A 113935-nucleotide genomic window follows, 5' to 3' on the forward strand; every position below is an offset into this window, starting at 1 on the left:
CGGTTCCGGCGTCACCGTCGGCAACCTGGCCACCGCCGTCGCCGGACTCGAACTGGTCACCGGCACCGGTGACCTGCACACCGTCGACCGGGACTCGGCCGACTTCGCCGGCACGGTCGTCGCCCTCGGCGCACTCGGCGTGGTCACCCGGGTCACCCTGGACGTGGTGCCCACCTACGACGTCCGGCAGTACGTCCGGCTGGACCTGCCGCGCGCCGCGCTGGACGAGGCGCTCGCCGCCGCGTACAGCGTCAGCGTCTTCACCGACTGGCGCTCCACCCTCGGCACCCAGGTCTGGCGCAAGCAGCTCGCCGACCAGCCGCCACCGCCCGCCGACTGGCTCGGCACGACGGCGGCCGACCGGCCCTGGCACCCGGTGCCCGGCATGCCCACGGTCAACTGCACCGAGCAGCTCGGAGTGGCCGGGCCGTGGCACGAGCGGCTGCCGCACTTCCGGCTCGGATTCACCCCGAGCAGCGGCGACGAGCTGCAGTCCGAGTACCACCTGCCGCGCGCCGACGCCGCCGAGGCGCTGGCCGCGCTGGACGAGGTGGCCCACCTGATCGCCCCGGTCTCGCAGACCAGCGAGCTGCGGACGATCGCGGCCGACCGGCTGTGGCTGAGCCCCCAGTACGACCGGGACACCCTCGCCGTCCACTTCACCTGGATCGCCGACACCACACAGGTGCTGCCGGTGCTCGCCGAGGTGGAGCGCGCGCTGGCCCCCTTCGCCCCGCGCCCGCACTGGGGCAAGGTCTTCACGCTGCCGCCCGAGACGATCGCGGCCACGTACCCCCGCTGGGCGGACTTCGCCGCGCTGCTCACCCGGCTGGACCCGGCCGGCAGGTTCCGCACCGGGGAACTGGACCGCCTCTTCCCCCGCTGAGCTGTCACCGGCCCACGTCGACCTGGTCGCGCATCGCGCCGCGCTGCACCGTGCGGCTGATGTCGCTGGGTGAGACGATGCCGACCAGGCGACCGTCGGTGACCACCAGCGCCCGCCCGTCGGCGCAGTCGCTGAGCCGGGGCAGCAGATCGGTGAGCTGCTCGTCGGGGGAGGCCAGCACCAACTCGTCGGAGCGGCAGGCCACCGACTCCAGCGTGGTGCTGCCGCGCGCGTCACTCGGCACTCCGCGTACCCGGTCGAGGGTGACCAGGCCGACCGGCCGACCGTCCTCGGTCAACGGCAGCGCCGTGTGCCGGTACGCGAACAGGTAGTTGTCCACGAAGTCGGCCACCGTCATCTCGCCCGAGGCGGTCTGCGGCTGCGGCGTCATCACGTCGGCCACCCGGATCCCCCGCAGGGCCGAACCCACCCGCGCCTGCCGCTCCTCCAGGCTGGCCGCGCCGATCAGGAACCAGCCGATCAGGGCCAGCCAGAGCCCACCCACACCGGCGCCGGTGAGAAACCGGAACAACCCGAAACCGATCAGCGCCAGACCCAGCACCCACCCGGCCCGCGCCGCCACCACCGTCGCGCGGGTCCGGTCCCCGGTGGCCTTCCACACCGCCGCCCGCAGCAGCCGCCCACCGTCCAGCGGGGCGGCCGGCAGGATGTTGAAGACCGCCAGCAGCAGGTTGATCCCGCCCAGCCAGGCCATCACGCCCAGCCACAACCCCTGCACCCCGGCCAGGCCCAGCAGCATCGCGATCGCCCCGAAGAAGACGCCGATGATCAGGCTGACCAGCGGCCCCACCCCGGCGATGCGCAGCTCGGCACCGGGCGTACGCGCCTCGCCGCGCAGCTCCGCCACCCCACCGAAGAGCCAGAGGGTGATGCCGGTGACGCCCAGCCCGTTGCGCTTGGCCACCACCGCGTGCGACACCTCGTGCGCCAGCAGGCCCAGGAAGAACACGACGGCCGCCGCCAGCCCCGCCAGCACGTACGCGACCACCGACCGGTCCGGATACGACGCCGGGAACAGGTTGGCCGAGAGCCCCCACCAGATCAGCGCGAAGATGACCAGGACGCTCCAGTTGACCCCGACAGGTACGCCCACGACCCGGCCGAGCCGGAAACTCGCCCTCATGTGTCCGCTGATACCCCCGAAGACCGTGACCATGCCAACGGGGGCGAACACGGGCCGACTCCGGACCGTGCTCCGCGCCGCACGCGGCTGCCTGTTCGGTGAGCCGGTAGGCGAAGATCCCCCACGCGAGCAGCACCGGCATGCCGACTGCCGCGACGACCCAGTGCCGCCTGCGGCGTGCAGAGTCCGTTGGCGACACCGCCGACGTGCGGCGATGGCGATCACGACGCCGACGGGGCGCTACCGCCGGGCATGCCTCTGCGACCGCTTTAGAGCTGACGGCGTGAACGAATCACCGGCGTGGCTGGCGACTGGGCCGAGAGCACAGGCGGTGCAGCTCGACAGGAGGCGCGGTTCAGTCCGATGGGGCGGCAGGGCAACGGCAGTTCACCGGGCCAGATCCCGCCGTCCTGCCGATCCGCACCACGTCAGTTGCCGCCGCGACACGACGGGTGGGTTCACGGCCGGCTGCCGGTGGTGCTGACCGAACCGTCACAGAGCCTGTCTGATCGACTCGATCTGGCTCCACAGCAACACTCCCGCCGTACTGATCAGCAGGGACGTCCCGACGAAGACCGGCCAGGATCTCGCGGCCCGGGAGCGTACGAAGAGGAGGGTGACTCCCACCGTGGCCAGCGAGACGCCCATCCCGGCCGCGATGAGCCTGCCGAGGAAGAAGGCGTCGAGGGCGCCCCACGCCCGGAAGGTCAACACGTCGTGGAGCCCTTGGCCGGCTAGCAGCCCCAGGGCCACCCCGGCAGCGACCGATGCCGGTAGCCGTGCACCGCGTCGGATGATCGAGCCCAGACAGCCCAGCACCACGCCGGCGGCGACCGAGGCGACGACCCACAAGGCGGTGTGGCGTCCCACCGACGCCAGGCCCGACGCGGCGGCAGAACTGCCGTCCGCCAACTGGCCGAGATGCCAACGCCGTCCGGCGATCAGGATCAGTCCGTAGTAGGTGACCGTGGCGAGGAGCAACAGCACGGTGGCGTTGACGGGTGCGACCTCGTGCCGTGTCGACGCGTAGCCCGCCAGCAGCGCCGCCATCGTCACGGCTGTCACCGTAGGACACGACGCTCGTACCCGTCACGGACCGCGGCGTTCCCCGATGTGGACCGGCGGCGGGCGGCGTTCAGGCGGTCGAGGGCGGGGCGGGTAGTGCGTCGACGACCACCACGGGGCTGCCCTCGGGTACCTCCGTCAGCAGCAGTCGCTGCCCGCTGGGGGTGAGTCGGATGCAGCCGTTGGTGGTCTGCTGGCCCAGTTCACCGTCGTGGTGCCAGGTGTGGATGCCGATGTGGGCGCCGCGCAGCCCGTCCGGCACGGAGGCCGGGTCGTCGGGGACCGAGCCGAGGGCATAGATGTCCACCCCGCCGTAGACGCTCTCCGGCGGCGGGGTGCGGCCCAGGACGAAGGTGCGGCCCAGCGGTGTCTCCTGGCCGCGCTGACCCAGGCTGACCTGCCAGGTACGCCGGGCGACGCCGTCGCGGTACCAGGTGAGGCGGTACGGTACCCGCTCCACCACGATCTGGTCGCGCAGCGCGACGGTCCGGAAGCCGCCGGGTGGTAGCCAGGCCAGCTTGCGGTTGGCCGACGGCAGCAGGACGGCGGTCCAGCCCCGCTCGCGTCGGGCGATCGGCACGGTGAGCGGCACCTCGCTGATGGTGGGCATCAGGAAGGCCACCGGTCGCCCGCCCGGTCCGTCGTACGCGGCCAGTCGCCGGGTCGGCCGCAGCCCCTCGGTCAACGGGGTGGTGTCCAGGGTGTCCGGGTCGTCGGGGAAACCGGCCGGTGCCGGATCGTAGGCGATCTCGGGCAGGTCGTCCGGTGCCGGTGCCGCCGTCGGGACGGGCTCGTCGAGCGGTGGCAACGTCGTACTCGGGATCTCGGCCCGGTCGCTCGGTCGGGCGACCGGTGCCGGTCCCGCCGAGGGCGTCAGCGCCCACCCCGCGTACGCCGACCCACCCAGCAGTACGGCGACCCCGACCGCCGCAGCGACCCCCCGCCGTCCCCTGCGCCAATCCCCAATTTGCACAACTAACCCTAACAACCCAAAACCCTCAATAACCCCACTTCCCCGCACCGCCCCACCCCGCCCCCCGCCCCTGCCGGGTTGATCAAGAAGTTTGCGTCGGGTTCGGGCGGATTCCTGAACCAAAGCTCTTGATCAACACGGGCGGTGGGGGCCGGGCGGGGCCGAGCCGGGGGCGGGGTGGCGCGGGCGGTGGAGGTTAGGGGAGGCGGGCGTTGGTGTGGAGGGCTATGGCGTCGTGGGCGGGGACGGTGGCGGCGAACCAGCCGTTGGCGTCGACGGTGATGATCGGGCCGCTGCAGGTGCCGTTGGTGAAGGTGCCGTGGATGACGTCGCAGTAGCGGCCGGCGGGCAGCCCGGTCTGGTACGAGCGGCCGGTGATCGGGAAGTCCTCGTCGTTGATGGTGACGAAGCCCCGGCCGGTACGGCTGAAGGCGATGTGCTGGTAGCCGTTGTCGTACCAGTTGCTGACGCCGGTGCCCTCGGTGGCGTTGCGGAAGCCGACCATGTTCGCGATCACCGGCCAGCGGTGCTCGCACTCCCAGCCCGAGTAGCAGGTGGTGTTCAGCGTCCTGTTGGTGCCGTCCGAGGGCGGGCCCGCGTCGCGGTTGGTGATGGTGTAGCTGGACATCACCGTCGGTGAGCCGTACGGCCAGGCCAGCATGAAGGCGTTGGCCAGGGCGTACGTGCCCCGGTCGCGGTAGGTGAGCACCCCGCCGTCGTCGCGCTGGGTGTCGTGGTTGTCCACGAAGACCGACGACACCGAGCTGGGCAGGTGCCCCCAGCCTTCGCCGAAGTTGCGCAGGTAGGCGAGGCGTTCGGAGCGGAAGACCCGGGCCAGGTCCTTGCCGTAGCGGAACTCGTGCACGTCGCCGTTGCCGGTGTACTCCTCGGGTCGGATCGGCTCGCCGGCACCGTGGATGACCTCCTGCACCACGTAGGCGGGGCGGTTCAGGCGGCGCAGGATGTCGGCGATGTCGGCGGCGGGCATGTGCTTGCTGGCGTCCAGCCGGAAGCCGTCCACGCCGAGGGAGAGCAGGTCGTTGAGGTATCCGGCCAGCCGGGACCGGACGTACTCGGAGCCGGTCTTGAGGTCGGCGAGGTTGACCAGCTCGCAGGTCTGCACCTCGTACCGGTCGAGGTAGTTGACGATGTCGTTGTTGCCGTTACGGCCGCAGTAGTGGAAGTCCTGCGCCTGGTAGATGCCGGGGTAGACGTGATGCTGGTAGGACGACCCGGCCCAGCCGGTGCCGCCGTTGGTCTGGCCGGACATGTGGTTGACGACGGCGTCGACGATCACCTTGACGCCGGCCGCCTGGCAGGTGCCCACCATGGACCGGAACTGGTCGCGGGTGCCCTTGCGGGACTCGATCCGGTAGCTGACCGGCTGGTAGGCGACCCACCACTGGTTGCCGCGTACGTGTTCCTGCGGGGGCGAGACCTGGACGTAGCCGTAGCCCTTCGGGCCGAGTGTGCTGGTGCACTCGGCAGCCACCGAGGGCCAGTTCCACTCGAAGAGGTTGGCGATGACCTTCTTGCCGCCTGCCGGGGCGGCGCTGGCGGGGGGTGCGGTCACGGTGCTGGGTGCGAGGAGGCTGGCGATCACGGCGAGGGCGATGATCGCCGGGCGGAGTCGACGTCGACGCATCGGGTGCTCCCGGGGGTGCCGGAGGACGGGGGAGGGTGGTGCGGCTGCCCGGATCTTGCAACCGGGACTGAAAATTTCAGCAAGGTTACAAGCGCATTTCATCACCTGTCAATGCATGGACGTCCGTCAGTGCGCCCGGAGGTGCGGTGGCGGCGTTACACGCGCCGGGCGGGGGGACGGTTCGACAACTCGTCGAGAAATTTTCGGTCGGATCTAATCCGACTGAACGCCGGAGACGTACTGGTGTGGGGAACAGGGTCGGCCGGCGGTGCGCCGCCGCGAGACGATCGAGGAGCACATGGCCCGGGCTACGCAGAACGAGAAGGCGCCTGCCGTCCGTACCAGCACCAGCACCAGAGGGATCCAGGTACGGTCCCGCAGCCAGATCCTGGCGCTGTCCGCGTCGGGGATCGCGGCGTTGTGGGCGCTGATGATGCTCACCAGCGCCGGTCAGCGGGCGTACGCGATGGGTTTCTTCTTCACCGAGTTCTTCGCCGGTGTGATCGCCCTGGTCGCGCTGAGTCTGACGGTGATGATGGGGCTGCTCGCCACCGACCGGCTGGTGCTGCTGATCCGGCACCGGGTGCTGTTGCAGTCGGCGCACCGGGCCACCGGCATCCTCGGTGTCGCCGGCCTGGTCTTCCACGTGATCACCAAGATCGCCAGCGGTCGGGCCGGGGTGACCGACGCGGCGGTGCCGTTCGTCGGTGGCCGGGGGCTCTACGTCGGCCTCGGCACCATCGCCGCGCTGCTCATGGTGGGTGTGCTCTGGACCGGCATCATCCGGGCCCGGTTCGCCGACGTCGGCCCCAAGTGGCTGTGGCGCGGCCTGCACTCGATGGCGTACGTGTCCTGGCCCTTCGGCATCTTCCACGGCCTCGGCGCCGGACGTGCGCCGGCCACCTGGGTCAGCCTCAGCTACTGGCTCTGCGTGGTGCTGGTCGTGGTGGCGCTGATGGTCCGACTCTCGGTCAGCCTCCAGCGGCGCAGCCGCGAGCAGCACCAGGCCGCCGCGCTCAACGAGGCGATGACCGGCGGCAAGAGCACCGAGGAGAGCCGGGGCAAGGGCCTGCTCGGCACCCTGACCGGCCGGCGCGCCGAGGGCGAGGACGGCCGGGAGAAGCGGGTCCGCCGCGACATGAGCTGGGCCGAGAGCACCTCCGGCACCTGGGCCAGCCCGACCATCCGGCGCAACGACCCGGAGCGCTTCACCGTGCCGGTGGTGCCCGAGCCGGGCAGCCTGCGTGAGCCGGTACGCCCCGGACGGGACCGCCTCGACGAGGAACTGGAGCCGGTGGTGCGCCGTCCCTCCCGTCGCGAGGAGGAGGAGTTCGAGCGGGCCATCCGCCGCGAGACCGAGCTGATGGAGCCGGTGTCCCGACGGCGTGACGAGGAGCCGGTCGGCCGGCGTACCGTCCGCCGCGACGACGAGCTGGAGTCCACCGGGCGGCGTGCGTACCGCCGCGACGAGGAGGACCTGGAGCCGGTCAGCCGGCGGGTCCGCGAGGACGAGGAGCCGGTCCGGCGGCGCGCCTCCCGCCGGGAGGAGGAGCGCGAGTCGGTGGGTCGCCGATCCGCGCGCCGCCGCGAGGAGGAACTGGAGTACGAGCGCGAGCCGGGTGGTCGGCGCCGTCGCGACGACGAGGAGACCGGCCGGTACCGCCGCTCCCGGGGGGACGCCGACGCCGGCACCCGCTACTCGTCCCCGCCGCGCTCCAGCATCGACGAGCCGGAGGAGCCCTGGGACAGCCCGCGTCGCTGGGAGTCGAACGCCCCGATCTCGGCCGGCCCGATCTCCGGCGCGCCCATCTCGGGTTCACCGATCTCCGGTACGCCCATCTCCGCCGAGCCCCGCAGCGGCGGCGGCCGGCACAGCGTGGACGACGACGTGCCCGAGGCGGAGAACGACTACTGGCGGCCGCCGGCCCGGTACGCCGCGGAGGACGCCGTGGACGACGACACCCCGACCCTGGTCGACCTCGCCTCCCGGCGCGCCCGCCGGGCGTCGGACAGCCGACGCCGCCGGGCCGACCCGGAGAAGGTGGACGGCGCGTACTGGGCCGGACTGCGAGGGGAGGCCAAGTGACGGAGCGTGCCGTGGTCCCGCCGGTGGCCTGCGTCGGCGAGCCCCGGCTCACCGCCGGGTTCGCCGAGTTCGGCCGGCTCGACCTGCAGGCCCACGAGATGGTGCACGGCCCGATCAGCCCGATGGAGCCGTCCAACCTGCTGCGTCTCGCGGAGGGCATCCAGCTCAAGGGCAAGGGCGGTGCCGGGTTCCCGTTCGCCAAGAAGCTCCGGGCGGTGCTGGAGTCCTGCGAACGCCAGGACCTGCCGCCGGTGGTGGTGGTCAACGCCACCGAGGGGGAGCCGGCGAGCTGGAAGGACAAGGTGATCCTCACCCGGGCCCCGCACCTGATCCTGGACGGCGCGGCGCTGGCCGCGTTCGCGCTCGACGCCGAGGAGATCGTGCTCTGCGTGGCCGACGACATGGTCGGCCGGGACTCCCTCATGGAGGCGCTCGACGAGCGGCGGATGCCGGTGCCGACCAGCGTGGTGACGGTGCCGCACCGGTTCATCAGCGGGGAGGGCGGGGCGCTGGTCAACGGGATCAACGGGCTGCCGCACATCCCGCCCGGCACCAAGAAGCGCTCCAGCGACTCCGGCGTGAGCAACCTGCCCACCCTGCTCTCCAACGCCGAGACGTACTCGCAGCTCGCGGTGGCCGCCCGCCTCGGGCCGTACGAGTACGCGGCGCTCGGCACCGACGACGAGCCGGGCACCGTGCTGCTCAGCGTGACCGGCGCGGCGAAGCGGCACGCGGTGGTCGAGTGCGCGGCCGGCACCCCGCTGCGGGAGATCCTCGAACTCTGCGAGGTCCCCGACGGGCCGGGCATCCTGATGGGCGGCTACCACGGCAAGTGGATCACCCGGGAGGCGGCGGAGAAGGCCGAGGTCTCCCGCAAGGGACTCGCCGCGGTCGGCGGCACCCTCGGCGCCGGCATCATCGTGCCGCTCGCGAACGACACCTGCCCGCTCGGCGAGGCCGCCCAGGTGGTGCGCTACCTGGCCGGTGAGTCGGCCGGGCAGTGCGGGCCGTGCAAGCGCGGCCTGCCCGACCTGGCCCGCGCGGTCGACCTGGCGGTCTCCGGCAGCGCGCCGGTCGAGGTGGTCCGGGCCGCCGCCGGCGACGTCAAGGGGCGCGGCGCGTGCAGCCACCCCGACGGTACGTCCCGCTTCGCGCTGTCGGCGATGGAGGTCTTCGCCGACGACCTCAAGAAGCACACCACCGGCGAGGGCTGCGGCCGGCGGGTCAAGGGCATGATGGGCCTGCCCGGCGCCCCCGACCCGGACCCGCAGAAGCTGGTCCTGGACTGGTCCCGGTGCGACGGCCACGGCCTCTGCGCCCACGTGGTGCCGGACTTCATCCGGCTCGACCAGAACGGCTATCCCGCCTTCCCGCCGACCCCGGTGCCGACCTGGCTGCGGGAGGGCGCGTCGAAGGCGGTCAAGGTCTGCCCGGAACTGGCGCTGCGGTTGACCAAGGCCTGAGCGTGCCGCGACCGGGCACGCGTGTCGCGACCGGAGCGGGGGTGCGTGCGCGTGCCGTGACCGAAGCGGGACGGACGGGGCGGCCGGTGGCCGGACCAGCGAAGCGAAGGAGACACCGATGAGGCCGGTCCGACAGACGCGACGTGCCATTTGTGCGGTCGCCGTTGTGCTCGCCGCGGCGCTGGCGGCCGGCGGCTGCGGTGCCGCGGGCTCGGTCGAGGAGGCGGCGGCCGTACCGGAGTCCGCACCCGCACCCGCCTCGGCGTCTGCGGAGCCCGCCGGACCGACGCCCGGTCCCACCACCCCGGTGCCGGTGCCCGACACCCTGCGGTTCACCGGGCAGACCCTGGCCGGTACGCAGTTCGACGCCGCCGCCCTGGCCGGTCGCCCGGTGGTGCTCTGGTTCTGGGCGCCCTGGTGTGCCACCTGCGCCAGCCAGGCGTGGACCATCGCCGAGATCGAACCCGGCTTCCGGGACACCGTGCCGATCATCGGCGTCGCCGGGCTCGGCGAACGCAAGGCGATGACCGACTTCGTCACCGAGTTCGAACTCGGCCCGATGCCGCAGATCGAGGACCGGCAGGGCACGCTCTGGAAGCGGTTCGGAATCGTCGAGCAGAGCACCTTCGTGATCATCGATCGTGAGGGCAAGGTCGCGCACAAGGGGTGGCTCGACGGGGAGGACCTCACCCGCCGGGTCACCGCGCTGGCCGCCTGATGGAGGCGCCGCTCCTGCTCGCGCTGACCGCGGGCATGCTCGGCGCGGTCAACCCGTGCGGCTTCGCGATGCTGCCGGCGTACCTGTCGCTGCTGGTCGCCGGGGCCACCGACACCCGGGGTGCGGTGGGCCGGGCACTCACCGCCGCCGCGGCGCTCACCTGCGGGTACGTGCTGGTGTTCGGCGCCTTCGGCCTGGCCCTGGCCCCGTTCGCGGGTTGGCTGCGTCCCCGGCTGCCGTGGTTCACCGTCGGGCTGGGACTGCTGCTCCTGCTGCTCGGCTGCTGGCTGCTCGCCGGACGACGGCTGCCCAGCCTGCGTCCGCTGACCCGGGCGCCCCGACTGACCCGCAGGTGGCCGTCGATGGTGCTGTTCGGCATGGCGTACGCGACCGCCTCGCTGGGCTGCGCCATCGCACCGTTCCTGGCGATCGTGGTGACCAGCCTCCAGGCCGGGTCGACCGGGCGCGGGCTGGCACTGTTCGGGGCGTACGCCCTGGGGATGGGGTTGGTGGTCGCGGTGGCCGCGCTCGGCGTGGCGCTGCTGCGCGGCGAGGTGGTGGCCCGGCTGCGGGGCGCCGGCGCCTGGGCCCCTCGCGTGAGTGGTCTGGTGCTGCTGCTCGCGGGCGGCTACGTCGCCTGGTACGGCTGGTACGAGGCGCGGCTGGCCGCCGGTCGGCGCGAGGCGCTCGCCGATCCGGTGGTGAGCGCCGCCGCCGGTGTCCAGCGGTGGCTGGCGGCGACGCTGGACAGCGCAGGTCCGGCGGTGCTCGTCGCCGTCGTCGGCGTGCTGGTCCTCGCCGGCTCGCTCCGAAGGAAGGGCACCTTGTTAACGCCTGCGGTAGAGCAGGGGTCCCCTGCTAACACCGGACGGGGGCCGCACGCGGCTGACACCGGACGGGGGCCGCACGCGGCTGACACCGGACGGGGGCCGCACGCGGCGACCCCCGACGAACCGGTCAGCGCGGGGTGAGTCGGTCGGTGCCGATCCGGTCGCGGAGCACCTCGGGCACCAGCACCGAACCGTCGGCCTGCTGGAACTGCTCCAGGATGGCCGGCAGCAGCCTGCTGGTCGCCAGCGCCGAGCCGTTCAGCGTGTGGACGAACCGGGTCTGCTTGCCGCCCGGCTCGCGGTAGCGGATCGCCGCCCGTCGGGCCTGGTAGTCACCGCCCCAGGAGACCGACGAGACCTCCTTGTACTTGCCGGTGCTGGGCATCCACACCTCGATGTCCAGCGTCTTGCGCATCGAGGCGCTGGAGTCGCCGGCCGCCAGCAGGCTGCGCTGGTAGTGCAGGCCCAGCCCCTCGACCAGGCTCTCCGCGTGGGCGACCATCTGCTCCAGCGCGGCGTCGGCCTGCTCGGGCAGGGTGAACTGGAAGATCTCCACCTTGTTGAACTGGTGGCCCCGGACGGTGCCGCGCTCGTCCGAGTGCGAGCCCGCCGCCTCACGGCGGTAGCAGGGGGTGTACGCGAACACCCGCAGCGGCAGCTTCGCGGTCTCCAGGATCTCGTCCTGGTATGCGCCGAGGATCGCCGTCTCCGCCGTCGGCAGCAGGAACTGCCCGCGCGGCGCGGACTGCTTGTCCAGGTGGTAGACGTCGTCGTAGAACTTCGGGAACTGGCCGGCGGCGAAGCCCGCAGTGTCCAGCAGCAGGTGCGGCGGGAGCAGGAACTCGTACCCGGCCTCGATGTTGCTCTCGATCAGCCAGTTGACCAGCGCCCACTCCAGGCGGGCGCCCAGACCGGTGTACATCCAGAAGCCCGACCCGCCCAGCTTGACCCCGCGCTCGTGGTCGACCAGGCCCAACGCCCGGCTCAACTCGACGTGGTCGCGGATCTTCTCGATCGCCGGGGGTGCGCCGAAGGTCTTCACCACCCGGTTGGCCTCCTTGCCGCCGGGGACCACGTCCTCGGCAGGCAGGTTGGGCAGTTCGCTCATCACGGTACGCAGCCGTGCCTGCACCTCGTCGAGTTCGCTCTCCAACTCGGCGATCTGCTTCCGGCCGACCTCGGAGGTCGCCTCCGGCTCGACACCGGCCCGCTTCGCCTGCGCGTACGCCCGGGCCTCGGCCTTGCGGCGCTGGCGTTCCCCGTCGATCTCACTGATCAGCCGGCGACGCTCCCGGTCGAGCTGCTGGATGTCGTCCAGCGCCCGGTCGACCTCGGCGGCTTCGAGCCGCTTCGCCAGCGCGGTCGCCACCGCGTCGCGATCCTTCCGGATCAACTCCATGTCGAGCATGCTGCTCCGTACGCCTCCGTCCGGAAGTCGGGTGGACTACCAGATGCTACCGCCGCGCCCGGATCGCCCCGACTCCCGCACCCGGCACACCGATCCTGCTCGGCAACGCGCTCGCGCGGAGCCGGTGGTCCGGTCCGCGCGGGCCCACTGCCAGAGGCAGCCGCCGGTGGGCGGGCTCGCGCGGAGCCGGTGGGCGCGCTCGGTCAGAGGCGGATCGGCATCAGGATGGAGAAGGCGCCCTCGTCGTCCGGGCGGCGGATCGCCAGCGGGGTGACCGGGCTGTCCAGTTCGAGCACCAACCGCCGGCCACCGGCCGCGTCCAGCGCGTCGAGCAGGTACTCGCCGTTCACGCCGACCCGCAGTTCGGCGTACTCGCGGTCAGCGTCCGGGCCGCTGTCGGCCGGGCCCCTGCCGTCCGGGCCGCTGTCGGCGAGGTCGGGCGAGCCGGGCAGGTCGGCGGCGTGGTGCAGGTCGTCGGGGCCGAGCAGGCGGAGTCCGTCGCCCGACCCCCACCCGAGTACGGTCACCGGCAGCGCAGCCCCGGCGTACTCGCGGGTCAGCGTGGGCCCGCCCGCCCGCAGCGCGCCGGCCAGCCACTCACCGTCCACCGTGATGCGGTGTGTCGGCCCGTGCGCGCCCGCCCGTGGCAGCAGCACGTGGTAGTCGGGGAAGTCGTCCGGCAGCGCCGTGGCGTGCAACTCCCGCCCGGCCACGTCGGCGTGCAGCCGGGACGCGGTCACCGTCAGCCGTACCTCGTGCGCGTCGATGTCCGGGTCGGTCACCAGTCGGCGCAGCCCGTCCACCGCCGGCAGCGGCAGCAGCGTACGCACCGCCGGGCCGTCCACCGCCGCGTGGACGGTCGCCACCGCCAGCCGGTGCCGGTCGGTCGCCACCAGTCGTACGCCTGTGTCGGTCACGTCGAACAGGACACCGGTGAGCGCAGGCAGGTCCGGATCGGTCCCGACGGCGAAGCGGACGGCGGCCACGGCGGCGGTGAGTCCCGCACGGTCCACGGTGAGCCGGGTGGCGGCCGTCGACTCGTCGAGCGGCACCAGTGCCCGGATCCGGGACACCTCGCGGCGCGCGTCGGCCAGTCCGTCGGCCAGTCGGCGCAGTTGGGTGTCGAGCAGCCGGTGCACGACGGCTGGTTCGGCGCGTACCGCCTGGGCGATCTCGGCGACCGGCAGGCCCACCCGGCGCAGTCCGGCGACGAGCCGGGCCGAGGCCACCTGCTCGTCGGTGTAGCGGCGATATCCGGTCACCGGGTCCACCCGCGCCGGCACCAGGACCCCGGCGGCGTCGTAGAACCGCAGGGCACTCACCGTCAGCCCGCTGTCCCGGGCCACCTCGCCGATGCTGCGCAGGTCACGATCCACCCCGCAGATCCTGCCGCCTCGACCAGGTCGAGGGTCAACCCGGCTCCCGACCCCCCAAGCCCGACCCCCGACGGTCGTTCGGATGTTAGGAAGGGGCCCTTCCTATGCACGAGGCGTTAATAAGGTGCCCTTCCTTTCACCTCACCCGAGGACGCGGAAGGTGAGGCCGGCGGCGGTGAGTCGGGTCAGCAGCGCGTCGCCCATCGCGGTCACCGGCGTGACCTGGCCGGACGTGGCCGGCAGGTCGTCCAGGGCGAGGCAGAGGGCGGATTCGGCGAGCATCTTGGCGGTCTCGTCGTAGCCGGGGTCGCCGCCGGCCACCTCGGTGACCACCCGACGGCCGCCGCCGGTGCCCACGAAACGGACCCGGAACCACGATTCGGCCCGCTGCTCGGCGCTCGGGCCCTGGCCGGAGGAGAGCCGTCCGAGCAGCCAGCGCCGGGCCGGGGGCAGCCGGGTCAGCCCGGCCAGCGCGCCCAGGCCGACGCCCGCCACCAGCACGGTGGGCAGGCGTTTGACGGCCGCGAAGTGCCGGTAGCGGAAGTCCGGCCCGTACTCGGGTCGGGCCGCCGCCGAGCGGCGGACCACCTGCGGGTCGATGGTCGGCAGCGGCACCGCCCAGACCGGCAGGTCCCGCGACCTGGCCAGCTTGCCCGGCACGGCGCGGACCCGGCGGTCGGTGGGTCGCGGTTCGACACCCCGCCGCTCGCGGGCGACCCGGGACGTCTCGGCCCGCCGGGAGAAGGCGGTCAGCGCCGAGTGGTACGTGCCGGCGGAGAACCGGCCGCCGGCCCGTACGTAACCGTCGACGGTGATCGGCACGTCGGCGGGGAGTTGCTTGACGGTGAACCAGACGCCCAGGTCGTGCGGGATCGAGTCGAAGCCGCAGGCGTGCACCAGCCGGGCGCCGGTGCGGGTCGCCTCGGCGTGGTGCCGGAGGTACATCTGGTCGACGAACTCGGGTTCGCCGGTGATGTCGAGGTAGTCGGTGCCGGCCGCCGCGCACGCCGCCACCAGCGGTTCCCCGTGGTGCACGTACGGGCCGACGGTGCTTGCCACCACCCGGGCCTGCGCGGCCACCTCCCGTAGCGACGCCGGGTCGGTGGCGTCGGCGGTGAGCAGTGGCAGGTCCGCCAGGGCCGGCGTGATCGCGACCAGCCGGTCCCGGACGGCGGCCAGTTTGTCGGGGTTGCGCCCGGCGATCGCCCAGCGCAGTCCGGCCGGCGCGTGCCGGGCCAGGTACTGCGCGGTCAGCTCACCGGTGAACCCGGTCGCCCCGAACAGCACGACGTCGTACGTCCGTTCCGCAGCCATCCCGCGATGATGTCATCCACCAGGCCGGACGTCGATCGACGGCTGCTCGTGCGGGGTGAACACGGCCCGTACGCAGTCGTCGGGACGGTCGCGGAGGAGCGCGTACCCCTGGGCCGCCCGCTCCAGCGGGAAGTGGTGCGTGGCCAGGTGCTCGGTCCGCAGCTCGTCGCGGGCCATCCGGTCCAGCAGCATCGGGATGTACCGCTGGCCGTGCTGGCGCGCCCCGCGCACGGTGAGCCCCTTGTGCACCACCGCGCCGGTCGGGAACGCGTCGACGACGCGGGCGCCGCCGTTGAGCACGAAGACGGTGCCGCCCTTGCGGCAGGCGTGCACCGCCTCGCGCAGCGCCTCGGGTGTGCGGCTGCGTCCGGTGAAACGGTCCGCCAGCGACCGGGGTTCCTCGGCCGGGCCGCCGACCGCCTCCACGCAGACGTCCGGCCCCCGCCCGCCGCTGAGTTCGCGCAGTTCCGCCAGCACGTCGGTGTGCCGCAGGTCGAGGGTGTGGGCGCCGGTGTGCTGACGGGCCATCCGCAGCCGCCCCGGATGCCGGTCGACGACCACCACCCGGTCGGCGCCGAGCAACCCGGCCGCCCGGGCGGTCAACTGCCCCACGGCCCCGGCGCCCCAGACGGCCACCACGTCGCCGGGGCGGACCGCGCCCAGGTCGGCGGCCATCCAGCCGGCCGGTGCGGCGTCCGAGGCGAACAGGGCCCGGTCGTCGCCGACGGACTCCGGCACGGTGAACGCCCCGACGTCGGCGTAGGGCACGCGTACGTACTCGGCGTGGCTGCCGGCGAAGCCACCGGCGGCCCGGGGCTGGCCGAAGCAGCCCGCCACCGGGTGCCCCCACTCCGCCTCACCGGCGGCCGGCTCGGTGCTGCCGTTGTCGCAGCACGCCGGCAGCCCATGCCGGCAGTACCAGCAGGCGCCGCAGGCCACCGAGGCGCAGACCACCACCCGGTCACCGACCCGGTGCCGGCGGACCGCCGGACCGACCTCCAGCACGTCACCGAGGAACTCGTGGCCGAGTACGTCGCCGGGGGACGGGCCGGGTGTCCGCCCGGCGAGCAGCGGCAGGTCCGCGCCGCAGGTGGCGCTGCGGCGTACCCGGACGATCATGTCCTGGTCGTTGCGCAGCTCCGGGTCGGGGACCTGGCGCACGGCCAGTTCCCCGCCGGAGGTCACGCAGAGCGCCCTCATCCCGGCGGGCGCGCCGTACGGTCGGTGGGCCGGCGGTCGGCGCGCAACACCTCACCGGCCTCGACGAGCTGCTTGACCTGCCACAACGCCTGGCGCACCAGGAGCTGCGGGTCGTCGCCGACCAGGTGCGCGGCGAACCCGGGCCAGGTGGTGTCGGGCAGTGCTCGGGCGGCCAGTTCGACGCCCCGGTCGCCGGGCGCGGCGCGCAGCGTGACGTCGACGGCGCCGTCGAGCCGACGCAGCGGCTCGGGCCAGCCGCGTGCCGGCAGGACCTCCTCCGCCGGACGGTCGACCGTCACCACCTGCCAGCGCCCGGCGCGGGCACCGGCGGGCTCCCGGCCGCGTCCGGCCCACCGGCGCGCGACCACCACCCGGGCGGTACGGGCCGCCGCCGCACCGAGGACGCCGGCCACCGCGACGACCGTCCTGACCCGTCCCACTCGCACCTCCGGATCCGTGTCCGCCCCGATCGTCCGGATCGGCGGCCCGACCGGCGGACGGAACCTCCCCACGGTCGCCCGGGGTCAGGTGAACCCGACTCGCCCCGAAGGGGTGAACCGCTGCCGGTGGGGTAACCGCCCGCCGCAGGACCGGGGGAGGGATACGCGTCCGTGGGGGTGGGCCGGATGCCGGATGACCGCAGCACCGTACGGACCGCCGGGGCGGTCGGCGTACCGGCCGGCCCGCCCCTGCTGGCGTCGCGGCTGACGCCTGCCGTGCTGCCGAGACCGGTGGTGCTGCGTCCCCGGCTGGCCCGACTGCTGGACGAGGGGGTGGCGTCCCCGGTCACGCTGGTCCGTGCGCCCGCCGGTTGGGGCAAGACCACGCTCCTCGCGTCGTGGCGGCAGGCCGTGACCGAGGCCGACCCGGACGCCCCGGCACCGGCCTGGATCTCGGTGGAGGCGGGCGACGACATCGACCGCCTCTGGTCGTACCTGGCGGCGGCGCTGCGATCGGTCGCGGACCCGGGAGGGGACCCGGCCGCGACGCCGGTGCCCGACCGCGCCCCGCGCCCGGACGAGCTGGAGGTGCTCGCCGCCGCCCTGGCCGCCCGGGAGCGACCCGTGGTGCTGGTCCTGGACGACCTGCACCGCGTCACCGATCCGGCCGCCCTGGCCGGACTGGAGTTCCTGCTACGCCACACCGAGCAGCGGCTGCGGGTGGTGGCGGCCGGGCGCGCGGGCCTGCCGCTGGCGGTGCACCGGCTGCGACTGGCCGGTGAACTGACCGAGATCGGTCCGGGTGACCTGGCCTTCACCGCCGACGAGGTGGCCGACCTGCTGACCGCGCACGGCGTGGCGGTGCCGGCCGCCGCCGTCGAGCGGCTGCGCGGGCGTACCGAGGGCTGGGCGGCGGCCCTGCGGATCACGGCGCTCGCGCTGCACGGGCAACCGGACCCGGACCGGTGGATCACCCAGCTCGGCGCGGACCAGCCGGCGGTCGCCGGCTACCTGCGCGAGGAGGTGCTCGCCGGGCTGGAACCGGCGGATCGGGACCTGCTGCGCCGCGCGGCGGTCACCGACACCGTCTGCGCCGGGCTGGCGGTGGCGCTGACCGGCGACACCGACGCGGAGGGGCGGCTCGGCGCGCTCGCCGAGGACGTCGGCCTGCTGCACCCCGACGGTGGCCGTCCGGTCTGGTACAGGTGCCATCCGCTCCTGGCCGACCTGCTGCGCCGCGAACTGGCCCGGTTGCCCGCCGAGGAACAGCGTGACCTGCACCTGCGCGCGGCGAGCTGGTATGCCGGCAACAGCCGACCGGCGGACGCGCTGCGGCACGCGCTCCTGGGCGGCGACTGGACGACCGCGACCGACCTCTTCGTGACCGGCTGGCCGGAGTTGGCGTACGACCGGGGTGGCCCGACCGGGCCGGTGCCCGCGCCGCCCCCGGCGGAGGCGGTGTCACGGGACCCGGAACTGGCGCTGGCCTGCGCCGCCCAGCGGGCCCTCGACGGCGACTCCGACGCGGCCCACCAGCACCTGCGCCTGGCCGCCGGGCACGCCGAGGCCCTGCCGGAGCCGCGCCGCAGCCGGTTCGCCCGGCTGGTCGCCGCCGTCGAACTCACCCTGGCCCGGCTGGCCGGCGACGTCGAGGCGGTACGCGCCACCGCCGCCCGCCTGCTCGCCACCCGCCCCGCCGCCGCATCGCCCGCTGTCGCATCGCCCGTCGCAACGTCCGCTGTCGCGGAGCCCGCCGTCGTGGAGGCCACGGCGGGGCGGCACGCCCTCGTCGCTCCGGACGGGGGCGCGACGGTCCGCGCCGACGACCCACGGGCCGGCACCGGGGACGACGCCGACGTGCGGGCGGTGGCCGGTACGGCCTCGGCTCTGCTCGCCCTCGACGCCGGTGAGCTGGCCGCTGCGGCGAGCGGGTTCGCGTCGGCGCTGGCGGCGGCCCGGACGGCCGGTCGACCCCGCACCGAACTGGTCTGCGCCAGCCGGTGGGCGCTGCTCGCGGCGCTGCGCGGCGAGCTGCGTGCGGCCGAGGAGGCGGCCCGCGCGGCGCTGGCCCTGCCGCCCTGCCGGGGCTGGTCGGCGCAGCTCGACTGCGGCTACGCCCATCTGGCGTTGGCACTGGTGGCGCTGCATCGGGACCAGCCTGCGGAGGCCGAGGCGAACCTGGCCCTGGCGGCACCGGCGGGCGAGGAGGCGGCAGCCGGCACGGTGGCGGCCTGGTGTCGGGCCCACCTGCGCGGCGACGAGGGGGATCTCGCGGTGGCCCACCGGCTGCTGGTGGAGGCCCGGAGTCGCTGGTCCGGCCGGGGCGGTGAGCTGGCTGTCCGGCTCCGGGCGGCCGAGGCGGACCTGCACGGCACGCGGGGTGACCTGCCGACGGCCCGGGACCTGGCCGGTGACCACGTGGATCCGCCGGCCGCCGCGCTGGCGGTGGCCGCCGCCCGGGTCGAGCTGCGGGCCGGCGACCTCCGCGCCGCCGCCCGCCTGCTGCCGGAGTGGTCCGCGCCGTCGTCGGCCGACTGGCCCCTGCCGGTACGCCTGGACGCCGCGCTGCTCGACGCGGTGCTCGCGGCCCGGAGCGGGGACGGGCGGCGGGCCGGCCGGACGGTGGAGCAGGCGCTCGACCTGGCGGGCCCGGACGGGTACCGGCGACCGTTCACCCGGGCCGAGCCGGGCCTGCGTGACCTGCTCGTCGCTCACCTGGACTCCGGCACGGCACACTGGCCGACGGTCAGTGACCTGGTCCGTGCCGTCGAGGTGCCGGACGAGCGGAGTCCGGTCGGCGCGTCGTCGGCGACACTGGACGAGCCGTTGACCGAGCGGGAGCTGACCATCCTGCGGTACCTGCAGAGCATCCTCTCCAACGTGGAGATCGCGGCCGAGCTGTCCGTCTCGGTGAACACCGTCAAGACGCATGTGCGCAACATCTATCGCAAGCTGGACGCCACCCGCCGTCGGGACGCCGTACGCCGGGCCCGCCAACTGCGCCTCATCTGATCCGGACAGCCGACGGTGGCGGGTCGGACGCTCACCCGCCACCGTCGACACCGCCCGGCCTCAGCCGGTGGCGTCGTCGACCACGGTCAGGAGGGTGCCCAGGTCGACGTCGCCGTCGTGGCGGTCACCGTTGACGAACAGGGTGGGGCTGGCGTCCACGCCGCTGCGGATCGCGCCGACGAAGTCCTGCCGGATCCGGTCACCACCGGCGTGCCGCCCGATCTCCGCGTCCACCTCGTCGACCGGCAGGTCGAGCTGCTCGATGCCGAGCGTCAGGTGCACCGGGTCGAGCTGGTCCTGGTGCTCGTAGAGCCAGTCGTGCATCTCCCAGAACCGTCCGCGCCGACCGGCGGCCTCCGCCGCCTCGGCGGCCCGTTCCGCGTACGGGTGGATGTTGGCGATGGGGAAGTGCCGGTAGACGAGTCGGACGCTGTCGGGCCGCTGCCGCAGGACCTCCTGGAGGTCGCGGTGGGCGGTGCCGCAGAACGGGCACTGGAAGTCGCCGTACTCGACGATCGTCACCGGCGCGTCCACCGGGCCCCGGATGTGGTCGTGCTCCGTGACGGGTGTGCGGAGCCGCGCAGTGACCTGCAATGGCGTGGTCAGCCGATCGGTCATACCCGCCAGTCTGCTGTCCGGCCGGGTGAGGCGGGGTCACCCGGCCGGGGTGGTTGCCGCAGGACGGCTCAGCCCAGCACCGGGGCCACCGCGATGTGGTTCTGCACCTCGCGGATGCCGGGAGCGGACCAGACGACCCGTTCGACCTCGGCGCGCTCGGGCATCGAGTGCACCAGTCCGCCCAGCAGCACTGTGTCGCCGTGTACGCGTACCGTGACCTGTTCGGCCTCGGTGGCCCGGTTGCGGGCCAGCGCGTCGACGATCCGCTCGGCCAGTTCGGCACCGTCGGGGCGTACCGAGGGCCGCACGACGAGACCGTCGCTCACCCCGCGTACGCCGCCGAGCTCGGCGACCGCCTGCTGGGCAGCCCGCCGCTGGTACTCCCACTCGACCTCGCCGTGCAGGGTGACCCAGCCCTGCGAGACCGTCACGTCGATCTGCTCGACCGGCACGAACGCGTGCCACTGGAGGGCGTGCGTCACGGCGGCGGCGATCTCCGGGTCGGTGCGCTCCGCACCGGTGGCCGTGTGCACGGCGAGGTCGTTGGCGACGGCCCGGACCTGGGCGACCCGGTGGGCGGCCTGTTCCGCCGCCCACTTCTTGGCGTACCCGTCCACCCGTCCGGTCAGCGTCACCACGCCCTCCGCGACGGTCACCCCGATCTCGTGCGGCCGGACCCGGGGCTCCCAGTCGAGTTCGTCGAGCACCGCGCTCCGGATGCGCTCGTCGGTGCGCTGGATCGTCGAGATGCCGACCATCTCCTCGCTCCTCTCGCGGTGGCGGCTGCGGACCGGTGCCGGTCCGCCGGGACCGAGCCTGGTCGAGGCGCGGGTGATCCGGCCTCACCCGCGTCGGGCGAGACGCCGCGCACAGCTGTTCTGGCGAGACGCCGCGCACAGATGTAAGGAAGGGTCCCCTGCTACGCACGAGGCGTTAGCAGGGGACCCTTCCTTACATCTCCGTCAGGTCAGCGGACCGGCGGGGGAGTCGGGGCGCTCGACGTCGACGAACTCGATGTCGTCGGTGGCCCGGTCCCGGCTGCCGGCGGCCCGCGCGGCACTGCCGGCGGCCCAGCCGATCGCGGCACCGACCAGGGCCGCGCCGATCAGCAGGGTCCAGGGCAACGCGGGACGACGTCCGGCGAGCGCGTCGAAGGCCACGCTGGCCCGGTGCCGCGCCTCCTCGGCGGCCGATCCGACCAGGTCACCGGCGTCGTCGGCGAAGCCGGCCGAGGTGTGCCGGGCCGAACGGGCGGCGTCCCGGATGCTGTCGCCGGCCGAGACGAGGTGTTGCCACGCCTGGTCCGTGATCTGCTCCGGCTTGCTGCGACGGTCCAGCAGGTTGCTTCCGAACATGTGGTTCCCTCCTCGACAGTGCCGAAGCCGGTGGCCAGGTCAGACCTCGGACGTCGGCGGTTCGCCACCGACGCTGTGCCCCGCCGGACGCCGCCGCAAACCCGCGTGCGCGTCGTCGGTGCCGCCCACGGTCGGCGCGCCCGGACGGCGCGGATCAACTCGGGGACACCACCGCGACGACCGCCGCGCGGGCGAAGTCGTCGTCATCGTCATCGTCGTCATCGCCTCCGCCGCCGAACCCGCAGGCGAGCAGGAGGGCGAGCAGGGCGCTGACGCCGGCCAGACCGGCGAGCCTACGAAGCATCCGTCGTCCCTTCGTCGTGGTCGTCACCGGTGATGCTAGGCACACTCCGCCACCGGCACCGGACGGTCGCAGGTCAGGCCGCCGGATGCGGGGGCACGCCGGGGTGCCGGATATCGGACGGGCGAGCCTCGGCCCGCTACCCTGGTTCGTCGGTGCGAGCCCCGGTTCGCACCGAGTGATAGGACGTATAAGTTCGGATATGGGTGATTTGACATGCCGATGTCCGCGAATTGCTCATCCCGAGGGGTGGCGACCGAGGCCGTCGGAGGAATACTCTCGGTCGCGGCCCGCGTACTGATGAGGCGCCCGTCGTACGGGCGAGTGGAGGTGCTCGCGTGAGCCTGTCGATCCTGCAGACGGTTCGGCCCGGTGGTGTCATCGAGATCGCCCCTCGGGGCGAGATCGACGTCGACACCGCGTACGAGGTGAAAGAGGCCATCGCCGAAGTGCTGGCCAAGGGGCGGCCGGCCCGGATCGAGCTCAACATGCGGCTGGTCACCTTCATCGACTCGGTGGGCATCAGCGCGATGGTCGCCGGTTTCCAGACGGCTGAGGTCAGCGGCGTGAAGCTGGTCGTCACCGAACCCAGCCGGTTCGTGCACCGACAGCTCTGGGTGACCGGGCTGCTCGGTCTCTTCGGCGCGCCGGAGCCGTACTACGCCGGCGCCGCCGCCACCCCCGAGGTCCTTCCCGGCGGCTGACCGTCAGTCGCCGTCGAGGCCGGACAGGTTCACGTCGGACACCTCGGTGACGGCGCGGACCGCCGTCACCGTTGCGTACCCGTCGGCGAGCCACGCCAGGTCGGTCCCGGGCTGCACCGACTGACCGGGCTCCTCCAGCGCGGTACGCACGAAACCGTGGCCGGACTCGGCAACGGTCATCTGCACCTGGCCGAAGGTCGCCAGCCCCGCCCGGCGTACGCCCCGCAGCCGCTCCAGCGGCACGTCCGGCGAGTTGACGTTGAGCACGCTCTCCACCGGCCCGGCGGTCAGCCGGGGGAGCAGGTCCAGGGCCACGTGGGCGGCGGTGGCCCAGTTCCGTTCGGCGTCGCGTACCCGGGCTGCGGCGGCCACCGCGGCGCCTCCGCTGACGGCGGTCGCCTCACCGACGGAGAGCACGTCCAGCGACACCGCCAACGCCCGGCAGCCGTTGGCGGCGGCGGTGAACGCCGCACCCACGGTGCCGGAGTGCAACACCGCCCGACCGGCGTTCGCCCCCCGGTTGATCCCGGAGAGCAGCACCGACGGCGGCGGCCCGAACGCGCCGTGCACGGCGATCAACGCGATGAAACCGGGGGACCCGCCGACCCCGAAGGCCGGCACCCCGGCCAGCTCCGGCAGCGGATGCTCACGGACCACCACCTGCCCGTCCTGCTCCAGCGCGCTCATCGCGGCGCTGGTGCCGCTCGCCTCCTCCAGCGGCGCGGCGACCACCACGTCCAACCCCCGGTCGACGGCGGCCCGGGCCAGCGCCTGGATACCCGGCGCGGCGATCCCGTCGTCGTTGGTGATCAGCACCCGCAGCGTCATGCGCCACCCACCCGGTGGGCCAACTCGTCGGGGGTGGTGCGTTCCTGCCGGCGGACTCCGGCGGGCTCCAGGCGTACCCGGTCCACCAGCCCGGTGATCGAGTCGAGCCGCCCGGTGCCCAGCCCGTGCCGGGTGACGTTGAGCGCGCCGGCCGCCGCGCCGGTCCGGATCGCGGTGCGTACGTCGCCGCCGCGCGCCACCACGGCGGCCACGCTGGCGGTCATCGAGTCGCCCGCACCGCGCGGGTCGGCCGCCTCCAGGCGCGGCATCCGCACCTCGAAGACCTCGCCGTCGACGAGGGCCAGCGCGGGCTTGTCGGCGCGGCTGACCACCACGTTCTCGGCACCGTTGGCGTGCAGGTCGTGCATCGCCCGGGTGAGCTGCTCCTCGTCGTCGTCGGTCGCGAGGCCGTCGGCGATCAGTTCCTCGTGGCTGACCTTGACGAAGAAGACCCCGCTCTCCAGCACCGCCGTGAGGTGGTCACCGCAGAGGTCCACCACGACCCGGCTGCCGTTGGCGCCGAGGTCGGCGGCGAAGCGGCGGTACAGGTCGGCGGGGACCAGCGACGGGTCGTTCGGGCCGCTCAGGATGCTCACCGCCGCGCGCAGTCCCTCGCCGAGCGCCAGGTTGTAGAGCTCGTCCAGCTCGTGCCGGCTCAGCGGCTGCCCGGTCACGTCGACGAGTTCCTGCCGGGTGCCGTCCCGGCGGTCGTGCACGTACCCGCCGCTGCCGCCGGAGTCCCGCGCCACCACCTTGAGGTCGACGCCCTCGCTGACGAGCAACGGCTCCAGCACCTGCCCGATCTCGCCGCCGAGCGCGGTGCAGAGCACCACGTCGACACCGTGGGACAGCACCATCCGGGCCTGCCAGACGCCCTGACCGCCGGGGTGCAGGTGCAGTTCCGGCGTCTCGTTGGGCTGGTCGATGGTGACCGTGAGCAGGGGGGTCGGCGCGAAGACCATCACATGGCCGGTCGCCGCGCTCACGACACACCGTCGCACTGGGTCCGCTGCGGTCCGCTCATAACCGTTCCTCCCGGTCGCCACGAAATGTCCGCTTCGATGTCGACGGTAACCAAGGTGGCGCGAGAGCGCGCGGCGACGGGCGGGTGGATTCGAGGCGGGCGCGTCGGGGTGCGGGAACGACGACGCCGGGTGGACCCACCCGTGAGGGCGGCCACCCGGCGTGTCGTGCGGGTCAGTACACCGAGAGGTGCACGTGGTTGGTGTGGTCGCTGGAGGGGTCACCACGCGCGCCGCTGTACGTCCGCCAGCCGCTGCTGGGCAGCCAGATCTGCTTGTACCAGATCACGTAGAGCACGGCGAGACGGTCGGCGTTGTTGACGTAGAACGCCGCCAGGTTGTTGCCGTACGTCCGGTCGCCGCCGGTGGCGGCCCCGCCGAAGCCGTTCTTCTGCGCCGCGAAGTCGCAGGCCCGCCCCTTCGGGTGCTCACCCGAGCCGCCAGCGCGGTAGCAGGAGACGTACCGGGTGAAGCCGGCCGCCTTGGCCTGGTTGAGCGCGTGCAGGGTGCGCGGGGTGATGCAGCCGTTGGCCGGCGTGGGGTCGTTGACGCTGCACGACTCGGCCGGCCAGGAGCCGTTGGAGTTGCGGGGCGCCGGCTTGGCCGTGGGGCTGCTGGAACCGCCGCTGCGTGCCGGGGCCCGACTGGCCCGCTCCTCCGCCGCGGCCCGCTCGGCTGCCCGCTCCTCCCGTTCCTCGGCCACCGTCAGCGAACGCTCGGCCTGCTCCTTGCGCTTGGCCATCACGGCCACCTGCTTGCGCTGCTCCTGCACCTCGACGTCGAGGGCCTGCTTGGTCTTGCCGACCTCGTCCCGGCTGGCCCGCAGGTCGCGCAGGGCGCGCTCCTCGTTGGCCGCCACCGCGTCCAGTGCCGCCGCGCGGTCCATGAAGCCGGCCGGGGATCCGCTGTTGAGCAGCGCCGACGCGGCACCGAGTCGGCCGCTGCGGTACGCCTGCGCGGCGATCTCGGCGACCTTGGTGCTGCGTTCGGTGAGCTGGCCCTCGGTCGTGGTGAGCTGCTCGGCCAGCTTCTTCTGCCGGTCGACCGAGCGGTCGAGGGCGGTCTTGGCGTCGAGGTAACCCTTGCTGGCCGCCTCCAACTGGGCGCGCAGAGCCGGGGTGCCGCCCTCGTCGCCGACGTCACCGGGAGCCGCGGAGGCGGCGCTGAACGGCGCCAGCGCGGCGCCCAGGGCAAGGGCGAGCCCCGCGGCTATCAGGGCCGCCATACGGGCGGCCGGTCTCACGGTTGCCACTGCTGGCATGCACATGTCCTTCCGTCAGCCGCCGACCGGGTTAGCTGACGGGTTCGGGACGGAAGATCCCTACCGCTGGACGCGGATGCACCCCTGGAACATGGTTCCCCGGTTCGCCCTGGCGGGCGATTAGGCGGCGGTCACCGCCGGCACCGTCGAGTGCCGCCTGGCGGAGGCCGGGTCCGAGCCTACCGGTGCTGGTGGGACCCGTGCAGCCGGTGTGACTCCTGGTGTTCCCCTGGTCACGAGTAAACCAGACATAAGGTATGTTTGTTGCTTTTTCGCCAAGCGAGGTCGGTGGCCTCCGGCTCAGCCTGTCGGTTCGATCGTGGTCAGCCGCTGGGTGGCCCGGGACAGGGCGACGTAGAGCGTACGGACACCGGAGCCGGGATCGGCACGGATCTCGCCGGGGGCGACCAGCACCACGCCGTCGTACTCCATGCCCTTGGCCTCCAGGCTGGTCACCACCTGGAGACGCTCGCCGCCGAGCCCACCCAGCCAGGCCGCGACCTCGTCCCGACGCGGCACCGGCGTGATCACCCCGACGGTGCCCTCGACCTCGCCGAGCAGCGCGCTCGCGGCGGACGTCACGCCGGCCGCCAACTCGGCCGCCGGCACCACCAGATCCACCGGGTCGACCCCGGTGGTCCGCACGGCGGTGGGCAGGGACAGGTCCGGGTACGCCCGGCGGATCTCGGCCGCTGCCACCGCGAAGATCTCCGCCGAGTTGCGGTAGTTCGTGGTGAGCGTGAACCGGTGCCGCCGACGACGACCCAACGCCTGGTCCCGGGCCCGGGACAGCTCCTGCGGATCACCCGTCCACGCGGTCTGCGCCGGGTCGCCCACCACCGTCCACGAGGCCAGCCGACCGCGCCGGCCGATCATGCGCCACTGCATCGGTGACACGTCCTGCGACTCGTCCACCACCACGTGCGCGTAGTCGCGGTAGTCCTCCGGCCGCTCCCGCGCCGCCTGGCGGGCAGCCCGCTGCCGGTCGGCGTACGTGCTCAGCTCGCGAACCCCACCGGCGAGCTGGAACGGGTCGCGCTTCTGGCGGGCCGGACGCACCGGCTTGCCGAGCAACGCGTCCAGCTCGTCGAGCAGCGCCGCGTCGGCCACCGTCGGACCCTCGGCTGCCAGCTTCCGGTACGCCTGCTCCAGCAGCCGGATCTCGGCGCGGGACAGCAGCCCGGCGGCGTACCGGCGCAGCCGTTCCGGATCGGCCAGCCAGCCGAGCACGTGCCGGGGATGCAGCCGGGGCCACCACGCCTTGAGGAAGTCCCGGAAGTCCGTCCGGTCGATCAACTCGTCCTCGAAGGCCCGCTGCTCGGGCAACCGGGCGACACCCAACCGGCGGGCCTGTGCCCAGAGCGCCGCCAGGACGCCGTCGAAGCCGGCCCGGCGTACCTCGTTGCGCCGCGCGCCCCGGGCCAACGCCCGTTCCCGGATGGCGTCCAGCTCGGGCCGCTCCAGCCGCAGCAACTGCCCCCGGTAGAGCAGCCGCAGCTCGGGCGGGGAGTCGGGTACGCCGTCCCGGGCCGCCCGTTCCAGCAACCGGCGCATCCGCAGCGACCCCTTGACCGCCGCCACGTCGACCGGGTCGGTGCGGGTGGCGACCAGCCCGGGAAAGAGCGTGCCCAGCGAGTGCAGCGTGGCGGTCTCCTCGCCGAGGGACGGCAGGACCGAGGCGATGTACTCGACGAAGACCGAGGAGGGGCCGACCACCAGGATGCCGCCGCCGGCATACCGGCTGCGGTCGGAGTAGAGCAGGTACGCGGCACGGTGCAGCGCCACCGCCGTCTTGCCGGTGCCCGGCCCGCCGGAGACCAGCGTGACCCCGGAACCGGGGGAGCGGATCGCCTCGTCCTGCTCGCGCTGGATGGTCGCCACGATGTCGCGCATCCCCCGGCCGGTGGCCCGGGACAGGTTGGCCAGCAGCGCGCCGTCGCCCACCACCGCCATCTCCGCCGGTGCGGCGTCCGGGTCGAGCAGGTCGTCCTCGATCCGGGTGACCCGCTCCCGGCTGGACTGGATCGTCCGGCGGCGTACCACGCCGAGCGGCTCGGCCGGGGTGGCCTGGTAGAAGGGGGCGGCGGCCGGGGCACGCCAGTCGACCACCAGCGTGGCGGCGTCCTCGTCGCGGATACCGAGCCGCCCGACGTGGAACACCTGCCCGTCGCGCAGGTCGAGACGGCCGAAGACGAGCCCCTCGTACTCGGCGTCGAGCACGTGGCGGCGCTGCGCGGCGTGGAACACCATCGCGTCCCGCTCGACCAGCGCGCCGAAGTTGCCGACCCGGGCCAGCCGGTAACCGTCCCGCTCGGCGCGGACCGCCGCGCGTCGCAGCTCGGCCAGTCGTGCGTACACCCGGTCGAGATGCCGCTGCTCGACGGCGATCTCCCGGTCCAGGGTGCTCTGGTCCACCGCTTCGTTCTCCTCGTCACGCCGGCCCGGCCAACCGCACGAGATTACGCCCCACCTCGCGGGGGCGCGGAGGCACCGTGTCCGGGTGCGATCTCCAGTGCGGTGTCCAGAAACGTTCACCGGGCCGCGCCGGGTCCAGACGACGACCGGCGGCGTTGGAGTCGGGCCTGGATACAACACCGGTATCCAGGCCCGACTCCGCCTTGCCGGACCGCCGCCTGGACCTCGCCGCGACACCGCCAACGTTCCTGGACACCGCACTAGCGGCGGCGGGTACGGCCGGCGGCGGAGCGGCCACCGGTGCGTCCGGCGTCGGCGAGCACCTGACCCAGGACGCCGGAGAGGGCGCCGGTCACCTCCTCGGGACGCTCCATCATCAACATGTGCCCGGCGCCGGGGCAGACGGTCAGCTCGGTGGCCGGCAGCGCGGCGGCGATCGACTCCGCGCACGGCGGCGGGGTGAGCCGGTCCCGGTCGCCGACCAGCGCTGCTGCCGGCAGGTCCGCCAGCGCGGCCAGCGTCTCCAGCCGGTGCTGGGCGCCGAAGGAGGCCCGGAAGCCGCCGATCGAGCGCAGCGAGGCGCGCGCCACCGCCGAGGTGACCAGGCGGATGTCAGTCGGGTCGCAGCGGTCCCCGAAGAGCATCCAGCGGATGCTGGGCTGCAGCGCGCGCAGCAGGGCCCGGGGCGGACGCCAGGCCCCGCAGCGGGCGAGCACCCCGGCGCCGGTGGTCTCGGCCAGCCGGATGATCCGGGCGATCCGGGGCGACAACCCGTAGACGGTGTGCGTATGCCCCTCGGCGGTGGTCGAGACGAAGACCAGGCCGGCCACCCGGCGGGCGAAGTGCCCCGGGTGCCGGTGCGCGTACTCCATGATCGTCATGCCGCCCATGGAGTGCCCCGCCAGCACCACCCGCCCGGTCGGCGCCACCGTGTCCAGCACGGCGGCGAGGTCGTCGCCGAGCTGCGCCAGCGTCGCCGTGGGCAGCGTCATGCAACTCGACCGACCGTGGCCGCGCGCGTCGTAGCTGACCACCCGCACCGACCGGTGCGCCGAGCGCAGCGCCGCCACCTGCCGGTGCCAGCTACGCCCGTCCAGCGTCCAGCCGTGCAGCAACACCGCCGTGACCTCGGCATCCGCCGGTCCGTCGATGTCCACGTGCAGGCGTACGTCGTCGCCCAGTCGTACCTCGACCGGATCTGGCATCGCCACCTCCCCAGGCACACGCGGATGCGTAACACCGGGAATACCCGGTGGTAACACCGGCTACCCGTCATGAGACCACGCGAATCGGGGTGCTGAGAAGATCCCGGAACCGGGTACGTCGACGGGACGATGCGGTCACCCTGAGATCATGGCGATGCCACGGACGGCCGACCCCCGACCGGACGACCGGGCGGCCGGAGGGACCCCCCGGGCCGCCCTGGCCGACCTGCTCGCCGGCAACCGGCGCTTCGTCAGCGGCCAGCCGGTGCACGGACACGACGTCACCGCCGCCGCCGCGAGCGCCTCCGGGGACCAGCAGCCGTACGCCGTCCTGCTCGGATGCATCGACTCACGGGTACCACTGGAGGCGATCTTCGACCAGACCTTCGGCTCGATCTGCGTCATCCGCACCGGCGGCCACGTACTCGACCGCGCGGTCCTCGGCTCGATCGAATACGTCGTGGACGTGCTGGGCGTACCCCTGGTGATGGTGCTCGGCCACGAACGCTGCGGCGCGGTGGCCGCGACGGTCGACACGCTGCGGACCGGCCGCCGCCCGCCCGGGGCGCTGGCCCACCTGATCGACCGGATCGCGCCCGCCGTGACCGAGGTGGGGCTGGACGATCCGCAGGTGCAGCCCCTGGCCGTACGCCGCCACGTCCGGCGCACCGTGACGACCCTGCGCGCCGACCCGCTCCTGGCCCCGGCCGTGGCCTCCGGCCGGATCGCGGTGACCGGGGCGCTCTACACCCTCACCACCGGCGAGGTCTCCCTCCTGCCCGCCACTCCTTGACTGCCCACACTCCTGGACCGCCCCGTCTCACCCGCTGCCGCCCCGTCTGCCCCCTGCCCCGCCCCGCCTGCGGCCCCGTCCCGTGCCCTGTGGTTCCACTGCCGGTCCCTGTTCCGCGCGGGGCGGGGGGCGCGGTGGGGTGGAGACGCGCGAACGCCCGCCGGGTGGACCCGGCGGGCGTTCGTGGTGGTGCGAGGTGTGGTGCGGGGCTCAGCCCTCGAAGACGCCGGCCTCGACCAGGCGCTTCTCGGTGGCGTCCCAGCCGTCGCCCGGGTGGGCGGCGTTGAGGCCGTTGATCTCCGCCCGGATCTTGGTGGCGTGCCCGGCGGCGGCCAGCACCCGGATCTCCTCGACGAAGGCCTCGGAGTCGGTGCGCAGGTGCGCGGTCTTGCCGTTGGTCAGGTTCCGCACGTAGGCGTGCTTGCCGCCGTTGAGCGGGATGAGGTACTTGAACTCGCCCAGCACGCTGAGTGCGCCACCCTGGCCAGCCTGGCCGGCCCGGACTGACGCGCGCGCGGTCTTAGAGGTGTTGCTCGCCACGGAGGTACTCCTTGCAAGACGTACGGAGGACGGGAAACGTCCGGGGGCTGGTGCGGGAGCACCGAACGGGTGACCCGCAGAGGCTGTACGCGGCACAGGCCGCCGATGGAACTGTACACGAGCCACGATTCCGGCTGGTCGTCGCGGCGTCACGAGGTGGAACCACAGTCACCTGTCCGGGTATTCCGACCGGCGGATTTCCCGATTCGCTGGCGCACCATCCGTCACAGGAGTCATCATGTGTTCCAGCAACGCACCCGGTCCGGGTCGAGGTCGTAGGGGAAGACGCACCTCGCTCTCCGGGAGGTCACCGTGCCAACGCGTGGCGTCGTATACGTCCATTCGACCCCGCTCGCCGTGTGTTCACACGTCGAGTGGGCGATCGCGCGCGTCCTTGCCGCGCCGGTCAATCTGCAATGGACGGCTCAACCCGTCGATCCCGGCGTCCGCCGGGCCGAGTGCGGGTGGTCCGGTCGCCCGGGAACGGGCGCCGAGCTGGCTGCTGCCCTCCGGCAGTGGCCCATGATCCGTTTCGAGGTGACCGAAGAACCCAGTCCGGGCGCCGACGGCGAACGTTTCATGTACGTGCCGGGGCGCGGCCTGTTCCGGGCCACGGTCGGTGCCGCCGGTGACATCCAGCTCGGCGAGGACCGGCTGCGCAGCCTGATGGCCGCCGCCCGGGGACCGGAGGCGCTCGCGCACGCGCTGGACAAGGCGCTCGGCACCGCCTGGGACGCCGAGTTGGAGCCGTACCGCTACGCCGGGGACGGTGCGCCGGTGACCCTGCTCACCCGCGTCGGCTGAGCGGGCGGACCCGAGGCCCGCCACCTCCGGCGGCGTACCGGCACGTCCGTCCACTGGCTGACGGTCGAGTTGCCCCGATACGCGGTGAGCTGGTGGGATGGGCCGCGTGTCGACTACCCCTCGGCGCGTCGTCGCCGCGTTCGTCGCCGTGACCGCGTTACTCGCCACCGGCTGTTCGGGAGCCGGGCAGCGACCGGGGGCCGCCCCGTCGTCGGCCCCGGCCAGCGAACCGGCACCGCCGTCGAGCGCACCGCCCGACGGCCCGGCCACCCGGGCCGCCGCGCTGGTCGCCGAACTCGCCGACGAGGACCTGGTGGGGCAGGTGTTGATGCCGTACGCCTACGGTGACCAGGCCACCGAGGTCTCGGCCGGCTCGGCCGCCGGCAACCGCAACCTCGGCGGCGTGGACACCCCGGCCGAGATGATCGAGAAGTACCGGCTCGGTGGCCTGATCCTGGTCGGCTTCAGCGCCGACGATCCCACCCAGAGCAACCAGGCGACCACCAACGTCGACAACCCGAAGCAGGTCCGCCAGCTCACCACCGGCCTGCGCGAGGCCGCCGGCAAGCTGCCCGCCGGCACGGCACCGTTCCTGATCGGCACCGACCAGGAGTACGGCGTGGTCACCCGGATCACCGACGGGGTGACCATGCTGCCCAGCGCGCTCGCCGCAGGTGCGGCCGACGATCCGGCGTTGACCGAGGCCGCCTGGCGGGCCGCCGGCACCGAGCTGGCCGCGATGGGGATCAACCTCGACTTCGCGCCGGTCGCCGACGTCCTGGTGAAGCGGAGCACGGTGATCGGGTCCCGGTCGTTCGGCGCGGACCCGAGCCGTGCCGCCGGACAGGTCGGCGGTGCGGTCCGGGGGTTGCAGGCCTCCGGCGTGGCGGCCACCGTCAAGCACTTCCCCGGGCACGGGCACAGCGCCGTCGACTCGCACGAGGACCTGCCGGTGCTCACGCAGTCACGCAAGAAGCTCGCCGCCGAGGCGTGGCCCCCGTTCACCGCCGGCATCGAGGCGGGCGCCCTGGCCGTGATGTCCGCCCACCTCGACGTGGCGGAGGTCGATCCGGGAGTGGCCGCCACCTTCTCCCGCAAACTGCTCACCGACGTGCTGCGCGGCGAACTCGGGTTCCAGGGCGTGGTCATCACCGACGGCATGAACATGCCGCCGGCCCGCCGCTGGGGGCCGGGTGAGGCGGCGGTACGCGCCCTCAAGGCCGGCAACGACCTGATCCTCATGCCGCCGCACGTCGGTCAGGCGTACGACGGGCTGCTGACGGCGCTGCGGGACGGTTCGCTGCCCCGGGCCCGCCTGGTGGAGGCGGCCACCCGCGTACTGACCATGAAGTTCACCCTGGCCGACAAGCCGGTGCCGGAGATGTCCACGCTGGGCGCCCCGGCGCACCGCGAGGCCGCTGATGCCCTGGCCGCCGGTGCGGTGACCGTGTTCAAGGGTCGGTGCGACACCAGCGGGGTGAAGGGCCCGGTCACCGTCACCTCCTCCGGCGGGCGGGCGCACACCCGCACCGCGCTGACCGAGGCGCTCACCGCGGCCGGGGTGCAGGTGGTGGCGAGCGGCGGCACGGTCGTGCACCTCGTCGGGTACGGCGACGGGGCCGGTGACCTGCGCTCCGGTGCCGCCGTCACCGTCGCCATGGACACCCCGTACGTGCTTGCGGGGGCGAGTTCGCCGACGCTGCTGGCCACGTACTCGTCGAGCCGGGCCTCGATGGCGGCGCTCGCCGACGTCCTGGCCGGCAAGGCCGCGCCGCGCGGACGGTCCCCGGTGAAGGTCTCCGGACTGCCCGCCACCACCTGCGGCTGACCGGCGACGACCGGCCGGGTCCGACCGGGTCGGAAGACGCCTCGACCCCGCCGACGCGTGGTGCGTCGGCGGGGCCGAGGCGGTGCTGTCGCGGCCTGCGCCGCCCGGGGCGGCTCAGGCCCGGGTGAAGACGAGTGCCACGTTGTGACCGCCGAAACCGAACGAGTTGTTCAGCGCGGCGGGGACGTCCATGTGGCGAGCCTTGCCGGCGGCCACGTCGAGGTCGAGGCCGTCGTCCGGGTCGTCCAGGTTGATCGTCGGCGGGATCACGCTGTCGCGGATCGACAGGATGGTGGCGATCGACTCCAACGCGCCGGCCGCGCCGAGCAGGTGCCCGGACATCGACTTGGTGGCGGTCAGCACCGGGTGGTCACCCAGTGCCGCGTGCAGTGCCTTGATCTCGGCGATGTCGCCCACCGGGGTGGACGTGGCGTGCGCGTTGACGTGGCTGATGTCGGCCCGGTCCACGTCCGCGTCGGCGATCGCCTTCGCGATGGCCCGGATCGCGCCGGCGCCCTCCGGGTGCGGCTGGACGATGTCGTAGCCGTCGGAGGTGATACCGGCGCCGGCAAGCCGCGCGTACACCCGGGCGCCCCGGGCGGCGGCGTGCTCGGCGCGCTCCAGCACCACGATGCCGGCACCCTCGCCGAGGACGAAGCCGTCCCGGCCCTTGTCCCACGGCCGGGAGGCCCGCTCGGGCTCGTCGTTGCGGGTCGACATGGCCCGCATCGAGGCGAAACCGGCGATCGGCAGCGCGTGGATCACCGCTTCGGTGCCACCGGCCACCACCACGTCGGCCCGACCGGACCGGATCATGTCCAGACCCAGCGCGATCGCCTCCGCGCCGGTCGCGCAGGCGCTGGCCACCGAGTGCACGCCGGCCTGGGCGCCGAGTTCCAGACCCACCCACGCGGCGGGACCGTTGGGCATCAGCATGGGCACGGTGTGCGGGGAGACCCGCCGGGGGCCGGACGCCTCCAGGATGTCGTCCTGGTTGAGCAGGGTGACCGCGCCACCGATGCCGGAGCCGATGCTGACCCCGATCCGTTCCGGGTCCGCTCCGGCGTCGACCAGGCCGGCGTCGGCCCAGGCCTGGTGGGCGGCGATCAACGCGATCGCCTCGGAGCGGTCCAGCCGGCGCAGCTTCACCCGGTCCAGGACGGTGGAGGGATCGACCGCCAGTTGGGCGGCGATCCGGACCGGCAACTGACCGGCCCACTCCTGGGTGAGCGCACTCACCCCGGAGCGGCCGGCGAGCATGGCGTCCCAGGTCGACGCGACGTCCCCGCCCAGCGGGGTGGTCGCGCCGAGCCCGGTGACGACGACGTCAGGACGACTCATGATCAGGACTGCGCCTCGATGTAGCTCACGGCGTCCCCGACGGTCTTGAGGTTCTGGACCTCGTTGTCCGGGATCTTGACGCCGAACTTCTCCTCGGCCGCGACCACGACCTCCACCATGGAGAGCGAGTCGACGTCCAGGTCGTCGGTGAAGGACTTCCCCTCGGCCACGTCGTCCGGGTTCACCCCGGCAACCTCTTCGAGGATCTCGGCGAGGCCGGCGGTGATCTCGTCACGGGTCATTGCGGTGGATTCCTCTCATCGGGATTTCTCGACGGTCGGCGACGCCGTCCGTCACACCTCTGCGCCTGCGCGCCGAGGAGGTATCAGGGGCAGCGGACGACCTGACCTGCATAGGTCAGGCCACCGCCGAAACCGAACAGCAGCACCGGCGCGCCGGAGGGCACCTCGCGGCGCTCCACCAGCTTCGACAGGGCCAGCGGGATGCTGGCCGCCGAGGTGTTGCCGGACTCGATCAGGTCCTTCGCGACGATCGCCTGCGGGATCTTCAGCCGCTTCGCGATGCCGTCGATGATCCGGGTGTTGGCCTGGTGCGGGACGAACGCGGCCAGCTCCGACGGGTCGACCCCGGCCCGCTCGCACGCCTGCAACGCCAGCGGCGCCAGGGCGGTGGTGGCCCAGCGGAACACCGTCTGACCCTCCTGCGCGATGTACGGGCGCCAGCCCTCGATGCGTACCGCGTCGCCGCGCTCCGGCACCGAGCCCCAGACCACCGGGCCGATACCGGCCGGCTCGCCCTCGGGCGTGGCGCTGACCACCGCGGCGCCCGCCCCGTCACCGAAGATGATGCAGGTGGAGCGGTCGTTCCAGTCCATGAAGTCGGACAGCTTCTCCGCGCCGATCACGATGGCGTTGCGGCTGGCACCGGCGCGGACCGCGTGGTCCACGGTGCCCAGCGCGTACGCGAATCCGGAGCAGGCGGTGTTGAGGTCGAACGCCCCCGGGGCGTCGATGCCCAGCTTGGCCGCGACCCGGCAGGCCACGTTCGGGCTGCGGTCGATCGAGGTGCACGTGGCCACCACGACCAGGTCGATGTCGGCGGCGGTCAGCCCGGAGTTGGCCAGCGCCTTGTCGGCGGCGGCGGCGGCCATGTCGGCGACCGTCTCGTCACCGGCGATCCGCCGGCTGGCGATACCGACCCGGTCCCGGATCCACGCGTCGTTGGTCTCCACCAGCTGGGCGATCTCGTCGTTGGTCACCACCCGGGACGGCTGGTAGTGCCCCATGGACACGATGCGACTGCCGCTCATGACGAGCCCTTCCTACGGTCGATCTCGGCACGAGACTCGGACGGACTGAGGTGGACGGCGCTCACGCCTGACCTCCGGCGACGCGGGCGATCAGGTCGCGGGCGGCGGGCAGCTTGTCCGGGGTGTTCAGGGTCACGATCTCCGGCAGGCCGGGGCCTTTGAGCTCGCGCTTGACCAGGCCGGAGAGCGTGCCTGCGGGCGGCAGCTCGATCACACCGGTCACCCCGAGGTCGGCGAGGGTGGCCATGCACAGGTCCCAGCGGACCGGGGAGGTGACCTGGCGGACCAGCCGCTGGAGCATCTCCGCGCCGTCCCGGACGGCGGTGCCGTCGAGGTTGGAGAGCAGGATCCGCGTCGGGTCGCCGGTGGTGACGTCGGCCGCCACCGTGGCGAGCGCCGCCTCTGCGGGAGCCATGTACGGGGTGTGGAAGGCGCCCGCCACCTGGAGCCGGATGACCCGCGCCTGAGCCGGCGGCTCGGCGGCCAACTTCTCCAGGCAGTCGATCGCACCGGCGGCGACCACCTGCCCGGCGCCGTTGCGGTTCGCGGCGTGCAGCCCGTGCCCCTCGACCGCGGCGAGCACCTCGTCCGGGTCGCCGCCGAGGACCGCGGCCATGCCGGTCGGCTCCAGCGCGCACGCGGCGGCCATCTCCCGGCCGCGTACCCCGGCGAGGGAGATCGCGGCGTCCGCCGGCAGCGCGCCGGCCAACGCCGCCGCGCCGAGTTCACCGACGCTGTGCCCGGCGGTCAGCGCCACGTCCTGCAACGGCAGGTGCTCGGCGGCGAGCAGGGCGGCGGCGACCAGCAGCGGCTGGGTACGGGCGGTGTCCCGGATCTCCTCGGCGTCGGCGTCGGTGCCCAGGTGCACCAGATCGACGCCGGCCAGCGCGGACCAGTGACGCAGCCGCGCCTCGGCGCCGGGCAGGTCGAGCCAGGGAGTCAGGAAGCCGGGTTTCTGAGAACCCTGGCCGGGGCAGAGTACGGCGAGCACGTCTATGACTCTCCCGGATACCCACCGGTTGCGCTGTGCGGACCGGTACCAAACCGCACTAGGACCTTTGGAGAGATCCTACAAAGATTGGTGCTGGTCATCGCCAACCTGTGATCTTTTACCGGTCGGTGGGGCCAATGTCGGGGTCGGCACCACCGGGTCCAGTCGGCCGACGGTCAGCGCCACCCGCAGCGCGAAGGCGTCCCGGGGCGACAACGGGCTGAAACCGGTGACGTCGGAGATCCGCCGCAAGCGATAACGCACCGTGTTCGGGTGCACGTACAGCGCCCGTGCCGCGCTCTCCAGCGTGCCGCCTGCGGCGAAGAAGGCGTCCAGCGTCTCCAGCAGCTCGCCGCCGGCGCGCACCAGCACCGCGTACACGTCGTGCCGCAGCCGCCGGCGGGCCTCCGCGTCAGCCGCCAGGGCGCGCTCGGGCAGCAGGTCACCGGCGTGGACCGGTCGGGGCGCGGCCGGCCACGCCGGAGCCGCCCGGTACCCGGCCAACGCGGCCCGGGCCGACTCGGTGGCCTCGTCCAGGCTCGGTACCGAGGGGCCGACGACCACCGGACCGTCACCGAAGGCGGACAACAGTTCGGCGGTGGCCGCCACCGGATCCGCCGCCCCGCCGAGCACGATCACCAGGCGGTCCCCGTGCACCCCGCCGATCACCTCGACCCCGACCCGCCGGGCCTGCCGGTAGACCGTGTGCAGCACGGCGGCGACCTCACCGCCGGGGGAGGGGCCGACCGCCACCGCGACCGGCGGCGCGTCCGTCCAGCCGAGCGCGGCGGCCCGGCTGGCCAGCACGTCCGGCGAGTCACCTCGCAACAGCGCGTCGACCAGCAGAGCCTGGAGGCGGGCGTCCCAGGAACCGCGCGACTCGGCCGCCCGGGCGTACACCCGGGCCGCGGCGAAGGCGATCTCCCGGGAGTAGCGCAGCACCGCCTCGCGCAACTGCGCCGCCTCGCCCGGCGCGGCCAGGTCGTCGACCTGCTCCTCGACCACGTCGATGGTGACCTTGATCAGGGCGACGGTCTGCTGGAGGGTGATCGACCGGGCCAGCGCCTGCGGCGCGGTGGCGAACACCTCGTCGGAGACCTCCTGGGTGCCCTCGTGGGGGCCGCCGTCGGAGCGCAGCCACTGCACCAGGGACCGCGCGCCGGCCTGCGCCACCACCATCACCCAGGACCGCTGGTCGGCGGGCAGGTCCCGGAACCAGGGCAGGGTGTCGTCCATCCGCGCCACACTCGCCGTGGCCAGCGCACCGGCTGCCCGCTCGATCCGGCGCAGCGTGGCCGACAGGTCCGTCCCGACCGACTCGCTCACCCGCCTAGCCTGACATGTCCTGAGCTGGACCTCGTCGGCAGGCGTCGGCAGTCCCGGGAGCACCCACCCGGTACGCGCTGCACGGCCCGTCGGAGCCGGCCAGTACGGTAACGAGGCACGTCGGGTGGGCACCGGCGGGTGAGGGCGAGCGTGAGGAGACACCGATGGCGCACGGGGAGGCTGAGCACGGCTGCGCCCAGGGAGAGCCTTGCCGACCGGGGTCGCACGAGCAGCCGTTCCCCGCCAAACACCACCGCCGGCTCATCGGTCTGGTCCACCCGGGCGAAGCCGCGCCGGGACGGTCGGCCGAGCGTCCCGAGGAGGACTCCGCTCCGGTACGCCCGCGCCCCGTCGACCCCGTGGTGCCGCGTCAGCGTACGGGCGAGGCCGTGGTCCCGGAGCCGGTCACCGGCGGCTGCCGCAGCGACCTGCCCGGCTGGGCCGGCGGCCATCGGCACGGCCCGGTCCGCCCGGCACTGCGGGCGGTACGCCGGGAACGCCCCCCACGCCGCTGGTGCTGAGGAGCGGTTGCGGCGTCGCGTGGCGTGGAGGCCCGGCGGTGCTGGTCGCTGAGGTTCGGCGGGTCCGGCCGCGCTGGTGTCGCGAGGTGCCGCAGGTCCGGCGGCGCTGGTGCTGAGGCTCAGCGGGTCCGGCGGCGGACCAGCAGCGCGATCCCGGCCAGCCCGAGGGTGATCACCAGCATCACCGCGACGTTCAGCAGGAGCAGGCGGCGCAGCTCGCTGAAGGCCTCGTTGATGTCCTGAGCGGGGTTGAGCGCGTCCTCCGGGATGATCCGCTCGCCTCCGCCGACCCCGCCGCTGACCGCCTCGTACGTCCGCTCCAGCGGCACCCCGACGGTGCGCAGCGTCTCCGACATGCTGATCCGTCCGAGGAACCAGGCCGCCGTGGTCTTGCGGGCGTCCGGCTGCTTTGCCGGCCGGTAGACGCGCGGCCCACCGACCGCCTTCGGATAGAGGTCGTAGGTCTGCTTCGGAGTGTCACCGGCCAGCACCACCACGGTGTACTTCGGACCGAGGTCGGCCTTCTCGGGCGCGCGCGCCGGTGCCAGGGAACGGCTCACCTGGTCGATGACGGCGGCGACCTGCTCCGGGTTGGCGTCGTGGCGCAGCCGCAACGGCTCGGCCAGCCCGTGTCCGGTGATGTCGACACCGGCCGGCGGCGCCTTCGGCGCGGCCTTGACCGGCTCGACGAAGGCCAGCGACAACACCACCGCAGCGACTCCACCGACCGCTATCGCGGCCAGTCGCCTCATCCGTCGGACCATGCCGCCTCCTCGCCCCGTCGATGGTCGGCTGTGCTGCAGGGGTCACGCGTTGGAGGGCCGACGTCGGTGACCATGCCCCACAGGACGGGTACCCACTTCAAAGACTCCGCGGAACGACGATTGGTTGCAGCTGGTGAAACACTAATTGGAACTATCTGTGATCGCGAATCGGCCGATGATCAGCCGTGCACACGCGGGGCGGATCTTACCTGTGCGCTGGCGGTGATGGGGGGCAGGGTAGCGCGTACGACGTGGTCCTGGGCAGTGGTGTTCGGCGTGGCGCTCGGTGTCGCGCTCGGTGTGTCGTTGCTCCTGCCGACGTGGACGCTCCCGGCGCACCACCGCGCCGCCCGCCAGCCGGCACGGATGTAAGGAGGGGTCCCCTGCTATGCACGAGGCGTTAGCAGGGGACCCCTCCTTACACACGGCAGCCCTAGAACAGGCGGGCGCGGGCGGCGCGGAGCCGGGTCAGGGTGCGCTCGGCGCCGAGCACCTCCAACGACTCGAACAGCGGCAACCCGACCGTCCGGCCGGTGACCGCGACGCGTACCGGTGCCTGGGCCTTGCCGAGCTTGAGACCGCGCGCCGCGCCGACCTCCTCCATGGTGGTCTTCAGCGTCGCCGCGTCCCACGAGGTCACCGCCGCGAAGGCGGCGATGGCGTCGTCCAGCAGCTCGCCCGAGCCCTCCTTCATCGCCTTGGCCCAGGCCGCCTCGTCGATCAGCGGGGAGGCGAGGAAGAGGAAGTCGACGTTCGGCACGATCTCGCTGAGTACCGCGATACGGGTCTGGGCCAGCGGCGCCACCGCCGCGAACGTGGCCGCATCGAACTCGTCGGGCTGCCACGGCGGCGGCGGGATGCTGCCGGTACCGGTCAGCCACGGCCCGCAGACCTCGACGAACTCCTCGACCGACAACGCCCGGATGTACTCGCCGTTGAACGCCCGCAGCTTCTTCTCGTCGAAGAAGGCCGGCGACGGGTTCACCTCGTCGAGCCGGAACTCGTCCTCGATCACCGACCAGGGCACGATCTCCCGGTCGTTGGAGGGCGCCCAGCCGAGCAGCATCAGGTAGTTGCGCATCGCGGCGGCGAGGTAACCCTCGTCCCGGTACGCCTCCAGCGCGACCTTGTCCCGCCGCTTGGACAGCTTCTGCCGCTTCTCGTTGACCACCACCGGCACGTGCGCCCAGATCGGCGGCTTCACCCCGAGCGCGTCCCAGAGCAACTGCTGCTTCGGGGTGTTGGGCAGGTGCTCCTCGGCCCGGATCACGTGGGTGATGCCCATCGTCATGTCGTCCACGACGTTGGCCAGCAGGAAGACGGGCGAGCCGTCGCCCCGGGCGATCACGAAGTCCTCGATGAGCTTGTTCTCGAAGGTCGGCTCGCCCCGGATCAGGTCGACGACCACCGTCGTGCCCTCGTCGGGCGTCCGGAAGCGCAGCGCACGGCCCTCGCCGGGCGGCAGTCCCCGGTCCCGGCAGTACCCGTCGTAACCGGTGTACTGGTTACCGGTCCGGGCCTGCACGGACTCCCGGGTGCAGTCGCAGTAGTACGCGCGGCCCGAGTCGTGGAGCCGTCCGGCGGCGGCCCGGTGCTCGTCGGCGTACGAGGACTGGAACCACGGGCCCTCGTAGCTGCCCCGCTCGATGCCGATCCAGTCCAGCGCCGACAGGATGCCCTCGGTCCACTCCGGCTTGTTGCGTGCGGCGTCGGTGTCCTCGATACGCAGCACGAACACCCCGCCCTGCTGCTTGGCGAAGATCCAGTTCTGCAACGCCGATCGGGCGCCGCCGACGTGGAACATACCGGTCGGGGAGGGGGCGAATCGCACACGTACTGTCACGGCCCCCAGCGTACAGATGTAAGGAGGGGTCCCCTGCTATCGCCTGGTGTCGTACAGGGGACCCCTCCTTACGTCACAGCGGGTCAGGGGACGGAACGGATCTTCAGCACCAGGATGCTGCCGAGGACGGTCACCGCGGCGGTGGTGGCGTACAGGGCGGGGTAGCCGCCCAGGTACACCACGATCGGGGCGGAGACGGCCGGCCCGAGCACCTGCGGGGCGGAGTTGGCGATGTTGATCACGCCGAGGTCCTTGGCCCGGTCGGTGGCCCTCGGCAGGACCTGCGTGATCAGGGCGGCGTCCACCGACAGGTACACCCCGTAACCGGCACCGAGCAGCAGCGCGGCGACGATCGCCATCGGCCAGGTGGGGGCGACGGCCAGCAGCAGGGCCGCGACCGCGATCACCATCCCGGCGACGATGACGAAGATCTTGCGTTTTCCCGTGCGGTCCGACAGTCGCCCGGCGACCACCGTGGTGGCCATCAGCCCGGCGGTGTAGAGCAGGATCAGCACCAGCAGGCCGCCCTCGGGGTCGGCCACCCGGACCTCGTCGGTGAGGAAGTACAGCAGGTAGAGGGTGCCGAAGGCGTTGCCGAGCTGCACCAGGAACCGGGTGATCCAGGCCCAGCCGAAGTCCGGGTACCGGCGCGGCGACACCCACATGCCGGCCAGCAGTCCCCGCAGCGGGGGTCGGTGCGTACGCGGCAACGGGTCGTCGGTGGTGCGCAGCGCGAACGGCAGCGCGAACAGCAGCACCGCGGCGGCGATCGCCAGGTAGCCGGCGGCGTTGCCGGTGACCACGGCGGTGACCAGGACGACGCCGAGCACCAGCCCGAGCGCCTGCGGGATGCCGACCCAGCCGGAGACGCCGCCGCGCTGGGCGACCGGGACCCGGTCCGGTACGGCGGCGGTCAGGCTGGCCAGCATCGCGTTGAAGCAGGTCTGCGCGGCGACCCAGCCGACGACCACGCCGAGCACGGTCTGCGCCTGGGCGAGCAGTGCCAGCGACAGCGCGCCGAGCACCGCGCCGCCGAGGGTCCAGACGTGCCGGCGGCCGAACTCCCGACCGCCGATCCGCAGGCAGGTCCGGTCCGACAGTGCCCCGACCAGTGGGTTGACGATCACCGCGGCGAGCGCGCCGATCCCGGTGACCACCGCCAGCATGGTCTCCTTGTTCGTCGGCGCGATCTGTCCGAGCTGCTGCGGCAGCAGCACCTGGATCGGGGTGAAGAACGCCATCCAGACGCCGAGGTTCGCGGCGAAGAGCAGCGCGATCCAGCCGCGCCGCACCGACACGGTCGGTTCCGCCAGCGCCGCCGGCAGCGAGGCCGGCGTCGGGTCGACGGTGGTCACCGCGGAGGTTCCCGCCGGGCCGCCGCGATGACCTCGCGCAGCCAGGAGTACGAGGACTTGGGCGTACGCGCTCCGGTGGCGAAGTCGACGTGCACCAGGCCGAAGCGCTTGGTGAAGCCCTCGGCCCACTCCCAGTTGTCCAGCAGGGACCAGACGAAGTACCCGGTCACGTCGACCCCGTCGGCCATCGCCGCGTGCACCGCGCGCAGGTGGCCGTCCAGGTAGGCGATCCGGTCCGGGTCCGGCACCCGGCCCTCGGCGTCCGGGGTGTCGTCGTACGCGCAGCCGCTCTCGGTGATCTGGATCGGGGGCAGGTCCGACCCGTACTGCCGGTGCAGCCAGCCGAGCAGGTCCCGGAGCCCGTCCGGTGCCACCGGCCAGTCGAAGGCGGTACGCGGGTACCCGGTGAGCGGCACCAGCGTGAACGGCAGCGGCGAGCCCTCCTCGGGGGCGCGTACGCCGCTGGGGTTGTAGTAGTTGACCCCGAGCACGTCGAGCGGGGCGGCGATGACGTCGAGGTCGCCGTCGCGGACCACGCTGGTGTCGAAGCCCAGCTCGGTCGGGTAGCCGCGGCCGAGCAGCGGGTCGGTGAAGAGCCGGTTGTGCAACGCGTCGTAGGCGTACCCGGCGGCGGCGTCGGCGGGGTCGTCGCCGAGCACGCGTACCGGCGAATAGTTGTTGGCGATGGCGACCGGACTGTTGCTGCGGGCGCGCAGCGCGGCGACCGCGAGACCGTGCCCGAGCAGTTGGTGGTGGGCGACCGGGAAGGCGTCGAAGAGCAGCGCCTTGCCGGGGGCGTGCTCGCCGGTGCCGTGGCCGAGGCTCATGTGGATGAACGGCTCGTTGAGGGTGATCCAGAGCTTGACCCGGTCGCCGAGGCGGGTGGCCAGCACGTCGGCGTACTCGGCGAACCGGTGCGCGGTGTCGCGGTGCAGCCAGCCGCCGGCGTCCTGGAGCGGCTGGGGCAGGTCCCAGTGGAACAGCGTGGCGACCGGGTCGATGCCGTGGCCGAGCAACTCGTCCACCAGCCGCTCGTAGAAGTCGAGCCCGGCGGCGTTGACCCGGCCGGTGCCGGCGGGCAGCACGCGGGGCCAGGCCACCGAGAAGCGGTACGCGGTCACCCCGAGCCCGGCCATCAGCGCGACGTCCTCGGCATAGCGGTGGTAGTGGTCGCAGGCCACGTCGCCGGTGCTGCCGTCGAGGATGCGCCCGGGGGAGTGGGCGAAGGTGTCCCAGATGGAGGGTCCGCGACCGTCGACGTCGGCGGCGCCCTCGATCTGGTAGGCGGAGGTGGAGACGCCCCAGCGGAATCCGGTGGGGAAGTCGGGCATCGGAGCGGTCTGCATGCGCCCTCCCGGCGAAACGCGAAACGTGTTCGGAACTCTAGGGGTCGTGGGAGCGCTGCGCCATAGGGTGTCGATGCGTCGATGGCAATACCTTTCGGCGTGTCTTTGTTAACCCGTCCACATACGTCCGTTTTTGCGCATACAGTTCCGAATATTGTGGGATGTCCTCACTGGAGGAAGACGGAAATGATCCTCGTGGAACGCAGCGCGCACGTGACGGCACCGGTGAACGCGGTCTGGGACGTGGTACAGCGCGCTGAGCAGTTGCCGGCCTGGCTGGCCGGCGTCCGTGCGGCCGAGGTCCTCTCGGGCGAGGGCTTCGGCAGACGGCAACTGGTCCAGGCCGGGCGCGGTGCCGCACATGAGGCCGAAGTGATCGCCTACCAGGAACCGACCCTGATCGGCTGGCGGGAACGGGCCAAGGGCGCCGGTGCCCGAGCGGAGGCGCGCACCGAGATATACGTCCAGCTCACCCCGGACGAGGACGAGGGTGGGACGGTCGTGCGGCTCATCGTCGTACGCTGGCCGGCCGGCCCGGTCAAGGCCGCGCTTCTCCGGCTCGGCCTGCGCAGGGTCGGCGCCGACCTGGAGGACTCGCTGGCTCGGCTGACCGACCTGGCCGCCGTCGGCTGACCGACCACCTCCTGGCGTCACCCGCGATGCGGTGGCGGCCCCGGTGTCCCGACCAGGTGCACCCGGGCCGCCACCGTTTTCGACGCCGCCGGTGATCGCCCTACACGACGACGGTGAAGGCCGCGACGCGTACCTCGTCGAGGTGCCGGAACTCGAAGAAGAGGCGATAGGTGCCCGTCGACGGCACCGTGATGCCGAACGCCACCACCGAACTGGCCTGACTCGCCGCCGCCGGATGGACGTGCAGGTACGCCAGATCGCCCTGGCGCAACGCGACCAGGTGCCCGTACGCGCCCAGGTGCGGTTGCAGGTCGTTGACCGGCTGCCCGAGGCGACCGAGCCAGACGAGCACCTGGTGGGATTCGCCGGCCCGCAGGCCGCCGTCCAGGGTGACCGTGTAGTCGTCGACCAGGACCGTCTCCTCGGGCGGATCGAGTGGCCGTGCCGCGTACCGGCCGGGAACCGGCAGGTCCGTCCCGAGGGTGACCCCCGCCTGGGCGCCGAGCGGCCAGAAGTCGGCGATCACCCGCAACGGGCCGGGTGCCGACGGGGTGACCCGCACCCGCCAGGTGCCGTCGGGCGACATCTCCGGATGCAGGTGCTGATACCCGGAGAGGTCACGGCCGACCAGGATCAGGTGCATCCGGCGCTCGTGGTTCTCCTGGAACTCGGTCAGTGCGGCCCCGGTCTGGTCGCTGATCTGGAAGGCCAGCTCACCCGGCTCGCCGGCGGTCAGGTCCGGCGTGTGCAGCGCCAGAGACCAGCCGTCACGGGAGACCTCCAGCCCGCCCGGACCGTGGCCCGCGTGCCCGCCCGGCACGGCACCGGACGACCGGGCCGGAGTGCCGCTCGGGCCGCCGGCCCGCCCGGCGAAGAAGCCGACCGTCAGGGTCAGCGCGAGCACCAGCGCGATGGCCGCGTAGCGCGTCGGCGGACCCGACGTCGGTTCCGGAACGGGGGGACCGGTCGCGTACTCCCGGGTGGGCGGCACGGCGACGGAGCCGACGGCTTTCGCCGCCGGCCCCTGACTGGTCGTCGTCACGGCAGCCGGGGCTGCAACACGAACAGCCCCTGTTCGATGCCGCTGACCACGACGACACCGCTCGGGAAGTACGGGTAGGTGCTCCAGGCGCCGTTCATCGAGGAACTGTTGCTGGACGGGTAGACGTCGAAGTACCCGGCCTCGGTGGCGCGGCCGGCGGCCACGTTGGTCAGGTCCAGGATGCGCAACCCGGCCCGATAGTTGGCCTGGTAGCTGTACTTGCCCTTGACGTACTGGTTGTGGTCGGTGGCGGCGACGCCGGAGGGCGCGCTGTAGGTGCCGATGTGTCGAGGGGCGTCCAGGTCGGCCAGGTCCCAGATGTAGGTCTGCGTGTTCACCCCGCGACGGGACTCGTCCAACTCGTCGTCGAGCAGGAAGTAGCGCTGGTCCTCGGTGAACCAGCCCTGGTGGGTGTACGCCCGACCGGTGTACCCGATGCGGGCCAGCTGTCGAGGGGCGGACTTGGTGGTCACGTCGACCACGGTGACGGTGTCCTCGTTGGAGCTGACACAGATCTCCCGCCCGCTGTAGGCGGTGTCGGGACCCCGGTAGACCACGCACTGGGTGTCGTGGGTGTATCCGTCGTTGCTGACGCAGCCGGCCGACGTCGGGGACTTCGGGGTCCGGATGTCGACCATGTGCAGGCCGCCGCTGCAGGTGTTGGTGCCGACCGCGTACGCGAAGCCGGTCTGCTCGTTGATGGCGATGTTGTGCGAGTTGCCGAACTGGTTGTACTGCGCGTTCGTCGTCCAGGTCTGCGGCGTGGTGACGCCGCGCAGCCGCGTCAGGTCGAAGACCTGCATGCCGTGCCCGGAGACGTCCGCCACCACGTAGGCGTGGTCACGGTAGACCTTGATGTCCCGCCAGACGGCGGTGCGGTTCTGGTACGCGGGCAGGTTGCCGAGGTACACCGGCGCGGTCGGGTCCGAGATGTCCACGAACGAGGTGCCGTTGCGGCGGCCGACCAGCGCGTACTCCTTGCGGGTCTGCGGGTCGGTCCAACCCCAGATGTCGTTCGCCTGGCTGCCGCCGATGCCGGACAGCGGCATGAACGACAGCAGGTCCACGTTGCGGCAGGGGTAGCCGGCCGCCTGACCGTTCGTGCAGGCCGTCGCCGCGAGGGCAGCCGCCTGCTGGGTCGGTTCCCGTTGCGCCATGAACTCCTGCGCCGACGCCCGCCCGGCGGGTGTGGCGGGGTCGTGTGCCACCGAGGGCGAGCCCGGCCCCAGCGTCGACACCACCAGGGCGCCGACGGCCAGGGCCAGGCCGATCCGGACGATTCGCATCTGTGCTCCCTCTCGTCGCGCGGGGGCGGACGGCGTCCGAGCCGGCGGAGGACGGCGCGACAGGAGTCCACCGGGCCGGCGTGGTGCCCGTGCGGAGGTCGGATACCTATCGATGATTGTGGATCGGCGATGTTACGGGGGGAAGTCGCCTCCTGATATCGCCTGTGTCATACCGGGGCGGCGTCGCCGCCGTTCTCGGCGCTCGTGGAGCGGGTGCGCGCATGCGTGTTAGGAAGGGACCCTTGCTATGCACGAGGCGTTAGCAGGGGGCCCTTCCTTTCCCCCGACCCCAGCGTGAGAGAGGGCCCGGCGCGATGCGCCGGGCCCTCTCTCAGTGCGTGCGGTACTAGCTGTCGCCACCGGTCTCGCCGACCGGGGCGGCGTTCACGTCGTCGATGGCGTACTTCTTGGCCGCCTCGGCCGGTACGTGAGCCGGTACGACGCCGCGCAGCGCGAGCTGCCGCAGCGTGGCGACCGCGATCGACTCGGCGTCGACGCGGAAGTGCCGGCGCAGCGCGTGCCGGGTGTCCGACAGACCGAATCCGTCGGTGCCCAGGGAGGTCCAGTCACCGGGCACCCAGCGGGAGATCAGGTCCGGCACCGCGCGCATCCAGTCGCTGACCGCGACCTTCGGCCCGTCGGCGTCGGCCAGCTTCTGCTGGATGTACGGCACCCGCTGCTCCGCGCCCGGGTGCAGGAGGTTGTACGCCTCACACTCGACCGCGTCCCGCCGCAGCTCGGTCCAGGAGGTCACCGACCAGACGTCGGCGGCCACCCCCCAGTCCTGGGCGAGCAGCTGCTGCGCCTTGAGCGCCCACTGCATGCCGGTGCCGGAGGCGAGCACGTTCGCCCGGGGGGCGTCACCCTCCACCGACGGGGCCGCCGCGTACCGGTAGATGCCCTTGACGATGCCCTCGGCGTCGACGCCCTCCGGCTCGGCCGGCTGGTGGATCGGCTCGTTGTAGATGGTGAGGTAGTAGAAGACGTTCTCCTGCTCCTCGCCGTACATCCGGTGCAGGCCGTTCTCCACGATGTGCGCGATCTCGAACGCGAACGCCGGGTCGTACGCGACGACGGCCGGGTTCGTGGCCGCGAGCAGCAGCGAGTGGCCGTCCTCGTGCTGGAGGCCCTCGCCGTTGAGCGTGGTGCGACCGGCGGTGGCGCCGAGCACGAAACCACGGGCCATCTGGTCGGCCGCCGCCCAGAAGCCGTCACCGGTGCGCTGGAACCCGAACATCGAGTAGAAGATGTACATCGGGATCATCGGTTCGTCGTGCGTGGCGTACGACGAACCGGCGGCGGTGAACGAGGCGACCGAGCCGGCCTCGTTGATGCCCTCGTGCAGGATCTGACCGGCGGTCGACTCCTTGTACGACAGGAACAGCTCCCGGTCGACCGAGGTGTACCGCTGACCGTGCGGCGAATAGATCTTGGCGGTCGGGAAGATCGAGTCCAGGCCGAAGGTCCGTGCCTCGTCCGGGATGATCGGCACCCAGCGCCTGCCGAACTGCTTGTCCTTCATCAGGTCCTTGAGCAGCCGGACGAAGGCCATCGTGGTGGCCACCTTCTGCTTGCCCGAGCCCCGCTTGACGTCGGCGAAGCGCTCGCTGCCGGGGATGGCCAGGGGCTTGGCCTCGGTCCGCCGGCTCGGCAGGTAGCCGCCGAGGTTCTTGCGCCGCTCGTGCAGGTACTGCATCTCGTCGGACTTCTCGTCCGGCCGGTAGTACGGCGGCAGGTACGGGTTGTCCTCCAGCGCCGAGTCCGGGATGTCCAGGTAGAGCCGGTCGCGGAACGTCTTCAGGTCGTCCAGCGTCAGCTTCTTCATCTGGTGCGTGGCGTTGCGGCCCTCGAAGTGCTGGCCGAGCGTCCAGCCCTTGATCGTCTTGGCCAGGATCACCGTCGGCTGCCCGGTGTGCTCCGTCGCCGCCTTGTAGGCCGCGTAGAGCTTGCGGTAGTCGTGCCCGCCGCGCTTGAGGTTCCAGATCTCGTCGTCGCTCAGGCCGTCGACCATCTTGCGGGTCCGCGCGTCCCGACCGAAGAAGTGCTCCCGGACGTACGCCCCGGACTCCGCCTTGTAGGTCTGGTAGTCGCCGTCCGGAGTGGTGTTCATCAGGTTGACCAGCGCGCCGTCGGTGTCGGCGGCGAGCAGCGGGTCCCACTCCCGGCCCCAGACCACCTTGATGACGTTCCAACCGGCGCCCCGGAAGAACGCCTCCAGCTCCTGCATCACCTTGCCGTTGCCGCGGACCGGACCGTCCAGGCGCTGGAGGTTGCAGTTGATCACGAAGGTGAGGTTGTCCAGCTCCTCCCGGGCGGCCACGCCGATCGCGCCCAGGGTCTCCGGCTCGTCCATCTCGCCGTCGCCGAGGAAGGCCCAGACGTTCTGGTCGGAGGTGTCCTTGATGCCCCGGTGCTGGAGGTAGCGGTTGAACCGGGCCTGGTAGATGGCGTTCAGCCCGCCCAGCCCCATCGAGACGGTGGGGAACTCCCAGAAGTCCGGCATCAGCCGGGGGTGCGGGTACGACGGGAGCCCGCCGCCGGGGTGCGACAGCTCCTGCCGGAAGCCGTCGAGCTGGTTCTCGCTGAGCCGACCCTCCAGGAACGCCCGGGCGTACATACCGGGGGAGGCGTGCCCCTGGTAGAAGATGTGATCGCCGCCACCCGGGTGGTTCTTGCCCCGGAAGAAGTGGTTGAAGCCCACCTCGTAGAGCGAGGCCGAGCTGGCGAAGGTGGAGATGTGTCCGCCGACGCCGATCTCGGGACGCTGCGCACGGTGCACCAGCATCGCCGCGTTCCACCGCACGTACGCCCGGATCCGGCGCTCGATGTGCTCGTCACCCGGGAACCAGGGTTCGCGCTCCGGCGGGATCGTGTTGAGGTAGTCGGTGGTGGTCAGCGACGGTACGCCGACCTGGCGCTCACGGGCGCGCTCCAACAGGCGCAGCATCACGTATCGCGCCCGCTTGGTGCCACGATCATCGATGACACCGTCGAGCGACTCGACCCATTCGCTGGTCTCTTCAGGGTCGGTATCCGGAAGCTGGCTCGGCAGTCCGGCCGTGATCACCGGGCGCTTGCGTTCCGTAGCCACAGGCGTTCCCTCGGTTGTGTGTGGGATAGGTCTCTAGCGCCATCCTGCCCCGTCGCGGCACTCGCCGTCACGTCCACCCGGCCCAAGGGCGACGCGCGACACACGTACCGAACAGTAACTTCGCGTCGCCGCGCAGGCCCGGACGGGTAGTAGACGATCTTGCCAGGAAACGCCGCCGAGCGCGCCGGTACAAGGTTTCGTAACCGGGCAGAATGGGGGGTATGCGTAGTGAGGTGATCAGCATCCGGACCGGTTCCCGGCCGACCGTCCGGGACATCACCGCCGAGGCCGAGCAGTTCCTCGCCGGGCAGGGCGACGGGCTGCTGCACGTGTTCGTGCCGCACGCCACCGCCGGGGTGGCCATCATCGAGACCGGCGCCGGCTCCGACGACGACCTGCTCACCGCGCTGGACGCGCTGCTGCCCACCGACGACCGCTGGCAGCACCGGCACGGTTCGCCCGGACACGGCCGCGACCACGTGCTGCCCGCCTTCGTCGCCCCGTACGCGACGCTGCCCGTGCTCGGCGGCCGGCTCGCCCTGGGTACCTGGCAGTCGGTCTGCCTGATCGACACCAACGGGGACAACTCCAGCCGGCAGGTCCGCTTCTCCTTCCTGCCCGGCTGACCACCACACCCGCCCGGCCGGCCACCGCGAGGCGACCGTCCCGGCGGCGTGCCGCCGACGTAACGGCGGAACTGCCCGAACGTGGCCGGATCGTAGAATGTCGACCATGCCGCGACCACCCGCCACCCTGGTCGGCCCGGGTGGGGCCGACCGGTCCCGGGTGGCCGGCGACACGGTCCGGCGGATCATGCACGTGGCCGCCGCCCTTCGGCACCACCAGGACAGCGAGATCGCCGCACTGGGGCTGACCCCGGCGGTCGCCCGCGCGCTCTACGAACTGGACCCGGACCACCCGCTGCCCGCCCGTGAGCTGGCCGGGCAGTTGCGCTGCGACCGGTCCAACGTGACCGCGCTGGTCGACAAGCTGGAGCGGGCCGGGCTGGTGGAGCGTCGTGCCGACCCGGACGACCGGCGGCAGCGGACCCTGGTGGTGACCGAGGCGGGCCGGCGGATGCGGGACCGGGTCCACGGGGTGCTGTCCGACTCACGACTGCTGGCCGGACTCAGCACGGAGGAGTTGGCGGCGCTCGGCGAACTCGTCTGGAAGGTCTCCGACGGCGGTTGCCCGGAGCGGCTCGGGACGTAGTCGGGCGCCGCGCCGTCCCAGGTGCGTGAAACGTGCTCAGGTGGGCGAGGCGTGCCTCGGTCGGTAATGCTGTCGGACGTGACCACCCCGCAGGATCTCGACGACCGGTTCCGGGAGGCCCTGGCCGCCCTCGCCGCGCCGGGGCGCCGCGCCGACCCGGCACAGCCGGTGGCCGACGGTGCCACGCTGACCGGCGCAGAGCTGTTGGACCTCTTCGACGCACAGGTCACCAGCCGCCAACTCGACCTCGCCGGACGCTGGCTCCGCGGCTTCGGCGAGGGCTACTACACGATCGGTTCGGCCGGGCACGAGGGCAACGCCGGGGTCGCCGCGGCGCTACGCCCCACCGACCCGGCCCTGCTGCACTACCGCTCCGGCGCGTTCTACTGCGTGCGGGCCGCTCAGGCCGCCCGCAGCGGGGAGCCCGACACCGGCCGGGACCCCGACGCGGAGCCGGCCGGCGACCACGGCGGCCCCAGCACCGACACGACCGCGCCCGCCGGGCAGGCGACGGAGGTCGACCTCGACCCGGCCGAGGACGCGCCGCCGGTCGGCAGGGTCGGGCACGCCGAGGAGGGCCCCCGGGCCGCTGATCCGCTGGACGACGACGAGCGCCCGGCCGGGAAAGCGGAGGCCGCGGGCGACGAGCGGCGGGCGGTCGACCCGGTGTACGCGGACGCGGCCCGGGACGTGCTGCGGGGCATGGTGGCCTCGCGCGAGGAGCCGATCGCCGGAGGCCGGCACAAGGTCTTCGGTCGGGCCGACCTCGCCGTGGTGCCGACCACCTCCACGATCGCCTCGCACCTGCCCCGGGCGGTGGGCATGGGCCTCGCGGTGGAGCGGCTGCGCCGGCTGGACACGCGACCGGAGCCGACCTGGCCGGGCGAGACGCCCGTCGCGACGACGTGGGCACCGGACGCGATCGTGGTCTGCTCGTTCGGGGACGCCTCGATCAACCACGCCAGCGCCACCGCCGCCTTCAACACCGCCGGCTGGTACGACCACACCGGTCTGCGCATCCCGGTGCTGTTCGTGTGCGAGGACAACGGCCTGGGCCTGAGCCTCCGGTCCCCGCAGGGCTGGGTGACGACGGCGCTGCGGTCGAAGCCGGGGGTGCGGTACTTCGCCGTCGACGGCACCGACCTGGTCGAGACGTACGAGGTGGCGGTCGAGGCGGCGGCCTGGGTCCGCCGCCACCGGCGCCCGGCCGTACTCCACCTCACCACGGTGCGGTTGATGGGGCACGCGGGCGCGGACGCCGAGAGCGCGTACCGGTCGGCCGGGGAGATCCGGGCCGACCTGGATCGGGATCCGGTGGTGGCCACCGCGCGACGGTTGGTCGAGGCGGGCCTGGCCAGCGGTGCGGAGTTGCTGGAGCGCTACGACGAGATCGGCTGGCGGGTCCGCCGGCTGGCCGAGGGGGTGCTCGACGAGCCGAAGCTGTCCAGCCCGGCCGAGGTGGTCGCCCCGCTGGCGCCCCGCCGACCGTTGCGGGTGGCCCGTGCGGTGGCCGAGGCGGGCGACCGGGCGGCCGGGCCGGACGCGGGCGCACGGGTCGAGGCGTTCGGCGGCAAGCCGCCGGAGCTGGTCGGCCCGCTGACGCTGGCGCAGAGCATCAACGCCGCGCTCACCGACGGGCTGCTCGACCATCCGCAGATGGCCGTCTTCGGCGAGGACGTCGCCGCCAAGGGTGGGGTGTACGGGGTCACCAAGGGACTGCGGGACCGGTTCGGTGTCGCCCGGGTCTTCGACACCCTGCTCGACGAGACCTCGATCCTCGGCCTGGGGCTCGGTGCCGGGCTGGCCGGGATGCTGCCGGTGCCGGAGATCCAGTACCTGGCGTACCTGCACAACGCCGAGGACCAGTTGCGCGGCGAAGCGGCCACCATGGGGTTCTTCTCGCAGGGCGCGATGCGGAACCCGATGGTGGTGCGGGTGGCCGGGTTGGCGTACCAGGAGGGCTTCGGCGGGCACTTCCACAACGACAACTCGGTGGCGGTGCTGCGGGACGTACCCGGGCTGGTGATCGCCGTACCCGCGCGACCGGACGACGCGGCGGCGATGCTACGGACCTGCCTGGCGAGCGCGGCGGTGGACGGCAGCGTCTGTGTGTTCCTGGAGCCGATCGGGCTCTACCACACGCGCGACCTCTACACCGACGGCGACGGGGAGTGGCTGGCCGGGTACGCCGAGCCGGGCGCCTGGGCGGGCGCACACGTGCCGGTCGGGCGGGCCCGCGTGTACGGCGTCGGCTCGGCCGAGGACGTCACGATCATCACGTTCGGTAACGGCGTCCGGATGTCGCTGCGGGCCGCGTCGGCGCTTGCCGACGAGGGCGTCGGCACCCGCGTGGTGGACCTGCGTTGGCTGGCCCCGCTACCTGTGGCCGATCTCATCCGGGAGGCCACCGCGACCGGCCGGGTGCTGGTGGTGGACGAGACCCGACGCTCCGGCGGGGTGGGTGAGGGAGTGATCGCCGCGCTGGTGGACGCCGGTTATGTCGGTGCGGCACGACGAGTGGCCGCAGTTGACTCATTTGTGCCGTTAGGTCCGGCTGCCCGTCAGGTCCTGGTGTCCGAGGAGGCCATCACCCAGGGTGCCCGTACGCTGCTGGCACGGTAAATTTCGTTCCACCCGGTGCGCCACTTGCGCCGGAGGGCACAACTGTGTGGACTTTGCCTGACGGCGTTCGAGGGGACGCCGCGAACTCGCCACGAGATGAGGAGGCACGCGACAGTGAGCGCGACCGCTGGTCAGGCTGCCGACGGGGTACGCAGCCTGGCGGACCGGTTCGGCATCGAGCCGGGGATGGTCGTCATGGAGATGGGGTACGACGAGGACGTCGACTCCGATCTCCGGGACGCCCTGACCGACCGTTGTGGTGACCTGGTCGACGAGGACACCGATGAGGTGGTCGACGCGGTGCTGGTGTGGTACCGGGACGGCGACGGTGATCTTTTCGAACTTCTCGTGGACGCCCTCGGCCCCCTGGCCGACAACGGGGTCGTGTGGCTGTTGACGCCCAAGGCCGGCCGTGACGGGCACGTGGAACCGAGTGAGGTCTCCGAGTCCGCACCCACCGCAGGCCTCCAACAGACCTCCACCATCAACGCCGGCAAGGACTGGAGCGGGGCCCGTCTCGTGCTGCGCCGAGGTGCCAAGGGCAAGAAGTGACCCTGCTCAGCGGTGTGACAGGCTGAGGCCGACCCGACCTGACTCCCGAAGGAGCTCGCATGCCGATCGAGGTTGGCGCCGAGGCGCCGGACTTCGTGCTGAAGGACCAGAACAACCAGGAGGTCCGGCTCGCCGACTTCCGTGGCCGGCGCTCCGTCCTGCTGGTCTTCTACCCGCTGGCCTTCACCGGCATCTGCCAGGGCGAGCTGTGCGAGGTGCGGGACAACCTCGACGAGTACGTCAGCGACGACGTCCAGGTACTCACCGTCAGCGTCGACTCGGTGTACGCCCACAAGGTCTGGGCGGACCGCGAGGGCTTCCAGTTCCCGCTGCTGTCGGACTTCTGGCCGCACGGTGCCGTCGCCCAGGCGTACGGCGTCTTCAACGAGGTCGCCGGCATCGCCAACCGGGGCACCTTCGTCATCGACAAGAACGGCGTGGTCCGGTTCGCCGAGATGAACATGCCGGGCGAACCGCGTGACCAGCACGGGTGGCGCAAGGCCCTGGCCGAGGCCGGCGCCTGACCCGTCCCGAACGGTGGTAACCGTCCGGTAGGGCCGGTGGGCGGCAGGGTAGGCTTGCCAACCGCCGGCTCGCCGTACGGCGTTCCGGGCGCGTAGCTCAGCGGGAGAGCACTCGCCTTACAAGCGAGGGGTCGCAGGTTCGAAACCTGCCGCGCCCACCAGATCGAACAACGGCCCGGAGATCAGTTCTCCGGGCCGTCTCCGCATCGTTCTCCGGGCCGTCTCTGCATCGGCGGTCGTGGCGGTGACGTCGCCGTGGGATACGTCGAGGTCGCCGACGTGCGGTTCGGGTGCGAAAATGCGCGTCGGCGGCGACCTTCTTGGTTCCTACTTCGGCGCCTTTCGAGCTGAACCGTTTGCGCTATCGCAGATCCTCGGCACGGAGCGCCGGAGGCCGGGGCCGCTCACCGCGATCCGTGGACGCTTTCAGCTCGAAAGGGCCCGACGTGCTGTCGGTCAGGTCCCGAGCATCAGCCGAGCGCCCGCCGTACGGCAGCCCGGATGCGGACACGGGCGCGTCTTTCGTGGGCCGCGCGTGACGATGGGGGTGCGGTCTCCGGCAAACGGAGCCGAGCCGGACGGGTGCCGCGTACCGTCGTCGTCGGGTCGGTGCCGACGCGGACGGGGAGGGGCGCGAGTGGGCTACGCCGAGGTCGCCGACGTGCGGTTCTGGTACGAGACACACGGCTCCGGTCGGCCGCTGGTGCTGCTGCACGGCGGGTTCGGCGCGGTCGAGACCTTCGCCGCGATCCGGCCCGCGCTGGCGCAGCGCCGCCAGGTGATCAGTGTCGACCTGCCGGGTCACGGACGCACCGCCGACGTCGACCGTCCGATGCGGTACGAGTCGATGGCCGACGACGTGGCCGCGTTCATTGGTCACCTGGGTCTGGGTCCGGTCGACGTGCTGGGCTTCTCCCTCGGAGGCGGGGTCGGCCTGCGGCTGGCGGTCCAGCACCGGCACCTGCTTCGCCGACTGGTGGTGGTCTCCGCGCCGTGCCGACGTCAGGGCTGGTTCCCCGAGGTGCTCGCCGGGATGCCGGAGCCCGACGAGGCGGCCGGCGAGCGGATGACGGGCATCCCGGCGTACGAGCTCTATCGACAGGTCGCGCCCCGCCCCGACGACTGGCCGAAGCTCTGGGCCAGGACCGGCGAGCTGTTGCGCCGCGAGTACGACTGGTCGGCGGAGGTGGCCGCGCTGACCACCCCCACCCTGCTGGTCTTCGCCGACGCCGACTCGATCCGTCCCGCGCACATGGTCGAGTTCTTCGGCCTGCTCGGCGGCGGACACCGGGACGCCGGTTGGGACGGTGCCGACCGGCCGGACGCCCGCCTGGCGGTCCTGCCCGGGCTCACCCACTACGACATCGTGGACTCGCCCGCCCTGCCGGCGGTGGTCCTCCCCTTCCTCACCCACACCCTGAACACCCCGGTCTGAGTACTTCAGCCTGATCGCGCCGCCGGCACCGTGCCGGTCCATCCGGCACGTCCTTCACCGCGTGTAGTGCAGCATGATCACGCCCGCGCCGATGGGGGTGGCGTCGACCAGGCTGAAGTGCTGCAGGTCGAACGAGCGGTCGGCGAGCGGGATGCCGCTGCCGACGACGATCGGATTGACCTTGACCACCAGTTCGTCCACCTCCGGCAGCAGTTGGCCGGCGAGCTGGCCGCCGCCGCAGAGCCAGATGTCGCCGCCGGACCGTTGCTTGAGGTCGCGGACGAAGGCGACCGGGTCACCGGAGACGATCTCCACCGCCGGGTCGTCGGACGGCGGCAGCGAGCGGGCGAAGACGTACTGCTTCGAGCGGTTCGCCCCCGACGAGACGGTGCTGGCCGGACTGGCCGCCCGGGAACCCTCCACGGCCCTGCTCACCGACTACGTCCGGTACATCGTCGAACGGACCACCCGGCAGCCGGAACTCACCCGCGCCCTGATCGAGCTGCGCCTGGAGGCGACCCGCCGTCCCGACCTGGCCCGGATCCTCGGTGCGACCCTGCGCCGGGGCTACCGCGACGACGTCGCGCACCAACTGGCCGCCGGCCTGCCCGGTGGCGCGTTCGAGGTGACCCTGCTGCGCTACGCCGTGGACGGGCTCCTGCTCGACCTGCTCACCCCCTCGATCGACGCCGGGTTCGACCCCGACGACGTGGTCGTCGCCCTGGTGTCCCGGTTGACCGCCGAGCCCTCCTGACCGCCGACCGCCACCGGACGCCCCGGGTACGCGAGGACTGTTCGTCGGCGCAGCGGGAAGACGTCGATGCGGACGCACCTGGGGAGGAGCGACGGATGACGCGTGCCGGACTGACCATCGGTGTGCTCGGCTCGTACGGTGGGCGCAACCTCGGTGACGAGGCCATCCTCACCGGCCTGCTGGCCGACCTGCGCGAACAGGAGCCGAACGCCCGGATCATCGTCTTCTCACGGAACCCGGCGCACACCGCGTTGGCGCATCCGGATGTCGAGGCGGTGCCGTGGGAGGGGGTCAGCCGGACCGACTCCGCCCTCGTGCTCTCCCAGCTCGACCTGCTGATCCTGGGCGGCGGCGGCATCCTCTACGACAAGGAGGCCCGCCGCTACCTCCGCGTGGTGCGGGTCGCCCAGGAACGCGGCCTGCCACTGCTGACGTACGCGGTGGGGGTGGGCCCGCTCAGCGAGATGGTGGACACCGGCATGGTCCGGGAGACGCTGGCCGGCGCCACCCAGGTCACCGTCCGCGACCAGGAGTCGCGGATGGTGCTGGAGGAGGCCGGCCTGCTCAACCCGATCACGGTCACCGCCGACCCGGCGTTCCTGCTGGAACCGGAGGACTTCCCGGCGGCACTGCTGCGCGAGGAGGGCGTGCCGGCGGGCAAGCGGCTGGTCGGGATGAGCGTACGGGAGCCCGGCCGCGCGGCCGAACGGCTCGACGTCGACGGGTACCACCGGCTGCTGGCCCAGATCGGCGACTTCCTGGTGCACCGGATCGACGCGCACGTGCTCTTCGTCCCGATGGAGCGCGACGACATCCGGCACTCGCACGGGGTGCTCTCGCACATGACCGCCGCCGAACGTGGACGCATCCTGCACGGCACCTACTCGCCGCAACAGGTCCTCGGGCTGATGCGCCACTTCGACCTCGCCGTCGGCATGCGACTGCACTTCCTGATCTTCGCCGCGATGATGGGTACGCCGTTCCTGCCCCTGCCGTACGCCGGAAAGGTCTTCGACCTGGCCCAGCGACTCGGGGTGCCGGCGCTGCGCGGCGTGGAGCGGGAGGTGGAGGGACCGCTGCTGGCCGAGGTCGACCAGCTCTGGGACGAACGTGACCAGCGGCGGGAGACCACCGCGCAGCGGGTCGCCCAGGTCTGTGAGGAGGCCCGGGGCACCTCGCGGGTCACCCGGGCGGTGCTGGAGAGCCTGCGCGCCCGGTCCCTGGTCGAGGTCGGCGCCTGACCGTCCGGTGGGCGGGCCGCGTCGTGTGCCGGGTGGGTCAGACGGCCGGGCCTCGCCAGCAGTAGCGCCACTGCTGACTCTTGGCGTCGACCGACTCCAGTTCGTAGATGTCCGCTCCGGCCAGGCCGGCCGAGCCCAGGTGGTGGTGGGTCAGCGGGGGACGGCCGTTGGGGTCCAGCTCGACGGTGACCTGCTGTCCGTCCGCCTCGCCACCTACCAGCGGGATCTCAACCGAGGATGCCATGCGCCCATCCTGCCCCGCCCGCCGTCGCCGCGCAGCGGATAGCCGCCCGCGCAGCGGACAGCCCGGGGCGTGCGGGACAGTCGGCGGGTCGGAACGGGACTAATCTCCCCTCATGGCGGAGATCGCGATAGACCCGACGCTCGGTCCGGTCGTCAATCGGGTGGCCGGCGAACGGGACGTCCTCGAATCGTTCCTCGACTTCCACCGGGCGGTGCTGCTGCGCAAGCTGCGGGGCCTCTCCGACCCCGACGCGGCCCGTCGGCTGCTGCCCTCGGCCACCACGATCGCCGGGCTGGTCAGACACCTCACCGAGATCGAACGCAACTGGTTCCACATCCTGCTCGACCCGGCGCCGGGCGAGGTGTTCCCCACCTCGGAGGAGGCGGCGCTGGCCAGCTTCACCCTGGACGAGGGCGACACGGTGGAGAGCCTGGCCGCCGACTACGAGCGGACCTGTGACCGGTCGCGGGAGATCGCCGCCCGCTTCGACCTGGACCACGTGGTGCCGCAACCGCAGCTCGGTGAGGTGTCGCTGCGCTGGATCCTGGTGCACATGATCGAGGAGACCGCCCGGCACGTCGGGCACGCCGACATCCTCCGGGAACTCACCGACGGCACCACCGGCGCACTCTGACCGGCGTTCTCATACCGGCGTTCTCGAACGGGCGCACGTTGACGGGCGCACGTTGACCGGCGCACGTTGACGAGCGCCGAGGGGCGGTCGTCAGGGGAGGGGAAGCAGCCCCGGCGGGTACTCCATGCCGTCGTGGGTGCAGGCGGCGGCGGCCACCCCGGCCGCGTACCCGGCGGCCTCTGCCCAGGTCGCGCCGCGTGAGCGGGCCGCGACGACCCCGGCGGCGAAGGCGTCCCCGGCGCCGTTGGTGTCGACCACCGGGCCGGGCGGCACTGCGGCCGGCACCCGGTGCACGCGGCCGCCGAGGTGCAGCTCCGCGCCGTCCGCGCCCCGCGTCACCAGCACCGGGCCCGGCGCGAACGTGGCGGCTGTCGTCGCCGCCCGGTCGCCCAGCGCCGCGCCGCTGACCAGGACCAGCTCGGCGATCTCGGCGAAGGGCCGGTGATAGGGGTTGCGCCCGTCCCAGTCGTGCAGGTCGGTGGAGCTGCTCACCCCCTCGGCGAGTACACCGGCGAGGTCGGGCAGCAGGTCCCGGACCCAACCCATGATCGACAGGTGGACGTGGGTGGCGTCCTCGACCAGCGCCGCCACCCGCTCGGTCGGGAAGGGCGCGGGACCGTCCGAGTCGCGGGGGTCGTACAGCGCCATCCGGTGTCCGGCGGGGTCGACCAGGTTCACCGAGCGGCGGGTGCCGGCGGGGTCCTCGGCCAGCGTGGCGTGTACGCCGGTCCGGGCCAGCGCGGCGCGCACCACGTCCCCGGCCGGGTCGGCACCGATCGTGTCGATCACCGCCACCCGCAGCCCGAGCGCGTGGGCGGCGAGCAGCACCCCGGCACCCGTGTTGCCGATCCGCAGGTCGATCGGGTCGACGGTGACCGAGTCGACCACCGGCAGCGGCAATCCGGGCACCCGCACCCGTACGTCGACACCGAGTCCACCGATCACCAGAAGGTCGTACATGGCGTCGACGGTAGACGTCGGGTGGCGCCTAAGCTGTCCCGGTTGTTAGCAGGGGACCCTTGCTCTACCGGAGGCGTTAGCAGGGGACCCCTCCTTACTCGGCGAGGGGGCGTGCGTGCTGGTCGTGCACGGGGTGTGGCTGCCCGGTCGCGGCTTCGCCGTCTGGGCCGAGGACAGCACCCGAGAGCCGGAGGCGCCGCGCCGACCGGGGCGGGCACCCCGCGACCGGCCGCACCCGTTCGCCGCCGACCACGCCGCGTTGACCACCGTCATGGGCGAGGCCGCCGAGCCGGCCGACCTCGGCACGGTGCTGTTGAGCCTGCCCACCCGGGGCGGCTCGCCGATGGACTCGCCGGAACTGGTCCGGACCACCGTCGTGGCGCCGCCCCGGGGCCGGGTCGCCCTGGCCGGATGGCGGGTGCCGGTCCTCGCGTACGGCCCGGACGCCACGCTGGCGCTGCTGCGCGGCATCGACCGCGTGTCCGCCGTACCGGGTGCCGCCCTGCGACACCTGGCCGAGGTGGCCGCCTTCGCCGTCGACCTGGCCGGTCGGGGCCGGGTCCTGCCCGGCCTCGCCGCCCCGACGTCCGCCGCCCCGCAGGCCCTCCACCCGAACAGCCAGGCCCACCGGATGCCGCACCAGCACCGGCAAGCCCACCAGCCCGACCAGCCCGACCAGCCCCAGCAGACCCGACGACGGTCCACCGCCCGGACCGGGTCGACGGCGGTCGGTGGCGGGCGACCGGAGGACGGCGTACCCGCGCGTGCGGTGTGGCGTCCGCTGCTGACCGGTACCGACGCGGCCTGGGCGCGGTCGTTGGCGTTGGCGCTGCCACCGGTCGCCCGCGCGGTGGTCGAGGCGGACCTGCCCGCCCTTCCGGCGCCCGGCAGCGCCGTCCGTCGCCCCGCACGTCGGCCGGGCGGATCGGCGCGCACCACCCGGCGTGGAAGTGAAGAGGGGTCCCCTGCTCTACCGGAGGCGTTATCAGGGGGCCCTTCCTTACATCCGGGTGGGGTGGTGGGGGACGCGCTGGATGTGCTGACCGATGCGGCGGTGCGCGCGGCCCTGCCGGAGACCGCACTGGCCCGAGGCGTACGCCCCGGCGCGGCGGTGGCGTCCTGGCTCGGCGCGCTGACCGGGCCGCACCGCGAGTTCACGGCCGACGCGGCGGCGCTGGACGTTCTCCGGTCCGAGCTGGACGCCTGGCAGCGGGACGCGGCGGGCGGGGCGGTACGGGCGAGCTTCCGGCTGGTGGAGCCGTCGACCGAGGAGGTGCCCGGCCCGGTGACGGTGGTGCCGCTCGACCTGGACGCGGCGGTGGGGGACCCGGGCAGGTGGCGGGTGGAGTTCGGTCTGCGGGCGGCCGACGAGTCGGGTCTGCACGTCGACGCCGGTCAGGTGTGGCGCGGCGAGGGCGGCACCGTCGCCGGGGCGCATCCGCAGGAGACGATGCTGGCCGAGCTGGGCCGGGCCAGCCGCCTCTGGCCGGAGCTGGACACGGCGTTGCGGACCGCCACCCCGGAGGCGCTGGAACTGGACGCCGACGGGGCGCACCGGTTCCTGCGCGAGGGCGCGCCGATGCTGCACGCCGCCGGTTTCACGGTGCTGCTGCCGTCCTGGTGGCAGCGCCCGGCGTCGCGGCTGGGCGCCCGCCTGCGGGCCGGGTCGCGGGCCGCGCCCGGCACGGTCAGCGGCCCGACCGACCGGGTCGGGTTGGACGCCCTGGTGGACTACCGCTGGGAGGTGGCGCTCGGGGACCAGCCGCTGACCGAGGAGGAGTTGGCCCGGCTGGCCGAGGTGAAGACGCCGCTGGTGCGGTTGCGCGGCCAGTGGGTCGAGCTGGATCCGAAGCGGCTCGCCGCCGGTCTGCGCCTGTTGCGGTCCACCGGCGAACTGACCGTCGCCGACCTGCTGCGGCTGGGGCTCGCCGACGGTACGCAACCGGACGCCCTGCCGGTGCTGGAGGTGACCGCCGACGGGGCGTTGGGTGACCTGCTCGCCGGGTCGGTGGAGCGTCGGCTCACGCCACTGGACCCGCCGCCGTCGTTCCACGGCACGCTGCGGCCGTACCAGCGGCGGGGGCTGGCCTGGCTGGCGTTCCTCCAGTCGCTCGGGCTGGGCGGGGTGCTCGCCGACGACATGGGGCTGGGCAAGACGGTGCAGTTGCTGGCGCTGCTGGCCGGTGATCCGGCCGGGTCCGGGCCGACGCTGCTGGTCTGTCCGATGTCGCTGGTCGGCAACTGGCAGCGGGAGGCCGCCCGGTTCGCCCCGGAGCTGCGCGTCCACGTGCACCACGGCGCGCAGCGGGCCCGGGGCGACGACGTCGGTGCCGCCGCGCAGGAGGCCGACCTGGTGCTCACCACGTACTCGGTGGCGGCGCGGGACGCGGTGGACCTGGCCGGGGTGGACTGGCACCGGGTGGTGCTGGACGAGGCGCAGGCGATCAAGAACGCCGCCACCCGGCAGGCCGAGGCGGTGCGGTTGCTGCCCGCCCGGCACCGGCTGGCGGTCACCGGTACGCCGGTGGAGAACCGGCTGGCCGACCTCTGGTCCATCATGCAGTTCGCCAATCCGGGGCTGCTCGGCCCGGCCGCGACCTTCCGGAAGCGGTTCGCCGAGCCGATCGAGCGGCACGGCGACGCCGACACCGCCGAGCGGCTGCGCCGGATCACCGGCCCGTTCGTGCTGCGCCGACTCAAGACCGACGCCTCGATCATCTCGGACCTGCCGGAGAAGCTGGAGATGGAGGTCGTCTGCAACCTCACCGCCGAGCAGGCGGCGCTCTATCGGGTGGTGGTCGACGACATGCTGGCCCGGATCGAGTCCTCCGAGGGCATCGAGCGGCGGGGGCTGGTGCTGGCCACGATGACCCGGCTCAAGCAGGTCTGCAACCATCCGGCGCAGTTGCTGCGCGACGGTTCCCCGTTGGACGGACGCTCCGGCAAGCTGGCCCGGTTGACGGAGATCCTCGACGAGGTCCTGGCGGCGGGGGAGAAGGCGCTGCTGTTCACCCAGTACGCCGAGTTCGGCGGGATGCTGCGCGGCCACCTGGCGGCCCGGTTCGGCCGGGAGGTGCTGTTCCTGCACGGCGGGGTCGGCAAGGCCGACCGGGACGAGATGGTGGCCCGCTTCCAGTCCGACGACGGGCCCGCGCTGTTCGTGCTCTCCCTCAAGGCCGGTGGGACGGGACTGACGCTGACCGCCGCCAACCACGTGGTGCACGTCGACCGGTGGTGGAATCCGGCGGTGGAGGACCAGGCCACCGACCGGGCGTTCCGGATCGGGCAGCGCCGCCGGGTCCAGGTCCGTAAGTTCGTCTGCGCCGGCACGGTGGAGGAGAAGGTCGCCGCGCTGATCGCCGAGAAGCGCGGCCTGGCCGCGTCGGTCGTCGGCACCGGCGAGCAGTGGATCACCGAGCTCTCCACCACCCAGTTGCGGGAGCTGTTCGCGCTGGAGGCCGGGGCGGTGGCCGAGTGACCGAGGGCCGGTTCGCCGAGTACGGTCCGCCGCGCCGGGTCGACGGCGGGCTGCGTGCCCGCAGCACCCGGGGTGCCATCGGGGTGTCCTGGTGGTCGCGGCGGTTCGTGGAGGTGCTGGAGTCGTTCGCGCTCGGCACCCGGCTGACCCGGGGCCGGGCGTACGCGCGCGCCGGCCAGGTGGTACGCCTCGACGTCCACCCCGGACGCGTGGACGCGGTGGTGCAGGGTTCACGACCCCGGCCGTACCAGGTCCGGGTCGCGTTGCCACCGTTCCCGGCCGACCTCTGGACACGGATCGAGACGGAGCTGGCCGCCCAGGCGTTCTTCAGCGCCCGGCTGCTCGCCGGTGACCTGCCGGCCGAGTTGGAGGAACTGCTCGCCACGCTCGGCGCACCGCTGTTCCCCGCCACGGTGACCGACCTCGAGCAGCACTGCTCCTGCCCGGACGCGGCGGTGCCCTGCAAACACCTCGCGGCCACGTTCTATCTGCTGGCCGAGGCGTTCGACGCGGATCCGTTCGCCCTGCTGCACTGGCGGGGCCGCAGCCGGTCCGACCTGCTCGCCCGACTACGCGAGCTGCGCGGCACCCCGAACGGGCGGGAGCTGCGCAGTCCACCGAGCGGGCGCGAGGTGCACGGCACCCCGAACGTCCACGTCGGTGATCCGCCCGTGGCGACCGGCGCCGCCCCACGAGCAGGCGACCCGACAGCACCCGGTCCGTCGTCGACGGACGGTGCTGCCGACCGGTCGTCCGGCGGCGACGTGGCTCTTCCGGCGGCCGGTGCGGCACGTGTCCTCACCGACCTGCCGGCCCCGCCGCTCGCCGAGACGGTCGACCGGTTCTGGTTGCCACCGGTGCCGTTGCCGGACCGCCCACCGAGCCTGGCGAGCCGCCCCGACCTGCTGTTGCGGCAGCTCGGCGCGCCCGCACCGGCGATCGGCGGACCGGGTCTGGCCGAGCGTCTGCGCCAGGCGTACCGGCAGCTCGGCGAGTGAGCGGACCGGTGGTCAGACCCAGCGGTGCCGGTACCGCCACATCAGGGCGGTGTTGACGACCAGCAGGACGGCGTAGACCGCCCCGGCCAGCCGGCCGGCGAGTACGGTCGTGGCCGGCAGGGCCGCCCACAACACGATGGTCATCAACAGCAGCATCCGGCCGCGTCGCATCCGGGATCGGTTGTCGAGCCGGGCGAAGAACGCCGGATCGCTCTCCCGGAGATTGCGGGTGATCTGCTCGAAACGGCGCTGGTCCTCTTTGCTGAGCATGTGCCTTCCCCTCACGCGTTCAGCAACGGCGCGGCGGATTACCCCTGCGGCGACGGCTCACGCTCTCCTGCTGGTCCTACTTTGGCCGGTCGCCCGTCCGCACCGACCGGGAGCGCGGCCGGACAGCGCCGCCAGCGCGGCCGGACAGCGCCAGCAGCAGGGCCGGACGGCGGCGGGAGCGCGACCGGACGCCTGAGCACTGCCTTACGCACGCCTTAAATCTGCCTGTGGGGTCGAACCGGTCCGCCGTCGACCGGGCGGGTGGGATTGTCACCTACCGTAGGCGGCTCGTGTCGTCCGTGCTGCTCGCGTGGTGCGTACCCGGGTGACCGGTGCGGTAGGCGACCTCCGCTCGCGTTGAGCGTTGCCTTAAGTCGCCCCGGGCGGGCGGGACGGCCCGTCTTGTCGGGTCAGATGCCGCTGACTACCTTGCCGGGGCAACCCCCTCCGGCAGCAGTCGTCGCACCTCACCACCCCCGCTCGGCCGTGAGCGCGACGCTGGGTAGAAACGGGAACGGTGTATGGCCGACCAGCATGTGCCACCCCGCCGCGACGAGCGCGGACAGGACCCCCGTCCGTACCCCCGTTCCCGGCAGCCCCACCCGCACCCTCGACCACACCCACACCAGGCCACCCCGTACCCCCGACCTCAGCCGCACCCGGTCGAGCCCTACCCGCACGACGGCCGCCCGCAGTGGATCGGGCCGGACGGGCACGGGGTACCGCCGATGCCGGTGGGCGGACCGCCCGATCTGGACGGTGACGACGACGGCGGTCGCCGCGTCGGGCGCCGTCGGGCGCTGGCGGCGCTGGGCGGTACCGCCGCCGTGGTCGCCGGTGGCGCGGCCCTGGCGATGACGCCGCAGGTGCGTGGCCTCTTCGGCGGCGGCGCAGCGGTGGCCGGCGACGCCACCGGGACCACCACGACCGACGGTACGCCGGCACGTCCCAGCGGGCAGCGGCCGAGTACGGTCCGCACCTACACCGAGCAGAACGAGAGCTACATGGGCTCCCGCGCCGGTGAGGTGCTCAAGAAGAACGCCCCCAAGGGTGGTCGGGTCCACTCCGGCCCGGCGCAGGCCGCGGCGGAGACCAAGGTGACCGTCAAGACGGTGCTCAGCAAGGACCCGGCGGTGCACCTGGCCCGCCGGCTGACCTTCGGACCGACCGCCGCCGTGCTCGCCGAGATCAAGCAGCGCGGCATCGACGGCTGGGTGCGCTGGCAGTTGGAGCCGGAGAAGATCGCCCCGACCCGGGCGGAACTCAAGCTCGCCGAACTGCCCACCCTGAACCTCTCCGTCAAGGAACTGCGCGAGCAGCGGGACCAGCTCAACGAGCGGGGCGCCCAACCGGAGCGGGAGATGGTGGACGCCACCGTCGCCCGGCAGATCTGGTCGGACCGCCAGCTCTTCGAGGTGATGGTCGACTTCTGGAACGACTTCCTGCACGTCGCGGCCGAGTTCGACGGCGGCGAGGTGTACCGCAACTCGTTCGACCGGGACGTGGTCCGCAAGCACGCGCTGGGCAGCTACCCGCAGATGCTGCTGGCCGCCAACCGGCACCCGGCCCTGCTGCTCTATCTCAACCAGGTGGACTCCCGGGCGGACGCGGTCAACGAGAACCTGGCCCGGGAGAACCTGGAGCTGTACTCGGTCGGTGTCGACGGCGGCTACACCGAGGCCGACGTCCGCCAGGCCGCGCTGCTCCAGACCGGCCGGGGCGTCCAGGACGGCGCGTACGTCTTCCGTCCCGACCGCCACTACGTCGGCAAGGTCAAGATCCTCGGTTTCCGGCACGCCAACGACTCGGCGGACCCGAAGCGGGCCGAGGCGGCGATCGACGCGTACCTCACCCACATCGCGTTGCACCCGTCCACCGCGAAGTACGTGGCACAGAACCTGGCCGTCCGGTTCGTCTCGGACACCCCGCCGAAGTCCCTGGTGGACCGGCTGGCCAAGACGTACAGCGCGAACAAGGGCCAGATCAAGCCGGTGCTGATGACGCTCTTCAGCTCCTCGGAGTTCTGGGCGGCGGTGGGGCAGAAGGTGCGCCGCCCACTGGAGTACCTGGTCGCCACCTACCGCACCCTCGGCGTCTCCCCGGACGCGGCACCGCGCCACGACAACGGCGACAACCGCCGCACCCCGTACGCGCGAGGTCTGCGGCAGATCTCCGACAAGCTGCGCGAGCTGGGCCACCACCCGATGGGTCAGCCCACCCCGGACGGCTACCCGGACGTCTACGTGGCCTGGACGTCGGCGGGCACGATGGTCAACGGCTGGAACGAGGCGAACGAACTGCTCGCCGCCAACCGCACCGTGTTCACCCACACCCGGCCGGAGAAGCTGGTGGCCGACCCGCCCGCCACCGCCGGGGCGTACGTGGACGCGCTGGCCCGACGGCTGGTCCGGCAGAAGCTGTCCGACCGGGAACGGGCGCTGATCCTCGACGTGGCCGGGGTCTCCGCCGGCACGAGGGTCGACGCGAACTTCGACGGGGCGATCACCGCCGTCGCGCGGGCGATCCTCGCCTCCCCCCAGCACCACCTCCGCTGAGGCCCCGATGGAGGAGCCCGTGTACTCGTACCCCCTGCACCCGGAATGCCCCGACGTGCGGCGACTCGCCGACAACCCGGCCGAGGCCCTGCTGCGGGCCGAGGCCGACGTGGTGGCCGCCGAGAACGCCGCCGAGGCGGACCGCTACCGGCGGCTGGAGGAGTTGGAGGAGGCCCAGCAGGACGGGCGCGGGGTGACCCGGCGGACCTTCGTCGCCGGTGCCGCCGCCACCGCCACCGCCCTGGCCACCGCCCAGTTCGTCACCACCTCGGCGTCCTTCGCGGCCACCAAGACCGGCACGCTGGTGCACGTCTTCCTCTACGGCGGCCTGGACGGGCTCAGCCTGGTCGCGCCGAACGACGATCCGGTGCTCGACCGGGCCCGCCCGGACCTGCTGCTGCCCGACGACTCGTTGGCGCTCGGCCGGGGCTTCAAGCTGACCAGCGCGTTCCGGCCGCTGGAGCCGTGGTTGCGCGCCGGGAAGCTCGGTTTCGTCCCGGGCGTCTCCGACGAGCGCCTGTCCCGCAGCCACTTCCAGGCCGCCGACGCCTGCAACCTCGGCGGACTGCCCGGTGAGACCGGCGGCCGGGGCTGGCTGGACAGCCTGGTCGACGCGCTCGGCAAGGGCACCGCGTTCCGCAGCGTCGGTGTCGGCAGCACGCTGCCCCGGTCGCTGGTCGGCAACAACGGCGCCATCTCGCTCAACAGTGTCGGCTCGTTGCGCCTCGCCGGTGACGAGCGATACCGGGAGGCCACCGAGAAGGCGATCCGGGGCCTGTTCACCGGCATCAACCACCCGGTCGAGGAGGCGGTGCGCTCCGGGCTGGGCGCGCTGTCCACCGCGCGCCGGCTCTCCGCCGAGCCCTACCGGCCGGCCGAGGGGGTGGAGTACCGGGGCGTCGGCTTCGCCTTCCAGCAGCTCGCGCAGCTCATCAAGGGCGGCGCGAACGTCCGGGTGGCCACCGTCGGCATGGGCGGGTACGACACCCACGAGAACCAGGGCACCGGCGAGGGCGGGCAGCTCTATCGGCGGCTCAACGAACTGGCCGCCGCGCTGGCCGCGTTCTTCACCGACCTCGGTGCCGCCGCCGACGACGTGACCGTCATGGTGTCCAGCGAGTTCGGGCGGCGGGTCGCCTCCAACAGCGGCGGCACCGACCACGGCCACGGCGGCGTGGTGACCATCCTGTCCGGCCGCACACTCGCCGGTCCGCTGCTCGGCACCTGGAACGGATTGAACGCCCTCGACTCCGGAGACGTCCCCGAGTACAACAACATGTTCAACGTCTACGGCTCGGTGGCCCAGGGCCGGTTCGGGCTCACCAACGCGGAGGTGGACAAGATCTTCCCCCGGATGAAGTACGCCCCGATGAAGCTGTACGCGTGACCCACCACGCGTACGCCGACCGTCGGTCCGGGTCGCGGACCCACGCCGACGGTCGTCCGCCCGCGCCTCCTCCGCTGCCCGTGGCGGCCCGGCGCGGGCCCGCCGGCCGGCGGTTGCTGACCGGGTTGTTCCTGGTCGGCCTGGTCGCCAGCGTGCTGCCCTGGTGGCTCGACACCCCGGCCGGCTCGCTCACCGACGCCACCGCGACGACCACCGCCGCCGGCCAGATCACCGGCCTGCTCGCCGGTTACCTGCTGCTCGTGCAGGTGCTGCTGATGAGCCGGTTGCCGGTGCTGGAACGGGTGGTCGGCGGCGAGCGGATCGCGGCGTGGCACCGGGACCTCGGGGTCACCCTGCTGGTCGCGGTGCTCGCGCACACCGCCTTCATCCTGGTCGGCTACGGCGGCCTGACCGGCCGCTCGCCGTGGGACCAGGCCGGGGTGATGCTGCGCGAATACCAGGACATGGTCTCCGCGTTCGCCGCCGCCGGTCTGCTGGTGCTGGTCGGGTTGACCAGCGTCCGGGCGGTACGCCGGGCGTTGCCCTACGAGCTGTGGCACGCCACCCACCTGGCCGGGTACGCGGTCCTGCTGCTCGGCTTCGCGCACCAGTTCAGCAACGGCACCCAGTTGTTCCGTCCCGGCCCGGTCCGCACCGGCTGGATCGTCTGCTACGGACTGGTGGTCGCCGCCCTGGTGTGGGGGCGGCTGGTCGGGCCGCTGACGGTCAACCTGCGGCACCGGCTGCGGGTCGCCGACGTGGTGGCGGAGAGCCCGGACACCGTCTCGATCTATCTGACCGGCGTGCGGCTGGACCGGCTGGCCCTGCTCGGCGGCCAGTTCTTCCGTTGGCGTTTCCTGACCCGGGGCTGCTGGTGGCAGTCGCACCCGTTCTCGGTCTCCGCCGCCGCCAACGGCCGCTGGCTGCGGCTCACCGTCAAGGTGGTCGGCGCGTACACCGGGGACCTGCGCGACCTCGAACCCGGCGTACGGGTCTGGGCGGTGGGACCGTCGGGCACCTTCACCGCCGCGCACCGGGTCCGCGAACGCGCGCTGCTGATCGCCGGTGGCAGCGGCATCACCCCGCTGCGGGCGATGCTGGAGGAGTTGCCGCCCGGCGCGGCGCTGATCTACCGGGCCCGTACCCCGGCCGACGTGCTGCTGCACCGGGAGCTGGACTGGCTGGCGCAGGCCCGGGGCGTACGGATCTGGTATGTCGTCGGCTCCCGGAACGACCCCGGCCCACGCCAGGTGATGTCGCCGGACGGGTTGCGCCGGCTCGTGCCGGACGTGGCCCGACGCGACGTCTACCTCTGCGGCCCGCCGGGCCTGGTCGAGCAGAGCCGACGGCTGCTGCGCCGGATCGGCGTGCCCCGCCGGCAGATCCACGTCGGCACCTTCGAGCTCTAGCAGAGGAGTACCGCCCCGATGCGTCGCGCGCTGTTCGCGATCACCGGCCTGGCCGCCAGCACCACCGCGATGGTGGTGCTCAAGGCCGCCCCGGGCACCGGTCAGGTCGCCCAGGAGCCACCCCCCGGCACGGCACCGACGACGGACGGGCCGACGCCGCCGGTGGACGCCGAGGAGTCGCCGTCGGCGAGCCGCGAACCCCGCGCCACCCGGTCACCGAAACCCGCGCGCAGCACCGAGGCCCCGGCGCGCCGCACGGACTCGTCCGAGGCACCCCGGACCCCCTCGGCCCCCCGCACCACCACCACCGCCGCGCCCCGGCCCGCCACCCGGACCGTCACCGGCCCGGTGGTCGGCAACGAGTACGGCAACGTGCAGGTGCGCATCACCCTCACCGGCAGCCGCATCACCGACGCGGTCGCGCTGGAACTGCCGGAGCGGACCGCCCAGTCCGAGCAGCGCAGCGACCTCGTCGACAGCCGGTACAGCGGCGTCGCGGGGCTGGTCGTCGCGCGGCAGAGCGCCGACCTGGACACCGTCTCCGGGGCGACCGCGACGAGCCAGTCCTACCGGCAGTCCCTGCAGGCCGCGATCGACCGGGCCCGCTGATGGCGGCCGGCACCGCGACCCGCCCCGGCCTGCGCCGGGTCGAACACGTCATGGGTACGCCGATCAGCCTGGACATCGCCGACGACCTGCCCGCCGCCGAGCTGACCCACCTCGCCGACGAGGTGTTCGGCTGGCTGCGCGAGGTGGACGCGCGATTCAGCACGTACCTCCCGGACAGCGAGGTGTGCCGCTTCGACCGGGGTGAGCTGCTGCTCTCCGAGGCGTCGGCGGACCTGCGCCGGGTGCTGGAACGCTGCGCCGACCTGTGGGGCGACACCGACGGGTTCTTCGACGCGTACGCCACCGGCGGGCTCGACCCGTCCGGGTACGTCAAGGGCTGGGCCGCCCAGGTGGCCTCGGACCGGCTGCTCGCCGCCGGTGCCGTCAACCACTGCGTGAACGCCGGTGGGGACGTGCGGGTACGCGGCCACTCGTCGACCGGACGACCGTGGCGGATCGGGGTGCGGCATCCGTGGGACCCGTCGGCGGTCTGCCTGGTGCTGACCGGCACCGACCTGGCGGTGGCCACCTCGGGGGTCTACGAGCGCGGCCACCACGTGCGTGACCCCCGGCGGGGCGCACCGGCGAAGGGCCTGCGGTCGGTGACCGTGGTCGGACACGACCTGGGGCTGGCCGACGCGTACTCGACTGCCGCCCTGGCCATGGGCGTGACCGGCATCGGCTGGGTGGACCGGCTGCCGGGGCACCGGCACGCGGTGGTCACCGAGGACGCCCGCTGCCTGCGCTCCACCGACCTGCCGCTGGCCGACTGACCGGTGCGGCAGACGATCAGGGCCAGCGGGCCGGCCGGTGCAGGATCGCCGGTCGGGAGCCGAGCGGCCGGGGACGTCCGGGGCGTGAACCCGGTGGTCGGGTGGCCGCCCAGCGTCGTCCGGGCCGGTGCCGGCGAGGCGGTTCGGCCCCGCCCTGGTGTTGCTCCGTGTGGTCGGTGGACATCGGATCCCCGCTCCCGGCGCGGGCGCGCCGTCGTGATGCTCAACGAGCACCGCCCGTCGGGCGTCGCTGTCGGGTACCGCACGGACTCCCCGGCCCGGCTCTGCGACCGCGTCGGGGCAGCAGCGGTGGCTCAGCGACCGCGTCGGGGCAGCGGCAGGTGGCCGGGGACCAGCGCGGGGGTCAGCGTGACGCCGCTGGCCCGCAACTCGGCGACCAGGGTGTTCTGCACCAGGTACGAGTCGGGGAGCTGCCAGCGGGCCTGCTCCGGCGCGACCGCCCAGCGCACCGGCCCCTCGGGCAGCCGGGTGGGCGGTGCCGGCACCCACGAGCCGGGACCGTGCCGCACCACGTGGAAGCAGTGCTCCAGCTCGGGGCGGAGCGGGTCACCGGGGCGGACCAGGAACATCCAGCGACCGGTCGGGGTGACCAGCACCGGTCCGCGTACGCCGGGGCCGACCGGGTGCGACCGGATCGCGTCGAGCATCCGTCGGCCCAGGTGGGCGGCGACCTCCAGCACGTCGAACGCGCGGCCGGTGGGCAGCAGGATGCCGTGCGGGCGGGACCGCCACCAGGTGGCCACCCGGGCCGGGTCGGCGCTGGCCGCGTGCTCCCAGTCCTCCAGCGCGGGGTGGCAGCCCACCGTCGGGCACCCGGCCCGGCCGCAGACGAAGCGGCTGCGCGCGAGGCAGGCGCCGGGGGTCACCTCCCAGCCGTGCAGCGCGTACCGCACCGCGACGCGGCGCAGCCGCACCCGCTCCAACGGCGACAGACGTGCCACGCTCGGTGCGACATTCCCCCACATTGGTGCCATCTCCCCTCGCCGGAACCGACCGGCACCAGCACATACGTCGAACAGCGTCACTGCCGTGGCCTGCGATCGTTTGTTTGACAAAGTGGCCTATGCAACTTGCACGAAAGTACGAGGATCGGCCGTACGGCTGACGCACAAGCAGTGCGACCAGCGGAAACCTGACGTACGGACGGATGGCCGCATCTGCGGATCAGCCCCCGGCTCCTGGCCAGGGCTCCAGCAGCAAGGGGAGGACCGGGGACATGGACGAACTGCCCATCGGGCGGCGGGTGGCCTACTGGCGCGGGCGACGCAAGATGTCGCAACAGGTCTTCGCCGACCGACTGGGTAAGTCCAAGAGCTGGGTCGACAAGATCGAGCGCGGCGTACGGCGGCTGGACAAGTTCTCGGTGCTCTACGAGATCGCCGACATCCTCCAGATCGACGTGCAGCTGCTGCTCGGCAAGGACCCGGAGCGGCGCACCGACACCATGAACTGCATCGACCAGGTCGAGGTCGAGGAGATCCGGGCCGCCCTGGAGCGGTACGACTCGATCAGCGCCTACTTCGACGCGAAGCCGGAACCGCCGCCACTGGTCGACATGGGCAAGGCCGTCACCCACGCCTGGCTCACCTACCAGTACGGCCGGTACGGCATGCTGACCCGGGCGCTGCCCAAGCTGCTGCGCGACGCCCAGGCGGCCGACGCCGCGTACGGCGGTGAACAGGCCCGACGCGCCGCGAACCTGCTCGGGCAGGTCTACCAGATCGCCTCCTCGGTGCTGCGCAAGCTGGGGGAGTGTGACCTGTCCTGGCTGGCCGCCGACCGCTCCATCGCGGTCGCCCAGCGCGCCGACGACCAACTGCTCGCCGGGATCGCCACCACCCGTGTCTGCAACGCCCTGCTCGCCATGGGACGCCCCCGCTCCGCGCTGGAACTGAACGTCCGCATCGCCGACCGGATCGCACCGGGCGGAGGCAACGACAGCAGAGCCGACCGGCTCTCGGTCTACGGGATGCTGCTGTTGCAGGGCGCGATGGCCGCCGCGCGGACCGGCGACACCTCCACCGTCGCGGACCTGCTCGACGGTGCCCGCGACGCCGCCCGCGAACTCGGCAGTGACCAGAACCACTACTGGACGTCGTTCGGGCCGACCAACGTCGAACTGCACCGCGCGGCGGCCGCCGTCGAACTGGGCGACGGCGGGCGGGCCGTGGAGATCCACCGCACCCGGATCGTCAACCTGCCGTTCGACGCCATGCTGCCCGAACGTCGCGCCCACCACCTGCTCGACCAGGCCCGCGCCTACTCCCAGATCGGCGACATGGCCAACGCCGGGGAGATGCTGCTGCGCGGCGACCGGCTGGCGCCGTCGGAGATCCGCTGCCGCCCGATCGCCCACGAGGTCATGTCCGAGGTCCTGCGTCGCACACGGGGTGCGCCGCCTTCTCCGATCGCGGAGTTGGCTGAGCACATGGGAGTAGGAGTATGAACTCGGAGCCGGCATGACCGGTTCGCACCGCCACGACGGGCACCAAGAGGTGCTCTACATCATCGCCTGCGGTTCGCCGTTGGCCCGAGACGTGGGCCGGCTCGTCGAGCTGGCCCAACAGGACGGCTGGGACGTCTGCGTGATCACCACGCCGGACGGCGCCAAGTTCGTCGACCGCACCGCGCTGGCCCGCACCACCGGCCACCCGGTGCGTACGCACTACAAGAACCCGGGGGACCCGGACGTCCTGCCGTCGGCCGACGCCATCATCGTCTGCCCGGCCACCGTCAACACGGTGAACAAATGGGTGGCCGGCATCGCCGACACCCTCGCCCTCGGGTTGCTGGTGGAGGCGCAGGGACGGGGCGTACCGCTGGTCGCCGTGCCGTACACCAACGCGGCGATGGCCGCCCATCCGGCCTTCCAGACCGGGATCGCCCGACTGGCGGAGTGGGGGGTGACCGTGCTCTTCGGCGACGACGTCTTCCCCCTGCACCCGCCCGGGACCGGAGAACGCCACCAGCACGCCTTCCCCTGGGCCCTGCCGCTGACCGCCCTGCGCGACCAGCTCTGCCGGACCGGGTGACGTGAAAGGAAGGGCACCTTATTAACGCCTCCGGTAGTACAGGGGTCCCCTGCAATCACCCCGACACCGGATGCCGCAATCCGCAGCCCGGGCCGTGGCCACCGCCACGGCCCGGGTGACGTCCCGGAGTGGCACCGACGCCGGTAAGCTGGCGCGCCGTGAGCACAACCGCAGCCGTGCCGACCGTCGCCGACGTCGTGGCCGAGCTGGAGCGGCGCTATCCGCCCACCTGGGCCGAGGAGTGGGACAAGGTCGGGCTGGTGCTCGGCGAGCCCGGTGCCCCGGTCCGCCGGATCCTCTGCGTCGTCGACGTGGTCCCCGAGACCGTCGCCGAGGCCCTCGCCGCCCACGCCGACATGATCATCGCGCACCACCCGCTGCTGCTGCGGGGCGTCTCGTCGGTGGCGCCGACGACGTACAAGGGTCGCATCATCCACCAACTGATCAAGGCCGACGTCGCGCTCTACGTCGCCCACACCAACGCCGACGTCGCCGTACCCGGAGTCTCCGACGCCCTCGCCCACCGGCTCGGCCTGACCGACCTGCGTCCGCTGAAACCGTCCCGGCCGGGCACGCCCGCCGCCGGTGAGGGCCGGGGCGCCGGGCGCATCGGCGAGCTGCCGCAGCCACTGACCCTGGCCGAGCTGGCCCGGCACGCCGCCGCCGTGCTGCCCACCACCGCCATCGGCGTACGCGCCGCGGGCGATCCGGACCGCATGGTGCGTACGCTGGCAGTCTGCGGCGGTGCGGGGGACAGTTTCCTGGCCGACGCGACCGCCGCCGGGGTGGACGCGTACCTCACCGCAGACCTGCGTCACCACCCGACCGGCGAACACCTCGCCACCGGTGGACCGGCGCTGCTCGACGCCACCCACTGGGCCACCGAACGGCCCTGGCTCGACGATGTGGCCACCGGGTTGCGCGCCACGCTGCCGGGCGTCGAGACCCTGGTGTCCGACCTGGACACCGACCCGTGGACCGTACACGCCGCCTCACCCGCCGCCCCGGAGCGATCCGCAGCGGACGACAAGGAGCCCCGACCGTGAAGGCTGACCCCCAGGTCCAGCGCCGCCTGCTCGACCTCCAGGCGATCGACACCGCTCTCGCCAAGCTCGCCCACCGCCGCCGGGCGCTGCCCGAGCGCGCCGAACTGGAGGCTCTCGCCCGCGAGCTGTCGTCGCTGGAGGACGAGCGGGTCCGCGCCCAGGTGGCCGTGGACGACCTGGACCGGGACATCGCCCGGCTGGAGAAGGACGTCGACCAGGTACGCGCCCGCAAGAAGAAGGACGAGGACCGCCTCGCCGCCGGTGGCGGTCCGGCCCGTGAGCTGGAGGCGCTCCAGCACGAGCTGGTCTCGTTGAACCGCCGGCAGAGCGACCTGGAGGACGCCGAGCTGGAGTTGATGGAGCAGCGGGAGACCGCCCAGTCGACGCTCGACGGGGTGGAGCAGCGGCTGACCGAGGTGCGCGAGCGGCGGGCCGCCACCGAGCAGCGCCGCGACGAGGCCCTGGCCGAGATCGGCCGCGAGGAGGAGTTCAAGCGCTCCGCCCGGCAGCCGCTCGCCGGTGACCTCCCCGGCGACCTGGTGCAGCTCTACGACAAGATCCGTGCCGACACCGGCCTGGGCGCCGCGCTGCTGACCGCCGGCCGCTGCGGCGGGTGCCGCCTGGACCTCTCCGGTGCCGACCTGGCCCGGATCCGCAAGACCGATCCCGACGAGGTGGTCCGCTGCGAGGACTGTCGCCGGATCATGGTCCGCACCAACGAGTCCGGGCTGTAGCCGGTGGCGCCGCGTACCGTGCTGGTCGAGGCCGACGGGGGCTCCCGGGGCAACCCCGGCCCGGCCGGCTACGGCGCGGTCGTCCGTGACCAGGCGACCGGCGAGGTGCTGGCCGAACGCAGCGAGTCGATCGGCACCGCCACCAACAACGTCGCCGAGTACCAGGGCATGATCGCCGGCCTGACCGCCGCCGCCGAACTGGGCGCCAGCGAGGTCGAGATCCGGATGGACTCCAAGCTGGTCGTCGAGCAGATGTCCGGCCGCTGGCAGATCAAGCACCCCGGGCTGCGTCCGCTCGCCGCCCAGGCCGCCCAGATCGTCAGCCGATTCGACGCGGTCCGCTTCACCTGGATCCCCCGGGACCGCAACACGCACGCCGACCGGCTGGCCAACGCCGCGATGGACGCCGCCGCCACGTCGGGCACCGCCACACCGGTCGTCACGCCACCGCGTACCGTCGAGTCACCGCGCCGCCTCGGCGGCCCGGAACCGGCCGGCGGCGGCGCGACCCAGGTCGCCGCCCGCGCCGACGAGTCGCCCGGCACCGACCCGAGCAGCGCCCCGGTCTCCTGGGAGCCGCGCCCCAGCTTCACCGCCACCCGGCTGATCCTGGTCCGGCACGGCGAGACCGAGTACACCGAACAGGGCCGCTACTCCGGACGCGGCGACATCCCGCTCTCCGCGAAGGGCAAGGACCAGGTGCGGGCCACCGCCGCCCGGGTCGCCGCGCTCGCCCCCGACACCGCCGCCGTGGTCAGCTCACCGCTGTCCCGGTGTACGGCGACCGCCGAGGCCATCGCCGCCGCCGTCGGCGACATCCCGGTACGCCGCGACGACGAGCTGATCGAGTGCGACTTCGGTGCCTGGGAGGGCCGGACCTTCGCCGAGGTCCGCGAACAGTGGGGCGGCGAACTCGACGCCTGGCTCGCCTCGCCCCGGATCGCCCCACCCGACGGCGAGTCCTTCGACGAGGTCGCCCGACGCTGCACGCGGGTGGTGGAGCGGCTGCTCGCCGCGTACCCCGGTCAGACCGTGGTGGTGGTCTCGCACGTCTCGCCGATCAAGCTGATGCTGCGCGACGCGCTCGCCGCCACCGACGCCTTCCTGCACCGCCTCTTCCTCGACGCCGCCGGCATCTCCATCCTCGACCGCTGGCCCGACGGCGGCATAGCCGTCCGCTCCGTCAACGAAACCCCCTACCTGCCCTGACCAGCCGGGTTCGGCCTGCGCCGGGTTCGGCCTGCGCCGGTCGGCCTGCGCCGTCGGCCTGCGCGGGTCGGCCCGCGCGGTCGGCCTGCGCGGTTGATCAAGAGCTTTGGGTCACCGTTCGCCGGTGAATCACCACCGAACCTCTTGATCAACCCCAGGGGGTACGGGTGGTGGGGTGCTATTCGCCGAGGGGGCCGTTGGCTAGTTCGGAGACGATGTCCAGGTGGCCCAGGTGGCGGGCGTACTCCTGGACCAGGTGGAACAGCACCCGCTCCAGGGAGGCCGGGTCTGCGCCGTTCCAGCGGGGGCCGGGGGCGCCGACGGTGTCCAGGTCGGCGCTCTGCACCACGCTGCGGGTGTGTGTGCCCTGCGCGCGCAGCTCGTCTGCCAGCTCCGCCACACTCAGCTCCGGGGGTACGTGCCAGCGACCGTCGCGCCAGTCGCCCCACGGCTCGGCGACCGGCTGCCCCTGGAAGCCCCACTCGATCCAGCGCAGCTCGACGAAGCGCAGGTGCCGCAGCAACTCCACCGGAGTCCAGCCCGACGGCAACCGGCTCGCCCGCGCCTCCGCCTCGGGCAGCGCCGACACCTTGGCCAGCACGCTCTCCCGGAAATAGTCGAGATAGCGCAGGAACACCTCGGCCCGCCCCTCGGCCGGGACCGTAGGCTCGGGAAACGGCGGCAGCGTCGTCATCGGCCCATTATGCGTACCCCCGAAACGACCCGGCCTGCGGTCCTGCCGGCGCAATAGGCGGCGACCCGGTGTCGTTAGGATGAGCGTGCGACGGACGAGTCGACCGGGCGGTCGCGTCGGCGGGCTGCGGCCCGTCGCCGAGGAACGTCCGGACTCCACAGGGCAGGGTGGTTGTTAACGGCAACCCGGGGCGACCCGCGGGACAGTGCCACAGAAAACAGACCGCCGACCCCCAGCGGGGACGGTAAGGGTGAAACGGTGGGGTAAGAGCCCACCAGCACCCCGGGTGACCGGGGTGGCTCGGTAAACCCCACCCGGAGCAAGGCCAAGTAGGGCCGTCACCGCAAGATGACGACCTGCGCAGACGCTTGAGGGCTGCCCGCCCGATGTCTGCGGGTAGGCCGCACGAGCCTGTCGGCGACGGCAGGCCGAGATGGATGGCCGCCGCGGGTGCGAACCCCGCAAGGGGTACGCGCCGCGCACAGAATCCGGCGTACAGGTCGACTCGTCCGTCGCCCACCAGCTCAGAGCCGTGATCAAGGCTCTGAGCTGGGTCTTTATCTGGTGCCGTTGGTTGACCTTGGTCATCGTTGGGTGGCGTTTGACGGCCCGGTGACGGCCCAGACGGCCCAGAGACGGCCCAGGATTCCTTGACTCCCGGCTTAGTTGGAGCCGTCTGCGGTGGCCTGCTGGGGCTCGGTGGCGGCCTGGTCCTCGTCAACGGCGGACGGTGTGCGGGATGCGGCCGGGAACGTCCTGGCGGTCGAGCTGCTGGCGTGAACCGGATACCCGGTGGCAAGCCAGTCCCGGGGTTGGACTGGTGCGGCAGCCGGAAGCCCCGGCCACGCGACCAGGCCGACCCGCCGGCTTCCGTCACGGCCTCGCTGGCCCTGGTCCCTCTAATTGATGGGGCGGTGTCCCGGCGGCTGTCGGCGGCTCACCGCCCCGGTGCCGTAGGCGTCCGGGGCGGCTTGCCGCCGGCCGGGCTTGCCGCCCCGCACCGCGCGGAGCGCGGTGCCTTGATACCTAATAGAATGATTCGGCAAGGCTATTCGATCACTGGCTCCGGCCCGTCGTACCTAACCCCGCCGAGTGATGCCCCCTCAAAGTCGACGACACCGTTGAACGTCGCTTCCTCGAACTTGGCGGTGCCGTCGAACGTTGCCCGAACAAACACGGTGCCACCGCTGAACGTCGTTTCGTTGAATTTGGCGCTACCTTTGAACGTCGTTTCGACGAACCTGGCGCTATCGCTGAACGTCGCCCTGCTGAACCTGGCGACGTCACTGAACGTCGTCTGGTCGAACCAGGCACCGCTGCTGAACGTGGCCCTGTCGAACCAGGCCTCATCTCTAAACGATGCCTGGACGATTCCAGATGGACCGATGAATGTGGCCCTATCGAACCTCGCGGTCCTGTTGAACGTCGTTCCGACGAATGTGGCGGGACCGCTGAACGTGGTTCCGTTGAACAAGGTGTAACCGTGGAAGGTCGCTGCAGTGAAGTCGACCTTGTGTAGGTGGCAGCCGTTGAAGTCGGCGTCGATGAGGACGGCTTCGGTGAGGTCTAGGACCAGTGTTGGTCCCCAGTACGAGGGATCGGGTTCTGCGTCCTCTGTCGTAGGGCGCAGATGGCGAGCGAGGATGCGTTGAGCGGCGAGGCGGACCTGGCGTTCTTCCCGCAGGCCTACCGATGTCTCGTTAGATTCGGTGTCGCTGCTGACGGCTTTGAGCGGAACTGGGATAGGGGTGGAAGTGAACTCAGTGTCGGGCGCAATATGGGGCATGCGCAGGTAGGCGCAGATAACCTCCACGATGCTTTGCCGGTGGGCGGGGTTGTCCTGGGCTAGGCGTTCCAGGGCGTATAGGCCCGCGAGACGCACCGGGGCCTTGTCCGCGCCGAGTTGGTCGGCGGCTTTGACGTACAGCTCGGTGACGCGCTTTTCTCCGGCATCGTACTCGGTGGCCTGCTGGGTGCGCTCGGCCAACTGTTGCCGGCGGAACGCCAACAACAACGCGAATGCGGCGGTCACTGCCGCACCGATGGTCAAGCCGGTCCGGATGGACTCCACCCGCAATTGCGCCAACTGCAGCCGATCGCCCACCGCTGGGACCGAACCCTGCAGCCAGACGACCGCAGTGCAGGTGACCACCCCTACCAGGATCACCCCGATGGGTATCACCCAAGACCGTAAGGGCCGCATCTGCCGACCCGGTGGCGTCGGCGCAGCGGACACTTCACGCTCCGGACTAACCTGACGCCACAACAATATCCCCGTGACCAGCAAAGCCAGGCTCACCGCCACCGGCAGCAGCACCGGCCGCCCGGAAGCCAGTGCGCCCCACCACGACCTAGGGATCAACGCCAGCGCGACCACTAGCAGACCCGATCCGCCGACAGCCATCAGAACGACACTCCACCGCCTCATCACACTTTGGAATCCTGCCCGTACGTGACAACCCGGCACGTGCTTGTCAACGGGTGTAGAGCGCCAGCCTGTGTGCGGTGCAGCGGAGCAGCGAGACCTCCAGGGTTGCCCCCTGCACAAGCGGCCCGTAGGCCGCCTTGAAATACGTGCCGAAGCGCAGATCCTTCGCGCTCGCTGGTAAGCCGCAGTTCGGGGCATTTCCCCCCGGACGCTGTCAGAGGACTCTGAGCTCGACGTTCCGGCAGAGCTGTCTGGAGCGGCCCAGGAGGGGTTGCACTGTTCCGTATCTGACAGCCTGTGCCGCTTCTTGGGACAACTCTGTTGGAGCGACTCCGGTAGGTTGATGCGTCGATGGCAAGCGATGAGTAGGAGTTCCTGCGTGAACCGGGATCCGATTGCGCAAATTGTCGAGGCGTGGCATCAGAGTTCCAGTAACAAAGCCCTTCTCGTTTTGTGTGCTGTCATTACACTCCTGTACTTGTCTAGGAAGTTCGCGGGCGGAATTTCTACATACACCGCAAAGAGGCGAGCGTTGCGTCGGGAGGCAGCCCAGCGGCGCTTACTCCACTATGCTCCAGGGTCTTTCCTGTCAACGTATCTAATCATCATTGTGGCAGGCGTGGCGGTTGCGTGGGTGGCATACGAGGTGATCACATTGCTGCTCGCCTCGTCAAATCCAGGCCAGGAAATGACTCCAAGTGGTCAGCTTGAGATCCTCAAAACTGCCCTTACTGCTACAGCGGGTGTCGGGGCTGGTACCGGTTTATACGTTGCCTACCGGAAGCAGCGAGTCGAGGAAGTCAACGCCGTAAGGGAGCAGGGTAAGGTTTACGCCGAGAGATTCCAAAACGCAATCAAGGACTTAGGGAGCGACTCTGACATCGTCCGGGGTTCGGCCCTCTCATTGCTGACAGGGCTGGCGGGAGATTGGCGCTCCGGTCGCCAGACATGTGTAGATGCACTTTGTGCCTACCTTCGGCGGGCGAAGCGGGAGGGGCTTCTCGCTGGCGACGACCATCAGGCAGCCTTGACTAGGGTTTTGGAAAGTGTACGTGGAAGATATGGTTCGGGAGGCTGGGAGGGTTCAAGCATTAACCTGTTGGGCTCGTCTTTGCCGTCAGCGAACTTGACGAACATCCGCCTGAACGAAGTGAATTTCGACAATTGTATCTTCGAAGGTGCTGCGGAATTCGACCACGCGATCTTCTTTGGGAGGGTCTCGTTTCGCGGAGCGATCTTCCACGAGGTTGCCTCATTCACCGGGGCGACATTCCTTGATGCCTGCGATTTTACCGAGGCCGTCTTCCTTCAGGGGGCAAATTTTCACGGAGCTATCTTCGAGCAACGTTGCCTGTTTAGGGAGGTTGCATTTTCGTTGGTGCGGAAGCCGTTGCTGAACTGTAGCACTAGGTTTACGAGGTCAACCTTCATGGGCTCTGTTGATTTCACGGACGTGTCAATGGAGGTTGATGTAAAAAGCAGTCACTATCTGCAATACCTCATGCTCAATAAGACTGTCTTCTTGGATGAAGTGGCGGTCAGTGAGGACTCGTTTACCATTGAATGGTTGGGGTCGGAGCCGGGTGTTCAAAGGTTGGGGTTAAACGAGGAGCGCAATTTGATCCTTGAGGCGTTGCGATCGAATCTGGATTGGCGTCGCCCACACCTCCTGGCGGCGGCTATATCGCGGTTTGTGGCCATCATTCCTAGGCTCGCCAAGGCTCACGCTGCGGAGCATTCGTCTCGCATCTAGATTAGCTACTGGCGGTTCGGCCTTATTGGTGAGTTTGCACGTTTGTCGCCCGGAGGAGCCGATAGGTCCTGACGACCTCTTCCACGGATCCGTTTGTTCGAGTGACGCTTTCTTGTTCGATCAGGGCTGCACCCACATCAACGCCAAAGAGGGCTGCAAGTTCTGGACCGGCCGCGACTTTGCGCTGTCGTGTTTCGGGCTCACAAATTATGTCCGGCACGCTCTCGTGCGGGCGGAGACTTGTGTACGTGCCACGGCCATGTTCGGTGATCACTAAACCTGCGTCGCGTAGTGCGCTTATAGCCTGACGAATCGTGCCGCGGGCTACCCGAAATTCGGCGGTGAGGGCGCTTTCGGTCGGCAAGAGCGTGCCCGGCGGGATGATGCCGTTCTCGATGCGTCCCCTGAGTTCGTCGGCGATGGCTCGGTATCGAGGCTGTCCATAGTGCGGGGTGGGCACCTGCCTACCGTACCTGGCACTTGTCTTACCAAGTGCCAAGCGGAAGCGTCGTTTTGATGTGTAGACAAGTCGTCCACTTGTAGGTACGTTTCCGAGGGTGCGGCTGGGATGACGCAATGTCTCAGGGGTGGTGCTGCGTCGGCCTGGTCGTGCGTGAAGGCGCGGCGTCCTGGTGGGCCGGTTGCGGTGGCCGCGCAAACATGGTTCGGCGTTACCCGACCCGTCCGGTGTCGGACGGTGCGCCGTGCCCTCTGTCGGGCTGGCGGCCGGTCAATTCCCCCTGGTCGGTCGCCAGCTCTCCTATGTGTGGAGGTGCGATGCCTGGCTCTCATCGTCGACGTCCCTGGTACCTATCGTGGCGTTCCCCCCGACGGTCAGACCGAGTCGCCTCTGTGGCGAACAGCAGCCATAGCGGGATTTCGCCCGCCGGCTACCGGAATTCGTGGCGCTGGTCGGCCGAGCGGACGCGGGAGTTGCCGACGCTCAATCAATCGCCGCTCATGACGCTCGGGCAGGCGTACCGGGGTAACGGTAGGCGGCGGCGATGAGCGGGCAGGGCCGTCCGGCGGGGCCGGTCGTGCATCCGGAGTGGTGTGCGCCGCGCAACTGCGGGCACCTGGACCCGCCGGTGTTGCCGCACATGGAGCGTCGTCACCAGGGAGCGCCGTTGAAGGTCGGCGACACGTGGGTGTCAGGCTCGGTGGTGTCGTACCTAACCGGGTCCGACGGCCAGGCTCCGAAGGTCATGGTGCACGTATCCCAACGGGTAGGCACGCCCTGGGCGGAACTGCCCCTGACCTACGTCGAGCAGTTGGTAAAGCACCTGCGATCGCTGCTGGCCCAGGCTGGCCACCACGGAGGCGGGCATGACGTCGACTGACGAACCCTTGGGCAGTCGGCGGGCTACGGCGGGAAACGACGCTGCGTGTCCCGACTGGTGTCGGGGATGCGGGCCGAATGATCCGATGCACCGAGGACTGCTCGCCACGATCGGCACTGAGCGCAATGGCTGGGTGAGTGTGCAATTGCTCCTGGACCGATTCCGCCGCCGTGACCCGATGGTGAAACTCTGCGCGACCCGCTCCGGTGGCCCGGAATCGGTGCTGCTCTCGCGGGTGCAGCTCGACCGGCTGATCTACGAACTGACCTACGCCCGGTGGCGCGTGATGACCAAGGGACGACCGTTGGAGGGCACCTATGACCGCGACTGACCGCCACAGCTCCCGTCGTAGTCCTGCGGTGTCTCGTCGGCGTGTGCCGGTGGTGGAAGTGCCGGCGGTGCCGGAGCGGCCGGCGGGTGGGACCACCTGGCAGTCGTTGGAACGTCTAGGGGGTACGGTGACCGGTGTGCATGGCCGGGACTGGCGCCCTCGTTACCTGCAACTCGCCGAAGAGTTGCGGGTCAAAATCACGAGCGGGGAACTCGCCCCCGGCACGCTGATGCCGTCCGAGACGGAGTTGGCCGAGACATCGGGACTGTCGCGCACGAGTGTCCGCAACGCCATTCGCCAGCTCCGGGAGTGGGGCTTGGTCCGTGCGGAGCAGGGGCGCGGCACCTACGTGCGGGCACCTCGTCAGCGTGTACGGCGTCGTAACGCGGAGCGGTACCAGTGGGAGAAGGACCGGGTCTTGCTCGACGAGGCCGAGCGGCTCAAGACGGGTGCGACCGAGCATGACACCGGCCTGACCGTCGATGATCTCAAGTTCCACGCCGATTACACCCGCGTGGAAGCTGACGCGGACATGGCGGCGGCGCTGCACGTTGAGCCGGGTACGCCGCTGCTGCGCCGCGTCTACTGGACGTCGTCGCGGCACGAGAACGCGCCGCTGACCATGTCGTACTCGTACCTGCCCTATGACCTGGTGGCTGCGAACCCGGACCTGCTCGACGCCAGTAACGAGCCCTGGCCTGGTGGCTCGCAGCACCAGCTCTACACGGTCGGCGTCGAGCTGGACCGCATCGAGGACGAGGTTCGGGCGCGTCCGCCGTCGCCGGATGAGGCCGAACTCCTCGACATCGACCCGGGCGTCTCGGTGCTGACCGTGCGGAAGACCTCCTTCGACACCACTGGTCGTGTCGTCGAGGTGGCCGACGTGGTGATGCCGGGGGACCGGACGGAACTGGTCTACTCCCACAAACTGCAACGGTGGAAAGCTTGACGCACCTCGTCTCGGTCATCACGCCCGTCCACGCGCCCAGCATCGAGTACTTGGCCGGCGCGTACGACTCGTTGGTCAAGCAGGACATGCCTGACGGGTGGGACTGGCAGTGGCTCGTCCAGGAGGACGGGCAGACCGGAGCGTTGAACGGGGTTCTGCCGGACGACCCTCGGATCAGCATCGGCGGCGGTCGTCCCGGCGGCCCCGGTGTTGCCCGCACCCTCGCTCTCTCCCGTGTCGCTGGCGGCCTGGTCAAGGTGCTTGACGCGGACGACCAACTCATGGCTGGCGCCCTCGCCCGCGACATCGCCGCCTTCGGCACCCACCCGCAGATCGGCTGGACGACCTCGCGCGTCCTGGACCTGATGCCCGACGGGTCAACCGTCGGGTGGGACAAGGACCCGGCCGGCGGACCTGTCGCCCGCGGTGCCGTTCTCGCCTTTTGGCGAGCCAACGGCTACCGCGCCCAGGTCCACCCCGCCACCCTCTGCATCCGTCGGGACCTGCTCTTGGCCCTCGGCGGCTGGATGGCGCTTCCGGCCTCGGAAGACACCGGCCTGCTCCTGGCGGCGAGCGCGGTTAGCGAGGGCTACTTCACCCGCGAACACGGCCTGCTCTACCGCAAGTGGCCCGGCCAAGTCACCAGCCAAGCCGCCCACCGCGAACCCATCGAGTACGAAGGCCGTATGAAGATCATCGAGGCCAGAGCGCTCACCTTGGCCGCGATGTTGCCCGGCGGCCTCGTCATCAACGTTCCCGGATAGCCCGCACTGGGGCTTCCTTCGTCAAGGGCGAGCCTGTTTGCTCGCCGCTCAGCGCAGCGTCCCGCTGGGTGCCACCGAGGCGTGAGCCGAGCCGTACGCTGGCGCTGAATCGCGGTCAATCCCTGCAGCCCCAGGCACACGCAAGCGGTGCGAACACTTCGTCGAGCTCAGCTGGGTGAGTCTGAAGCCAGGGCGTGGGTGGATGTCATACGTGGCGTCTAGATTCGAACACATGTTCTTCGATCTCGCATCCGCCTGCGCCCAGCCCTCGTCAACCGCGATGACTAGTTCTTTACAGACAGACAACGAAGACTTCGCCTGACACTAAGGTGGCGGGACGCGCTCACTCTGACCGGAGGATCTTATGCCGGAATACAGCCTTGCCGCTTACACCATCAGGGTTCGCCCTCGAATGTCATCCAGATCTTCGGAAAGCTATCTCCCGCTTGACAATTTCGACGGTGCGGCATCCGACCTCGCACCCTTTCTCTATGCCTTCCTGAATGGCCTGACTGTAACGCCTTACCAGCATAAAGATGAGGGTAAGTATCTCATCGCGGAAGCGGTACGGGCGGAGGATCGGTCGCTCTACGCCACGGTCCGGTCAGGAAGTCATGGATACCAATCGACTTTACGGGATGTCGATACACATCAGGACACCTACGAACGCCAGCCAAACGAGGCCGAATTGATTCCCTTGCGGAACCTTTTTATCGTTCCGCATAACTCTCTAGCGGGAATTTTTCTTACCGAACGAGTCGGCGTCCGAGGGCTTAAGTCTTCAATGGACCACATCCTCACGCGAACATTCGGCGCGAGATATCCTGGGTATGCCCTGGAGCTTAGTCCGCTTGCGCCCGAGGCTGCGGTCAAGGCCTCGATCGAAGAAGGTGAGCTGAAGAAGATCCGTCTTGTGCGGTATGGAATTCCTAGTGATGTTGCGGATCAATACAACCTCGGCTCCCACGAGGAAGAGTTGGGAATCATGGAGCTCGTCCTGAAGCCTGATCGGGCGCTCGCATTTCCCAAACAGAAGGTGAGGGACGCGCTCAACGACAATAGCCTGCCGGCGATGCTCGAAATTCGAGGTCTTGACTACCACGACATCAAGCTCGAAGTGAAGGTTGGAAAATCCATGAGGACTCTAACCGTCACCCAGGAGCGGCCTCCCCGCGTGACCTTTCCTCTGCCTGAGAACAAGAAGATCCCGAGCGGCCGCCCTACTGACGAGGCGGTTTATGAGGTGGCCTCTGAAGTGATCGAGGAACTGGCGCGTGATCTAGGTATTCGCGAGTCCGACTATGTCGGGACCGAGTTCTTCTGGACGGCTGAATTGCTTGCCCGAAAGCTAGTGATACCAAATGATGAAAGCTAGCCTAATTCCGATTATTCGCGACCATGTCAATACTATGCGCGATGCCAGAACCGGCAAGATAAGAGTTGCGGACCTCGCATTCTTTTACGGGATTCCGGTGCTCGTCGGTGTTGCTGCATTCATGCTCTCGTGGCGCGTCAAGGGTATCGACAACCTGCTTGCTGCCCTGTCCATCCTTACCGGATTGCTATTCAACTTACTTGTGCTTCTTTTTGACACGGCGGCCCGCCTCAAAAGTAGGCCTACCGGCAATGCCAGTGCGGAGAGTAAGCACAAATACCGATTGATACATGAACTGAATGCAAACATCACATACACGCTGGGGGTCGGGCTCGTAGTTGCAATTATCCTTGGTGCCTGCTCGCTTGCCGGTATAGATGATGCCCGTCGCCCTTGGTCTATTCTCATAACGACGCTTCTTGCGCATTTTGTGCTACTCCTGGGGATGCTCCTAAAGCGGCTTCGGTCGGTATTCCTGGCAGAGTTTCCGAAGCTCCTAGGTGCATGAATGACCGTTACCTCGACAACTGCGGCCGTCATTTGGTGGCTGCAGTTGTCGGCTCGGATGTGACTGCTTTTGGGTTTGCTGCTTTCTCCTTCGGTCGAGGCGCTTGTGTAAGAGATTCTCTTTACTCTTGTGGCGCAGCCTCATGCCCCGGCATCCCATGGGTACGCCGACGCTCCTTCATCTCCGCCTCGTAGATGTGCCGCTGGCCACCACCCAGCTTGTTCCGGGTGTGCCGCTCAGCCTCCTGGGATGCCGCGTAGTACCCATCGTCAAACTCCTCTCCATGATCTGAAAGGTCCAACGGCCGGATGGCACGTTGCGGCCCAGCAGGTCCTGCTCTACCCGGTCGGCCGCCTCGCCGTGACCCGCTTGTCGCAGCAGCTCGACCACCCGGTAAAGGGTGAGGTCCGCACCGCCACCGAGTTGGTGAGCGGAATACAGGTGGTCCCGGACGCGGTGAATGGTGCAGCGTTTGCTCGACCCGCCCAGCGCTTCGACGGTGGCGTCATCGGTTCCCCGCTGGCCGGTCGTGTTTCTTGTTGACTGGTGCGTCATGACCTGGCATAGCTGCCGACATGCCCCCCAAATCGGGTCCGCACATCTGGCGGGGACTGTCAGGGCTGGGGTCGGCCCAGTTCGCGGATCACGTGGCCGTCTTCGCTGCGACCTGGACGTAAGCGCGAACCACCTGGCCGCCATCGGCGATGCTCACCCAACTTGTTGACTTGTCTGCCAAGCGCCGTCTACCTTGGACCGCAGCTTGGCAGACAAGTCAACAAGTTGGAGGGTGAGCGATGGCTCTGCGTGGCGGTACGAGGTTCGCCGTGCGGTTCGAGGACGTGTTCCCGGCGGGGTGCGCGTTGGTGCCCGAGTCGCTGGGTGAGGTCGAGGACTACGACGAGAAGACGGGTCGGCGGTCTCCGGCGAAGGACAAGGTGACTGGTCAGCGGGTGTGGCAGGTCCGGGTGATGGATCTTGACCCTGAGCTGGGGAAGCGGTCGCGGGAGACGACGGTGAAGATCTCGGCTGACTATCAGCCGGTGCCGCCGTCGGGTGCGCCGTTCGAGGCGGTGGAGTTCGACGGGATGACGGTGACGCCGTACGTGGCGAACAACGGTCGGATGGCGTATTCGCTGCGGGCGACCGGGTTGCGGGCTCCGGTGGTCGGCGGCAAGAAGGCGGCGGCGTAGCCGTTTCAGGTGGGGGCGGGGCTGTCTGGTCTTGGCGGACGGCAGCCCCGCCCCCTGGTGTCTCTTCCCCCTGCTCTGTCGAGAGAGGTCGTGACGTGTCCAAGGGTAGGCGTCGGGCTGGCCATGGCTGGCCCCGGTGTGGCGTGTGTCGGTCGTTGCGGGGTGCCTGGTGATCGGGCGGCCTCGCGGTGAAGTGGTGATGACCTCGGCCGGGGATCTGATGGTGATCCGGCCGAAGCGGATCGCGCTGCCCTTCTGGGCGGTGCTGCTCGGGCTGGTGTTGCGCTGGTCCGGCCGGGCCGTGTGGTGGTGCCTGCGGCATCCGGTCGCCGCCGGTACGGCGGTGCTGGCGTTGTGGTTGTTCGTCGAGTTCGGCTGGTCCGGGCTGGTGGTGCCGTTGGTGCTGGGGTCGGCGGCCTCGGCGGTGTGGCGGTGGCGGGACGAGTCGTCCTGGTGGACCTGGTTGGCGGGTCCGCTGCTCGGGTCGTTCCGGCGGGTGTTCGTGTATCGGCGGGTGTGGCGGGAGTCCATGACGCTGTGCGGGCTCGCCGAGACGTACGAGCTTCGGCCGGTCCTGCCGCAACTGTTGTGGGTGCGGTCGGATCAGGCGCTCGACGTGCTGACGGTCCGCATGGTGCGGGGCCAGACGCCGGAACAGTTCCAGGCGGTCTCCGCGAACTTGGCGTACGCGTTCGGCCGGCGACATGTCCGGGTCTACTCGGCACGTCCCGGCGACCCACCGACCCGTACCGGTCACGCGGCATGGTTGCTGCGGCTTGTGGATCGGGTGCGGTTCCGGGATCGGCCGACGCTGGTCTACCTGGCGGTGGTGCGTACCGACGCTTTGCGCACGGTGGTGCCGCCGTTCGATGTGCCGACGGTGCCGGACTTCACCGCGCTGCCTTTGGCCCGGCGGGAGGACCTGCGTCCCTGGTCGCTGCACCTGCTTGCCACGCATGTCCTCGTGGGTGGGGCGACCCGCTCCGGGAAGGGGTCGGTGTTGTGGTCGCTGGTGCGGGTCCTCGGCGGTGGGATCGCCTCCGGTCTCGTCCGGCTCTGGGTGATCGACCCGAAGGGCGGGATGGAGTTCGCGCTCGGCCGTCCGATGTTCGCCCGGTTCGCCTGCAAGTCCTTCGAGGCCATGGCCGACCTGCTCGACGAGGCCGTCACGGTGCTGAGGGAGCGGCAGACCCGGCTTGCGGGCACGGTGCGGGTGCACACGCCGACGGAGGCTGATCCCCTGGTCGTGGTCGTCGTCGACGAGATGGCCGCGCTGACCGCTTACCTGCAAGATGTCGAGCTGCGTAAGCGCATCGCCTCGTCGCTGGGGCTGCTGCTGTCCCAGGGGGCCGGCGTCGGCGTCCTCGTGGTGGCCGCGTTGCAGGACCCGCGAAAGGACGTGCTGCCGTTTAGGGACCTGTTCCCGACCCGCATCGCGCTCGGCCTCACCGAGGCGTCCCAGGTCGACATGGTCCTTGGCGACGGTGCCCGCAACCGGGGAGCGCTGGCCGATCAGATGCCCCGGTGGGCCAAGGGCGTCGGGTACGTGATCCTCGACGGCACCCCCGACCCGATGCGGGTCCGCTTCTCGTACGTCTCCGACGACGACATCCGCGCCATGGCCCGCCAGTACCCGGCACCCGCCGATGCGGCGGACATCCTCGCCCAGGTCCGGAGGGAAACCGCCCCCGAACCGGCCCGGCCACCGCTGCCGCGCACGCCGTCCGGGCCGCTGCTACCCGAATCGCTGCGCAATCTGCTCGACCGCGACACCAGGGGTGAGGGCCGATGACCGCGCCTGCTCGCCGCTTCTACCGGCTGCGTACCCCCGAACCGGTCACCGCCGTGTCCGTCCGCGTCGACCCCGACCGGCCCGACCCGTACCCGGTCTATCTCGCCGTCGGTGCGGGCCGACGCCGCATGTCCCTGACCCCCGACGAGGCGTGGGCGCTGTGGCGCTGCCTCTCCGAAGCGGTCGCCTCACTCGGCACCCCACCTGACTACATCCGCACCGACATCCGACCCGCCCGGAGGTAACCGCCGTGAACACCCTCACCCGCGTCCTCAACCGGCTCCGGCGTCCGCTGCACATCCGGCTCGTCGGCCCCGCCCACCCAGACCGCCGCCGCCCTCCACGGCGTGGCGCACATGGTCGACCGCCGCCCCGACATGAACGGCCGACGCATCCGCATCGACCTCACCATCCGCGAAACGCCGCTGGAGGAATGGCGATGACCACCCGCACCGAATCCGCGGTACGCCTGGTGATCCTGCTCGCCATCGGCACCATGGCCGGCGCCGCCGCCTTCACCCACGTCCACGACCTTTCCGTCGCCCACGGCCAACCACACTGGATCGGCTGGGCCAACGCCGTAGCCGTCGAACTGATGGCCATCTACCTCGGCCTGGAGATCCGCGCCCGACGGCGCACCGGCCGCCCCGTCGGCCTGGTCGGCTCGCTCCTGGTGGCCTTCGCGCTGCTCTCCCTCGCCGCCCAAGTAGCAGGCGCTGAACCGTCCGTGTGGGGGTGGATCGTGGCGGCGGTGCCGTCGCTGGCGTTCCTCGCCCTGGTCAAGGTCGTCCTCTCCAACGCTCCAATTACTCCGCCGACTGTCGAGCCGCATGAGCCGATCGCGTACCGGTCCGAGGAAACTGAGCTGGCCACCGAAGTCGAGCCGGTCCGCCCGGCTGACCCGACGCCGTCCGTCGTTCCGGCGGTGCTGCCGCCCCGTGCCGTTCAGCCCAACCGGCCGCATGTCGTCGGGATCATCCGATGACCGTTGCCACCCTGCCCGGCCTCGAACCCGCCCCGACCCCGGCTGCACCACCTCGGCCGGGGTCGCGGGCGGCCCGCATGGCACTACCCCGCTCCGTCGACGTCCTCAAAGAGATCGCGGCCGAGTACGGCGTCTGCGTTCGCCCCCTCGCGATGCGGCGGACCGACCTGAACACCGGCCTGACGGAGGTCATCGATCTGCCCTGCGGCGCGACGCGGGAAGACAAGTGCGGGCCGTGCGCGAGGAAGAACCGCCGCCTGCGGCAGGCCCAGATCCGGGAGGGCTGGCACCGCGACGACGAACCCCTACCGCCACCGGAACCGGCGACCGAGGAACAGAAGGCGCTGGTTCTGCTGCGCGGGCACCTGGAGTTCTCCCGCGACGAGGCATCTCGGGCCAGCCAGTGGGACCAGGTTGACGACCTCGACGAGGCGATCCGCGAAGTAGAAGAGGCGATCACGGCCGAAGGACTCCGGGGCCGAGTCGCCCCGCCACACTCGACCGGCGATGACGACCAGGGCGACGAGGACACCGGGCGCCGCCGTAAGCGCTCCACCCGCCGCCGACAGGACGCCCCGGACCTCCCTCGGCGCAAGGTCGAGCGACGCACCGTCGGCCGCACCTACACCGCCCCCGACGGCACCGCCTACCGGCCGTCGATGTGGCTCACGCTCACCCTCGACTCCTACGGCCCCGTCCGCCCCGACGGCACCCCGCTCAACCCCGACCGGTACGACTACCGCCGCGCCGCCTGGGACGCCGTCTACTTCCCCCGACTGCTGGACCGGTTCTGGCAGAACCTGCGCCGCTGCGAAGGATGGAACGTCCAGTACGCCGGCTGCGTCGAGCCCCAACGCCGACTCGCCCCACACGCACACTTCGCCATCCGAGGCACCATCCCCCGCGACGTGCTCCGCACCGTGGCGGCGGCCACCTACCACCAGGTGTGGTGGCCCTCGGTCGACGCCCAGCGGTACACCCTCGACCGGCTACCGGCCTGGAACGAACAGGCTTCGGCGTGGGTCGACCCCGACACCCACGCGCCGCTGACCACTTGGACGGAAGCACTCGACGCCATCGACGCCGACCCCGACGCGGAACCGGTACACGTCGTGCGCTTCGGCTCCCAGGTCGACGCACGCGGCGTCATGCCCGGCACCGACGACGCCGAACGCACGATCCGCTACGTCACGAAGTACATCACCAAACACACCGGCGACGTCCACAAGATCACCAGCATTCGGCAGCGCGCACACCTGGACCGGCTGTGGCAGGAACTCCAGATCACGCCTTGCACCGAACGCTGCGCGAACTGGCTGCTCTACGGCATCCAGCCCCGAAAGGCGAACGCCAAGCTCAAACCGGGCCGCTGCAAGGGCAAAGTCCACCAACGAGACACCCTCGGCATCGGCGGCAGACGCATCCTCATCTCCCGCGACTGGTCCGGCAAAACCCTCTCCGACCACAAACACGACGTACGGGCCTGGGTACGCGCCCTGCTCGGCGTCACCGTCGGCCTGGACAGCGTCGACGACCAGGGCGCCACCGTCGAACCCGTCCGCCACGCCTGGGAACTCGCCCGACCCGACGATCCCGACGTCGGTCCGCTGGCGCATCGGCTGCTTCGGGCGATCGGCGAACGTGCCCGCTGGCGCTCCGAACTCCTCGCAGCCAAAGACCGCGCCGCCCAGCTTTCCGACACCGCAACGAAGACGGGCACGAACGGCACTACGGGGGAGGGGCTGTGATGGCGGGGAACGATGGGCTCTGGACGATCCGGGACGTGGCGGCGTACCTGCGGGTGCCGCCCGAGACGCTGTACCGCTGGCGCAAGGTCAAGTACGGTCCGCCGGCCGCCCGGGTCGGTCGACACCTGCGGTACGAACCGGAAACGGTCCGGTCCTGGGTACGTGAGCAGGCGGCGGCCTGATGGGACACGTCGAGGATCGCTGGTACAACGTCATCCGACATCCCACCGGCCGCAAGGAGCGGGTCAAGTCCGAACGGTTTGGCAAGGGGCTGCGGTACCGGGTCCGCTACATCGGCCCCGACGGCCGGGAGCGCAGCCAGTCATTCCCCGACCGTGCCAAGCGCGACGCAGAGGCGTTCCTTGTCTCGACCGAGACGGACAAGCTCCGGGGCTCCTACGTCGACCCGAAAGCCGGTCGGATGACCTTCGCGGAGTACGCGGAGAACTGGCTCCGGACGCGCTCCTTTGACGAGTCGACCCGCGAGAGCACGGAGTTCCGAGTACGCAAGCACCTGGTGCCCTTCTTCGGCTCTCGGCAACTGGCCGACATCAAGCCGGGTCACATCCGGGAGTGGGACGCCAGCATGGTCGGCAAGCTGGCTCCGGCGACTCGGGCCGTGATCTTCGCCCACCTGCGGACCATCCTCGGTGCGGCCGTTGATGACGAGCGGATCGCCAAGAACCCGTGTTCGGCAAAGTCCGTCAAGCCACCGCGACCGGTGCAGCGTCGGGTGGTGCCGTGGCGGTACGAACAGGTTTCGGCAATCCGCGCTGGCCTCGCCCAGCGGTACCGCCCGATGGTCGACCTGGGGGCCGGCTGTGGACTGCGGCAGGGAGAGATTCTCGGCCTCGGGGTCGACGACATCGACTTCGACGGCGGATGGGTGCACGTCTCCCGTCAGGTCAAGCTCGTCCGCTCCCGGCTCGTCTTCGGGCTGCCCAAGAACGATCGGGACCGCCGGATACCCCTGCCCGACTCCGTCGCCCAGGTGCTACGCCAGCACATCGACGACTTCGCCCCGCTGTCGCTCACCCTGCCGTGGGAGGACCCGGCCACCGACGAGCGGGTCACGTTCCCGCTGCTGTTCACCACCACCCGACGCGGCGCGATCAACCGACGCACCTTCGACAACAAGAGCTGGCGGCCTGCCGTCGTGGCGGCTGGCATCACGCCGACTCGCGCTACGGGGATGCACGCGCTACGCCACTTCTATGCCTCGTCGCTGCTCGACGCGGGGGAGAGCATCAAGGCCCTCGCCTCGTACCTCGGCCACGCCGACCCCGGCTTCACCCTCCGCGTCTACACGCACCTGATGCCGGCGAGCGAGGAACGCACCCGAAACGCGATCGATCAGCTGTTCGGATGAACAAACACCGCGACTTGGCTGCTCCGCCAAGCACGTCACGTTGATCAACAAGAAGCGGTGCCAGGTGGCAAAGGGTAACTGTCGCCTATTGGAGCGGCGTGACCATCTCGGGCAAAAGCTAGTCAACTGTGTGATTCGGGGGCAACGGAGTCGTGTAGTCAATGCGGATCCGGCTCGGACTGTCATCTTTGCGACTCATCTGATTCGAGGGGCGGGCGGTCAGGAGATTTGCCAGCGTGCCTGGTGCCACTACCCTCGATCCATGGGTCTGCTCGCCAGTCAGCCTCTGTCTGCCGCAATAGGCTTGGTGCTGGTTCTGTTCCTAGTCTGGGCTCTTGCGGGCCATGAATGGCTGGCGGGGATTCTATCGCTGATAGCGATAGCTTATGTGGCAGTCCCCTTCACGAAGGGCGGCGACTATGTGGCCCGAATCTTGGTGGAACAGATAATCGTAATTCTATTTATTGTTGGCACAGGGATAAAAATCGTATTGAGTGGATACGTCACCAGTGGTATTTTCAGGTTCACCCTTGGCCTATCGATGCTCTCGGCGGCATGGATCTGGATCCAGCGGGGAGCTGAATATAAGCTGTGGGTGTCGGCAGCATTGCTCGGGGTATTTGCCTCGTGGCGTATTGCGGCGAGGATCGGTAGATCGGCAGCCATGGCTGAAGCTGATTTCCAGTATCAGGCTGCGGCCGAGGTGACTCCTCAGGCTTTGATGAAGCGCGATGAGGCTCTCCTGCAGGCGATATATAAGGTGGCGCATGGCCGTGCGGGAAGGTTCGTTGCCGCACGAGATATCGCTCCATTCCTGCAGCTATCGGGCCATGAGGCGGAGGTGGCAGCTCACCGGTTGATCGACAGCGGAAAGATCGAGGAAGACGATTACGGTTACGCCTTGACGCGGACGGGTGTGGAGGCGTACGAGCGCCTACAACTCAATGGAAAGCGGAGATCGCCGGTGAGTAATATATTCAATTTTCATGGCAGCGCGTCTGGTGTTTTCGGGTCTGGTAATGACGTATATGGTAATAAATTTACATCTAGTGTCCTTCCGGATGGCTTGCTCGATGAGCTCATGTCGGCTGCTGCTCAGGTGCGTGCCGAGGCGACAGAGTCTCAAGCTCGACGTATCGATGCAGCCATAGCCGACTTGCGAGTTGCTGGCGACAACCCTGAGCGGCTGAAGCGTGGGGTGCAGCGGCTCGTGCAAATCGCGGGCACCCTGGGTGACATCGGTGCGCCGCTTCTCAGAGTTGCCAGCGAAGTGATCTCTGCACTTCCTGGCTAGGCGGTTGTACCTTCGATGCACGCGGACGGCCCGATGGCGGCCCAGGAGGTTTATCGCCTGGCGCCTCCCCAGGTCAGCGGGCGTCTCGCGTTCATAATCCGGCGTACAGGTCGACTCGTCCGTCTCCCACCAGCTCAGAGCCCCGATCAGGGCTCTGAGCTGGTTCATGGGCTGGTCTCATTCGACGTGGCGAGTGGCTTCAATGCGATGCAGGACAGGACGTCCGCTAACCGCTGGCCCTCCTGATCACTGCGACCGGAACTCGTGGACGACCTCGATCGCACCGACGATGTGCTTGTTGAACTCGTCCAGTTCCTCGGCGGGTACCCACAACTCCAAGATGGTGTCGCCGCCGACTTGGCGCACGGGGTAGCGGCTCAGGAACTCCGTCTCGACCTGGAAGCGGGTCACGTAACCCGTGCCGGAGGCGGGCACGTTCCAGTCCCGGGCGATCTTGATCGCGTAGTCCTCGTTCAACACCGGGTAGAAGATCGGCTGTTCGGGCAGGCGCGGCGGCCACTGCCGCCACCCCGAGGCGCGGACAAGCTCCAGCTCCTGTGGCCCGGTCGGGCGCCACAACACCGTCGTACCCACGCCACTGCTCAACTCGACCCCGCTATTCCCGTCGATCGTGAGCCCGGACAGTACCGAGCCGCCCGCGACCGACACCACCGCATTCACCGCTGGCCACGGTGAGCCGATGTTGACCCAAGCGCTGCTCGATCGCCTCGAACTTCGGACGGCGGCTCGCGCTGGCTGTCGGCGAGCATTCTCGTTCGTGGCGGTAGGTGCCGGTGGATTCCGCGGCATCCAGCAGCGACCTAACCCAGGTCGATTCGATAGTCCAGGCTGACCCTGTCGGCGGGGATCGTGATGTCGGCGACCTCAAGGACGCGGTCCCCGGCATAGGTCTGCCGCGTGAGGACGACCACCGGCACGCCGCCGGGAATCCGCAGGGTGTCGACCTCGTCGGGTACGGGCATCCTCGCCCGGACCTGCTCCCGCACCGACGTGATCGTGTGGCCCAGGCTGTGAAGTTGCGCGGTGTTGCCGCCGGGCCACGGCTCGTTGGCGGGGTCGGCCACAGGGGTGCCGGTCACCATCTCCAGCAGCAGGTATGAGGTCGACATCTGCTGTGGCGTGCCGTGTGTCCGGAAGACGAAGCGGCGTTCGAGCAGCATCGTGCCCGGCTCGACGCCGAAGAGGTCGGCGATCGTCTCGCTCGCGGGCGTCTCGTGGAAGGCCTTGTCCAGGGTGTACGCCGACCACGGGATCTGCTGGTCCGTCGTGAACGACGTACCAAGTTCGCCGGAGCGGACCTGGTCGAGTTCCTTACGGTAGCGGTCGGAGCCGAGACGCCGTACGGGCATGGTGGTCCGCGCGTACGTCCCGCGTCCCATCTCGGTGACCACCAAGCCCTCGGCGCGCAGCAGGGCGAGCGCCTCCCGGACCGTTCCGCGCGCCACGGAGAACTCGGTCATCAAGGTCGATTCGCTGGGCAGTAGCGCCCCAGGCGGGATCGCGCCGGACATGATCCGGCGGCGCAGTTCTTCCGCCATCAACCGGTACCGGGGTGGCTCTGGGTGCGGGGTAGGCACGTCCGTCACCGTACCGCCGATCTTCCGGAGTCTCTTCTGCGCCGCACCCTCGGCGAGCCTGTCTAGACAGGTTGACTGGACGGGTTTAGGGTTGCAACGCAACCGGCACGGAGAGTGACCTAGGGGTAGGTGTGTCTGTGTCGGTTGCCCCTACGACTTCCGGAGGCAACCAGTGACGCGGTCGAAGTGGTTCCAGAGGCCGGACGAGCCCATCGACGTCGTCCGGCAGGTGATCTCGGTCGACCAAGAGCGCGTCCGAGCTGGACTGGCGCGCAGCGGGTCGACGAACCAGCGTCCCTACCACCGTCTGAGTTCTGACGAGAGGCCGGACGGCTCTGCCCATGACCCGGCCTGAGGTCCCGTTCCGTGTCGAACTCGCGTGGTCGGTCATCGACGCCCACCACAAGGGCGTCTGTACGCGCTGTCAACCGCATACCGCCTGCCCGAGGCTCGAAGACGCCGCAGCGACCGTCAACGCCTGGCGTACCTCGGTCGGGAGAACTGCTCTACCTCACCCGGGAGGCCAGTCCGCAGTTCCACAGGCCGATCCACTTCCGACTGATCAGGGTTCTCGAGTGGACGACGTTCGACGGCTGGATCTGGCTTGAGGGATACCAGATCGGCAACCGTGGTCAGGCCACCGAGCGGCGGTCGGTGTTCGTCCTCGTCGCCGGTCTCAGAAGGGCTTCCGGCTTGCCTGGGCGGCAGTCAGCGAGACGTCCTCGCGCGACGGGTGACTAGGGTGGTGGGCTCACCGCCATCGTGTGGCGAGGAATCACGCGCGGCGCGTGGCGCACACGATGGCGGTGAGCCCGGCTCGTGGCAGAGCGGTCATCCCTGCGAGCAACAGAGTGATCAAACCTGCGTGAGCAGCAGCGGTCAGACCTGCGCGAGCAGCAGCGGTCAGACCTGCGTGAGCAGCGCGGCGAGGCGTTCCGCGACGGGTGGGGCGTGCAGGTGGAGGCGGGCAACGTTGATCGCGTCGGCGCCGACCACGGAGAGCAGGGCCTGCGGGCCGACGGCGTACACGGAGAAGTAGCCGGCCTGGTTGCGGACGGTGGACTGCCGGAACTCGCCCTGGCCGAGTCGGAGGCTGACCTGCCGGCCGAGGCCGAAGGTCGCCGCCGCCATCGCGGCCAGGTCGTCGGGGTCCAGCGGTGGTGGTACGTCGTGGGTGATGCGCAGTCCGTCCACGCCGCCGAGGACGCTTCCCTGCACGCCGGGGATCTGTAGGCGCAGCTCGGCGAGTTCGGTGCCGATGGCCGGGTACGGCAGACGCGGGTTGCCGGCCAGGGACGGCGGGAAGGCAGGCGGCGGTGGGGCGGCCGGGCGTTGCGCGGTGCGGCGGGGTAGGAAGGTTTCGCTCACAGTTCGAGGCGCTCCTCGATGCTGCGCAGCTGGTGGCGGGCGAGAGCCAGGTTGGAGCGGGTCTTGCTGAGCATCAGGTAGAGGAACAGGCCCTTGCCGTTGGCGCCGGCCAGCGGCCGGATGATGTGGTACTGACCGCCGAGGGTGATCAGCATGTCCTCGATCTCGTCGTTGAGCTTGAGCATCTCGATGGTCCGCATCTTGGCGCGTACCACGTCGGTGTTGCCGGCGGCGGCGACCGTCAGGTCGATCTCCGGTGTGCCGCCCGCGACGCCGAGTGTCATCCCGCTGGTGTAGTCGACGAGCGCGACGCCGATCGCGCCGTCGATCGTCATGGCGTCCTTGAGGGCGGTGTCGAGGTTGGCCACGGTGCCTCCAGGTTCGACTGGCGTCCGGGTTCGCGCCAGCTCGTGGTCTTCCCGGGGGCCGGGCCCCGGGTGAGCAAATCTCGGACGAGGGTGGCACACGTGACCTGCGGTGTGCACCCGGGGGCAGCGCGATCGAACTGAGTGGGCCACGCTCGGTGACCGGCGGGCCGGTCGAGTTCGTCGCTGCGGCTGATGTCTCGGTGCCGATGTCGTCTGCTACTCAGTCCGCAACCTGGGCATCATCGGTCGGTCGACGTCGTTTCGGAGCGGCATCGGGTACCCGGGGGCGCGCATGGAGTACCACCGACGGCACCGGGCACAGCCTGTCGGGTGCCCGGTGCCGTCGCGTCCATAGTGTGGGTGGCGCAAGGATGGGAGGTACCGGGTGCTGGAGCGACTCAACCAGGCCATGGAGCACATCGAGCGGCACCTGGACCGGCCGGTCGACGCCGGTGAGCTGGCGCGGATCGCGGTCACGTCGGAGCACCACTTCCGGCGGCTGTTCTCCGCGCTGGCCGGCGTTCCGCTCTCCGAGTACGTGCGGCGTCGCCGGCTCACGGTGGCCGGCGCGGAGGTGGTCGCGGGGGAGCGCACGCTGCTCGACATCGCGGTCCGCTGGGGGTACGGCTCGGCCGAGGCGTTCGCCCGCGCGTTCAAGGCGGTGCACGGGGTCGGACCCGGTGAGGCCCGGCGTACCGGCGCGGTGTTGCGGGCCCAGCCCCGGATGTCCTTCCGGCTGACCGTCGAGGGAAGCAGCAGCATGCGGTACCGCATCGTGCAGAAGGAGTCCTTCCGGCTGGTCGGCCGCAAGGCCCGGGTGCCGCTGGTGCACGGGGGCATGAACCCGGCCATCGTGGCGTTCGTCAGGAGCATCGAAGCGGCGACCCGGGACCGGATCGAGGCGCTGTCCGACCAGGAGCCGGCGGGCGTCGTCAACGTCGGTGCCGGCCTCGCCGACAGTCGCGCCGAGGGCACCGAACTCGACTACTGGTTCTGCGTGGCCACCGGCGCCGACGTGCCCGAGGACCTGGACGCCATGCCGGTGTCGGCGGGGACGTGGGCGGTCTTCGAGATCTCCGGGGCCTTTCCGGAGGCGGTGCAGCACCTGTGGCGGGACGTGTTCACGCAGTGGTTCCCGTCCAACCCGTACCGCTCCCGGCCCGGTCCGGAGATCTCCCGTACCCGGATCTCGGCCGACGGCGGTCACGCCGACGCGGAGCTGTGGATCCCGGTGGAGCCGGTTGCGGCCTGAGCGCTCAGGACGGCGTACCGGTGAGGTCGGCCAACACCCGGCGCTGGAAGGCGCGGGCCTGCGGGCCGGACGGGGGTGGGCCGCCGTCGCGGGCGGCGACCGACCGGACCACCAGGTCGGTGGTCGCGGCGTCGACGAGCGGTCCGGCCTCGGCCAGCAGCCGCCGGCCGGCGGCCACCTTGGGCAGCCACACCCCGTGGTGCAGGCGTACCCAGGACCGGCACGCGCCGAGCACGGCGTCCTCCGCTCCGGGTGCGGGCACGTCGCCGGCGGGCAGCGGCAGCGCCAGCCACCACCGGAGCGCCTCGACCACGAGCCGCCGCAGGTCGTCGGGGGAGAGGTCGGCGACGACGTCGGCGGCGGGCGGGCCGAGGAGGGCCCGCCCGCTCTGGTGCAGGATGCTGCGGTCCAGGCCGTACCAGAACAGGCCGTCGGCGGGCGGCCTGTCCGCCGGGCCGTACGACACCCGGAAGGCCATCCCCGCGCCGGTGTTCAGCTCCACCTCGAACCCCGGCTCGGGCGTGCCCGACCGGGCCACCTCCCACCGGTACACCACCAGTTCCAGCCCGCGCGCCGGGCAGGGCAGCGTCTCGTGTCGCAGCCGTGCCACCAGCTCACCGGCCGTCGTGCGGTCCAGCGGGCCGCCGCAGACCAGTGCCACGTCCACGTCACTGCGCCCCGGCTGGTACGCGTCCAACCCCACCGAGCCCGCCGCGTACGCCCCGCGCAGGTCGTCGCCGAGCACCTCGCGCGCGGCGGCGACCAGCTCGGTCAGGTAGCGCAGCAGCGCGTCAGGCATGCTCGAGTTCGCCCGGCGCGCCCCAGCGCATCCCGGCGGGCAGGAAGTACGCCGACACCTCGGTGCCCAGCGCGTGCCGGATCACCATCCGGGCGTGCTCGTCGAGGTCGGGCAGCCGCCCCGGGGCGAACCACCGCACGTCCGGCGACTCCTCGTTGTCGACCCGCAGGTCGCCGCCGAGCAGACGGCAGCGGAAGCCGAGGTTGAGGTACTCGCAGCGGTCCCCGTTCGGGTACGTGCGCGGATGCGTCACCGCGCTGCTCAGCCGCAGCGGCTCGACCTCCAGACCGGTCTCCTCCAGCACCGCGCGGACCACCGTGCTGGCCGGCTGCTCCTCCGGCTCGACGAAGCCACTCACCACCGACCATCGCCCGTCGTAGGCGAGTCGGGAGAGCAACAGCTCGCCCGCGTCGTTCCGGACCACCGCGCTGACGCTGGGTAGCCAAATCAGCTCGTGTCCGACGTGTTCACGCATCCTCAGGATGTATTCCGGTACGCCCATCCGGCGACCTTAGCCGGGTGCCGATCGGCGCTCGCATCCGGTCAGGACGATCCGGCCGGTGGCCCGATTTCCCTGGCAGGCTTGGATTTAGCGAGCCTCGGACGCGCTCGGTGCGCGCGCCGTCGCGGCGTGCCGACATTGTGCCGTCGGCGTCGACATCCGCCGTCGCAGCGACACCCTGTCGTGCACGGAGAGTGTTCGCACTACCTCGACATTTTGTGTTTTTCGCCGTTTTCGCATGTAAAGCCACAAGCAGGTCTACTGTGGAAAAGCCTGGTGACTTGCAGTGTTCCGGTGGCGGGCCGTCGTGTCCCGATGCACAGTGATCCCATGAACGACAGCGGACATGGGCGCTACTACTGGTGTACGCGACACCACCGGGTCGAGCACGAAGCCGACGTGTGCCCTGCCCGGCACGTCCTCGGCCCGTACGCCTCGGCCACCGACGCGGAGAACGCCCTGCAGAAGGTGCGGGAGCGCAACGAAGCGTGGGAAGCCGAGGACGCCCGTAGGGCCGAGGAGGACGGGGAGGAGAAGTAGCCGACGCGGGACGACCTCGCGTCGCGACACCACGTGCGCCGCGAGGGCGGCGGCACGTCCCCAAGGAGGAACCGAGATGGCCGAAGCACAACAGGCCACCCGACCGGCCGCGACGCGAACACCCGCCCGGCAGACTGCCGCCACGGACCGCACCGCCGGCCTCACCCGTACGCCGACCACGCGGCGCGCGAACGGCACCGCCCCGGCCACCCGTACCGCGTCCGGTGCTGCCGGCCGGACCCCGGCCTCCCAGCGCACCACCGCCACGCCCCCGGCCGCCCGGCGCACCGCCACGGCGACCCCGGCCGCGAACGCGACCGCGTCAGCGGGCACCACGACGGCCCCCGCCCGCAAGCGCGCCGCCGTGAAGTCCCCCGCCAGTCAGATCACCGCGGCGACCCCTGCGGCTGCCGGTCGGAAGACCGCGCCCGGGTCCGCTACGGCTGCCACCGGCGTGAAGCCCACGCCTGCGGCTGCGGCGAAGAAGACGGCCGCTGCCGGTGCGGGGAAGAAGACCACCTCGGCGCGGGCTGCGGCGAGCGAGGGGTGCCCGGCTCCGGCGCGCACCACGACAGCGGCCAAGCGGGCGCCGGCCAACAAGGCCACCACAGCGACGGCCACAGCGGCCCGGACCACGGCGGCGCGGACCACGGGTACCCGGAGCACGAGCACTCGGAGCGCGGCGGCCGGCAGTACAGCGGCCCGGGGCACGGCAGCGCGCACCACGGCCGCCAAGGCGTCCGCGAGCGCGGCGACCCCGGCGCGTAAGACCGCGCCCGCCGCGCGCAAGGCCGCGCCGGCCCGGAAGGCTGCTTCCGCCGTGGGTAAGACTGCGCCGGCGCGGAAGGCTGCTTCCGCCGTGGGCAAGGCCGCGCCGGCTCGGAAGGCGGCTTCCGCCGTGGGTAAGACTGCGCCCGCGCGCAAGGCTGCTTCCGCCGCGCGGAAGGCCGCGCCCGCGCGCAAGGCGACGATGGCGCGGGCCGCCACCGCGCGCAAGGCGCCGGCCACGAAGACCACGGCGGCGGCCAGCAAGGCACCCGCGCGCAAGACCACCACGGCGTCGACCCGGACCCCCGCCCGTACGACGGCGGCGAAGGCACCCGCGAAGAAGGCCCCGGCGAAGAAGGCGTCCACCGCCGCCCCCGCGACGAAGACGACGGCCGGTCGGACCGTTTCCGCGCGCAAGGCCGCTCCCGCGACGAAGACGGCTCCGGCGAAGAAGGCGGCGACAGGTCGGGCTACACCGGCGCGTAAGACCGCTCCGGCGAAGAAGGCGACCTCGACCCGGCCGGCCGCGACACGCAAGACGGCGACCGCAGCAAAGAAGACGACGACCCGGGCCACGGCGGCGCGCAAGTCCGAACCGGCGAAGAAGTCTGCGGCGAAGGCGACGAGCAGGGGTACGGCGGCTCGGAAGTCCGCCGTCCCGGCGAAGAAGTCCACCGCCTCGGCGCGCACGAAGAAGTCCACCGCCTCGGCGCGCACGTCGACAGCACCGGCCCGGAAGTCGACAGCACCGGCCCGCAAGTCCACGGCGAGCGCGACGACCAGGGCGGCGGCCCGCAAGTCCACGGCCCCGGCGAAGAAGGCCACGACGAGCGCCGCGAGCCGTGCGCGTCAGTCCACGGGTTCGGCGGCGAAGTCCACCGCGAAGCGGACGACGACCTCGGCCCGCAAGGCCCCCGCCAAGCGAGCCACCGCCAAGTAGGCACCCCACTTCGACGAAGCAGGTCCCTACCCACGCGTTGCCCGTCGGTCACCCTCGCGCACTCAAGGCCGGCCTCGCACGCTCAAGGGCCGGTCGACCCCGCGCGATCATGGAGTTGTGGCCCTCCGCGAAAGCCGCGAAATTGGGCGAGGCGGGTGCCACAACTCCATGATCGACGCGTGCGGGCTCGCCGCACCCGCCACCGACGTGTGGTGGTGGGGTGGTCGGTCGGGGGAGGGCGGGGCGTGCGGGAGGCTGTCAGGATTGGCCCATGGTCATCCGACGGGTTGTCGCACCCCGCATCGATTTCGGCGGGCTACGTCGTGAGTTGGGGCTGCCTGAGGCGTACCCCGAGCAGGCGCAGCGGGAGGCCGACGAGGCGGTCGCCGCACCGCCCCGGCCGGCGGTGGACCGGACGGACGTGCCGCTGGTCACGGTGGATCCGCCGGGGTCGCGGGATCTGGACCAGGCGATGCACCTCAGCCGCCGTACGGGTGGGGGCTTCCGGGTGCGGTACGCGATCGCGGACGTGGCCGCGCACGTACGCCCGGGTGGTGCGTTGGAGGAGGAGACCTGGCGGCGGGGGCAGACGGTGTACCTGCCCGACGGCAACGTGCCGTTGCACCCGCACAGTCTCGGTGAGGGTGCGGCGAGCCTGTTGCCGGACGTGGACCGGGCGGCGGTGCTGTGGACCATCGACCTGGACGCCGAGGGCGCGACCACGGCTGTCTCGCTGGAGCGGGCGCTGGTGCGCAGCCGGGCCCAGTTGGATTATCCGAGTGTGCAGGCCGACGCGGACGCGGGCCGGTTGCCGGAGCCGATCGCGTTGTTGCCGGAGATCGGTGCGCTGCTGACCGCGCGGGGTCTGCGCCGGGGTGCGATCAATCTGCCGATCCCCGAGCAGGACGTGGAGGCCGACGGCGACGGGTGGCGGCTGGTGCTGCGGGCACCGGTGCCGATGGAGGAGCACAACGCGCAGATTTCGCTGCTCACCGGGATGGCGGCGGCGGACCTGATGCTGGCCGGCGGGATCGGGCTGTTGCGGACGATGCCCGCGCCGAAGGCGGAGGCGGTGCAGCGGTTGCGGGCGGCGGCGGGGCCGCTGGGCGTGGACTGGCCGGAGGGGATGAGCGTCGGGGAGTTGCTGCTGGGGTTGGACCCGGCGCAACCGAGGGCCGCCGCCTTCGTCGATCAGGCGGCGGAGCTGATGCGGTCGGCCGCGTACACGGCGTTCGACGGCGAGGTCCCGGAGCAGCCGGCGCACGGTGGGGTGGCGGCGGCGTACGCGCACGTGACAGCGCCGCTGCGTCGGCTGGCCGACCGGTACGCCACGGAGGTCTGCCTGGCCCTGCACGACGGCCGTGCGGTGCCGGACTGGGCCCGGGAGGCGTTGCCCCGGTTGCCGGCGGTGATGTCGACGACGGACCGGGCCGCGTCGGCGGCGAGTCGGGGTGCGATCGACCTGGCCGAGGCGGTGTTGTTGGCGCACCGGGTGGGGGAGACGTTCGACGCGGCGGTGCTGGACGTCGACGCGCCGCCGAACGGCAAGGGGCGCGCGAACCGTCCGCCCGGGGGCGCGGTGGCCCTGGACGATCCGCCGGTACGGGCCCGGTGCACCGGCGAGCTGACGCTCGGCACCCGGGTCCGGGTCCGACTGGTCGCGGCCGACCCAGCCACCCGCACGGTCACCTTCGCCCTGGCCTGATCCGGCTCACGGCGGTCTCCGACGGGCGGCGGGACCCGGCTCGCCGCGATCCTCGACCACCGGGACCCCGCAACGGTCGGCGGTGCGTAGTCGCGACGCTGCGGGCGGTTGCCGTCGGGCCTGCTCAGCGGGGTTTGTCACAGCTCAGAGCGCTGCTGCGGGGCCGCAGGATTTGCGAGGATGACGACCATGGCATATGACGCGAGCGACCTGCCCGACGTTTCCGGGCTCACCGTCGGCATCATCGGTGGCACCGGTGACCAGGGCCGGGGGCTCGCCTACCGGTTCGCCCGGGCCGGTCAGACGGTGCTCATCGGTTCCCGTTCCGCGCAGCGCGCGGCCGAGTCGGCTGCGGAGATCGCGGCCCTGCCGGGCGTACCGGCGGAGGGCAGCGTGACCGGGGCGGACAACGAGGAGGTGGCCCGGCGCAGCGACGTGGTGATCATCGCGGTGCCGTGGGACGGGCACGCCGCCATCGTCTCCGCGCTCGCCGCACCGCTCGCCGGCAAGATCGTGGTCGACTGCGTGAACCCGCTCGGCTTCGACAAGCAGGGCCCGTACGCGTTGCCGGTGTCGGAGGGCAGCGCCGTCCAGCAGGCCGCCGCGCTACTGCCCGACTCCCGGGTCTGCGCCGCGTTCAACCACGTCAGCGCGCCGCTGCTGGCCGACCCGGAGATCGACCGGATCGAGCTGGACGTGCTGATCTGCACCGAGGAGCGGGAGCTGGTCGGGATCGTCGGCGCGCTCGCCGCCCGGATCCCCGGCATGCGGGGCATCTACGCCGGACGGCTGCGCAACGCGCACCAGATCGAGGCGTTCACCGCCAACCTGATCGCGATCAACAAGCGCTACAAGGCGCACGCGGGCGTCCGCGTCACCGACGTCTGAGCGACCGTACGACGCAGCGGCCCGCCGGGATCCCGGCGGGCCGCTGCGTCGTACGCAGGGATCAGAAGACGACCTCGACGCCGGCCTTCTTGCAGGCGGCGGTGAGGTTCTCGCCGGCCTTGGCGAAGCCCGGGTTGTCGGCGGCGGCGGCCGGATCGGCGGCGGCTGCCGCCCGACCCGCCTCGGTGCTGAACTTGCCCATCGCGGCGGCCACCTTGCTGTCGCCGCCACCGCTGGCGGCGAGCTTCGTCATCTCCTTCTCCAACCCGCCCAGGATCTCCTTGAACACGGTCGGGGTCGGCTCGCCGCCGGACTGAAGGGCCTTGACGAGTTCGGCCCGCATCCCGTCACTGGCCTTCTTCGCCGACTGGCACAACTTCTTGTCGCCGACCACGTCGGCGGCGCTGGCCGTCGACGGCGCGGAGGCGTCGGGGGTCGGGGTGGCCGAGGGCGGCGCGACCGTGGCGGTGGGGGGTACGGCGGACGGGGCGGGGTCGGCGGCGGTGTCGGCCGAGTCGCCGCCGCAGGCGGTGAGCGCCAGCAGGCAGGCGCACGCCAGGGTCAGGACGGAGGTGTGCATTCGCTTCACGGGCCGGTACGTTAGCCGCCTTCCGCAGATCCCGCTGCCCGGTTCCGACGGTGCCGCCGCAGGGACGGGCAGGTCGGTGGGCGTGTCACGGCCCGTGCGCGTCCACGGGCCGTGACGGTCCGCTCAGAAGGTGTGTTCGGCGCCGGGGAACTCCCCGCCGCGCACCTCGTCGGCGAAGCGCCGGGTGGCCTCGCCGAGCACGCCCGCGAGGTCGGCGTACCGCTTGACGAACCGGGGCGTCCGGCCGGTGCGCAGCCCCGCCATGTCCTGCCAGACCAGCACCTGGGCGTCGGTCTCCGGGCCGGCGCCGATGCCCACGGTCGGGATGCTCAGCTCCGCGGTGATCCGTTTGGCGACCTCACCGGGCACCATCTCCAGCACCACCGCGAAGGCGCCCGCCTCGGCCACCGCCCGCGCGTCGGCGATCACGTCCTCGGCGGTGTCGCCCCGGCCCTGTACCCGGTAGCCGCCGATGGTGTGTTCGCTCTGCGGCGTGAACCCGATGTGCGCCATCACCGGGATGCCGGCGCCGACGACGGCGGCGATCTGGTCGGCGCAGCGCCGGCCGCCCTCCAGCTTCACCGCGTGGCAGCCGCCCTCCTTCATGAACCGCACGGCGGTCCGCAGGGCCTGGGTGGGGCCCTCCTCGTACGAGCCGAACGGCAGGTCACCGACGACGAGCGCCTGGCGGGTGGCCCGGACCACGGCCCGGACCAGCGGCAGCAGCTCCTCGGCGGTGATCGGGAGGGTGGTCTCGTAGCCGAACACGTTGTTGGCGGCCGAGTCGCCGACCAGCAGCACCGGGATGCCGGCGGCGTCGAAGATCGAGGCGCTGTACTGGTCGTACGAGGTGAGCATGGGCCACTTCTCGCCGCGTTCCTTGGCGGCGATCAGGTCGCGGGTGCGGACCCGTCGGGTGACCGGGCCGCCGTAGAGGGCGGTCACCTCGGTCGGGGTGGACTCCACCATGACTGTCTCCTTCCTCGAGGCCGCGTACGCGGTCCCCGGGCTCTGCCGCGATCGTCGCACCGGCGGCCCCGGTCGCGGCAGAGCGCAGTGGAGGATGTCACTCGCCGGTGGTCAGCCGTCCTCGCGCCACCGGTTGGTGATCGGCAGCCGCCGGTCCCGCCCGAACGCCTTCATCGAGATCTTCGCCCCGGGCGCGGACTGGCGGCGCTTGAACTCGGCGGTATCCACCAGCCGGAGCACCTTGTCCACCACCGCCGGGTCGTGCCCGGAGGCCACCAGGCCGTCGCGGCCCAGGTCGCCGTCGATGTAGCCGATCAGGATCGGGTCGAGGACGTCGTAGTCGGGCAGCGCGTCGCTGTCGAGCTGGCCGGGGCTCAGTTCGGCGCTGGGCGGCTTGCCGATCGAGTTCTCCGGGATAGGCGGCGTCCCGCCCCGCCGGGTCGCCTCGGCGTTGCGCCAGGTGGCCAGCCGCCAGACCAGTGTCTTCCAGACGTCCTTGATCGGGTTGAAGCCGCCGACCGAGTCGCCGTAGATGGTGGAGTAGCCGACCGCCAGTTCGCTCTTGTTGCCGGTGGTGAGCACCAGGTGGCCCTCCTGGTTGGACAGCGCCATCAGGATGACGGCGCGTACCCGGGCCTGGAGGTTCTCCACCGCCACCCCGGAGAGCGACATGTTCGCCAGGAAGGTGTCCACCATCGGTTGGATGGGCTCGACCCGGTAGTCCAGGCCGGTGCGCTCGGCCAGGTCGGCGGCGTCGTCGCGGCTGTGCCCGGAGGAGTGCTGGCTGGGCATGGAGAGGGCGACCACCCGGTCGGGACCGAGCGCGTCCACCGCGATGGCGGCCACCACGGCCGAGTCGATGCCGCCGGAGAGCCCGAGCACCACCGAGGGGAAGCCGTTCTTGTCGACGTAGTCACGCAGGGCCAGGACCAGGGCCTCCCACACCTCGGCCTCGTCGGCGACCGGCTCGACGATCCCGCCGTGGACCGGCGGGCCGTCCGGTGCCGGGGGCAGGGCGTCGATCGTGCCCCGCACCATCCGCAGCCCGCCGGTGAGTGCGGCGCCGTCGCGGGCACCGCCGAGGGTGGCACCCGGACCGCTGCCCGTCTCCGGCAGCTCCACGTCGTGCACGAGCAGGTGCTCCACGAACTGCGGCGCGCGGGTCAGCAGCGTGCCGTCCGCCGCGACGATCATGGAGTCGCCCTCGAAGACCAGCTCGTCCTGGCCGCCGACCATGTTGACGTACGCGATGGTCGCCTCGGCCTCGGCGGCGCGCCGGCGGACCACCGGCAGACGCAGGTCGTCCTTGTTCAGCTCGTACGGCGAGCCGTTGATGCTGACCACCAGCCCGACCCCGGCGTCGCGGGCGGCGGCGAACGGGCCGCCGGCCTGCCACAGGTCCTCGCAGATGGTCAGCGCCACGTCCACCCCGCCGAGCCGGACGACGGTCAGCGTGTCGCCGGGCACGAAGTAGCGGTCCTCGTCGAAGACGCCGTAGTTGGGCAGGTGGTGCTTGAAGTAGGAGACCACCACCTCGCCCCGGTGCAGCAGGGCGGCGGCGTTGCGGGCCCCCCGGCCCGGCTCGGCGTCCGGGCTGACCTGGGGCGGGCCGTCGGCGTCGAGGTAGCCCACCACGACCGGCAGGTCACCCAGCCCGTCGGCGGCCAGGTCGGCGGCGAGGCGGCGCAGCGCCGCCTGGGACGCCGCGACGAAGGAGCGCCGGAACACCAGGTCCTCGACCGGGTAGCCGGTCAGCGCCAGCTCCGGGAAGAGCACGAGTCCGGCTCCGGCGTCGGCGGATCTCCGGGTCCACGAGCGGATCATCTCGGCGTTGCCGGCGATGTCGCCGACCCGGGGGTTGACCTGGCACAGAGCGAGACGCAGGGTGGGCATGTCCTCATCTTGCCCACGGTGGGCGGACTCGACACGTGGTGTCCGCGCAGACCACGCCACCCGGCGACCGGGGGTCGGGACTGGGCGGGACGCAGTGGCCGCGGGTCGGTTAACGTCTGCGTAATCGGGTCGGTGGAGACTGGTCGGTCAGGTCGGGTAATCACCGTCCGAAGCCGGACATAGCGTGTCGCGGAAGGTTGGGGCAGTGGACCGTCAGCAGGAGTTCGTCCTCCGCACGCTCGAAGAGCGGGACATCCGTTTCGTCCGGCTGTGGTTCACCGACGTGCTCGGCACGCTCAAGAGCGTCTCCGTCGCCCCCGCCGAGTTGGAGGCCGCCTTCGAGGAGGGCATCGGGTTCGACGGCTCGGCGATCGAGGGCTTCGCCCGGGTCTTCGAGTCGGACATGGTCGCCATGCCCGACCCGACCACCTTCCAGGTCTTCCCGTTCGAGGGCGGGGTCAGCGGCGAGAGCGCCCGGATGTTCTGCGACATCCTGCTCCCCGACGGCGGGCCCTCCTGGGCCGACCCCCGGCACGTGCTGCGCCGGGCGCTGTCCCGGGCGGCGGAGAAGGGCTTCACCTTCTACACCCACCCCGAGATCGAGTTCTTCCTGCTGGAGAACGGCCCGATGGACGGCAGCGTCCCGGTGCCGGTGGACAGCGGCGGCTACTTCGAGCACACCACGCACGCGGTGGCCCGCGACTTCCGCCGCCAGGCCGTGCTGTCGCTGGAACGGATCGGCATCTCGGTCGAGTTCAGCCACCACGAGGTCGCCCCCGGCCAGCAGGAGATCGACCTGCGCTACGCCGACGCGCTGACCACCGCCGACAACATCATGACCTTCCGGCACGTGGTCAAGGAGGTGGCGCTCTCCACCGGCGTGCAGGCCACCTTCATGCCCAAGCCCTTCACCGACCAGCCCGGCAGCGGCATGCACACCCACCTGTCGCTGTTCGAGGGGGAGCGCAACGCGTTCCACGACGCGGGCGACCCGATGAAGCTCTCCAAGGTGGCCCGGGCGTTCATCGCCGGGCTGCTGGTGCACGCCCGCGAGTACACGGCGGTCACCAACCAGTGGGTCAACTCCTACAAGCGGCTCTTCCCCCAGGCGTTGCCGGACCGGGTCACCGAGAGCCCGGCGTACGTGTGCTGGGGGCACCTGAACCGCTCCGCGCTGGTCCGCGTCCCGGCGTACGGCAAGCCGAACTCGGCCCGGGTGGAGGTCCGCTCGCCCGACTCGGCCGCCAACCCGTACCTCGCCTTCGCGGTGCTGCTCGGCGCCGGGATGAAGGGCATCGAGGAGGGGTACGAGCTGCCGCCGGGCGCCGAGGACGACGTCTGGTCGCTGACCAGCGCCGAGCGCCGCGCCATGGGGTACGAACCACTGCCGGAGAACCTCGCCGAGGCGATCGACGTGATGGCCGGCTCGGAGCTGGTCGCCGAGGTGCTCGGCGAGCACGTCTTCGACTTCTTCCTGCGTAACAAGCGGGCCGAGTGGGAGCAGTACCGCCGCGAGGTCACCCCGTACGAGCGCCAGCGGTACCTGTCGCTGTAGGACCGCCACCACCGCCCGGGCGGGCGTTGCGCGGTGCCGCTATCGTCTCGATCACCGTGCCGGCGCCCGCCGGCCGCAGACGGTGGGGGAGGCAGTCGGTGCTGGAGGATCTGCTCAGCGGAGCCTGGCAGAGCGTGGTGTTCGGGGTGGTCGGGGTCGGGCTGATGGCCGCCGGTTTCGTCCTGGTCGACCTGCTGACCCCGGGCAAGCTGCGGGACCTGATCTGGATACGCCGCAACGCCAACGCCGGCCTGCTGCTCGCCGCCAACCAGCTCGGCGTCGCCGGGATCGTCTTCACCGCGATCCTGACCAGCTACAGCGACTTCGCCAAGGGGCTGGCCTCGACGATCCTGTTCGGAGTGATCGGCCTGGGCATCATGGCGCTGGCCTTCTTCGTGCTGGACCTGCTCACCCCCGGCAAGCTGGGCGAGGTGATCTGCGCCGACGAGCCGCACCCGGTCGCCAAGGTCAGCGCCGCCACCCACTTCGGTGCCGCGCTGATCGTCTGCGCCTGTATCGCCTGAGCCGGCACGCGTCAGCACGACCGTGGGGCGGCATCCGACCGGATGCCGCCCCACGCGGTGTCACTTCCCGCCGGTCCCGCCGGGGCCGCCCCGGCCGGCCCAGCCGCCCGGCCCGCCGAACACGCCGGCCTCCACGGCCGCGGTGATCGCGTCGGCCTGCTCCTGGGTGAGCTTGCCGTCCTCGACCGCCTTGGCCAACCGCTCGGTCAGCGCCTCCGTGCGGTCCTCGGGAGAGCCCTTCGGCCCCCGGTCCCCGTCGGGACGCTCGCGACCCTCGCCGTCCGGGCGACCCTGCGGCTTGTGCTCCTCGCGGAGCTTCTCCAGCGCCTCGGTGACCTTCTCGGTGGGTACGCCCAGTTCCTCGGCCAGGGACTCGGCGAACTTCGCCCGGTGCGCGCCCGGCTCCGGCCGCTTCTCGTCCTGCTGCTCGGCGCTCGCGCTGGCGCTCGGGGTTGCCTTGTCGTCGGCGAGCGCCACCGTGGGGGCGGCGATCCCCACGCCGAGGACACCCGCGGCGGCCAGCCCGGCCAGCAGGTGCTTCTTCGAGATCGTGCGGGACATCGGTCCTCCAACTCGTCGGTGATGCGATGACGTCACCGACAGTGACCAGCCTGGCTGGGGTCGAGCCGTGGCAGACCTGTCAGCGAGCTGGCAATCGCGCCGCGAATACCGGACGAACCAGACTTTCGGGTGGTTCAGCTGACAGCCGGGTCCACGGTCACCGTGCCGGCGTCGGCGTCGAGGACGGCCCGGGTGCCCACCGGCACACTGAGCTGACCGGGCCCGTGCCCGACCGGCAGCCCGCCCAGCACCGGTACGCCCAGGTCGCCCAGACGTTCGGTGAGTACGTCGGCGACGCTCACCGGCCAGCCGTCCGCGCAGTCGGTGAACTGGCCCACCGCCACCCCTGCCAGCCCGTCCAGCGCGCCCGCCCGACGCAACTGGGTCAGCATCCGGTCGACCTTGTAGGGCGGCTCCTGCACGTCCTCCAGCAACAGCACCGCCCCGCTCAGGTCCGGCATGTCCGGGGTGCCCACCGAGGCCACCACCAGGCAGAGGTTGCCGCCCAGCAGCCGGCCGACGGCCCGGCCCGAGGTGCGTACCGGGAAGGTGTCCTCGGTCTCGACCGCGCGTACGGTCACCGGCGCGGTGGTGGTCAGCGCCGCGTGCAGGGACTCGGCCGACGCCAACGGCGTGCGCTCGTCCCGCCACGCCGCCCCCGGCCCGTGCACCCCGGCCAGCCGGGCGCCCCGCCACAGCGCCAGTTGCAGCGCGGTGATGTCGGAGAACCCGGCCACCACCTTGGGATCGCGGCGCACCGCCGCCATGTCGATCGCGTCCACCACCCGCTGTGCGCCGTACCCGCCCCGGGTGCAGATCACCCCGCGCACCGTCGGGTCGCCGAAGGCGGTGTT

Annotated in this window: 103 protein-coding genes, 1 tRNA gene, 1 other RNA gene, 3 pseudogenes and 1 riboswitch (2 of these 109 only partly in view); of the genes and pseudogenes, 56 read left to right on the forward strand and 52 right to left on the reverse strand. The window is 71.6% G+C overall.

What is annotated here, in order from left to right; translation table 11 throughout:
* A protein-coding gene (locus ABZ738_RS23160) for a D-arabinono-1,4-lactone oxidase (protein WP_131052998.1) crosses the window boundary here: on the forward strand, window positions 1–886 show its 3' portion. The gene continues 350 nt to the left of window position 1, outside the view; 886 of the gene's 1236 nt are visible here — the last part of the coding sequence; its start codon lies off the left edge, out of view; its stop codon occupies window positions 884–886.
* A gap of 4 nt (window positions 887–890) precedes the next feature.
* Here ABZ738_RS23160 and ABZ738_RS23165 read toward each other — a convergent pair whose 3' ends face one another.
* The 4 genes from ABZ738_RS23165 to ABZ738_RS23180 form a co-directional block, all read right to left on the reverse strand.
* Entirely contained in the window at window positions 891–2030 is a 1140-nt protein-coding gene (locus ABZ738_RS23165) for a site-2 protease family protein (RefSeq protein ID WP_357216243.1), read from the reverse strand.
* Between the two features lie 492 nt (window positions 2031–2522).
* On the reverse strand, window positions 2523–3086 hold the full coding sequence (locus ABZ738_RS23170) for a hypothetical protein (RefSeq protein ID WP_357216246.1): 564 nt from the start codon (window positions 3084–3086) through the stop codon (window positions 2523–2525).
* Between the two features lie 79 nt (window positions 3087–3165).
* Entirely contained in the window at window positions 3166–4068 is a 903-nt protein-coding gene (locus ABZ738_RS23175) for a L,D-transpeptidase (RefSeq protein ID WP_357216249.1), read from the reverse strand.
* Between the two features lie 196 nt (window positions 4069–4264).
* Window positions 4265–5713, reverse strand: a complete 1449-nt coding sequence (locus tag ABZ738_RS23180; RefSeq protein WP_131055578.1) for an alpha-amylase family protein — start codon at window positions 5711–5713, stop codon at window positions 4265–4267.
* Between the two features lie 268 nt (window positions 5714–5981).
* Here ABZ738_RS23180 and ABZ738_RS23185 point away from each other — a divergent pair, with 268 nt between their 5' ends.
* From ABZ738_RS23185 to ABZ738_RS23200, 4 genes are all read left to right on the forward strand, one after another.
* On the forward strand, window positions 5982–7799 hold the full coding sequence (locus ABZ738_RS23185; protein WP_254876955.1) for a ferric reductase-like transmembrane domain-containing protein: 1818 nt from the start codon (window positions 5982–5984) through the stop codon (window positions 7797–7799).
* Window positions 7796–9262 (forward strand): NADH-ubiquinone oxidoreductase-F iron-sulfur binding region domain-containing protein, encoded by a 1467-nt coding sequence (locus tag ABZ738_RS23190; RefSeq protein ID WP_357216254.1) that lies wholly within the window; start codon window positions 7796–7798, stop codon window positions 9260–9262. The genes ABZ738_RS23185 and ABZ738_RS23190 overlap by 4 nt, the downstream gene beginning before the upstream one ends.
* A gap of 166 nt (window positions 9263–9428) precedes the next feature.
* Window positions 9429–9980 (forward strand): redoxin domain-containing protein, encoded by a 552-nt coding sequence (locus ABZ738_RS23195; RefSeq protein WP_357216257.1) that lies wholly within the window; start codon window positions 9429–9431, stop codon window positions 9978–9980.
* Window positions 9980–10951: a cytochrome c biogenesis protein CcdA gene (locus ABZ738_RS23200; protein WP_357216260.1), complete on the forward strand. Its 972-nt coding sequence runs from the start codon at window positions 9980–9982 to the stop codon at window positions 10949–10951. The genes ABZ738_RS23195 and ABZ738_RS23200 overlap by 1 nt, the downstream gene beginning before the upstream one ends.
* Here ABZ738_RS23200 and serS read toward each other — a convergent pair.
* From serS to ABZ738_RS23225, 5 genes are all read right to left on the reverse strand, one after another.
* Window positions 10938–12218 carry a serine--tRNA ligase gene (serS, locus tag ABZ738_RS23205; RefSeq protein WP_131057101.1) on the reverse strand — a complete coding sequence of 427 codons (1281 nt, stop codon included), beginning with the start codon at window positions 12216–12218 and terminating at the stop codon, window positions 10938–10940. The two genes, ABZ738_RS23200 and serS, sit on opposite strands and share 14 nt — an antisense overlap.
* A gap of 203 nt (window positions 12219–12421) precedes the next feature.
* Entirely contained in the window at window positions 12422–13582 is a 1161-nt protein-coding gene (locus ABZ738_RS23210; RefSeq protein WP_131057103.1) for a MerR family transcriptional regulator, read from the reverse strand.
* Window positions 13583–13735: 153 nt separating this feature from the next.
* Window positions 13736–14908: a saccharopine dehydrogenase NADP-binding domain-containing protein gene (locus tag ABZ738_RS23215; protein ID WP_357216264.1), complete on the reverse strand. Its 1173-nt coding sequence runs from the start codon at window positions 14906–14908 to the stop codon at window positions 13736–13738.
* A 12-nt stretch (window positions 14909–14920) separates the two neighbouring features.
* Entirely contained in the window at window positions 14921–16108 is a 1188-nt protein-coding gene (locus tag ABZ738_RS23220; RefSeq protein ID WP_357216267.1) for an alcohol dehydrogenase catalytic domain-containing protein, read from the reverse strand.
* Window positions 16105–16479: a hypothetical protein gene (locus ABZ738_RS23225; RefSeq protein WP_357216425.1), complete on the reverse strand. Its 375-nt coding sequence runs from the start codon at window positions 16477–16479 to the stop codon at window positions 16105–16107. Before ABZ738_RS23225 ends, ABZ738_RS23220 begins: the two co-directional genes overlap by 4 nt.
* Window positions 16480–16734: 255 nt before the next feature.
* Here ABZ738_RS23225 and ABZ738_RS23230 point away from each other — a divergent pair, with 255 nt between their 5' ends.
* The gene (locus ABZ738_RS23230) at window positions 16735–19560 is read left to right on the forward strand and encodes a LuxR C-terminal-related transcriptional regulator (RefSeq protein WP_357216270.1); all 2826 of its coding nucleotides are present in this window, start codon (window positions 16735–16737) and stop codon (window positions 19558–19560) included.
* 60 nt (window positions 19561–19620) lie between these two features.
* Here ABZ738_RS23230 and ABZ738_RS23235 read toward each other — a convergent pair whose 3' ends face one another.
* The 4 genes from ABZ738_RS23235 to ABZ738_RS23250 form a co-directional block, all read right to left on the reverse strand.
* Complete coding sequence (locus ABZ738_RS23235) at window positions 19621–20166, reverse strand: DsbA family protein (RefSeq protein WP_357216428.1); 546 nt, start codon at window positions 20164–20166, stop codon at window positions 19621–19623.
* Between the two features lie 80 nt (window positions 20167–20246).
* Window positions 20247–20936 carry a BON domain-containing protein gene (locus tag ABZ738_RS23240; RefSeq protein WP_176094995.1) on the reverse strand — a complete coding sequence of 230 codons (690 nt, stop codon included), beginning with the start codon at window positions 20934–20936 and terminating at the stop codon, window positions 20247–20249.
* A gap of 204 nt (window positions 20937–21140) precedes the next feature.
* A complete protein-coding gene (locus ABZ738_RS23245; RefSeq protein WP_176094994.1) occupies window positions 21141–21533 on the reverse strand; it encodes a hypothetical protein in 393 nt (130 codons plus the stop codon).
* Window positions 21534–21687: 154 nt separating this feature from the next.
* Window positions 21688–21837 carry a hypothetical protein gene (locus ABZ738_RS23250; RefSeq protein ID WP_161595001.1) on the reverse strand — a complete coding sequence of 50 codons (150 nt, stop codon included), beginning with the start codon at window positions 21835–21837 and terminating at the stop codon, window positions 21688–21690.
* A gap of 335 nt (window positions 21838–22172) precedes the next feature.
* On the opposite strand from ABZ738_RS23250, the gene ABZ738_RS23255 reads away from it, so the two are divergent.
* Window positions 22173–22538, forward strand: a complete 366-nt coding sequence (locus ABZ738_RS23255; protein ID WP_357216275.1) for an STAS domain-containing protein — start codon at window positions 22173–22175, stop codon at window positions 22536–22538.
* Window positions 22539–22541: 3 nt separating this feature from the next.
* Here ABZ738_RS23255 and ABZ738_RS23260 read toward each other — a convergent pair whose 3' ends face one another.
* The 5 genes from ABZ738_RS23260 to ABZ738_RS23280 all read right to left on the reverse strand — a co-directional run bounded on the left by ABZ738_RS23260 (window position 22542) and on the right by ABZ738_RS23280 (window position 29269).
* Window positions 22542–23366: a 5'/3'-nucleotidase SurE gene (locus ABZ738_RS23260; protein ID WP_131054396.1), complete on the reverse strand. Its 825-nt coding sequence runs from the start codon at window positions 23364–23366 to the stop codon at window positions 22542–22544.
* Entirely contained in the window at window positions 23363–24328 is a 966-nt protein-coding gene (locus tag ABZ738_RS23265; protein ID WP_131054400.1) for a PfkB family carbohydrate kinase, read from the reverse strand. The genes ABZ738_RS23260 and ABZ738_RS23265 overlap by 4 nt, the downstream gene beginning before the upstream one ends.
* Before the next feature lie 235 nt (window positions 24329–24563).
* A complete protein-coding gene (locus ABZ738_RS23270; protein ID WP_131054397.1) occupies window positions 24564–25649 on the reverse strand; it encodes a hypothetical protein in 1086 nt (361 codons plus the stop codon).
* 4 nt (window positions 25650–25653) lie between these two features.
* Window positions 25654–25786, reverse strand: a riboswitch (cyclic di-AMP (ydaO/yuaA leader).
* 163 nt (window positions 25787–25949) lie between these two features.
* A complete protein-coding gene (locus ABZ738_RS23275; protein ID WP_131054398.1) occupies window positions 25950–28064 on the reverse strand; it encodes an AAA family ATPase in 2115 nt (704 codons plus the stop codon).
* 260 nt (window positions 28065–28324) lie between these two features.
* On the reverse strand, window positions 28325–29269 hold the full coding sequence (locus tag ABZ738_RS23280) for an alpha/beta hydrolase (protein ID WP_357216280.1): 945 nt from the start codon (window positions 29267–29269) through the stop codon (window positions 28325–28327).
* Between the two features lie 154 nt (window positions 29270–29423).
* On the opposite strand from ABZ738_RS23280, the gene ABZ738_RS23285 reads away from it, so the two are divergent.
* A complete protein-coding gene (locus ABZ738_RS23285; RefSeq protein ID WP_357216432.1) occupies window positions 29424–30062 on the forward strand; it encodes a carbonic anhydrase in 639 nt (212 codons plus the stop codon).
* A gap of 210 nt (window positions 30063–30272) precedes the next feature.
* Here ABZ738_RS23285 and ABZ738_RS23290 read toward each other — a convergent pair whose 3' ends face one another.
* A complete protein-coding gene (locus ABZ738_RS23290; RefSeq protein ID WP_117229745.1) occupies window positions 30273–30602 on the reverse strand; it encodes a hypothetical protein in 330 nt (109 codons plus the stop codon).
* Between the two features lie 312 nt (window positions 30603–30914).
* On the opposite strand from ABZ738_RS23290, the gene ABZ738_RS23295 reads away from it, so the two are divergent.
* Window positions 30915–31406 (forward strand): DUF3145 domain-containing protein, encoded by a 492-nt coding sequence (locus ABZ738_RS23295; RefSeq protein WP_131051843.1) that lies wholly within the window; start codon window positions 30915–30917, stop codon window positions 31404–31406.
* 97 nt (window positions 31407–31503) lie between these two features.
* The gene (locus ABZ738_RS23300; RefSeq protein WP_357216283.1) at window positions 31504–33234 is read left to right on the forward strand and encodes a glycoside hydrolase family 3 N-terminal domain-containing protein; all 1731 of its coding nucleotides are present in this window, start codon (window positions 31504–31506) and stop codon (window positions 33232–33234) included.
* 114 nt (window positions 33235–33348) lie between these two features.
* Here the strand turns inward: ABZ738_RS23300 and fabF are convergent, their stop codons facing one another.
* The 5 genes and pseudogenes from fabF to ABZ738_RS23325 form a co-directional block, all read right to left on the reverse strand.
* Window positions 33349–34575 (reverse strand): beta-ketoacyl-ACP synthase II, encoded by a 1227-nt coding sequence (gene fabF, locus ABZ738_RS23305; protein ID WP_131051841.1) that lies wholly within the window; start codon window positions 34573–34575, stop codon window positions 33349–33351.
* A gap of 2 nt (window positions 34576–34577) precedes the next feature.
* Complete coding sequence (locus tag ABZ738_RS23310; RefSeq protein ID WP_007072348.1) at window positions 34578–34817, reverse strand: acyl carrier protein; 240 nt, start codon at window positions 34815–34817, stop codon at window positions 34578–34580.
* 83 nt (window positions 34818–34900) lie between these two features.
* Complete coding sequence (locus ABZ738_RS23315) at window positions 34901–35845, reverse strand: beta-ketoacyl-ACP synthase III (RefSeq protein WP_131051840.1); 945 nt, start codon at window positions 35843–35845, stop codon at window positions 34901–34903.
* A 73-nt stretch (window positions 35846–35918) separates the two neighbouring features.
* Window positions 35919–36836: pseudogene (locus ABZ738_RS23320) on the reverse strand (ACP S-malonyltransferase); the annotation flags it as partial.
* Window positions 36837–36914: 78 nt separating this feature from the next.
* Window positions 36915–38225, reverse strand: a complete 1311-nt coding sequence (locus ABZ738_RS23325; RefSeq protein WP_357216286.1) for a helix-turn-helix domain-containing protein — start codon at window positions 38223–38225, stop codon at window positions 36915–36917.
* 101 nt (window positions 38226–38326) lie between these two features.
* Between ABZ738_RS23325 and ABZ738_RS23330 the strand changes: the two genes are divergently transcribed.
* A complete protein-coding gene (locus ABZ738_RS23330) occupies window positions 38327–38683 on the forward strand; it encodes a hypothetical protein (protein WP_357216289.1) in 357 nt (118 codons plus the stop codon).
* A 119-nt stretch (window positions 38684–38802) separates the two neighbouring features.
* Here the strand turns inward: ABZ738_RS23330 and ABZ738_RS23335 are convergent, their stop codons facing one another.
* The 4 genes from ABZ738_RS23335 to ABZ738_RS23350 all read right to left on the reverse strand — a co-directional run bounded on the left by ABZ738_RS23335 (window position 38803) and on the right by ABZ738_RS23350 (window position 43991).
* The gene (locus tag ABZ738_RS23335; protein ID WP_131054678.1) at window positions 38803–39447 is read right to left on the reverse strand and encodes a hypothetical protein; all 645 of its coding nucleotides are present in this window, start codon (window positions 39445–39447) and stop codon (window positions 38803–38805) included.
* Window positions 39448–39880: 433 nt separating this feature from the next.
* Window positions 39881–41290, reverse strand: a complete 1410-nt coding sequence (gltX, locus tag ABZ738_RS23340) for a glutamate--tRNA ligase (RefSeq protein WP_357216292.1) — start codon at window positions 41288–41290, stop codon at window positions 39881–39883.
* Window positions 41291–41373: 83 nt separating this feature from the next.
* Window positions 41374–42645, reverse strand: a complete 1272-nt coding sequence (locus ABZ738_RS23345; protein ID WP_131054676.1) for an MFS transporter — start codon at window positions 42643–42645, stop codon at window positions 41374–41376.
* The gene (locus ABZ738_RS23350) at window positions 42642–43991 is read right to left on the reverse strand and encodes a GH1 family beta-glucosidase (protein ID WP_357216296.1); all 1350 of its coding nucleotides are present in this window, start codon (window positions 43989–43991) and stop codon (window positions 42642–42644) included. The genes ABZ738_RS23345 and ABZ738_RS23350 overlap by 4 nt, the downstream gene beginning before the upstream one ends.
* A 186-nt stretch (window positions 43992–44177) precedes the next feature.
* On the opposite strand from ABZ738_RS23350, the gene ABZ738_RS23355 reads away from it, so the two are divergent.
* Entirely contained in the window at window positions 44178–44624 is a 447-nt protein-coding gene (locus tag ABZ738_RS23355; protein ID WP_131054674.1) for an SRPBCC family protein, read from the forward strand.
* Window positions 44625–44724: 100 nt separating this feature from the next.
* Here ABZ738_RS23355 and ABZ738_RS23360 read toward each other — a convergent pair whose 3' ends face one another.
* The 3 genes from ABZ738_RS23360 to aceE form a co-directional block, all read right to left on the reverse strand.
* Entirely contained in the window at window positions 44725–45666 is a 942-nt protein-coding gene (locus tag ABZ738_RS23360; RefSeq protein WP_254876953.1) for a hypothetical protein, read from the reverse strand.
* On the reverse strand, window positions 45663–46952 hold the full coding sequence (locus tag ABZ738_RS23365; RefSeq protein ID WP_131054673.1) for a choice-of-anchor B family protein: 1290 nt from the start codon (window positions 46950–46952) through the stop codon (window positions 45663–45665). Before ABZ738_RS23365 ends, ABZ738_RS23360 begins: the two co-directional genes overlap by 4 nt.
* Before the next feature lie 346 nt (window positions 46953–47298).
* Window positions 47299–50043 carry a pyruvate dehydrogenase (acetyl-transferring), homodimeric type gene (aceE, locus tag ABZ738_RS23370; RefSeq protein ID WP_131056632.1) on the reverse strand — a complete coding sequence of 915 codons (2745 nt, stop codon included), beginning with the start codon at window positions 50041–50043 and terminating at the stop codon, window positions 47299–47301.
* Window positions 50044–50264: 221 nt separating this feature from the next.
* Here aceE and ABZ738_RS23375 point away from each other — a divergent pair, with 221 nt between their 5' ends.
* The 7 genes from ABZ738_RS23375 to ABZ738_RS23405 all read left to right on the forward strand — a co-directional run bounded on the left by ABZ738_RS23375 (window position 50265) and on the right by ABZ738_RS23405 (window position 56388).
* On the forward strand, window positions 50265–50669 hold the full coding sequence (locus ABZ738_RS23375) for a YjbQ family protein (RefSeq protein ID WP_357216300.1): 405 nt from the start codon (window positions 50265–50267) through the stop codon (window positions 50667–50669).
* Window positions 50670–50775: 106 nt separating this feature from the next.
* Entirely contained in the window at window positions 50776–51255 is a 480-nt protein-coding gene (locus ABZ738_RS23380) for a MarR family winged helix-turn-helix transcriptional regulator (protein ID WP_131056628.1), read from the forward strand.
* A 66-nt stretch (window positions 51256–51321) separates the two neighbouring features.
* On the forward strand, window positions 51322–53877 hold the full coding sequence (locus ABZ738_RS23385) for a thiamine pyrophosphate-dependent enzyme (protein WP_357216435.1): 2556 nt from the start codon (window positions 51322–51324) through the stop codon (window positions 53875–53877).
* A gap of 114 nt (window positions 53878–53991) precedes the next feature.
* Window positions 53992–54429: a DUF3052 domain-containing protein gene (locus tag ABZ738_RS23390; protein ID WP_131055312.1), complete on the forward strand. Its 438-nt coding sequence runs from the start codon at window positions 53992–53994 to the stop codon at window positions 54427–54429.
* 59 nt (window positions 54430–54488) lie between these two features.
* Window positions 54489–54953 (forward strand): peroxiredoxin, encoded by a 465-nt coding sequence (locus ABZ738_RS23395; protein WP_131055314.1) that lies wholly within the window; start codon window positions 54489–54491, stop codon window positions 54951–54953.
* Window positions 54954–55039: 86 nt separating this feature from the next.
* Window positions 55040–55114 (forward strand) — tRNA-Val (locus tag ABZ738_RS23400).
* A 476-nt stretch (window positions 55115–55590) separates the two neighbouring features.
* On the forward strand, window positions 55591–56388 hold the full coding sequence (locus tag ABZ738_RS23405; RefSeq protein ID WP_357216303.1) for an alpha/beta hydrolase: 798 nt from the start codon (window positions 55591–55593) through the stop codon (window positions 56386–56388).
* 54 nt (window positions 56389–56442) lie between these two features.
* Here ABZ738_RS23405 and ABZ738_RS23410 read toward each other — a convergent pair.
* Window positions 56443–56751: pseudogene (locus tag ABZ738_RS23410) on the reverse strand (dihydrofolate reductase family protein); the annotation flags it as partial.
* A 25-nt stretch (window positions 56752–56776) separates the two neighbouring features.
* Between ABZ738_RS23410 and ABZ738_RS23415 the strand changes: the two are divergent.
* Both ABZ738_RS23415 and ABZ738_RS23420 read left to right on the forward strand, forming a co-directional pair.
* A complete protein-coding gene (locus tag ABZ738_RS23415; protein ID WP_236145917.1) occupies window positions 56777–57142 on the forward strand; it encodes a hypothetical protein in 366 nt (121 codons plus the stop codon).
* A gap of 95 nt (window positions 57143–57237) precedes the next feature.
* Window positions 57238–58383: a polysaccharide pyruvyl transferase family protein gene (locus ABZ738_RS23420; RefSeq protein WP_131055321.1), complete on the forward strand. Its 1146-nt coding sequence runs from the start codon at window positions 57238–57240 to the stop codon at window positions 58381–58383.
* Between the two features lie 37 nt (window positions 58384–58420).
* Here ABZ738_RS23420 and ABZ738_RS23425 read toward each other — a convergent pair whose 3' ends face one another.
* Window positions 58421–58627, reverse strand: coding sequence for a hypothetical protein (locus ABZ738_RS23425; RefSeq protein ID WP_131055323.1), 207 nt, complete (start codon window positions 58625–58627; stop codon window positions 58421–58423).
* 112 nt (window positions 58628–58739) lie between these two features.
* On the opposite strand from ABZ738_RS23425, the gene ABZ738_RS23430 reads away from it, so the two are divergent.
* A complete protein-coding gene (locus ABZ738_RS23430; protein WP_131055324.1) occupies window positions 58740–59261 on the forward strand; it encodes a DinB family protein in 522 nt (173 codons plus the stop codon).
* 90 nt (window positions 59262–59351) lie between these two features.
* Here ABZ738_RS23430 and ABZ738_RS23435 read toward each other — a convergent pair whose 3' ends face one another.
* Complete coding sequence (locus ABZ738_RS23435; RefSeq protein WP_357216308.1) at window positions 59352–60221, reverse strand: PfkB family carbohydrate kinase; 870 nt, start codon at window positions 60219–60221, stop codon at window positions 59352–59354.
* A gap of 115 nt (window positions 60222–60336) precedes the next feature.
* Between ABZ738_RS23435 and ABZ738_RS23440 the strand changes: the two genes are divergently transcribed.
* Both ABZ738_RS23440 and ABZ738_RS23445 read left to right on the forward strand, forming a co-directional pair.
* Entirely contained in the window at window positions 60337–63699 is a 3363-nt protein-coding gene (locus tag ABZ738_RS23440) for an SNF2-related protein (protein WP_357216311.1), read from the forward strand.
* On the forward strand, window positions 63696–64697 hold the full coding sequence (locus ABZ738_RS23445; RefSeq protein ID WP_357216314.1) for a hypothetical protein: 1002 nt from the start codon (window positions 63696–63698) through the stop codon (window positions 64695–64697). Before ABZ738_RS23440 ends, ABZ738_RS23445 begins: the two co-directional genes overlap by 4 nt.
* Before the next feature lie 12 nt (window positions 64698–64709).
* Here ABZ738_RS23445 and ABZ738_RS23450 read toward each other — a convergent pair whose 3' ends face one another.
* The gene (locus ABZ738_RS23450) at window positions 64710–64967 is read right to left on the reverse strand and encodes a DUF3040 domain-containing protein (protein WP_131056949.1); all 258 of its coding nucleotides are present in this window, start codon (window positions 64965–64967) and stop codon (window positions 64710–64712) included.
* A 521-nt stretch (window positions 64968–65488) separates the two neighbouring features.
* Here ABZ738_RS23450 and ABZ738_RS23455 point away from each other — a divergent pair.
* From ABZ738_RS23455 to ABZ738_RS23475, 5 genes are read left to right on the forward strand one after another with little or no spacing between them, the layout of a single operon-like run.
* On the forward strand, window positions 65489–67522 hold the full coding sequence (locus ABZ738_RS23455; protein ID WP_357216317.1) for a DUF1800 domain-containing protein: 2034 nt from the start codon (window positions 65489–65491) through the stop codon (window positions 67520–67522).
* A 19-nt stretch (window positions 67523–67541) separates the two neighbouring features.
* Complete coding sequence (locus ABZ738_RS23460) at window positions 67542–68909, forward strand: DUF1501 domain-containing protein (protein ID WP_357216320.1); 1368 nt, start codon at window positions 67542–67544, stop codon at window positions 68907–68909.
* The gene (locus ABZ738_RS23465) at window positions 68906–70318 is read left to right on the forward strand and encodes a ferredoxin reductase family protein (protein WP_357216323.1); all 1413 of its coding nucleotides are present in this window, start codon (window positions 68906–68908) and stop codon (window positions 70316–70318) included. The genes ABZ738_RS23460 and ABZ738_RS23465 overlap by 4 nt, the downstream gene beginning before the upstream one ends.
* Window positions 70319–70336: 18 nt before the next feature.
* Window positions 70337–70927, forward strand: a complete 591-nt coding sequence (locus ABZ738_RS23470) for an FMN-binding protein (RefSeq protein WP_131054468.1) — start codon at window positions 70337–70339, stop codon at window positions 70925–70927.
* 50 nt (window positions 70928–70977) lie between these two features.
* Window positions 70978–71700, forward strand: a complete 723-nt coding sequence (locus ABZ738_RS23475; RefSeq protein WP_131054471.1) for an FAD:protein FMN transferase — start codon at window positions 70978–70980, stop codon at window positions 71698–71700.
* Window positions 71701–72014: 314 nt separating this feature from the next.
* Here ABZ738_RS23475 and ABZ738_RS23480 read toward each other — a convergent pair whose 3' ends face one another.
* The gene (locus ABZ738_RS23480) at window positions 72015–72686 is read right to left on the reverse strand and encodes a bifunctional DNA primase/polymerase (RefSeq protein WP_131054467.1); all 672 of its coding nucleotides are present in this window, start codon (window positions 72684–72686) and stop codon (window positions 72015–72017) included.
* A gap of 251 nt (window positions 72687–72937) precedes the next feature.
* Between ABZ738_RS23480 and ABZ738_RS23485 the strand changes: the two genes are divergently transcribed.
* The 5 genes from ABZ738_RS23485 (at window position 72938) to ABZ738_RS23505 (ending at window position 77742) form a co-directional block, all read left to right on the forward strand.
* Complete coding sequence (locus tag ABZ738_RS23485; protein WP_131054466.1) at window positions 72938–74167, forward strand: helix-turn-helix domain-containing protein; 1230 nt, start codon at window positions 72938–72940, stop codon at window positions 74165–74167.
* Window positions 74168–74180: 13 nt separating this feature from the next.
* Window positions 74181–74753 (forward strand): flavoprotein, encoded by a 573-nt coding sequence (locus ABZ738_RS23490; protein ID WP_131054465.1) that lies wholly within the window; start codon window positions 74181–74183, stop codon window positions 74751–74753.
* Between the two features lie 158 nt (window positions 74754–74911).
* The gene (locus tag ABZ738_RS23495) at window positions 74912–75799 is read left to right on the forward strand and encodes a Nif3-like dinuclear metal center hexameric protein (RefSeq protein WP_357216328.1); all 888 of its coding nucleotides are present in this window, start codon (window positions 74912–74914) and stop codon (window positions 75797–75799) included.
* Entirely contained in the window at window positions 75796–76533 is a 738-nt protein-coding gene (locus ABZ738_RS23500) for a C4-type zinc ribbon domain-containing protein (protein ID WP_131057826.1), read from the forward strand. Before ABZ738_RS23495 ends, ABZ738_RS23500 begins: the two co-directional genes overlap by 4 nt.
* 3 nt (window positions 76534–76536) lie before the next feature.
* Window positions 76537–77742, forward strand: coding sequence for a bifunctional RNase H/acid phosphatase (locus ABZ738_RS23505; protein WP_357216330.1), 1206 nt, complete (start codon window positions 76537–76539; stop codon window positions 77740–77742).
* Between the two features lie 178 nt (window positions 77743–77920).
* Here the strand turns inward: ABZ738_RS23505 and ABZ738_RS23510 are convergent, their stop codons facing one another.
* A complete protein-coding gene (locus tag ABZ738_RS23510; protein ID WP_131052062.1) occupies window positions 77921–78436 on the reverse strand; it encodes a DUF664 domain-containing protein in 516 nt (171 codons plus the stop codon).
* Between the two features lie 95 nt (window positions 78437–78531).
* On the opposite strand from ABZ738_RS23510, the gene rnpB reads away from it, so the two are divergent.
* Window positions 78532–78948, forward strand: an RNA gene (gene rnpB / locus ABZ738_RS23515) — RNase P RNA component class A.
* A 536-nt stretch (window positions 78949–79484) separates the two neighbouring features.
* Here rnpB and ABZ738_RS23520 read toward each other — a convergent pair.
* Entirely contained in the window at window positions 79485–80840 is a 1356-nt protein-coding gene (locus ABZ738_RS23520) for a pentapeptide repeat-containing protein (protein ID WP_357216333.1), read from the reverse strand.
* A 658-nt stretch (window positions 80841–81498) separates the two neighbouring features.
* Between ABZ738_RS23520 and ABZ738_RS23525 the strand changes: the two genes are divergently transcribed.
* Window positions 81499–82617: a pentapeptide repeat-containing protein gene (locus ABZ738_RS23525; protein ID WP_357216336.1), complete on the forward strand. Its 1119-nt coding sequence runs from the start codon at window positions 81499–81501 to the stop codon at window positions 82615–82617.
* Window positions 82618–82639: 22 nt separating this feature from the next.
* Here the strand turns inward: ABZ738_RS23525 and ABZ738_RS23530 are convergent, their stop codons facing one another.
* A complete protein-coding gene (locus ABZ738_RS23530) occupies window positions 82640–83077 on the reverse strand; it encodes a GntR family transcriptional regulator (RefSeq protein ID WP_357216339.1) in 438 nt (145 codons plus the stop codon).
* 544 nt (window positions 83078–83621) lie between these two features.
* Between ABZ738_RS23530 and ABZ738_RS23535 the strand changes: the two genes are divergently transcribed.
* The 6 genes from ABZ738_RS23535 to ABZ738_RS23560 all read left to right on the forward strand — a co-directional run bounded on the left by ABZ738_RS23535 (window position 83622) and on the right by ABZ738_RS23560 (window position 87884).
* The gene (locus ABZ738_RS23535) at window positions 83622–83957 is read left to right on the forward strand and encodes a hypothetical protein (protein WP_357216342.1); all 336 of its coding nucleotides are present in this window, start codon (window positions 83622–83624) and stop codon (window positions 83955–83957) included.
* A 133-nt stretch (window positions 83958–84090) separates the two neighbouring features.
* Window positions 84091–84288 (forward strand): hypothetical protein, encoded by a 198-nt coding sequence (locus ABZ738_RS23540; protein ID WP_357216344.1) that lies wholly within the window; start codon window positions 84091–84093, stop codon window positions 84286–84288.
* A 127-nt stretch (window positions 84289–84415) separates the two neighbouring features.
* Window positions 84416–85237, forward strand: coding sequence for a GntR family transcriptional regulator (locus ABZ738_RS23545; RefSeq protein ID WP_357216347.1), 822 nt, complete (start codon window positions 84416–84418; stop codon window positions 85235–85237).
* Window positions 85225–86001: a glycosyltransferase family 2 protein gene (locus ABZ738_RS23550; RefSeq protein WP_357216350.1), complete on the forward strand. Its 777-nt coding sequence runs from the start codon at window positions 85225–85227 to the stop codon at window positions 85999–86001. The genes ABZ738_RS23545 and ABZ738_RS23550 overlap by 13 nt, the downstream gene beginning before the upstream one ends.
* Window positions 86002–86365: 364 nt before the next feature.
* Window positions 86366–87376: a hypothetical protein gene (locus ABZ738_RS23555; RefSeq protein WP_357216351.1), complete on the forward strand. Its 1011-nt coding sequence runs from the start codon at window positions 86366–86368 to the stop codon at window positions 87374–87376.
* A gap of 34 nt (window positions 87377–87410) precedes the next feature.
* A complete protein-coding gene (locus ABZ738_RS23560) occupies window positions 87411–87884 on the forward strand; it encodes a hypothetical protein (RefSeq protein WP_357216354.1) in 474 nt (157 codons plus the stop codon).
* Window positions 87885–88005: 121 nt separating this feature from the next.
* On the opposite strand, the pseudogene ABZ738_RS23565 reads toward ABZ738_RS23560, so the two are convergent.
* Window positions 88006–88461 (reverse strand): annotated as a pseudogene (locus ABZ738_RS23565) (hypothetical protein).
* Window positions 88462–88678: 217 nt separating this feature from the next.
* Between ABZ738_RS23565 and ABZ738_RS23570 the strand changes: the two are divergent.
* The 8 genes from ABZ738_RS23570 (at window position 88679) to ABZ738_RS23605 (ending at window position 96262) form a co-directional block, all read left to right on the forward strand.
* Window positions 88679–89074 (forward strand): transcriptional regulator, encoded by a 396-nt coding sequence (locus ABZ738_RS23570; RefSeq protein ID WP_126711252.1) that lies wholly within the window; start codon window positions 88679–88681, stop codon window positions 89072–89074.
* Between the two features lie 199 nt (window positions 89075–89273).
* Window positions 89274–90866, forward strand: coding sequence for a cell division protein FtsK (locus ABZ738_RS23575; protein ID WP_357216358.1), 1593 nt, complete (start codon window positions 89274–89276; stop codon window positions 90864–90866).
* Entirely contained in the window at window positions 90863–91111 is a 249-nt protein-coding gene (locus ABZ738_RS23580) for a hypothetical protein (RefSeq protein WP_357216361.1), read from the forward strand. Before ABZ738_RS23575 ends, ABZ738_RS23580 begins: the two co-directional genes overlap by 4 nt.
* Window positions 91112–91305: 194 nt before the next feature.
* The gene (locus ABZ738_RS23585; RefSeq protein ID WP_357216363.1) at window positions 91306–91851 is read left to right on the forward strand and encodes a DUF2637 domain-containing protein; all 546 of its coding nucleotides are present in this window, start codon (window positions 91306–91308) and stop codon (window positions 91849–91851) included.
* Window positions 91848–93599: a replication initiator gene (locus ABZ738_RS23590; RefSeq protein ID WP_357216366.1), complete on the forward strand. Its 1752-nt coding sequence runs from the start codon at window positions 91848–91850 to the stop codon at window positions 93597–93599. The genes ABZ738_RS23585 and ABZ738_RS23590 overlap by 4 nt, the downstream gene beginning before the upstream one ends.
* On the forward strand, window positions 93599–93781 hold the full coding sequence (locus tag ABZ738_RS23595) for a helix-turn-helix domain-containing protein (RefSeq protein ID WP_357216369.1): 183 nt from the start codon (window positions 93599–93601) through the stop codon (window positions 93779–93781). The genes ABZ738_RS23590 and ABZ738_RS23595 overlap by 1 nt, the downstream gene beginning before the upstream one ends.
* Complete coding sequence (locus ABZ738_RS23600) at window positions 93781–94968, forward strand: tyrosine-type recombinase/integrase (RefSeq protein ID WP_357216372.1); 1188 nt, start codon at window positions 93781–93783, stop codon at window positions 94966–94968. The genes ABZ738_RS23595 and ABZ738_RS23600 overlap by 1 nt, the downstream gene beginning before the upstream one ends.
* A gap of 262 nt (window positions 94969–95230) precedes the next feature.
* Complete coding sequence (locus ABZ738_RS23605; protein WP_357216375.1) at window positions 95231–96262, forward strand: hypothetical protein; 1032 nt, start codon at window positions 95231–95233, stop codon at window positions 96260–96262.
* A 246-nt stretch (window positions 96263–96508) separates the two neighbouring features.
* Here the strand turns inward: ABZ738_RS23605 and ABZ738_RS23610 are convergent, their stop codons facing one another.
* The 4 genes from ABZ738_RS23610 to ABZ738_RS23625 form a co-directional block, all read right to left on the reverse strand.
* Window positions 96509–96868 (reverse strand): hypothetical protein, encoded by a 360-nt coding sequence (locus ABZ738_RS23610; RefSeq protein ID WP_357216439.1) that lies wholly within the window; start codon window positions 96866–96868, stop codon window positions 96509–96511.
* A gap of 215 nt (window positions 96869–97083) precedes the next feature.
* The gene (locus ABZ738_RS23615) at window positions 97084–97860 is read right to left on the reverse strand and encodes a GntR family transcriptional regulator (RefSeq protein ID WP_357216378.1); all 777 of its coding nucleotides are present in this window, start codon (window positions 97858–97860) and stop codon (window positions 97084–97086) included.
* 903 nt (window positions 97861–98763) lie between these two features.
* Complete coding sequence (locus ABZ738_RS23620) at window positions 98764–99228, reverse strand: roadblock/LC7 domain-containing protein (RefSeq protein WP_131052046.1); 465 nt, start codon at window positions 99226–99228, stop codon at window positions 98764–98766.
* Window positions 99225–99596, reverse strand: a complete 372-nt coding sequence (locus tag ABZ738_RS23625) for a hypothetical protein (RefSeq protein ID WP_131052045.1) — start codon at window positions 99594–99596, stop codon at window positions 99225–99227. Before ABZ738_RS23625 ends, ABZ738_RS23620 begins: the two co-directional genes overlap by 4 nt.
* Window positions 99597–99981: 385 nt before the next feature.
* On the opposite strand from ABZ738_RS23625, the gene ABZ738_RS23630 reads away from it, so the two are divergent.
* Window positions 99982–100848: an AraC family transcriptional regulator gene (locus ABZ738_RS23630; protein ID WP_357216382.1), complete on the forward strand. Its 867-nt coding sequence runs from the start codon at window positions 99982–99984 to the stop codon at window positions 100846–100848.
* A gap of 4 nt (window positions 100849–100852) precedes the next feature.
* Here ABZ738_RS23630 and ABZ738_RS23635 read toward each other — a convergent pair whose 3' ends face one another.
* Window positions 100853–101647, reverse strand: coding sequence for a nucleotidyltransferase domain-containing protein (locus ABZ738_RS23635; RefSeq protein WP_357216385.1), 795 nt, complete (start codon window positions 101645–101647; stop codon window positions 100853–100855).
* Window positions 101640–102149 (reverse strand): NUDIX domain-containing protein, encoded by a 510-nt coding sequence (locus ABZ738_RS23640; protein ID WP_357216388.1) that lies wholly within the window; start codon window positions 102147–102149, stop codon window positions 101640–101642. The genes ABZ738_RS23635 and ABZ738_RS23640 overlap by 8 nt, the downstream gene beginning before the upstream one ends.
* A 330-nt stretch (window positions 102150–102479) precedes the next feature.
* Here ABZ738_RS23640 and ABZ738_RS23645 point away from each other — a divergent pair, with 330 nt between their 5' ends.
* On the forward strand, window positions 102480–102689 hold the full coding sequence (locus tag ABZ738_RS23645) for a hypothetical protein (RefSeq protein ID WP_176094958.1): 210 nt from the start codon (window positions 102480–102482) through the stop codon (window positions 102687–102689).
* Between the two features lie 381 nt (window positions 102690–103070).
* Here ABZ738_RS23645 and ABZ738_RS23650 read toward each other — a convergent pair whose 3' ends face one another.
* The gene (locus ABZ738_RS23650; protein WP_357216392.1) at window positions 103071–104282 is read right to left on the reverse strand and encodes a hypothetical protein; all 1212 of its coding nucleotides are present in this window, start codon (window positions 104280–104282) and stop codon (window positions 103071–103073) included.
* Between the two features lie 386 nt (window positions 104283–104668).
* Between ABZ738_RS23650 and ABZ738_RS23655 the strand changes: the two genes are divergently transcribed.
* On the forward strand, window positions 104669–106102 hold the full coding sequence (locus ABZ738_RS23655) for an RNB domain-containing ribonuclease (protein ID WP_131056955.1): 1434 nt from the start codon (window positions 104669–104671) through the stop codon (window positions 106100–106102).
* A gap of 189 nt (window positions 106103–106291) precedes the next feature.
* Window positions 106292–106990: an NADPH-dependent F420 reductase gene (npdG, locus tag ABZ738_RS23660; RefSeq protein ID WP_176094956.1), complete on the forward strand. Its 699-nt coding sequence runs from the start codon at window positions 106292–106294 to the stop codon at window positions 106988–106990.
* 61 nt (window positions 106991–107051) lie between these two features.
* On the opposite strand, the gene ABZ738_RS23665 is transcribed toward npdG, so the two are convergent.
* The 3 genes from ABZ738_RS23665 to ABZ738_RS23675 form a co-directional block, all read right to left on the reverse strand.
* Window positions 107052–107570, reverse strand: a complete 519-nt coding sequence (locus ABZ738_RS23665) for a hypothetical protein (RefSeq protein WP_357216442.1) — start codon at window positions 107568–107570, stop codon at window positions 107052–107054.
* Between the two features lie 132 nt (window positions 107571–107702).
* Window positions 107703–108548 (reverse strand): 3-methyl-2-oxobutanoate hydroxymethyltransferase, encoded by an 846-nt coding sequence (gene panB / locus ABZ738_RS23670; RefSeq protein WP_131054874.1) that lies wholly within the window; start codon window positions 108546–108548, stop codon window positions 107703–107705.
* A gap of 111 nt (window positions 108549–108659) precedes the next feature.
* Entirely contained in the window at window positions 108660–110441 is a 1782-nt protein-coding gene (locus ABZ738_RS23675; protein WP_357216397.1) for an NAD+ synthase, read from the reverse strand.
* Window positions 110442–110646: 205 nt separating this feature from the next.
* On the opposite strand from ABZ738_RS23675, the gene glnA reads away from it, so the two are divergent.
* Window positions 110647–111996 carry a type I glutamate--ammonia ligase gene (glnA, locus tag ABZ738_RS23680; RefSeq protein ID WP_131054872.1) on the forward strand — a complete coding sequence of 450 codons (1350 nt, stop codon included), beginning with the start codon at window positions 110647–110649 and terminating at the stop codon, window positions 111994–111996.
* Window positions 111997–112094: 98 nt separating this feature from the next.
* Window positions 112095–112520 (forward strand): DUF350 domain-containing protein, encoded by a 426-nt coding sequence (locus tag ABZ738_RS23685; protein ID WP_131054871.1) that lies wholly within the window; start codon window positions 112095–112097, stop codon window positions 112518–112520.
* A gap of 60 nt (window positions 112521–112580) precedes the next feature.
* Here ABZ738_RS23685 and ABZ738_RS23690 read toward each other — a convergent pair whose 3' ends face one another.
* The gene (locus ABZ738_RS23690; RefSeq protein WP_131054870.1) at window positions 112581–113081 is read right to left on the reverse strand and encodes a hypothetical protein; all 501 of its coding nucleotides are present in this window, start codon (window positions 113079–113081) and stop codon (window positions 112581–112583) included.
* A gap of 134 nt (window positions 113082–113215) precedes the next feature.
* A protein-coding gene (locus tag ABZ738_RS23695; protein ID WP_357216445.1) for an LD-carboxypeptidase crosses the window boundary here: on the reverse strand, window positions 113216–113935 show its 3' portion. 156 nt of this gene lie beyond the right edge of the window; only the last 720 of its 876 coding nucleotides appear in the window; the start codon falls outside the window, past its right edge — the gene reads right to left on this strand; the stop codon is at window positions 113216–113218.

The organism is Micromonospora sp. NPDC047793 (assembly GCF_040642635.1).
Taxonomy (GTDB): domain Bacteria; phylum Actinomycetota; class Actinomycetes; order Mycobacteriales; family Micromonosporaceae; genus Micromonospora.

Coding starts and splice junctions, on each gene's coding strand:
- ABZ738_RS23385 (WP_357216435.1), top strand. CDS start 51,322: ATGCTGTCGGACGTGACCACCCCGCAGGATCTCGACGACCGGTTCCGG.
- ABZ738_RS23570 (WP_126711252.1), top strand. CDS start 88,679: ATGGCTCTGCGTGGCGGTACGAGGTTCGCCGTGCGGTTCGAGGACGTG.
- ABZ738_RS23635 (WP_357216385.1), bottom strand. CDS start 101,647: ATGCCTGACGCGCTGCTGCGCTACCTGACCGAGCTGGTCGCCGCCGCG.
- ABZ738_RS23575 (WP_357216358.1), top strand. CDS start 89,274: ATGACCTCGGCCGGGGATCTGATGGTGATCCGGCCGAAGCGGATCGCG.
- ABZ738_RS23435 (WP_357216308.1), bottom strand. CDS start 60,221: ATGTACGACCTTCTGGTGATCGGTGGACTCGGTGTCGACGTACGGGTG.
- ABZ738_RS23355 (WP_131054674.1), top strand. CDS start 44,178: ATGATCCTCGTGGAACGCAGCGCGCACGTGACGGCACCGGTGAACGCG.
- ABZ738_RS23645 (WP_176094958.1), top strand. CDS start 102,480: ATGAACGACAGCGGACATGGGCGCTACTACTGGTGTACGCGACACCAC.
- ABZ738_RS23595 (WP_357216369.1), top strand. CDS start 93,599: ATGGCGGGGAACGATGGGCTCTGGACGATCCGGGACGTGGCGGCGTAC.
- ABZ738_RS23240 (WP_176094995.1), bottom strand. CDS start 20,936: ATGGTCGGCATCTCGACGATCCAGCGCACCGACGAGCGCATCCGGAGC.
- npdG (WP_176094956.1), top strand. CDS start 106,292: ATGGCATATGACGCGAGCGACCTGCCCGACGTTTCCGGGCTCACCGTC.
- ABZ738_RS23215 (WP_357216264.1), bottom strand. CDS start 14,908: ATGGCTGCGGAACGGACGTACGACGTCGTGCTGTTCGGGGCGACCGGG.
- ABZ738_RS23450 (WP_131056949.1), bottom strand. CDS start 64,967: ATGCTCAGCAAAGAGGACCAGCGCCGTTTCGAGCAGATCACCCGCAAT.
- ABZ738_RS23315 (WP_131051840.1), bottom strand. CDS start 35,845: ATGAGCGGCAGTCGCATCGTGTCCATGGGGCACTACCAGCCGTCCCGG.
- ABZ738_RS23230 (WP_357216270.1), top strand. CDS start 16,735: ATGCCGGATGACCGCAGCACCGTACGGACCGCCGGGGCGGTCGGCGTA.
- ABZ738_RS23585 (WP_357216363.1), top strand. CDS start 91,306: ATGACCACCCGCACCGAATCCGCGGTACGCCTGGTGATCCTGCTCGCC.
- ABZ738_RS23365 (WP_131054673.1), bottom strand. CDS start 46,952: ATGCGAATCGTCCGGATCGGCCTGGCCCTGGCCGTCGGCGCCCTGGTG.
- ABZ738_RS23655 (WP_131056955.1), top strand. CDS start 104,669: ATGGTCATCCGACGGGTTGTCGCACCCCGCATCGATTTCGGCGGGCTA.
- ABZ738_RS23605 (WP_357216375.1), top strand. CDS start 95,231: ATGGGTCTGCTCGCCAGTCAGCCTCTGTCTGCCGCAATAGGCTTGGTG.
- ABZ738_RS23350 (WP_357216296.1), bottom strand. CDS start 43,991: ATGCAGACCGCTCCGATGCCCGACTTCCCCACCGGATTCCGCTGGGGC.
- ABZ738_RS23375 (WP_357216300.1), top strand. CDS start 50,265: ATGCGTAGTGAGGTGATCAGCATCCGGACCGGTTCCCGGCCGACCGTC.
- ABZ738_RS23520 (WP_357216333.1), bottom strand. CDS start 80,840: ATGGCTGTCGGCGGATCGGGTCTGCTAGTGGTCGCGCTGGCGTTGATC.
- ABZ738_RS23485 (WP_131054466.1), top strand. CDS start 72,938: ATGGACGAACTGCCCATCGGGCGGCGGGTGGCCTACTGGCGCGGGCGA.
- ABZ738_RS23395 (WP_131055314.1), top strand. CDS start 54,489: ATGCCGATCGAGGTTGGCGCCGAGGCGCCGGACTTCGTGCTGAAGGAC.
- serS (WP_131057101.1), bottom strand. CDS start 12,218: ATGCTCGACATGGAGTTGATCCGGAAGGATCGCGACGCGGTGGCGACC.
- ABZ738_RS23180 (WP_131055578.1), bottom strand. CDS start 5,713: ATGCGTCGACGTCGACTCCGCCCGGCGATCATCGCCCTCGCCGTGATC.
- ABZ738_RS23220 (WP_357216267.1), bottom strand. CDS start 16,108: ATGAGGGCGCTCTGCGTGACCTCCGGCGGGGAACTGGCCGTGCGCCAG.
- ABZ738_RS23285 (WP_357216432.1), top strand. CDS start 29,424: ATGCCACGGACGGCCGACCCCCGACCGGACGACCGGGCGGCCGGAGGG.
- ABZ738_RS23690 (WP_131054870.1), bottom strand. CDS start 113,081: ATGTCCCGCACGATCTCGAAGAAGCACCTGCTGGCCGGGCTGGCCGCC.
- ABZ738_RS23425 (WP_131055323.1), bottom strand. CDS start 58,627: ATGGCATCCTCGGTTGAGATCCCGCTGGTAGGTGGCGAGGCGGACGGA.
- panB (WP_131054874.1), bottom strand. CDS start 108,548: ATGGTGGAGTCCACCCCGACCGAGGTGACCGCCCTCTACGGCGGCCCG.
- ABZ738_RS23475 (WP_131054471.1), top strand. CDS start 70,978: ATGGGTACGCCGATCAGCCTGGACATCGCCGACGACCTGCCCGCCGCC.
- ABZ738_RS23560 (WP_357216354.1), top strand. CDS start 87,411: ATGCGCGATGCCAGAACCGGCAAGATAAGAGTTGCGGACCTCGCATTC.
- ABZ738_RS23665 (WP_357216442.1), bottom strand. CDS start 107,570: ATGCACACCTCCGTCCTGACCCTGGCGTGCGCCTGCCTGCTGGCGCTC.
- ABZ738_RS23590 (WP_357216366.1), top strand. CDS start 91,848: ATGACCGTTGCCACCCTGCCCGGCCTCGAACCCGCCCCGACCCCGGCT.
- ABZ738_RS23380 (WP_131056628.1), top strand. CDS start 50,776: ATGCCGCGACCACCCGCCACCCTGGTCGGCCCGGGTGGGGCCGACCGG.
- ABZ738_RS23640 (WP_357216388.1), bottom strand. CDS start 102,149: ATGGGCGTACCGGAATACATCCTGAGGATGCGTGAACACGTCGGACAC.
- ABZ738_RS23455 (WP_357216317.1), top strand. CDS start 65,489: ATGGCCGACCAGCATGTGCCACCCCGCCGCGACGAGCGCGGACAGGAC.
- ABZ738_RS23280 (WP_357216280.1), bottom strand. CDS start 29,269: ATGCCAGATCCGGTCGAGGTACGACTGGGCGACGACGTACGCCTGCAC.
- ABZ738_RS23535 (WP_357216342.1), top strand. CDS start 83,622: ATGAGCGGGCAGGGCCGTCCGGCGGGGCCGGTCGTGCATCCGGAGTGG.
- ABZ738_RS23420 (WP_131055321.1), top strand. CDS start 57,238: ATGACGCGTGCCGGACTGACCATCGGTGTGCTCGGCTCGTACGGTGGG.
- ABZ738_RS23600 (WP_357216372.1), top strand. CDS start 93,781: ATGGGACACGTCGAGGATCGCTGGTACAACGTCATCCGACATCCCACC.
- ABZ738_RS23200 (WP_357216260.1), top strand. CDS start 9,980: ATGGAGGCGCCGCTCCTGCTCGCGCTGACCGCGGGCATGCTCGGCGCG.
- ABZ738_RS23580 (WP_357216361.1), top strand. CDS start 90,863: ATGACCGCGCCTGCTCGCCGCTTCTACCGGCTGCGTACCCCCGAACCG.
- ABZ738_RS23675 (WP_357216397.1), bottom strand. CDS start 110,441: ATGCCCACCCTGCGTCTCGCTCTGTGCCAGGTCAACCCCCGGGTCGGC.
- ABZ738_RS23300 (WP_357216283.1), top strand. CDS start 31,504: ATGGGCCGCGTGTCGACTACCCCTCGGCGCGTCGTCGCCGCGTTCGTC.
- ABZ738_RS23165 (WP_357216243.1), bottom strand. CDS start 2,030: ATGAGGGCGAGTTTCCGGCTCGGCCGGGTCGTGGGCGTACCTGTCGGG.
- ABZ738_RS23260 (WP_131054396.1), bottom strand. CDS start 23,366: ATGACGCTGCGGGTGCTGATCACCAACGACGACGGGATCGCCGCGCCG.
- ABZ738_RS23555 (WP_357216351.1), top strand. CDS start 86,366: ATGCCGGAATACAGCCTTGCCGCTTACACCATCAGGGTTCGCCCTCGA.
- ABZ738_RS23335 (WP_131054678.1), bottom strand. CDS start 39,447: ATGGTCCGACGGATGAGGCGACTGGCCGCGATAGCGGTCGGTGGAGTC.
- ABZ738_RS23310 (WP_007072348.1), bottom strand. CDS start 34,817: ATGACCCGTGACGAGATCACCGCCGGCCTCGCCGAGATCCTCGAAGAG.
- fabF (WP_131051841.1), bottom strand. CDS start 34,575: ATGAGTCGTCCTGACGTCGTCGTCACCGGGCTCGGCGCGACCACCCCG.
- ABZ738_RS23265 (WP_131054400.1), bottom strand. CDS start 24,328: ATGGTCTTCGCGCCGACCCCCCTGCTCACGGTCACCATCGACCAGCCC.
- ABZ738_RS23245 (WP_176094994.1), bottom strand. CDS start 21,533: ATGTTCGGAAGCAACCTGCTGGACCGTCGCAGCAAGCCGGAGCAGATC.
- ABZ738_RS23330 (WP_357216289.1), top strand. CDS start 38,327: ATGGCGCACGGGGAGGCTGAGCACGGCTGCGCCCAGGGAGAGCCTTGC.
- ABZ738_RS23470 (WP_131054468.1), top strand. CDS start 70,337: ATGCGTCGCGCGCTGTTCGCGATCACCGGCCTGGCCGCCAGCACCACC.
- ABZ738_RS23480 (WP_131054467.1), bottom strand. CDS start 72,686: ATGTGGGGGAATGTCGCACCGAGCGTGGCACGTCTGTCGCCGTTGGAG.
- ABZ738_RS23490 (WP_131054465.1), top strand. CDS start 74,181: ATGACCGGTTCGCACCGCCACGACGGGCACCAAGAGGTGCTCTACATC.
- ABZ738_RS23510 (WP_131052062.1), bottom strand. CDS start 78,436: ATGACGACGCTGCCGCCGTTTCCCGAGCCTACGGTCCCGGCCGAGGGG.
- ABZ738_RS23250 (WP_161595001.1), bottom strand. CDS start 21,837: ATGCTTCGTAGGCTCGCCGGTCTGGCCGGCGTCAGCGCCCTGCTCGCC.
- ABZ738_RS23270 (WP_131054397.1), bottom strand. CDS start 25,649: ATGCCAGCAGTGGCAACCGTGAGACCGGCCGCCCGTATGGCGGCCCTG.
- ABZ738_RS23430 (WP_131055324.1), top strand. CDS start 58,740: ATGGCGGAGATCGCGATAGACCCGACGCTCGGTCCGGTCGTCAATCGG.